This is a genomic window from Flavobacteriales bacterium, assembly GCA_016700415.1.
GTDB lineage: Bacteria > Bacteroidota > Bacteroidia > Flavobacteriales_F > PHOS-HE28 > PHOS-HE28.
Window position 1 is genome coordinate 1,498,330 of record CP065018.1, and the last position, 115,343, is coordinate 1,613,672.

Sequence of the window (115,343 nt, forward strand, 5' to 3'; positions counted from 1 at the left end):
CCGCTTGGGTATCTCCCCTGGTCCTTTCACGGAGCCAATGGAGGGACTCGAACCCCCGACCGGCTGATTACAAATCAGCTGCTCTACCAGCTGAGCTACATTGGCATGTACAGCAAGAAAAAGAACGTTCCCGACCCGTTTCCGGAGGCAATACCCCCGGAATTGGGCCTGCAAATGTATACAAAAGCACGACGCCACCAAATAACGACGGCCACGATGTTCATCATGGCCGTCGTTAAAGGTTGATAAGGGGCGTAAACACCTTGCCTTGGACCTATCCGCGCACCTCGCGCAGGCGGGTCTTGTCCTTCTCCACTTGGCTGCGGAGCGCCTCGATGGTGTTCACCGCCGCCTCCTCGAAGCTGGAGGCCTTACGTTTTGCGAAGAGGTCGTTGCCCGGCACGGCCAAGCGGATCTCCACATGTTTGTTCTCGGGCCGCTCCCCGTCACTCCCCACCCGGAGAGTCACATCACCGGTGAGGATGTTATCATGGAACTGGGTGAGCTTGTTCAATTTCTCCTTGATGAAATCAATGAGCTTGATGTCGGCGTCGAAATGGAGGGAATGCACGGTCACGTTCATATCACGGTTTTTTTTAAGGTGCTTTCGTCGGTCCGGTCCCGCCGCGCGGATGCGCTTGCCGGTGGGCCTGTTTCAGTTTTTCAACGGTATTGTGGGTATACACTTGAGTGGCCGCAAGGTTCGCATGGCCGAGCAGTTCCTTCACGGCGTTCAGGTCGGCACCATGCTCCAACAGATGGGTCGCAAAGGTGTGGCGCAAGACGTGGGGGCTTCGTTTATCCTGGGTGGTCACCGCACTAAGGTAACGCTTAACGAGGGATTGTATGGTGCGTCGCGGCAGGGGTTGTCCGTCTTCCCTCACCAGCAAGGGCGTACCGGGCGGAGGGGGGACCGGCAACGCCTCCCGCGTTTGAAGGTAGCGCCGCAGCAACTCCAGCAACGGTGTGGCCAACGGGATGATCCGTTCCTTATCCCGCTTTCCCAGCACGCGCACCGTGCCCCGCCGGAAGTCGATATCGGCCGGCACCAGGCCTGTCAGTTCGGCCAAGCGCATTCCGGTCCCGTACAAGAGTTCCAGAAGTAGGCGGTCCCGTTCCCCGATGAAGCCCTCGGGCCAAGGGATCTCCTCCAGGAGCATCTTCATGCTGCGCTCGGCAACGAACTCTGGCAGGCGCTTCGGCGTCTTCGGCGGTTCGATCAAGGCCGTGGGGTCCGCATGCACTACGCCCACTGTGCGGGCAAAGTGATAGTAGGCGCGCAACGCGCTCAGCTTCCGGTTCACCGAGCGGGTGCCCACACCCTCTTCCAACATCCGCATCATCCAGCCACGTACCGCCTTGTCCGTGGCCTCTGCCGGGCCCTTCAAGCCGATCTCCTCCTCCAGAAAGCGGGTGAACTGCTCCAGATCCCCGCGGTACGCCTTCACCGTAAGCGGACTGGCGCGCTTCTCAAAGGCAAGGTGTTCCAGAAAGCGCTCGACGGGCATCAATGCGAAAAAGGCGAAAAGACCGATCGGTCCTTTCGCCTTTCAAGGCTTGTTGTCTACAAGGTCTTGGTGACATGTAGGGGGCGATGCATGAATCGTCCCTACATATCCCTACTGTTCGCCGCCGTACTTTTCCTGCTTGTAGGTGGCACGCAGCACTTCTTTACGGCGCTCCACCGAAGGCTTGTAGAAGGCTTGGCGCTTCCGCAAAGCCCGCAAGGTGCCCGTGCGCTCGAACTTCTTCTTGAACTTCTTCAGCGCCTTATCAATGGGCTCGCCTTCTTTCACCGGGATGATCAGCATGGTCTTTTTCTCAATGGGGGCGCAAATATAGCTTTTTCGGGGATCGGTGCAATCCCGGCCACTGCACTATTTCACTTCTTCAGCGAAGCCTTATTGAACACCGTCTCCGGGATCTCCACGTCGAACAGGATCTCGGTCGCGATGAAATCAGTGCCTTGGCCGTCCTTCAGCATGTCCTTGTAATTGATCTTGGTAGGGTACCAACGCTTGCCGAACTGCTTCACACCGCTCATCACGGTCTGTTTCAGCAGTTGGCCGCTCTTGGCGAACAGATCCTCCTTCATGGGTACGAAGCGTTCCTTGTCCACCCAGATCTTGCGCTTCTCGTAGCTCACATCGGGCACCTTGGCGGTCAGTTCCAGCACCCAGCAGGCACGACCTTCCAAGGATTCTTCACCGACCACTTTCGCGGTGTACATTTCCATCAGTTTGCGGTCCTCCATCATGTCCTCGTAGCTGAGGTCGCTGCCCATCACGCTTTGGCGCAGCATGTGGCCGCTGAGCTGGATCGTTCGGTCGGTGCTGGGGGAATAGATCCACAGTCGGTCGTCCAGCTTCAGCATCTTGGTGCCTTTCTCACGGGCTGGAGCGAGGTATTCCGTGAAGCTGCGCGCGGTGCCTTCCGTGTAGCCCTTCGAGGTAACGGTGCGATCGCCGCGCCGTCCGTGGATCACCATATCGGAGGTGGTCACGTTGGTGCGCGAGTTCATGTTCTCGTCCACCTTGTTCATGATGGCGACAGCGTCGGGAGTTTGTGCGGATGCTATGCCGGTGATGGTGGCAAAAGCAAGTGTGAGGAGTGCGGTTTTCATAGTGCGTGTTGGTTGGATAGGTCGACCCAGTGGGTCGACGGTACAGGTGCTTCGATATCGATCTTGGGCTTCCTCACACTTCCAAGTCCTTGAAGAGCGTGGCCGTTTCGCGCTTGTATATCCCGATACCTGAAAGCATCGTGCCAAGTACCATCGCCACCACGCCGGGGATGAAGCCGAGGTAGAAGAGGTCCGGTGTCAGTTTGGCGCGCATGATCGACGGCATCATCATGGTGGAGTTCTGCAGGAAGCTGCTGATGTCGATGCCAACCACCTGCAGGTAGTACACGCCCGCCAAGCCGAGCACCGTACCGATCACCGATCCGATCGTGCCGATCAGCAGGGCCTCCAGGACCATGGTGCCGTAGATGCGTCCCTTGCTTTCGCCCAAAGCCAGTCGGATGCCATATTCCTTGTAGCGCCGCAATCCGCCGAGTAGGCCGGTGTTCCAGAGCACGATGCTCATGGCGGCGATGAAGATGAAGACGAAGAGCCCCGCCATCAGGTCCGCGTAGTCGAGCAGGTCGGCAAGTCCGTTCTGTTGTTTCAAGGTCTTCATCACCGGCGCGAATTCATCGCTGCTGTTCGCGTAGAGTGCATTGAAGCTGTTGGCCGCGGCCTCTGCTTTGTCGTTGTCGTACGCGTTGCTCTTGAAGAACCCGAGCACTTCACCGGCACCATCGGCCATGTCCAGCATCTCCTGCGCATCGGCCAGGTCGATGATGATCGCGCCCTTGTCCATGGCGGCCGCGCCGAAGCGGATGGTGCCGCTCACGGTGAAGTTCTTGAAGGTCATGCTGCCGTTCATGGTGGTGCCGAAGTACATCACCTGGTCACCGATGGCGACCTTCAGTTTCTCGGCCAGGGCATGTCCCACCAAGGCTTGACCGGGTTCCGTTGGTATAGTGCCGCTCACCAACGAACTGCGGATGTTCATGCGCTCCACCTCGCCGCTGGCGTCGTGCAACAGGTCGATCGCTGTACCGGACGCGGGACCTTGTCCCTTGGAATTCCCTTCCGCATCCTGTGCATCGATCAAGCCACCGAAGCGGATTCGCGAGGTCCACTGCATGTCGGGGAAACGCGCGGACAGTCCTTGGGTCAAGGTGTCCAAGCCGAGCATGGCCAGATCGTTGGGCAGTTGGTCCTGTTCCGCCGCATAGGCCTTGGTCATCACCTTCACATGGCCCGTATCGAAGCGGGCGTTCTGATCGACGATATCGCCCATCATACCGCGCAGGAATCCGCTCAACAACAACGTGAGCGTTACACCCAGCAGGATGATGATGATGGGGAGGAGGCTGCGACTTTTGTCGCGCAGAATGCCTTTGAAGAGGAACTTGATCATTGCAATTTTCCTTTGAGTGCTTCCACCGCATTCATGCGTGCGATCTTGCGTGCGGGGAGGTAACTGACGAGTGTGGCCGTGGCGACGATCAGCAGCACCGTGCCGATGATCAATTGGATGCTGAACAGCGGGAAGATGCGTTTGCCCATCATCATGCCCATGGATTGAATGGATTCCGGAAGTCCGATACCGATGGAGGCGAGGTATTCGAAGAACGGAATGCCGATCACGCTGCCCACCACCACGGCGAATATGCTGTACATGCTGCCTTCCACGGTAAAGAGCGTGACCACTTGTGTTCGCGTCATACCTAGTGCCACGTAGGTGCCGATCTCGCGCTGGCGGCGGAACACCGAAAGCACTTGTGTATCGAACACGGCGATCAAGGCGATGGCGAGCAGCATCAGGTAGATGATGGCATCGCTGAAGCGCTCGGCGTTGATGATGTCATTCGTGTCCTTCAACAATTCCTCTTGCGACAGGAATTTCCAGCCGGCTGTTTGCGCTGGGTCGAAGTGTTCGGATGCCACGAACAAACTGGCTTCGCCTTGCAGGTTGGTCATGTGCCACAGGGTGTCCAGCGGAAGCCATACGGTTCCGTTGTCCACCGTGGGGATCTCGGTATTGAAGATGTGCGCCACGGTCATTTCCTTGGCATCGAAGGTGCCGTTGTGATCGCGCCAGCGCAGCAGCACCTTGTCGCCTTCCGCGGCCTTGATCGACTTCGCCATGCGTTCACCCAGCATCACCGGAAGTTCAGCGCTGCTGTTCTTCAACTCGGCGATGGGTACGGCGATCTCCGTTTGGTCCTCGGGTATCCCTTTTAGTAATATCGACACCATGCGGCCATCGGGATAGATCGATCCCTGCTGCACCAGCATGGGCATCAACGCTTTCGTATCCGCACCTTCCAGCGTGCCGTGGCCGTCCTGCACGCTGAACGGATCGTAGGGATCGTAGTGTGGGTTGAGCAGATGCCCATTGCCGAATTCCCAACGAATGCCATCGCGTTGCGCTTGGTGCGACCAACCGTTGGTGAGCCCGTTGAAGAAGAGGATGATCAGGTAGGCGAAGGCGAGCACACCCACGTTGAGCCAGGTGCGCAGACCCGCACCGATCAGGTTCTTGTACGCGAGTTTCAATGCCAATTTCATACCCTGCTGATCATTGCAGTTTTCCTTTCAAGGCCTCCACCGCGTTCATCCGTGCGATCTTCCGGGCAGGCAGAAAGCTCACGATGGTGGCGGCGATCACTACGAGCAACACCGTACCCAGCACCAGTTGTACTCCGAAGACAGGGAAGATCCGATCCGATATCGCCACGCCCATGTCCTGGGCCATGGTGGTGGTCGGGAACGCGATGCCTGTGGTGGCCAGATACACGAAGAGCGGTATGCCGACGATGCAGCCCACCGCCATGGCGAGCAGACTGTACATGCTGCCTTCCACGGTGAAGAGACCCACCACTTGGGTGCGCGTCATGCCCAAGGCCACGTAGGTGCCGATCTCGCGTTGCCGACGGAACACGGAGAGTACCTGCGTGTCGAAGATCGCGATCAAGGCAATGGCGACGAGCATCAGGTACAACACGGAGCTGCTCGTCTTCTTCATGGCGATGATGTCCGTGATGTCCTGCAACAACATAGCTTGCGACTTGTAGGTCCAGCCGCCGGTGTCGGAAGGGTCGAAGCCTTCGGAGAGGATGAATTCGCTGGCGTGTCCGACCAGTCCTGTCATTTTTTCGAGCTTGTCCATGGGCAACCAGATGCTCCCCTTGTCGACAGCGGGAACGTCGGTCTGGAAGATGTGTACCACGGTCATGTCGGCCGCATCGAACGTCCCGTTCTTGTCGCGCCAACGCAGCAGGAGTTTGTCACCTTCTTTCACGTTCAGCGAAGCGGCCATGCGTTTCCCGATCATCACCGGGATCGCTGCATCGCTCTTCTTCAACTCCGCGGTAGGAAGTGTCAGGATCCGTTGGTCCACGGGTATCCCTTTCAACAATGCGGAGACCATGCGACCCTGTGGATACACCGAAGCTTGTCGGATCAGGATCGGCGTGAGCTTGTCAGCCTGATCGCTGTTCAGCACACCATGTCCGTCCTGAATGCTGAAGGGATCGTAAGGGTCATAGTCCGGATGCAGCAATTGTCCGTTCCCGAACTCCATGGCGATGCTGTCGCGCCGTGCTTGTCGGTCCCAACCATCCATCAGGCCGTTGAAGAAGATGATCATCAGGAAGGCGAAGGCGAGCACGATCACGTTCAACCACGTGCGCAATCCCGCACCGACCAAGTTCCGGTAGGCCAGTTGCAATGCCAGTTTCATGATGAGGCGGGTGTTGCGTTCTCGTCCTTCTCCACATAGCCATCGCGCAAGTGGATGATGCGACGCAGGTAGCTCATCACCTTTTCGTCGTGGGTGCTGAAGAGGAAAGTGGTGCCGAGCTCCTTGTTCAAGCTTACCATCGTTTTCAGGATGGCATGTGCGTTCGTCGCATCGAGGTTGGCGGTGGGTTCATCCGCAAGAAGCAGTTCGGGCTTCTTCACCATGGCACGTGCAATGGCCACGCGCTGTCCTTCGCCGCCTGAGAGTTTGTCCGGCCGCTTGTCCGCGAGCCCTGCGATGCCCACCCATTCCAGTGCTTCCATCACGGCCTTCTTGCGTTCGGCCGCGCCCACCTTTTGTAGCAACAGGGCGAACTCCACGTTCTCGTACACTGTGTACACCGGCAGCAGATTGTACACCTGGAAGATGAAGCCGATGTGCATGTTCCGCAGCTGCGCGCTCTGCTTATGCGAGAGGCTGGCGATGTCGTGGCCCAACACGCTGGCCTTGCCTTCTGTCGGACTGTCCAGCGAACCGATGATGTTGAGCAAGGTGGTCTTGCCCGATCCGCTCGGCCCCACCAGTCCTGCAAATTCACCTTTCTTCACCGTCAGGTCGATCTCCTTCAAGGCGGTGAATTCGCCCTCGCCCACTTTGAAGCGCTTGGTGACTTTCTCGATCGTGATGATGTTCTCGTTGCTCATGGTCAATGGGGCCTTGGTTGTTCAATGGTTGTAAACGAGCATGGCGCGGATGCCTGGACCAGAGCTGGTCTGTACCAGGTCGTTCCGCTGCACACCCGTTTGCGTGCTTGGATTATAGTAGGCCATCAAGTAGCCGGTCAGGCGCCGGAACTGATGTTGGAAATTGAGGAAGAAGGTGGCATTCTCACTGCTCCAGTCGTAGTAGGCAACGGTACTTAGTGTATTGGTGAAGCCGATCGGATAATTGGCGGTCGCCGCCGTGATGTGACGGGTGTCGTTGAATGCCAGCGGCTGATCGTCCGCGGCTGATAGTAAGTGCTCCGCCACCACGTTCAACCCATTGCCAATGCCGATGGTGTAGTCCGCGCCGATGTTGATCAACGTTTGATCGCTCAGCAAACCGAGGTCCGCGCTGTTGTGCGCATGTGAGACCTCGAACCACAGGCCGATGGTCACATCCCATTTGCCATCCAGTCCGATGCGGTTCTCCGTGCTTGTTGCAGCTGCATCCATCAACCCGAACGACTTGGTGTTCACGGTTCGGTTGTGATAGCTGAGCGCGATCTCGCCGCGCGGAACTGGCAGCTGGACCCGACCACCGAACTCCGGTCTATCCGGATCGGAAGGCAATGCATCCAAGCCGCGCGCCTCATCGTTGCCATACAGTGCCCAAAGCCAGATGTTCGCATTGTTCTTGAAGTAATAGCGAGCTAATGCACCATACACGCCGTTGGTCAACTGCAGCGGATCACGCGGATCGATCTGGTTGAACCATTGCATCGGTCGCAGGAGCGTAGCAGAGCCGAAGTCGATCTTCTGCAGGCCAACCCGGATCTCATAACGATTCGTGCTGTACCGTGCCCAAACGCGGTAGGGGTCGATGCTTCCATCGGTAACGTCTGCAGTGAAAGGATGGAAGAACGATGTCGCACTTAGGTTGGCCGAGCCCAACACCGTGAACAGCTTCGTGGAATCGATCTTCACTTCGTACTGCACCTCCGGCAAGTATCGCGCACCAAAGAAATACTCCAGAGCATTTTCCGGTCCGTAGCTGCCAACAAGTGATGCTTGCCCTGAGAACGTGAGGCTGTCTTGAGCTAGACAACTCAATGTCGTTCCGAATATGGATATGGCAAACACGGTTCGCATCATTTCTTGTGGGCATCCATCGGGAATAGCCCGTAGAACATGAAGTTGGTCAGTTCCATGATCGCATCGTGCGAGTTCTTGTACATGCCACGGAACGCAACATCGAACATGTGCGCATTCATCCTTTCCAACATGAAGAGGATGAACGCGGGTTTGATCTCCTTTCGGATCCAGCCGTTCCGTTGGGCTTTGCGCAGGTCGGCCAAGAAGATCTTGGTGTGTTCCTCTTGGAATGAATGCGCCATGATAGCCAACTCAGAATTGGGATCGCCAAGGACGTCCTTCAGGAACTCATCGCTCATGACCTGCGCATTGTCGTGCTTCAACAGGACCACCTCGCGGATACGCTCCTCGAAGGGTGCATCGCTATCCATAGCTGCTCGGTAGCGTTGCATGGATGAATCGAGCACATCGGTCAGCACCGCAGCGGCCACCTCCTGCTTATTGGAGAAGGTGCGGTAGAAGGTCATCTTACTGATGCCGGCCTCCTTGCTGATCTCCTCCACGGTGACGCGCCGGATCCCGTACTTCCAGAACAGGTCTTTCGCTGCGGATAGGATCGCGGTGCGTGGGTCACTGGAGGTGTTGGTGGTGGACGACATTGGTACAGGTTAAGTGCAATATTACGTTATTAGTTTTGAAAGACGTTTTAAGTAACATAACTTTGTGATTCGTAATGCAGCTCGAGAAGACATCATCCGGAGCAAGGCTGTATACCCATCCTTCGTACACTGTTGCAGTATCGGAGACACGATGGGGTACATGTTCCGCTTCTAAGGAACCATCAGAAAGAAGCACGAAGACATGGACACACTGAAGAACAAACGCTGCATCGTCACGGGTGCGGGATCAGGAATAGGCAAGGCGATCACCATGAGCCTGCTATCGGCAGGGGCCAACGTACTGGCTACTGACATACGGAAAGATCGGCTCGAAGAATTGGGTGCAGGCTCCAAGCAACTCGCTGGCAAACTGGAAACGCTTCCGGTCGATATGGGAAAACCAGAGGACATCGATCGGATGTTCGATCACTGTAAGATGACCTTGGGCGGCTTGGATGTACTCGTCAACAATGCGGGATTGATGGATGATTTCTCTCCCGTTGGCGAAGTAAAGGACGCGCTCTGGCAGACGATCATGGACGTCAATGTTACCGGACCCATGCAGGCCATGCGACATGCCGTGAAAGGTTTTCTGGAACAGAGGCACGGCAACATCATCAACATCGCATCGATCGGTGGTGTGCGCGGCGCAAGAGCTGGCGCAGCATACACGGCAAGCAAGCACGCTTTGGTCGGACTGACCAAGAACACGGCCTACATGTATTCCAAGTCGGGCATACGGTGCAACGCGGTGGCACCGGGCGGCGTGGAGACCAACATCACCGAATCGCTCGACATGGCGAAGATCTCGCCCTTGGCGCAACAGCAGATCTTCTCGGCCACGGCCACCAATCCGCGTACCGGTAAGCCGCAGGAAATTGCGGAGATCGTGCTCTTTCTGGCCAGCGACCGATCGAGCTTCATCAACGGCGATGTGATCGTTGCGGACGCGGGGTGGACGGCATTTTGAATACTTGAAGCTGAGCAAAGTCCAATACGATAGACCATGAACAAATCCACCGGAACCGAGCAAAAGAAGAAACGCAGAGGGCGACTGCTCACGTGGGCCTTGATCCTGGTCGGTATCGGGGCTGTAGCCGCTTATGTCATCGCCAACAGGCCAGAGGTGGTCGTGGACTTCACGACGGAGAGGATCGAGATCGGGTCACTGTTCCAAGAGGTATCGGCCACGGGCACCATCAATCCGATCGAAGTGGTCGATGTGGGTACACAGGTTTCGGGGATCATCGATGAGGTCTTCACCGATCACAATGCGAAAGTGAAAAAGGGCCAGGTCATCGCGCGGATGGACATGCGAAACTTACAGGCAACCGTGCGCGAGAGCAGGGCCAACATCACGAAGGCAGAAGTCGCCCTGACGCAGGCCCAGCTCAATTTCGACCGAAGCGTGCGCCTTCTTGCCGGCGGAGCGGTCACACACGCGGACCTGGAGCGGGACGAGGTGGAACTGGAGAATGCCAAAGCGAACTTGGACCTGATGCGCTTGCAGGCGGACAAAGCATCCATCAACCTGAGCTATGCCACCATCATCTCTCCGATCGATGGGATCGTGATCTCCAAGAACGTGGACGTGGGCCAAACAGTGGCGGCCTCCTTTGCCACACCAACGCTCTTTCGCATTGCCAACGACCTGACCAAGATGAAGATCGAGGCCAGCGTGGATGAAGCCGACATCGGGCAAGTGCGCATCGGGCAGAATGTGGAGTTCACGGTGGATACCTACACCCACGAAACATTCGCCGGTGTGGTGGACCAGATCCAATTGCAGCCCATCGAAGTACAGAACGTGGTCACCTACAAAGTGATCATCCTGATCGAGAACGCCGAGCTGAAGCTCCTGCCCGGTATGACAGCCACGTTGGTGATCAAGACCGTGGAGAATCCTCCAGCACTCACCATTGCGAACACCGCGATCGATCTGGCGATAGCGGCAGAGGATGCGCGCTTGCTCAAGCAGGAGGGCTATACGATCAAAGCGCTTGCGCAAAAGAAAGGGCGGTCCATTTGGTTGAAGGATGGACAGAGCCTGGAAGAAGTTCCGGTGCGACCGGGTTTTGACAATGGCTTCAGAAGTGCGATCGACGCTCCTGATCTGGAGGGGCGCGAGATCATCCTTCGCATTGCCATCGATATCCTGGACGGTAGCGAGGATAACACGAGCATCTTCAGCCCGAATACCGATAAGAAATGAGCGCGGGACGATGCATCATCGAGACCGTTGAGATCAGCAAGACCTTCAACCCGGGGCCGAATGAAGTGCGCGCCGTTCGCGAAGTCTCGCTAAAGATCCACGATGGCGAATTCGTGGCCTTGATGGGTGCCAGCGGCAGTGGGAAATCCACCTTCCTCAACATCCTCGGTTGCTTGGATGAACCGACCAGCGGACAATACCTCCTGGACGGTGAACTGGTGAGCGGTCGCACCAAAGAAGAGATCTCCAGGATCCGGAACCGACAGTTCGGTTTCATCTTCCAATCCTACAATCTACTTCCGAAGACCACTTGCATCGAGAACGTGGAACTTCCGTTGCTCTACAATCCGAGCGTCTCCTCGGACGAGCGCAGGGAACGCGCCATTGAGGCACTGAAGCAGGTAGGTTTGGGCGATCGGCTGCACCACAAGACCAATGAACTTTCGGGAGGGCAGCAGCAGCGCGTGGCCATTGCGCGGGCCCTGGTGAACGACCCCAAGGTCATTTTCGCCGATGAGGCCACCGGGAATCTCGACACGAAGACAAGCTATCAGGTCATGCAGTTGTTGCAGGAACTGAATGACAAGGGGATCCTGATCGTGATGGTGACGCACGAAGAGGACATTGCCAAGTTCATGAAGCGAAGGGTGTACATGCGCGATGGCCGGATCGAGTCCGATGAGCCCATCGCGGTTCCGCTACGGGCCGATGTGATGTACGAACAACTGGTGGCAGAACAAGCCGAAGAAGAAGCGCGCAAGGCTGAGGAAAAGTCACGAACCAGCACAACGACCACAAAGCCATGAATCCACGCGACATGTTCAGATCGGCGTTGCGGTCCATCAACCGGAACCGCACGCGCGCCTTGCTCACCATGCTCGGCATCATCATCGGGGTGGGGGCTGTGATCGGGATGTTGGCCGTGGGCAAAGGATCAGAGGAGAGCATCAAAGGTGAACTCGGGAAACTCGGATCCAATTTGATCGCCATCTCACCAGGGACTTCTTCGCGTAGTGGCGTGGATCGTGGAGCAGGCAGCTTGACCATATTGGAAGAACGGGATGTGAAGGAGATCCTCCGGTATTCCCCGTCGGTCAAGTACATCAGTCCGATGGTCCAATCGCAGGTGCAGTTGGTCAATGGTTCGGCCAATAGCCTGACCCCGATCACCGGAGCCTATGCTGACTACTTCCACATCCAGAACCACGAGGTTGTCTTCGGTAAGGCCTTTGACGATGAGACCGGCAAGTCATTGAAGAAGGTGTGTGTCATCGGCAAGACGGTCGCCGATGATCTGTTCGGTGGGGAACAAGCGTCCATCGGACAGATATTGCGGGTGAACAAGATGCCATTCCGCGTATTGGGCGTGCTCAAGGAAAAAGGCGAAGGTGGCTTCGGGCAGGATCAGGACAATGTGATCATCGCCCCGTTCAGATCGGTGCAGAAGCGAATTCTGGGGATCGACTATGCCATGACCATCATGGCGTCCGCCATGAGCGAGGAGAGCGTGGATGCCGCAAAAGCCGAGATCGACGATGTGCTCTTGAACCGATTGGAGAAGGTCAGCGGCCGGGAGCCCGCGTTCACCATCCGTACCCAGAAGGAGATCATGGATATCATGGGTTCCATCACGGGCATGATCACCTTGTTGCTGGCCACCATCGCCTCCATATCGTTGATCGTGGGAGGCATCGGGATCATGAACATCATGCTGGTCTCGGTCACCGAACGCACACGGGAGATCGGCTTGCGTTTGGCCGTGGGCGCACCCGGTCAGGCCATCTTGATCCAGTTTCTGGTCGAGGCGGTCTTGCTCAGTTTGATCGGTGGGATCATCGGGATCATCCTCGGGTATGTGATCGCAGAACTTGCCGGCCAAGCCTTGAACTGGGAAACCACAGTGTCCTTTGCTTCCGTGGCCATGGCCTTCGGCTTTTCCTTCGCCATCGGCGTCATCTTCGGTTTCTTCCCGGCACGCAAGGCGGCGCAACTGCACCCCATCGAAGCGTTGCGTTACGAGTAGCGCGCGCGTTGCTACGGAAGGAGTTCACATCCATTGCAGCAGCGGGATACCAATGCCCAGCGTTGTTTGGCTGTGGTTGTAGTCGATCAGGCTCTCGCCGTAGCCGTGGAAGGCTTGCACCTGGATCCGCAAACGTTCATGTACCGGTATGGCCCGGTCAAGCTGTATCGACCCTCGTCCGCTCCGCTCCAATGAGTGGCGGCCTTGCAAGCTGATGGAGTGGCCTTGGTGCTCGCGGACCATACGGATGTCGCACGAGGTCATGGTTCACATTCCGCGTAGAGTTCAGATCATGGCGTGTAGTTCAGGAACGGGACCGCCCGTTTGGTGTTTCACATACACCGTGCGGTGCGGGAACGGGATCTCGATGCCCTCGGCATCGAAGCGCAATTTGATCGATTCGTAGAGCTCGCAACGCATCACGAACGCGGTGGGATAGTCCTTCGCCCAGGTCCATGCGCGAAGCGTGACGGCGGAATCGTTCAGACCGATCACCCGCACGATCACCACGGGGTCGTTGTTCGCCTTGGCCAACGGAGTTCGTGTATCGAGCAAGGACGGATGCGTCATGCATTCCTGGCGTACCAGTTCCTTTGCCCGCTCGATGCTGGATCCGTAGCTGATGCCTACTTCAACCCACGAGCAGGTGCGCTTCTCGCCCAGGTCATAGTTCACCAAACGCTCCTTGTTCATGATCGCATTGGGAACCACGATCCGCTTGTTCTGGTAATTCTTGATCACCGTATGCCGCAAGGTGATATCCTCCACTTCACCCACGAGGTCTTCGGAAAGTTTCACGACATGGCCGATGCGAAAAGGCTTGTAGATCACGATGAACATACCGCCAATGATGTTGGATATGGCCTCTTGGCTGGCAAACCCGATGACTACCGCCATGATCCCAGCGCCGGCCATGGCCGATGTTGCGAACCGTTGAAGGTCCGGAAAGGCAAAGCTGGCGAGAAAGATCCCAAGGATGTAGATGCCCGCCACCACGAGGTAACGCATGAATTTGTAGGTGGTGGCATCGGAGCCGGAACGCATGCGCATGCGATCGAACACGAGCTTGGACCCGATGCTGAAGATGAGTGTGCCGGGAATGATGATGCTGAGGTAGATCACCTTCATGAGGTTCTCGTTCAGGTACACGTAAACCTTCTTCTCGAAGAACACGTAGCTCACCAGCAGCGCAGCGATAAGCAGGATGCACACGCTGAAGACCCGCCGCAGCGAGTTGAACGTCGAAGCGTGGTCCTGTCCGTACCACTGGCCGCGTTCGGCCAACCGGTTGAAGCCCTTGCGGACAAGGAAGAGCAGCAGCGCGGCCACGGCGGCTACGAAGGCCACCCAGATGATGTTCTTCAGTAAGGGGTCCATGTGGAAGCAATTGGATACTTGATCTGGTCTGCCTCGAAAGATCCGAGGATCGAACAGCACAAAAGGCATGCGGCTGCCGCGAACCGCGGTCCATTTGGACCAAGGCCGCCACCTTTTGGCCGTGCGCCACCTGCCCAATTGTTGCTGGCGAAATTCATGTTCCTGTTCTACCTCACTGGATCACCACCGTGCTCTGTGTCACAGCTGAAGCTCCGAAGAAGCCGTAGGCTCCGTTGGTGAGGTTGGTGATCGGATTGTCCGGCACACCGGCGAACGGTCCTCCCCCGTTGTTGTCCGAAACGCTGTTCAGGGTGGTGTAGAAATCATACGCTGCGCGATCGATCGACCATAGTTCCACCGTGACGGTATCGCCCGGATGGAATGGGTGCCCCAATAGGCGTCTCTCACGCTGTAACCCGTCGAACAGGCGGTCCGAGTAAGTGTTCTTCGTGGTGTGCGGTTTGTCCAACTCGCTGTTCTTGTACAGCCGTACTTGGTAGAAATTGTCGATCCCGGCCGGGTCCGTGTGGTACAGGGTGAGGTATTGCCCGAAGTCCTCCGTATCCAGAAAGGCATAGTCCGTACTGTCCAAATATTCGTAGGTGATGCTGTCGATGGGATCCGGCTCGGGCATGGTGTTGCTGGCGGTGTACGTCTTGCCTTCGCTCTCCACGTCCAAGAAATAGGTACGGCCCGGAACGCCTGTGAGGGCGCTGGCGGTATAGATCCCGTTCGCGCCTTCGGAAAGGTCTTCCGAATTGCCTACGGAATCGGAGATGCGGACATGCGCACCTTGAACGCTCGGCGGCGGATCGGAGTTATAGAACGATGCCGTGCGGGTGAGGTGGACAGTGAACGGGCCGGGGCCGTCGAACACATTGCCCTCCACCACCAGGTGCGGCGTTGCGTCGGCCACAGGCAGGTCGATCACCTTCTCACAACTGCTGAAGATCGCGATGGCGGTGAAGGCCACGAGAAGTTTGATGAAGTCCTTCATGTTCAAAATTCGAAATTGTAGGTAACCGACGGGATGATGCTGAACAGCGCGACCTGATAGGCCTCGGTGATGCCGGGGTTGTCCTCATTCTCCCGGAATCCGATGAGGTACGGGTTCTGGCGGGCGTATGCGTTATAGACGGCGAAATTCCAGCTGGAGCTGAACTTCTCGGTCTTCTTCGCCTGCAGCGTGGCCGAAAGGTCCAAGCGATGATATGCTGGCATGCGGCTGGTGTTGCGTTCGCCATAGACGCTCACCACCTGCCCCGCATACTCATAGCGGCCCTCCGGATAGGTGACCGCGTTGCCCGTCGCATAGACCCACGCGGCGCTGATCTTCCACTTGTCGTTCAGCTGGTACATGGCCACCACGGAGGCGTCATGTGTGCGGTCGTAGCGGTTGGGATAGGCGTTGCCGTTGTTCAGCTCCGCCATGGTACGTTCGGAGCGGGAAAGGGTGTAGCCGATCCAACCGGTGAGCTTCCCCTTCGTCTTTTTCACGAAGAACTCCACACCATACGCCTTGCCCTTGCCGTAGAGCAGTTCGCTTTCCACGTTCGGGTTCAGCAGAATGTCCGCGCCGTTCTTGTAGTCGATCAGGTTCTGCATGTCCTTGTAGTACACCTCCACGCTGGTCTCGTACGTGTTCATCTTGAGGTTGCGGAAATAGCCTAATGAGATCTGGTCGCCCACTTGCGGCTCAATGTTGTTGGTGCTGGGATACCACAGGTCCGTAGGGGCGCCGGTGCCTGCGTTGCTCAGCATGTGGATGTACTGCCGGGTGCGATTGTAGGCCGCCTTCACCGAGGAGAATTCCGTTATAACATAGCTGGCGGAGAGTCTTGGCTCCGGACCCCAATACGTTTTGATGGATTCCCCGCTGGTGTAATCCACCGTGGAGAGCGGGAGTTCGCCGCCCGGCGCGTAGGTGCGTGCTTCACCAGGACCCATCAAGTTGAAACCGGAGATGCGCAGACCATAATCCAGACTGAACCGGTCCGAGACCTTCTGCTCGTTGCTCACATAGATCGCGCCTTCCAAAGCGAACTTCTCCGGGATAATGAGGTCGTTGGAACGTGCGCTGCTGGTGGTGAATTTGCCCGGCTGGAAGGCATGGTGCATAGCATTGAAGCCGAAGCGGATGGTGTTCTTGCTGTTGGCGTAGTAGGAGAAGTCACTCTTCAAGTTGTACTCGCGGATGCCGCTGGAAAGCGCGATGTCGTTGTCGTTGAAGCCGACGTTGAATTTGTAGTCGTAATTGCTGGCGATGAAAGAGGTGTTCACGAAGAGCTTGTTGCTGAAGAGGTGGTTCCAGCGCAGCGTCCCGGTGATGTTCCCCCAATCGAAGCCGAAATCGTCCTTATAGCCCAGGGCATCTCGACCGAAATATCCGGAGAGAAAGAAGCGGTCCTTCTTGCCGAGCCGGTAGTTGCCCTTCACGTTCACGTCGTAGAAATAGAGCTTGCTGCTGTTGATGCCTTCGTTGTTGCTCAACTTGAGGAAGAGGTCGGCATAGGTGCGCCTGCCGCTCACGATGAAAGAACCCTTGTCCTTCACGATCGGCCCTTCCACGGTAAGCCGGGAGGCGATGAGGCCGATGCCGCCATGCACTTTCATCTCCTTGGAGTTGCCGTCGTTCATCGTAACGTCCAGTACCGATGAAAGGCGTCCGCCGTATCGCGCTGGGATGGCCCCCTTCATCAGGTCCACGCTCTTCACGGCGTCGCCGTTGAACACGGAAAAGAAGCCGAGCAGGTGGCTGGCATTGTATATCGGAGCCTCGTCCAGAAGTATCAGGTTCTGGTCCGGGCCGCCGCCGCGCACATAGAAGCCGGTGTTGCCGTCGCCCGTTTGCTGCACGCCCGGCATCAGTTGGATGGTCTTCATCACGTCCACTTCACCGAAGAGCACGGGCATGGTCCTCACGTCCTTCATCTCAAGCCGCACCAATCCCATGTCAGTGCTGCGGATGTTCGCATCGGCCTTCTTCCCGGTAACTTCCACGGCATTCAACTGCTCGTTGGCCGGTTGCAGTTCCACGTTTTTCACCACGTCGGCATTGAGGTCCACCTTTTCGCTGAGCGGCTCGTACCCGATATAGGCGTAAGTGACGTCATAGCTGCCTTTCGGCACGGTGAGGGAATAAAATCCATAAACGTTGGTGGACACGCCGGCCTGCACCGCATTGATGCGGATGGTGGCGCCGATCAGCTCCTCGCCGGTCTTTGCATCGCGCAAGCTGCCGCTAAGGGTGGTGTTCTGGGCAAGAAGAGTTCCGTGGAAGATGCAGATCAGAAGAATGGCGGTCAGTCTCATGCAATTGGTTTGAGGCAGGTTGAAAAGTGCGGTCCCGGATCTCGTTCAAATGATCGGGACCTGAAACGTTGAGCGGTCAATGCGGGAAATAGGAAACGCCCAGTTCCAGACCGGTGGTCAAGTTATGGGTTGAGGCCCTGTCGGCAGGATAGCCCAAGCGGTCCTCATTCTCCGTATTGCCGAACCCGAAGTCCCCGCGAAGTCCGGCATTGATCCTGAACACATCGGAAATTCGGAAGGCAACCCCCGCGTTGAGCATAACACCAAAGTCAAGGTCCTCGTAGTTGCTCTTCGTATCACCATTGATCTTGTCCAGATCCTCATCCAGTAACTTGGAACCCATCAGGATCCCGATCTGCGGCCCTGCTTTCAACACGATGGACACAAACTTCTCAGAGTTTGTATTATAGATGAACATCAAAGGGATCTTCAAATAGTTGTTGCGTTGGATGAACACTGCATCATCCACCTTGTAGCGTTGGCCTTGGAAGGAGAGGATCCCATCCACCCCAAGCCCGAAATGATCCGTGATCCCGTAACCGATACCCAACCCGACCGCAGGTGCAAATGTGAATTTGTAATTCAGGTCATCGCTATCCATGTCGTCCTTGTTCAACATCCATGAATTCTCCGCCATCGTCTTCACACTGAAGGAGAGTCCCTTTTGCGCATTTGCATTCGTTGTGAACAGCACCATGGTGAGCGCTGTCGCGAGGAAAATGTTGGTCTTCATCTTTTGTTCGTTTTTTGTTTGTTGTTGTTCCTTCCACTTGTCTTGCCCACCCGCGCTGGCGATCACGGACGTGCGGTCATGCCGTGCTATGCGATCGCGGGGTCGCCAGAGACCTCCCTTCCTGCAACTCCGTTGGTCCGCGTCTCCTTCTTCTTCTTCAGCGCTTCCATCACCTCGCTGTTGTGGAGTTCATCATCGTTCAGTTCGATCACCGTTTTCTTGTTCCAGCCGAAGCGCTCCATGATGCGGTCGAAGAGGTAGTAGATCACCGGCACCACGAGCAACGTGAGGAACATCGAGCTGGTCAACCCGCCGATGAGCACCCAAGCGAGGCCGTTCTTCCATTCCGCACCGGCACCGGTGGCCAAGGCGATCGGCATCATGCCGAACACCATGGCGAGCGTGGTCATCAGGATGGGGCGGAAGCGGGTCTGCACAGCGTGGACCAAAGCGGTCTTCACGTCCTGCCCGGCGGCGATCATCTGGTTGGTGAAGTCCACTACCAGGATCGCATTCTTCGCCACAAGTCCGATCAACATGATCAAGCCCAAGATGGAGAAGATGCTGAGCGATTGTTTGGCGAGCGCCAGCGCGATAAATGCGCCGATGATCGCCAACGGCAGCGAGAACATCACCACCAGCGGATGCACGTAGTTGTCGTACAGCACCACCATGATCAGGTACACGAGAACGAGCGACGCCAGCAAAGCGAGGCCAAGGCTTCCGAAGGCTTCACCCTGTTGCTCCAACTGCCCGCCCATCTTCACGGTTACCCCGTCGGGCAGGTCCAGCTTGCCCACGGCCTGCTTCACTTCTTCTCCAACGGTTCCTACCGGGCGGCCCAACACCTGCGCCTGCACGGAGAGTGAAGGAACCTTGTCAATGCGCTCCAGCTTGGAAGGACCGGTGGTCTCGCCGATGTTGGCGAACTGACCGACCTGAATGGCCTCCTTGTCCTCGTTGATCAACGTCAGTGCCCCCACGTCGGCTGCCGCACGGCGGTCAAATCCATCGAGTTGCACAACGATGTCGTACTCGTTGTCGCCATCGCGGTACTTGGTGCTGCGGTCACCACTGAAGGCCGCGCGCATATTGCCGCCCACCTTGTCAATGGTGAGGCCGAGGGCGGCCATCTTGGCGCGGTCCACTTGCACGTCGATCTCCGGGTTCCCGCCTTCCACAGTGGTCTTCAGTTCCGCGGTGCCTCTGACCTTTCGCACGGCATCCATCACCAAGGGTGCCGCAGCGATCAGCTTATCGAGGTCGGGGCCTTGCACGATCACGTTCACAGGTGCCTCGTCAGCGCTGCCCATGATGTTCACGGGCACTGTGCTGAACTTGGCACCGGCGAACTTTTCTTCCAGCGCTATCTTCGTCTCCCGTGCAAAATGTGCGGTGCTTTGGGTGCGCTCTTCCGCCGCTACCAAGCTTACGTTCACCTCGGCCATGTACGGCGTTGAAGTAGTGCTCATACGACCGCTCGCTTGGCCGACCGTGGTGGCGATGCTCTTTACCAAGTGGTTCTCCGCAAGGAAATGCTCCACCTGCTTCGTCATCTGATCGGTCTGCTCCAATGTTGCGTTCTTGGGCAGTTCCACACGCACGTAGAACTGGCCACGATCACCGGCCGCGACGAATTCCGCGCCGATGAAGCCCATGCCCACCAAGGCGAAAGAGCCGATCAGCATAACGAGCGTGATCCCGAACAACCAGCGCTTGTGGCCGAAGGACCATTGCAGCAGATCGGTAAGGCCTTTCTCAATGCTGGTGAGCACACGCTCGAACCAGAGGAAGAAGCGGCCCATCACGGTTTTGTCGTTGAGGTGCTCCAACTTCGCGAAACGCGAGGAAAGCAGCGGCACCATGGTGAAGGCGATGAACAGGCTGAGCAGCGTGCTCGTTGCCACCACGAGGGAGAATTGGAACAGCAGGTCGCTGATCATGCCGCCGGTGAGCGAGATGGGCAGGAACACCGCCACGATCACCAGGGTGATGGAGATCACCGTGAGGCCGATCTCGCGGATGCCGTCATAAGCCGCCTGTGCTGCGGACTTGCCCATTTCCATGTGCCGGTGGATGTTCTCCACCACCACGATCGCATCGTCCACGAGGATGCCCACCACCAGCGAAAGGCCGAGCAGGGACATCAGGTTCAGCGAAAAGTCCATCAAATACATCATGGTGAACGTGGCGATCAACGCCGCGGGCACTGCGAGCATCACGATCACAGCGTTACGGATGCTGTGCAGGAAGAGCAGCATCACCAGGGCTACCAGCACCACGGCGAGCAGCAGATCGAAGATCACGTGGTCAGCCGCCTCCAGCGTGAACTCTGAGGTGTCCGATGGAATGCTGAAGTTGAGCCCGGCTGTGGCGTAGGTCTTTTCCAATTCGGCGATCCGCGCACGCACCTCCTCGCTCAAAGTCACGGCGTTAGCGTCCGTCTGTTTCTGTATGGTAAGGCCGATCGCGTCAGCTCCGTCCACACGACTGAGGATCTCCGGGTCCTTCTCGCCATCCTTCACCTCCGCCAGTTCGTAAAGGTGGATCAAGGAGCCGTCCACGCGCCGTTTCACTACCAGGTCGTTCAACTGCTGAACGGTGGTGTACTTGCCGCTCAAGCGGATCAGGGTCTGGCCGTCCGCGCGCTTCACCTTCCCGGTGGGAAAATCCACATTGTCATAGCGCACTGCGGCAGTCACATCGCTCATGTTCAACTTGAAGGCCACCAATCGGTCGGCATCCACGTTCACGATGATCTCGCGCTCCTGCCCACCTTGGATGTTCACCTGTGCCACGCCGGGGATCTTCGCCAACGCGGGTTGCACTTTGTTCTTCACCAGATCATAGAGTTCCGTCGGCGGCACCTGAGCGGCGACGCCGAGGTTCATGATCGGCATTGCGCTGATGTCGAACTTGCCCAACGAGGGCGTCTTCGCTTCATCCGGCATGTCGCCGAGGATCGCGTTCACTTTACGCTGTGCGTCCTGCAAGGCAAGGTCCACATCGGCATCGTTCACCAGTTCCACGGTGATCAAGGAGAAGCCCTCCATACTTGTGGAGCTCATCTTTTTCACGCCTTCCAGCGAGGAGAGCGCATCCTCTAATTTCTTCGTAACCGTGTTCTCCACTTCGCCGGGCGAAGCGCCGGGATAGGCCGTACTTACAGACAGTACGGGCGAGGTGATCTTGGGCAGCAGCTCGTAGTTGAGCGCACCATAGGTGAACAGGCCAAGCCCGACCAAAAGGGTCATCACCACCACCACAAGCGTGGGCCGGGTGATCGAAAGACGTGTGATCTTCATAGTGTTGTAAGGTTTGGGGTCAGTGCGCGATGGCGCGGACCTTGGTGCTGTCGGTCAGGTTGATCTGGCCGCTGAGGACCACGCGGTCACCGGCTTCGAGGCCGCTCTCGATCACCATTTTGTCGGCGGTCACCTGCCCTATCACCACATCGCGCAGGCGGGCGATGCTGTCCCGGACCACATAGACCTGCGGTGCTTTCACGCTGCCCACAAGCGCATTCCGGTCCACGGTGAGAAAGGTTTTGTCGCTCTGCTCCTTGAAGGTGGCAACGGCGTACATACCGGCCTTCAACGGACTGCCCTTTTCGTTTTTCAGCTCGATCTCGGTGTCGTACTTCAAGGCGTCATCGGCCTTCATGCTCACCGAGATGATGGTGCCGGAGAACGTAGTGGAGGGCAGCACCTTCAGAGTGATGTCCACGGATTTTCCTTTGGCCATGTCCAACACACGGCTTTCGGGCACTTTCACGTTCAGCTTCAGGGTGCTGATGTCCACCAGTTGGAACATGGCCATGCCGGGGTTGATGTAGGAACCGAGCTGCACATGGTCGTCGTTGATGTAGCCGCTCACCGGCGCGGTGATGGATGTTTTCCGCAGCTTGTCCTCGGCAGCCTTCAGTTGGGCTTCGCCGTTGCGCATGGCGAGGTCCGCCTGCTCCACTTGTTGTTCGGTCATGGCACCGCCAGCCGCCATGTTTTGCGCCCGCTTCAAGTCCGCTTCGGCTTTCTTGAACTGGTTACGCATGGCCAGCACTTCGGCGTTCTGCGCGCTGCTTTCCACTTGGGCCAGCAATTCTCCTTTGCGCACACGGTCGCCCTTCTTGTGCAGCAGGCGGATAATGGTGCCCTGTGTTTCCGAAACAATGCTGATGTCCACAGCCGCTTCCAAACTTCCACTTGCGGTATAGGCGTCTTTCAATGTCTCCAGTTCCGCAGTGCCGAGGTCCACCGGGATGCTTTCGCTCACCTTTTCACTGAGTGCGGCTTCAGCCTTCGTTTCTTCCTGGTTGGCGTTCAGTTTAAAGCCGGCCAGTACGATCAGCGCGACGATGGCCGATGTCCAAATGATCTTTTTCATGGTCTTGTTTCCGTTCTTCTTGTTCGATGGTGCAGTGGTGTCGTTGCTCATTGGATCAGGGTTTTAAGTCCGCCCTGTGCTTTGAGCAGGTCCAGTTCGGCGAGTTTGTATTTGAGCGTGGCGCTGTGGTAGGCCGTGCGTGAATCGCTCAGGGCTTGGTCGGCATTGAGCAGGTCGGTGAGCGGTGAGATGCCTTCCTCGTACAGGCTGTTGGTCTGGCTGTACACATTCTGTGCAAGCACCAGATTGCTGGCCTGCGCTTCCACCGTGCTCCAGCTGTTGTCCAGCGCCGCGATAGCGTTGCGCTCTTCCATGGCCAGCGCGTTGCCGGTGTGTTCCAGGTCGGCCTGGTACTGCAATTGCGCCACCTTTTGCTGGGCCACCTTGTTGTACTTGCGCAGCCCGTCGAAAATAGGGATGGCCAGTGTGCCGCCGATGGTGGCGCTTTGGAACCAGTCCTGATCGCTGTTGAAAAAGTTGAACTCGTTGCGCTGTGCCTGGTAATTCAGCGAGCCGAAGGCGCTGAGCGTTGGCACGTATCCCGCACGGGTGGCGCGGATGTTCAGGTCCTGCAAGGTGATCTGCTGCTCCAGCACCTTGATGTCCGTGCGACCTGCGGAAAGGGATCCGCCCGCAGGCTGGGGCTTGCCGACGCCCATGTTGGCGGGTTGTGCCAATACGAGCTCCGCCGATACCGGCATGCCCATCAGCACTTTCAGGTAGTTCACCTGTTGTTCCGCGCCCAGCGCAAGGCCGTCACGCTGTGTCACGGCGTTCTGGCGGTTCACTTGCACGCGTTGCAGGTCCAGCTTGCGCTTGAACTGGTTCTCCACCTGCAGCTGGGTGATGCGTTCCAGCTCCGTCATGGTCACCAATTGACTGTCCACGCTGGCCTGCTGGGCCTCCAGGTCCATGATTTGGTAGTAGGCCGTGGCCACTTCGTAGACCACCTGTTCCTCGGTCTGTAGATGCAGCAGTTCGTAGAGCTCCGCAGCACCTTTGGCCGCCTGCATTCCGGTGAGGAAGCGCTGGTCGTACAGCATCTGCGTGACCTTGCCGCCCACCGTGGCGTTGTACTTGGTGCCGAACTGCACCGGCACCTGTGTGCCCGGCTGTCCGATGATCTCGCCCGGCAAAAGCTGCGTGGCAATACTGGGGAAGTAGCTCAGGTCGGCCTGCGCGGTGATCTGTGGAAGACCGTCGGCGCGGGTCTCCGCCACTTTGTAGCGGGCTGCATCCTGGTCCATCGCGGCTTTGCGCACGTTGGTGTTGTGCTCAACGGCCTGTTGCAGGATCGCCTTCAGGTCCATGGTCTCCTGTGCGGAAGCCGTTGGTGCTCCAAGTACGAGCAGGAGCGGCATGGCGAAAAGGGCCATCAGGTTGCTTTTTGTTCTAATTGAGATCATCGGTTTGGTACTTACTCTTTTGTTCTGTGTTTAAGGAACTTACCAGCGCAAAAAAAACGTTAGCGCTTCTGCTCCCACTTCTTGAAGAGCTCGGGCAGTTCCTCGACCATGTGGTCGATGAAGGCCGCGATGTCGGTCAGGCCGCGGTTGAAATCCCGCGTGGTCTTCGGCCGCTGGGCCAGCACGTCCTTGTATGCGGTGCTCATGGCAGAGAGTCCCTGAAATGCTTTCAGCATGTCCTCCTTCCAGGACATCACCCTTACGCGGAAGTAGCGCCTGCGCTCGCCCGGCTTGGTGATGTACTCCACCTTGCCCATGTTCATCAAAAAATTCAGGGCATTGCTGGTGGCGCTCTTGCTCAGTTTGAGCAAGCGGCTGATGTCATCAAAGGGCAGCTCAGCCTCAGGGGTCACGATCAACAAGGCGGACACGCGGGCCGGTGCCGGAGCCATGCCACTGCCTTCGAAAATGACCCCCACGCGCTCAATGAGTTCCTGTTGGTCCTTGGTCAGTTTGGTCTCTTTCACGGTCATCGGTTTGCGTTGAACGGGGCAAAGATAGTCAAAGTTTCTTTGGTTCTGTTCTTTGAGAACAAAAAGGCATTTCTACCAAGGCCCATCACGCGGATCCGATCCCCTACCGCAACACCTCCCTGCTGATCACCAGCTTCTGGATCTCCGAAGTACCCTCGCCGATCGTGCAGAGCTTGCTGTCGCGATAGAACTTCTCCACCGGGAAATCCTTGGTATAGCCGTAGCCGCCGAAGATCTGCACGGCCTCCGTGCTGGCGTAGACGCTCACCTCGCTGGCGTAGTACTTGGCCATGGCGCTTTCCTTGGTCATGCGCTGGCCCTTGTTCTTCATGTCCGAAGCCTGGCGGATAAGCAGCTCGGAGGCTTCGATGCGTGTGGCCATGTCGGCGAGCTTGAAGCTGATGGCCTGGAAATCCGAGATGGGCTTGCCGAACTGGTGCCGCTCCTTGGAATAGGCCACGCTGGCGTCTAATGCGCCCTTCGCGATGCCAAGCGAAAGCGCTGCTATGCTGATCCTTCCGCCGTCGAGCACCTTCATGGCCTGCTGGAACCCCTGCCCTACTTCACCGAGCACGTTCTCCTCCGGGATGCGGCAATCTTGAAAGATCACCTCGGCGGTCTCGCTGGCGCGCATGCCGAGCTTGTTCTCCTTTTTGCCACCCTTCATTCCGGGCGTTCCGCGCTCCACCACGAAGGCCGTCATGCCTTTGCTGTCCAGCAGTTCGCCGGTGCGGGCCATCACCACCACCACATCGCTGCTGATACCGTGGGTGATCCAGTTCTTGGTACCGTTCAGCACCCACTCCTTCCCTTCCTTCTTAGCGGTGGTGGCCATGCGCATGGCGTCGCTGCCGGTGCCGGCCTCGGTGAGCGCCCAAGCGCCGAGCCATTCGCCGGTAGCGAGCTTGGTGAGCCAGCGCTTCTTCTGTGCGTCGTTACCGAAGTACATGATGTGGCCGGTGCAGAGCGAGTTGTGCGCGGCCACGCTGAGGCCGATGCTGCCGCAGACCCGCGCCACCTCCACGATGGTGTCCACATATTCGTGGTAGCCTAAGCCCGCGCCTCCGTATTCCTCCGGCACCAGCACGCCCAACATGCCGGACGGGCCAAAATGCTTTTTGAAGAGGTCGATGGGCATGTGCTGGCTTTCGTCCCAGTCCATGAGGTTGGGCCGTACCTCACGTTCTACGAGGTCGCGCACGGCCTGAGCGATCATCTGCCGGTTCTCTGTGGTGCTGAATTCCATGTGGGGTCGTTCCCCGCCGACGGATTTTAATGGAAGCGTGAATGCCGGACGGGGCCGCAAAATAAACCGATCCCGTTCATGGATGGAATTCACTGCGAGCCGCACATCGCTTTTGCCGCAGAGAAATGCCCCATCCAAAAAACCGCAGATGACGCAGATAGCCGCAGATACTGACATTCATAGCGGCAGGCGGACCGGAATGACGTCAACGCTCATGGGCCTACCGTGAGGTATGGCGACAACCGCATCCGGATGCTGTCTGTCACCAGCACGCAATTGGAGATCGCGGCCACATCGGGGAACGGTCCATGGTGATCCCGGTAGGCGATGAGCGCCTTGGCGACCTTCCAACCGCAATAGGGATGTGGGCCGAGGTCTTCCGCGGTGCAGGTGTTCAGGGGGAAGTACTTGACCAAAGCCGGGTCCAGTGTCAACTTGGGCTTGATGCGCTCCACCGCGTCCGGCTTGTCGCGCAGGATGTACACCTCACTGAGCTGGTCCAAGCTGACGAAGCCACCTAACCGATCACGGTACTTGATGATGCCCCGCGCGAAGGACGGACCGATGCCGCGTATGGTCACCAACGTCGCCGAATCCGCGCCGTTCAGTTCTATGGGCGTCGCATTTTCCCGGCCAGAGAAGGGCTTTTGGTCGCGGGATCCCCAACGCGAGCTGTCCCTCGGCCAGCGGTCCTGTTTGGCGTATGTTTTCCATTCCTTCCGTGGGAGGGAGTCGGGAAGCAGGATGAAGGGCTCCCATTGCGCGTAGAGCTCCGGGTCCACAACACGCATCTTGGCCACATCCTTCTTCGTCCGGAATTTTCCGCCGCGCTCCTCGTAGCGATGGATGGCACCGGCCTGCTTTTCGCTGAGGCCCAATTCCGTCCATTGCTCAACGGGCAAGCCGTTCGGGTCGAACTTGAAGAGATGGATGTCGTCAAATGACTTTCCCGCGAGAGCTTTGCCGGCCGAGGTGCTGTCCTGCATCTCCCACCAGGCCACTTCCAGTTGGTCTTTATCAGCCAGAGTCCGTGGTCGCAACCATTGCTCCCAAGTAACCCAGGCCGCACCGATCAAGCACAGCAAAAGCAGGACGGCAAAGGCCCGACGCTCGCCACGGTGCATGGCGAAGAGGTCCTTCAGTTCCTCCCTCCATGGCCGGGCCCTGCGACGACGTGCCATAGTGATCCTCTTATTGACCGAGTTGATCACGTAGGACGGCCAGCCCCGCCTCGAAGCCGTGCGGAGCGTAACCGAGGTCACGGCGGGCCTTGTCCAAGATGAAGCCGGTGACGGGTGGCCGTTTGGCGGGTTGGCCCAAGCAATCGCTCTTTATCGGGGTCATCACACCTGTGTCCAGGCCGAAGAAGGTCCCGGTGCGCTGCACGAGTTCCAGTATGCTCATCCCGTCCGGGCCGCTGAGGTGATAGATCCCCGTAGAATGTCGCTTTGCGATGCGGATGCAGCCGTCCGCAAGGTCCTCGGCCAAGGTGGGCATGCGCCATTGGTCGTCCACCACCTTGATGGGTTCGCCCTTCTCCAACGCGCCCTTCGCCCAGAGCACCACATTACTGCGGCTCAATCCTTCGGCGATGCCGTAGAGGATGATGGTCCGTGCAATGGCCCAACGTTCCAACCCCGCTTCCTGCACGATGCGCTCGCCGTCCAACTTGCTTTGACCGTAGATGCTCAGCGGTGCAGCTTCATCTTCCTCGCTATAAGGCCCGTTATCACCATCGAAAATGAAGTCCGTGCTGAGGAAGATGAAATGGGCGCCATGTCGCTTGGCCGCGCGCACCAAGTGTTCTGTGGCGATGACATTCTGTAGGCGGCACGCTTCCGGGTCAAGCTCACAGGCGTCCACATTGGTCATGGCGGCGGAGTGGATCACGACCTCGGGCCGGAACTCATCGAAAACCGCGTCCACCTGCTCCGGGTCCGTAATATCCAATGCCCGGTAGCGATCACCTAATGGGACCGAAGTCCGGTCGGTACCACGCGAGGTGGCGAGCAACTCCACATCGGGGTCGTTCCGCAGTGCTGAAATGAGCTTTTGCCCCAGCAGGCCATTGCTTCCGGTGATCAGTAGCCTCATGTGGCGAAGCTAAGCGGATCATGTGAATGAGGTTGTATGAACTGGGTTAGCTAAACCTTCTTCTTCTCCGGCATCGGCCCACGCAGATGGATCACCAAGCCATTGAGGAAATTCCGAAGCACTTGATCGCCAGCCTCCATGTACTTGGGATGGTCTTCCGTGCGGAAGAACGCGCCCAGTTCGGAAGTGGTCATGTGGAAATCCACCAAGGCCATGATCTTCACGATGTCGGTGTCGCGCAGCTTCAAGGCCACGCGCAGTTTTTTGAGGATATCGTTGTTCGTCATCGGGCCGGGCCGCTCACAACTCCCACACCGTGCTCCGCTTGGCGAAAGGCCGCTTGATCCGTTCCTTGTGCTCAAGCACGAAGGCCATCACCAGATAGGCCACCACGTTGAGGCCAGCCGTGACGAAGCTGAGATAGATGAAGCTGAGCCGCACTTGTTCCGTCTTGATGTTGAGCTTATGCGCCCACCATTCACACACGCCAAAAGCGTAGCGTTCAAAAAAAGTCTTGATGCGGTCGATCATGGTCTTAATCGGGCCGGGCGCGGCCATATAAAGCCGCAAGTTAGGCAGGTGCTTGCTGCTCGGTGGTTTTTTTTGGAGTGATCAACACTTCCTGGCATCGATACCGCTCAGCTTGTGCAACTGTGCTCCGATGGCACAGGAAAGGCATTTCCGCTCCGCGCAATAGCGCTTCTTCAGCTCGATCAGGGCCTGTCCCTGTGCCGCATTTCCCGCTTGTACCCCCAAGTCGGCCCACATGTCCACGATGCTGTTCCGCTCCACCGGAAGCTGCTCCATCAGCCCCAACGCACGGTCGATCCATGGCTGATGACCACGGATGCGCCCCATGGCGAAGAGGTAGGGAACGATGCAGTTGATGATGAGGCCATCCGCAGTGGACCGGCCCAGGCGTTTGGGCCGTGGTGCCGAGGCTTGATCGAAGCGGTAGTGTTCCTGCCAATATCCGTCGGCCTCCACTTCCAGGAGGGCACGGAGCGGGCCGGGGATGTCCTGTTCCAACAACTGACCATGGGCATCGGCGGAGCACGTAGTGAATGCGGCCCATTGCGCGATCCGCAGAGAAGGGAAGTTCGCCGGTCGTATCCGACCGAATTTCCAAGCCACCGAGGGCGCCGGGGTCAAACCGTGCAATCCAACCAACAGGGCATGCTCCTCCTGCAAACGCCGAGGATGTGCATCCGTGAATTCCCCGGCGAGCATCCCGGCCTGCCCGAAGAGCAGCGCCTCCGTCCGGACGCGGTCGTCACGGTATTTCAGCAAGAGCTTCAATGGCAAGGCATGTGCGAGCATCCCGAAAGGCTCTGCGTTCACATTCGCGCCCAGCCCGCGCAGCAGCATGTGGTGAAATGTCTCCGCAGGGTCGTTGCCCAACTGGCGATAGAGTGCCTCCACCTCCATAGTCTTGCGCTCCAAGCGCTCCACCAGCAGCCGCTCCAGCCAAATACCGATGCGGCCCTTGTCCACGCTCGGCAAACGGGAGGCGCAAGGCACCGGGCCATTAGCGGTCATCAGGGCATGATGCAGCCGGATGATCCGCTCACTGATGCGCGAACGCAGCTCCACTGTGGGCGGCTCCCTCCCCACTTCCGTGCGCACGTCCCCATCATGGAGGTAGACCGCATGCAACACCACGTTGTTGTACGCTGGGTCGTGCTGGTGCCCGTGGGCGTTCCACTCGCTGGAGCGCAAATGCACCTCCACGTTGCCCGCCCAGATCTGCTCGCCGATCCGCACCAAAGCGTCCTGCAGGTCCGGGCCGCTGTTGCCTTGGATCCGTCCGGCCTTCAACACCTCCAAGGATTCCCCGTCCGCAGTGCGCAGGTCTTCCCCATCGTAAAGCCCGGCTTCCCAGATGTGCTGCAACAGATCTTCGCCATAGGGGAATGCCGGGTCCAGTAGGATATCCGCCTCGCTGGACGGCATCGGAAAGGCATCCCCGGAACGATACGAAAGGCTCTCCATGACGGCGATTTTGGCGATCAACCGCCGATAAGATAGCGCTACGCCCCTCCGATCCGCATCCGTCCCTGAATTTCAACTACGGATGAACACGGATATACCCGGATCGAGTGATGAAAGAAACCTTGCGAGCCGGATTCAACCGATCACGCCGCGTGAACGCAACGCCGCCTCCATCGTCAGTTGCAACACCGCCGCGGCCTCCCGGGCCTTGGGGATGGCCTCTTCCTCCTTGCCCGCATACAAGATACCACGGGAGCTGTTGATCAACAGACCACCGTCCTTCGTGATCCCTTCCCGGAGAACTTCCGCGAGGTTCCCGCCTTGCGCCCCAACGCCGGGCACTAAGAAGAAGTGGTCCGGGGCTATTGCTCGTGCCTCCCGCAGGACCTCCGTCCGGGTTGCGCCCACCACGAACATGAGCTCGTTCGCACCGCCCAATTCGCCGGCGCGTTCCATCACCCGCTCGAACAGGCGCTGACGCCCGTCCTCCACTGGCAGGAACTGGAGATCCAACGCGCCTTCGTTGCTGGTTACCGCCAATACGATCGCCCATTTCCCGGGCCGTCCGAGGAATGGGGTGATGCTGTCGCTGCCCATGTACGGGGCCACGGTGACGGCGTCGAAATCCAAATGATCGAAGAAAGCCTCGGCATATTTGCGGGCGGTGTTCCCAATGTCCCCGCGTTTGGCGTCCGCGATGATCAGGCAATCACCCAAGCTCCGGATGTAGGCCACCGTGCTCTCCAGATCACGCCAGCCCGCCGCTCCGTTGGCCTCATAAAATGCCAAGTTCAGCTTGTAGGCCACGGCGAGGTCATTGGTGGCCTTCACGATGGCATGGTTGAAGGCGCGCACGGGATCGTGCAGCCTGCGGAAATGTTCCGGGAGCAGGTGGGGTTCCGTGTCCAGACCCACGCACAGCAGGCTCCGTTTTCGCTTGATGATGGTGATGAGCTCCTCTCTGGTCATGCTGACACAGCCGGTATCCGGGCGCAAAGGACGCCATTCAACCGTAACGATGGACGTGGAAGTACGGAGCCCTCGACAATAAAGCGTCCTCTGGAACAGCACAACGCGCCATGGCCCGGCTACATTTGGCGACAATGGCGGGCATTCTGCTCACATGCGGCTACGTCGCAGCATTCCTTTTCGTGATCCGGCGATGGCGCTTTTTCGAGGCTCCCGGCCTCCCGAAACGCACCATCTGTGCCTTGTTCCTGCTGAAGGTCGCAGTGGGCACTGCGCTGTGGTGGATCTATACCTATCACTACCCGGACCGCTCCACGGCGGACATCTACCGCTTCTTCGATGACGGGAACGTGTTGTTCAGCGCCCTGCCCGACCATCCCGGAGACTACTTCCGGATGCTCTTCGGGATCGGAAATGACAACGCCCACTTTAACGAGCACTACTACGCGGTGATGAACAACTGGCACCGCAAGTACGACACCGGTTACTACAACGATGCGCACACCATGATCCGCTACAGTGCGCTGGTGCGGCTGTTCTCCTTCGGGGTGTACCACGTACACACCGTGTTCGCATGTTTCCTCTCGCTCGTGGGCCTTGTGGCGCTGTACAAGACGTTCATCGGTTTCGTGCCTGAGATGAACCGGGCGCTCATGGCGGGCCTCTTTCTTTGGCCCAGCATGTTGTTCTGGGGCAGTGCACCGATCAAGGAGGCCCTGCTCTTCCTCGGTCTAGGTCTTTTCCTGATGGGCACTTTCAAGCTGATAGTCGGCCCATTGAGCTGGAAATACATTGGACTGTTGGTCTTCGGCCTGCTGGTGCAACTGGTGTTGAAGTCATACGTGTTGGCCTGCATGGTCCCGGGCCTGGCCGCGCTCTGGTGGTGCCGCCGCACTGGGGGCCGACATCCGATCTTGAAATTCGCTGCCACGCATACCATGGCCGCACTGCTCGTTCTGGGTCTTCCAATAGTCGCTGGAGGACCGGACATATTGATGCTCATCACGCAGAAGCAAAGGGACATGCTGGGCGTGGTGAGCCTCACCGACCCTGGCAGTTATATCACCGCGACACCCTTGGCACCGACGCTTTTCAGTTTCCTCCAGCAGGCGCCACATGCGTTGTACATGACCTTTCTCTCCCCGTTCGCCACCGGGGACCTGGGCGGGCTCGGCCTGCTCAGCGCCTTGGAAAACATGGTGATGGTCGTTCTCCTGCCCGTGGCGGCCCTCCGGGCAAGGCCATGGGCACGCATCGACCTGCCGTTGCTTCTGTACTTCGTTTCCTTCTGTCTCTTTTTGGGCCTTTTGATCGGCTGGACCACCCCCGTGGTGGGCGCCCTGGTACGCTACCGGGTGCCACTGCTCCCCTTCTACACCATTGCGCTCCTGTTGATCGCCGATCCCCGTAAACTGCCCAGTTGGGCCATTTTAAGCACCCGATGAGAACCTCCATTTCCGTCCTGGTCACTGCGCTGCTCCTGCTAACCTCCTGCGCCTACAAGAACAAAGAGGTCGATCTTGTGGTACGCAATGCCCATATCGTGAGCATGGACGGCGATGGCCATGAATACACTGCGATGGCGATCAAGGACGGGCGCATCCTGGAGTTGGGCGCGGAGCAGCAGATCTTGAACCGCTACCGCGCCAAGGAGACCTATGATGCGGGGACAAAGACGATCTATCCCGGCTTCATCGACGGGCATTGCCACTTCCTCGGCTATGGGTTGAACGCACAAAAAGTGGACCTCGCGAACGCGAAAAGCTGGAACGAGGTGCTGCGGCGCACGGAAGCCTTTGCCAAGGCGCATCCTGGCAGCGGTTGGATCCTCGGCCGGGGCTGGGACCAGAACCTCTGGCCGGACAAGACCAACCCGGTGAACGACAGCCTCAACCTCCTCTTCCCGGACCGGCCGGTGCTGCTGCAACGCGTTGACGGGCACGCCGCCGTGGTGAACCAAACCGGGTTGAACAGCGCCGGGCTTACGGCAGAAAGCACCATCGCGGGCGGGCTGCTGGAGAAACGTAACGGAAAGCTCACGGGCCTGCTCTCCGACAATGCCGTGAGCGTGTTCCAGAAGATCTTCAACGAGGCCGATGAGGCCACCAAACGCCAAGCACTGCTGACCGCCCAGAAGGATTGCCTCGCTCTGGGCCTCACCATGGTGTGCGATGCGGGCCTGGACGCCGGTACCATCGACCTGATGCGGAAGATGCAGGAGGAAGGCGCGCTGAAGATCCGGATCTACGCCATGCTCGCCGATGACAGCACCAACTTCCAGCGCTACGCCGATGGTCCGATCCTCAGCGACCGCCTCGTCGTGCGTGCCGTGAAGTGCTACGCGGACGGTGCGCTCGGCTCCCGCGGAGCACTGCTCATCAAGCCGTACAGCGACGACCCCGCCGCAGGTCATGGGCTGCAACTTTCCACGCGGGAGCATTTCCTGAAGGTGGCGCAATGGTGCAAGGAACACGGCTTCCAGATGGCCACGCACTGCATCGGCGACAGCGCGGACAGGCTGCTGCTGGGCGTGTATGGCGAAGTGCTGGGAGGCACCAACGACCTCCGCTGGCGGATCGAGCACGCCCAGTGCATGGACCCGCACGACTTCGACCTCTTCAGCCAATACAACATCATTCCCAGCGTGCAACCCACGCACGCCACCTCGGACATGCTGTGGGCCATCGACCGGTTGGGCCCGGAGCGCTTGTCGAACGCCTACGCAAACAAACGGCTGATGCAACAGAACGGCATGATCGCCTTGGGCACGGACTTTCCGGTGGAGGGCATCGATCCGCTGAAGACCTTCTACGCCGCTGTGGTGCGGAAGAACGCAGCTGGCATTCCCGAAGGCGGTTTCCAGATGAATGATGCACTGAGCCGTGAGGACGCCATGCGCGGTATGACGATGTGGAATGCACTGGCCACTTTCACGGAAAAAGATCTAGGCAGTCTGGAAGTGGGCAAGTTCGCGGACTTCACCGTGGTGGACCGCGACCTGATGAAGGGGAGCGAAGCACAGATGGCCAAGGCAAAAGTCAAAGCGACCTTCGTGAACGGAGAGCAGGTAGGCACAGGGTTCTAAGGCCGCTTGTCATCTCCTCTGTTCAGCAATTTCCTGGTCCATTCATAGCCGATCTCCTCCACTTTTTTCATCTTGCTCAGCTCGAACATGTTGAACCTCGACAACTCGGGCGGCTCAATGAAAAGATGACATCCTTTGGCGGAGCGCATCACCATTTCCCGGAAGTTCAAGTGCCAGATGCGGTCCATGGTGCGCATCATCCCCCGTCTTCCAGGAACAAAGACCGGCAAGGGGTTCACATGTACGGCGATCACCCGGTCCTTCATCGCCAAAAAGGGTTCCACGGGAAGATTGTTGCTGATCCCGCCATCCACGTAGTACACACCGTTCACCTGTACGGGTGGAAAAACCATGGGTATGGCACAGGAGGCCATCAGCGCCGGAAGCAATTCCCCACTGCTAAAAACGCGCTGTCCCCCCTTTTCCAGATCCGTTGCGGAGACATACAATGGGATCGATAGATCTTCGAAATGTGTGTGGCGGAGCGTTCGTCGTAAAAAGGCCTCGATACGTTTCGAGACCAAGGTCGGCTTGCGCATGAGCCTTGGGCGGCTCAATTCATCCTGGATCAGTTCGTTCGCCTCTTCCGGGGTCCGGCCATCAGCGATCAACGCCCCGACCAGTGCGCCCGCACTCGTGCCCGAGATAGCATCCGGCACGGTCCCCACCTCCCGGAAAGCCCGGAGCACGCCCAAGTGGGCCGCCCCGCGTATTCCGCCTCCCGAAAGCACAAAGGGCCGCGTTTCCATCTTCGCGAAAATAGCCTTCGTGATACGGACGGCACCTCGGGCGCTATTCCTTGATGAAGCGCAAAGTGGTAGTGGCCGGCGTGCCGCGCAAGCTCAGCAGGTATGCACCGCTGGCCAATCCATGCACGTCGATCACGGCCGTGGTCCCATGCACCGGGCCATGCTGCACGCTGCGCCCACTGGCGTCGTGGATATCGTACGCCGCGCCCATGACCGATGGGTCCATGCCCTGCAAATGCAATCGGTCCGACACAGGCACCGGCCACAAGCCAAGGCCCGTGCGCATCGCTTCATGGAAGCTGACTGTAAAAATGAAGACCGTATCGGAATTCGCGGAGCAGCCGATGCTATCGGTGATCTGCACGAAATAATGTCCGTTCTCCTCCGCCTCCAAAGTCTGACCGTCCGCGCCCGAAATAGGGACGGAATCCAGATACCACTGGTAGGTCGAGGCGGAACTGCTTTCCAAAGTAAGGCCGTCCACAGTAATGGTCGCCACAGGGAGCGGCTCGGGGGTCACGATCAACGTATCACTGCTGCCCGTACACCCTTCAGTGGATCCCACGGTGAGTTGGAGCGTATCGCCAGAGGTCCAAACATCGCGGAGTTCCGCTCCGGTGTTCCACAGATAAAAGTACATGAAATCCGGACCGGAGACCATCACGCTATCCCCGGCACAGAAGGCACTGGCCATGGTAAGCGGCACTTCAACGTTCGTGGCCACCAGCGCCGCGAAGGCATTGATCTTGCCCTGACCGAACCGCACGTTCGGCAGATCCCCGGTGAAGTCGTCCGCGAAGGCCGTCCCGTTGATCGCATCGCGGACCATGATGTTCGACGCCCGAGGGCATTTTTCCAACAACAGCGCCGCCGTGCCCGCCACCACGGGCGAGGCGATGGAGGTGCCGCCGTTCCGCATGTGCAGGCTGTCGATCAGCTTGTCCGGGCCATTGGTAAGGTATATCTGCAGGATATTCAAGGGACCCGCGCCGAAGGTGACATCACCTGGCGCGGCCACATCAGGTTTCACTACACCCGTGCGGGAGGGCCCGTGGCTGCTGTTCACGCTGATGGCGCCGGAGATGCCGCCAAGGTCCCGTGGCACGCCCGATACATCCGTGTACTGCTGTTGATTATAGTAGTTGCCCACGGTGATCACCTGCGGGGAACAAGCCCAGGAATCGACGATGCTCTGGTCCTTGTCCGGGGCCACATACCGCGCGATGGGCGGAAAGTCCGCGCTGTCCGGAATAGCCGTGATCATCTTCGAGGTGCCGAACACATCGGTACTCCATACATCGAAGCGTCCCTCGCCAATGGTCATGAAGCGGTAGTACAGCTGTGCGGCGGAATCCGGCTGTGGGATATAGACCTCCAGATGGTACTGCCCGTCGCGGAGCTGCCCTTGGGTGAACACCCGGCCGAGCTTATTGCCGTCGACGCTCCAGAGCGTGTCCATCACGATCTGCCCCAAGGTGCCTTGAATGTCGCGGAAGGGGATCCTACCGCGGAAGGCATAGCCACCATTGTATTTGTCGGCCCCAACGCTGTAGCTCACGTTATTGAAGTCCGCCGTGTCCGCCCAAAGGTCGAAGTACATGGCCCCCATGTTGAGGACGCTGTTCGGGTTGTAGGCGAACCAGGTGAAGGTGGTATCCGTGGTCACATCGGTGCGCAGGTGGTATGCTGGCAGCCCGCCGCTGTTCCCGGCCGCACAGACCAGGACACGGCCCGGTTCTGCCGTGAGCATCTGATCGATCATCAATGCCGCCGGGTCCAGTCCGTCATGGCTGCCGTAATAATCTCCGAGGCTGAGGTTGATGGCCACGGGCCGGCCCAAGGTCGCGGCTTGCTCGATGATGTAGCGGACGGCATCCACCACGGACGATGTCCAATTGGGGTGGTCCAGGTCGTTCGCAACGATGATAAGGTCCGCCTTGGGCGCCACTCCCTCGCAATGGCCGTTGCCATTGTTGTTCGCCGCTGCCGTGGCCGCCACGGTGGTGCCATGGCCATACTGGTTGAAGGGGTCCACTGCCGGGCAATCGCCCGCGTTGATGGCCGTGCTGTCCCATGCTTGCCCATACCCGAACCCGGCCGGTGTAAGCGCCTGGTCAAACGGATAATTCTGGTCCCAATAGCGGAGCACGCGGGTGCGCCCCGAACTGTCCAGAAAATCCGGGTGGTGAAAATCCAATCCCGTGTCGATGATGCCCATGATGACCCCTTCGCCCTGATAAGCCGCAGGCAACGGCGCAAGCCCTTCATGCACTTCGTTCACATGGGCCTTCACGCGCGAGCTGTCGTTCATCGTTCTTCCTTTTGAAAGACCGAACACGATGGTCCCCACCGCCGGGTCGAGATCCAGTTCCTTCACCCGTTGAACGGGCATGGAAGCCTGCACCCAACCGTCCACGGCCATCTTCACCATACCTCCATGCGTGAGCACTGTCCGGGCCACCTCGGAGGCATCGCCACCCAGAAACAGGTCCACACGGCCCGCCGGATCCGCAGTGGCCAGCCAAGCCCGCAACTGAAAGCCCATCTTCGACGGACCTTGGGCATAGGCCGCGCAGCAGACCAAAAAGAGAATGCCGAGGGTAAGGACTCGTGATCTCATGGGGTTAAAGTTACTCCGGGACCGGTACGCACAGCTCCTCGTAGGCCGGTACTTTGGTCAGAAAATCGATCTTCCCGTTCTCACGCCCTATCCGGCAGCAGTAATGAACGAGTCCATTGGACGCCAGCAGGTAAGGCACCTTGAACACGGTGTTGTAGCGGGCCACTTGCTCGAACGTGCGTTGGTCCACCTTCACCTCGGGCGCCTTGCATTCCACCAGTAGCACGGGTCCGCCACTTCGGGCATACACCACCACATCGGCGCGCTTGGTCAAATTATTCACCATGAGTTTCTTCTCCACTGCGATCAACGAGGCGGGACAACCCAGCTCATGGATCAGGTAATTCAGCAGATGCTGCCGGACCCATTCCTCGGGCGTCAAAACCACCCAAAGGCGGCGCACGGGATCGAATACGCGCCCCCCCTGCCCGTCGTGCATAGTTTTGACCCCATGATCCGGCAAGTTCAAGACTTTCATCATCACTGCTAATACCGAACAAAAGTGCATACCAAAGAGGACATCGTGAAGAACTGGCTGCCCCGGTATACCGGCGTGGCCTTGGAAGACTTCAAGCCGTACGTGCTGTTGACCAATTTTGACAACTACCTGAACCTCTTCACGGAACAGACCGGCGCCACCCAGCACGGGCAAGGCAAGCCGATGCAGGTGGCCATCGCCGAGGACATGGTGATGATCAACTTCGGCATGGGCAGCCCCACAGCGGCCACCGTGATGGACCTCTTGAGCGCCATCTCGCCGAAGGCTGTGCTCTTCCTGGGAAAATGCGGCGGCATCAAAAAGAAGAACGAGCTCGGCGACCTGATCCTGCCCATCGCGGCCATCCGCGGGGAAGGCACGAGCAACGACTACTTCGCCCCGGAAGTGCCCGCCCTGCCAAGCTTCATGATCCACCGCGCCGTGAGCGGCGTGATCCGCGACATGGAGCTGGACTATTGGAGCGGTACGGTTTACACCACCAACCGCCGCGTGTGGGAGCATGACGAGGACTTCAAGGAGCGTCTGCGCCGCGACCGCTGCATGGCGGTGGACATGGAGACGGCCACCATCTTCATCACTGGTTTCTACAATGAGATCCCCACCGGCGCATTGCTGTTGGTAAGTGACCAGCCGATGGTACCGGAGGGCGTAAAGACCAGCGAGAGCGACAAGAAGGTCACCGGTAGTTTCGCGGAGAACCATGTGAAAGTGGGCATCGCCTCCTTGCGTGACATCATCAACGAGGGACGTTCCGTGAAGCACCTGCGCTTCGAGTAGATGGAACGCTGATCAGGATGGAACGCAGATGCATGCCTTCGGCAGCCAGGGACGCTGAAAGGGCTGATCTTCGCGGATCTGGACTGTTGATGGAGAAGGGTGATTGGTGGATGGTGACCGGTGACTGGACGGCTGCCGACTGCGACTGCCGACTGCGACTATAAATTGCCAACTGCCCCCTGACAACGAACAACTGACAACTCGACCTTTGCAACATGAGCACAACGGACGATTTCAAGAAGATCCGCAAGGAGATCGCCGCCGGTGCGTTCAAGCCCGTGTACTTTCTGCACGGTGAAGAACCCTTCTTCATCGACCGCATCGCGGAGGAGATCGAGCTTCACGCGTTGCAGGAGCACGAGAAGGACTTCAACCTGAGCATCCTGTACGGCAAGGACACGGAGCCGGACGTGGTGCTGGACACCTGCCTGCGCTACCCGATGATGGCCGAGCGGCAAGTGGTGGTGCTGCGCGAGGCACAGACCTGGCGCATCGATGCCTTTGATAAGCTGGAGGCCTATTTCAAGAAACCCACGCCCACCACGGTGCTGGTGATCTGCTACAAGCACAAGAAAGCCGATGGGCGAAAGACGTGGCTGAAGGACCTCGGCAAGAAGCAGGTGGTCTTTGTGAGCGACAAGCTGAAGGAAGAGAAACTTCCCGAGTGGATCCAGCAGTACGTCTCCTTCCACAAACGCCGCATCGGCCCCGTGGAAGCAAAGCTGCTGGCGGACCACTTGGGCAGCGATCTGGGTAAACTCACCAACGAAGTGGAAAAACTCTGCATCGTGATCGAGCAAGGTGGAGCCATCACCGGCGATCTGATCGAACGCAACGTGGGCATCAGCAAGGACTACAACATCTTCGAATTGCAGAAGGCCATCGGTACACGTGATCACCCAAAAGCGCAGCGCATCGCACAGTTCCTCTCCAACGACAAAAACTCCCCCTTGGTGATGACCGTGGGCCTCCTCAGCTCCTATTTCGGCAAGCTGGGCATCGTACACACCAACACGGGCAAGTCGCAAGGCGATCTGGCCGCGGCGTTGAAGGTCCCACCCTTCTTCGTGAAGGACTATACCAACGCAGCCCGTGCCTATCCGATGGAAAAAGTGCGCGAAGCCCAGCACTTGCTCCGCGAAGCGGACCTCCGCGGCAAAGGCGTGGGGAATACCAGCGCCGATGGTGGGGAGTTGCTCCGGGAGCTTTTGGCGAGGGTGATGGTTTGACGAAAAAGGTATCGCCGTCCGGGGAAATTCCCTGACGGCGACACCTGCATGCTTCTTGGGGGCACGGATACCCGTGCCTTTATTCGTTACTGGGCCTTCATGGGCTTTTCCTCCGCGGGCGCTTTCTCTTCCACCACGCCCTTGATGTTCACCGTCAGGCTGGGAGTATTCGTAGCATTGCTCGTAACGGTCACCGTCTTTGTGAATGGGCCCACGCGTTCCGTATCGTAGTGCACGTTCACAACCGAAGTTTGTCCCGGAAGGATGGGCGCGGTATCGCATTTGGGGACCGTGCATCCGCAGGAGCCTTGGCAGTTGCTGATGATCAAGGGCTTGTCACCCGTGTTCGTCACCACGAAGTTGCGGTTGCCGTCGGCGCTTTTCTGAATGGTCCCATAATCAACCAGGTCTTTGTCCACACTGATCAAGGGGCCAGTACCCCCCACAGGCTTGCTATCAGATTGGGCCATGGAGCCAAAAGCCAGTAGGAAGGCGAAGGAAAGGAGAATGGTTCTCATCGGGTTCGTTGGTTATAATGCAAAGAATGGGCTCCTCGTGCCTCCCCCGGAAGACCTTGGCAAGACATTAACAATCTGCCACATGTGGTGATAATCCCGCAAGTTCCGTTCGCGTCGCACCTTCAACACATCGACCGCGTACGGCACACCATTTTTCGCCGCACGAACATCGCTGACATCCCGACCTGTCCCGATCGACAGCACAGCAAGAGGTTGACCGCATCAGCGCTGATGATGAATTAGTCTTGAGTCCGGAAGTCATGAGTCGGACTCTCGACTCCCAGACTCAAGACTCACGACTATTCCAAGACCTCCGGATTACCTTCGCAGCCCTGATGGAAAAGATGGAACTTCCGAAACGCTACGAGGCCAAGGAGATCGAAGGCAAGTGGTACCAATACTGGCTGGACAACAGCTATTTCCGTTCCGTGCCGGACGAACGCGAGCCCTATACTGTGGTGATCCCACCGCCGAACGTAACGGGCGTGCTGCACATGGGGCACATGCTCAACAACACCATCCAGGACGTGCTGGTGCGCCGCGCGCGGATGCAGGGCAAGAACGCCTGCTGGGTGCCGGGAACGGATCACGCTAGCATCGCCACGGAAGCCAAGGTGGTGAAGCTGCTGGCGGAACAAGGGATCAAGAAGAGCGCGATCGGCCGTGAAAAATTCCTTGAGCATGCCTTCGCATGGAAGGAGAAGTACGGCGGAACCATCCTCGAACAATTGAAGAAGCTCGGCGCCAGCTGCGACTGGGACCGCACACGCTTCACCATGGAACCCGCGCTGAGCGAGGCCGTGATCGATGTCTTCATCGACCTCCACAAGAAAGGCCTGGTGTACCGCGACTACCGCATGGTGAACTGGGACCCCGTGGCCCTGACCGCCGTGAGCGACGAGGAGGTGATGCACAAGGAGGTCAACTCGAAGTTGATCTATGTGCGCTACAAAGTGGAGTCCGTCACCCCCACTCTTGATGAAGATGATGATGAGTGGATCACCATCGCCACCACGCGCCCCGAGACCATCCCCGGAGATACGGCCGTGGCGGTGCATCCGGATGATCCGCGCTATGCGCACCTGATGGGCCGCAACGTGATCGTGCCCTTGGTGGAGCGTTCCGTACCGGTGATCTTCGATGAATACGTGGAACGCGAGTTCGGAACCGGCGCCTTGAAGGTGACTCCCGCTCACGACACGAATGACCATGAGATCGGTAAGCGTCACAAGCTGGCGGTGATCGACACCTTGGAGCCGAACGGCACCATGAGCGCGGCCGCGCAGTTCTGCGTGGGCGAGGACCGTTTCATCGCGCGGAAGAAGATCACCAAGTTGCTGGATGAGGCCGGCCACGTGGTGAAGGTGGAGGACATCGTGAACAAGATCGGCATCAGCGAACGCACCGATGCCGTGATCGAGCCGCGCCTTTCGCTACAGTGGTTCGTGAAGATGGGCGAGATGGCGAAGCCCGCGCTGGACGTGGTGATGAGCGGTGAGGTGAAGTTGCATCCGCAGAAGTTCGCCAACACCTATCGGCACTGGATGGAGAACGTGCGCGACTGGTGCATCAGCCGTCAGCTGTGGTGGGGCCAACAGATCCCGGCGTGGTACAATGAAGCCGGTGATGTCGCCGTGTGCAAGACCGAAGCGGAATCGATCGCGCAATTCACTTCTGCAGGTCAACCCACCAAAGGCATCCGTCAGGACGAAGACGTGATGGACACGTGGTTCAGCAGTTGGCTATGGCCCATCAGCGTGTTCGACGGTTTCAAGGACCCGGAGAACGCGGACATCAAGTACTACTATCCGACGAACGACCTCGTCACCGCGCCGGAGATCCTCTTTTTCTGGGTCGCGCGGATGATCATGGCCGGGCTGGAATACCGCAAGGAAGTGCCGTTCAAGAACGTCTACCTCACCGGCATCGTGCGCGACAAGCAGGGCCGGAAGATGAGCAAGAGCCTCGGCAACAGCCCGGACCCGATCGAGCTGATCGAGAAATTCGGCGCGGACGGCGTGCGCGTGGGCATGCTCCTCACCTCACCCGCCGGCAACGACCTGCCCTTCGACGAGAGCCTCTGCGAGCAGGGCCGCAACTTCTCCAACAAGATCTGGAACGCCTTCCGCCTCGTGAAGGGCATTACGATCAACGACGAAAAGCAATCCGCTGGCAATGCAGCAGCATGCGCGTGGATGCGTTCACGTGTGAGCCGTGCAACCACGGAGATCGACGCGCTCTACGCGCAATTCCGCATCAGCGAAGCCTTGATGGCGACCTACAAACTGATCTGGGACGACCTCTGCAGCTGGTACCTCGAGAGCATTAAGCCAGCGTTCATCAATGGTGTGGCTGCGCCTGTCGACCGCGCGACCTATGACGCTACCATCGCCCTGTTCGAGGATGTGATGAAGCTGCTGCATCCCTTCATGCCCTTCCTCACCGAGGAATTGTGGAGCCACCTGAACGAGCGCAAAGGCCCGCAGGACGCGCTGATCATCGCCACTTGGCCGAAGAGCGACGCGGGCGATACGAAGCTTGAAGTCGAGATGCAGCATGCCTTCGACCTCGTGACCGCCGTACGGAACATCCGCAACGAACGTGGCCTGAGCCCGAAGGAATCACTCGCAGTGCAGCTGAAGGCCAAGTCACCGCTGGGCGAAGCCACGCAAGCACTGGTCGGGAAACTGGCGAACGTCTCGGCGATCGAAGCGGCCACCGCCGCCGGTGCAGGTTCAGTCAACTTCTTGGTCGGCACCACGGAATACGCCGTGGACCTTGGCGAGAACGTGGACAGTGAGGCCGAGCGCAAGAAGGCTGAAGAAGAGCTGAAGTACGCCCGCGGCTTCCTCGCCAGCGTGGATAAGAAACTCAGCAACGAACGCTTCGTGAGCGGCGCGCCACCACAGGTGTTGGAGAACGAGCGCAAGAAAAAGGCCGACGCCGAGGCGAAGATCAAAGCGATCGAGGAGCGGTTGGCGGTGCTGGGGTGAGGTTCAGGGTCCGCTCAAGGTCTCGCAAAGCGGACCTTGAGCACAAATCCAGCCTCTACTCTTTGATCACCAACCGGTGCGATAGGTCTCCTTTCACATCCACCATGCGCAGCACATAGCTGCCCGTTGGTAACAGTCCTGGATCCATCTCCAGCGCCGTTCCTTGGAAGGGGACCGAAATCAGTTCCCGGCCGGTCATGTCCAACAGGATCACCGTTGCGTTGCGGGGAATGACCGAGCGAACTGTGAAGTGATCTTGGAACGGCACGGGTGAAACGGACCAACTTACTGGATCAATGGCAGTGGTCTCACCCACCGCAAGTGTTAGCGCGCAGGGAGAACCGGATGTCGGATAGCGGATCTCATCATCGCTGTAACAACCAAGCGTGCAGGTGCATTCAACGACCATATAGGGCGGGAAAGGAAAGAAATAGCGCTCGGCGTAGGCGATGCGTTCAACAAGAAGCAATTCATAGATCGGGTCCGGCTGTCCCTCATAGATCCCTTGCACCGTCAATGTGCGGAGCGCAACCCCATCCAGTTCCATCGTGCCGGTATCCGCCACGAGCAGATATGTATCGGTCGTCCCATACTCCTGTTCCCAACCAGGGGACCACCTGTCACCAGGCACGGCACCGAACCAGTGGAGCGTATCCCATTCCTGGCTAACAGACAGCCAGTAATACACTATGCCAGGCTCCGTACGTGTCACAACGTCGGGTCCGTGAGATATGATCAACGTATCCATTCCCCAGATCTGGGTCATCACATTGGTCCGTGCGATGTTTTGGCCAACAAAGCCGTCCAAGACGGTATCGCCTACATAGTTGAAGCCCTCGGCACTTTCTCCAACCATGGGGTCAGTTGTGTTGTAGATCCAAGTAGCACCCGCCGGGCACCAGCTTTGAGCATGAGCACTGGTAGAGAACAAGAGCAGTACCGCAAAAAAGGGGATGAACGGCTGCTTCATTGTTTGATCCATTTTGTGGTTGAACGCTCTCCATTGGCACCGATAAAAAGCACCGTGTACATGCCTTGGGACAATGATGAGACATCGATCGGTGCAGTTCCGCTGCCTATGACTCGCTCAAGCACCGCGCGGCCTTGAAGATCTTGGATGGACACGGTATAGGTCTCCGGTCCTTCAAAGGACACATTCATTTTATCTGAGCCGGGGTTCGGGTATACGCGGATGCCTCTCTCGGCTGAGTGCTCCTTCACCCCAACGTTCAACGGGTACAAGCGCGTAATGAACTTTTGTTCAGGATGGTCTCCACAGCCATCGTTAAAGCCAGCGTATTTTCCACAGATGTAGATGTAGCCGTCCGGAGCCTGTTTGATCTTAAAGAGATACCGATCATTGCCGTTCAACCATGGATCATCGAAAAACCCCGCGCCCGTTCCGGGCAAGTAATCCCAGAGCACATTGCCTGAAGTGTCGATGGCAGCGATGGCACCCATGGGCTGGTCGCCAATGGCATTAAAATCGCCCACCACGATCAGCTTGCCCGGCTCGACCTCCAGATGATCCGTGATCGTAGCGAAGCCGCGGAAATAGGTGTAAGACAGAAAAGGGATCGACGGCCAAGTGGTGTCCGTGCTGCCATCGGGGTTGAGACGCATTACCGCCAGCGTATCATTCGGATACTCGGGGGCCATCATGCGACCGAACACCAGCATCCGCCCGTCCGGATAAAAGTAGAAGTTCCTCGATATCGAACCCCAAGAGATCGTGGACTGGAAGGTGGTGTCCAAATGACCGTCCGGCCAGACACGTAGTACGCCCCCTACCGACCGTCCCTCATATTGCGTGCCGACTGAACTACTTATCAAAAACCGTCCATCGGGGGTTTCCTGTATGGCCGCTAAAGACCCAGGCATGGTGCGCTTGTGGTCGAAAGCCGGGTCAACACTCCCATCAGCCAACACTTGGATCAGCCCATAGCCCTGCTCGTTGCCGATCTGCTGGCCTTCATCGTCATAGAACTGCTTGCTATAGGAACCGGTCCGCCATTGCTTCCCGTTCGCAAAAGTGTGGAAGTCGCTCCTGTGCGATGTTGAAAACTCTGGGTATACTAAGCCATAGGAATAATCAATGGTACCATCGACTATAAAGAACCGCCGAACGCCAGTCGCACCGATGCTGGCAAAGTAAAACTCTCCATTCCTCACACGCACGTCAGCACTACGAAGAATGTAATTAGGTCCAAAGGTGGGGTCAATTGTGCCATCCGGCAACAGTCGGCTCAATCCAGTGACCGCCGGTGGTCCCTGGCTCATCCCCCCCGCCACCAATATCCGGCCATCCGGCATGAAGTCGAAACCGTCAATCTCCCTATGCGTGAAAGGCACTTGGAAGGTGGTATCCACGCATAGTGGCGCCTGCGCCATGGTCGAAGCCATAGCGCAGGTACCACATGCGGTTAGAATAATTGCCCGAAACATGGTCAAGGCTGGATCACCAGCCTTTGAGCATCCACCAATTTCCCACCGTTATGCAATTCCACTGCATACGTCCCGGAAGCTGAACCACGCGTATCCCAGATCAGTTGTCCCGGAGAGGAGGTGACGGCCACCTCATACACCACCTTACCCTGTGCATCACGTACCCGGATCAAGCCCTGTACTACCTTGCCTTTCAGGTCGTGGCTGAAGGCCACCCAAGTACTTGCAGGGTTGGGGTGGACGATCAATGTCGGCGTTGTTGGCTCCACAGCGCTAGCAAGGCTCACTAATCTCATTTGGGGTTGTGTGGACCCACCGGTGACCGGCGGATTGCAGATGCCATAACCGTAACAGAGCGTGTTGCGGGCATAAGAAGCACCGACAGAGGGTTGCCTGTTGGCAATACCAACCAATGCGTTCAGCTCATTGGGTTCCAATTGCATGATGGACCTGTTCGTATCTTCAAGCACAGGACGAACCGTGGCGATCAGTTCCAGCAGATCATCCCGATCCTGTTTACCCTGCTTCTCCAAAGGATAATTAGCTTCCAAGCCCTCCAATAAGCTGACGGCCGCATCGAACTGCTCTTGCTCAATCAAGAGGCCCACCTCCCCGTAACGCGCACGCAAGCTTGGGTTCAACTGCCAACTTGCCCGAATGCTATCCACTGGTTGGTGAATAGTGTCGATCAGCATAGTGCCGATCAATTGATCGTTCAGCCGCTGGTATTCGCCATTGTGCCAGCCCATGTCCGCCTCCAAGCTGGTACGCCAGGTCTTCTGGTCCCAAGAGGCCACGATCTGTGCCACCATGTATTCCGGCAAGGGATCGGGGGCTTCATATTGCACCCATTTAATGAACCCGTCGCGCTGAGTGGCCTCGGGATTGGCCAAGCAAACCTCCAAATACATGGCATGTGGCAGGATGTTCTTCTTACCCGCCTCCACGAGAATATCGGTGGAGAGATAGGGACTCTTGTTCATCAGTTCATTGCGCAGCTCCCAAGCGTCCTGTGGCCAACTTTCCATGATGGTCCCCTTCAGCTCATCGAAATCGCCCCCGTCCAACAGGCTTTCGTATACGTACTTCAAGTTCAGGTAGGCCAAATGCTCCTGTTGGATCAAAGGGCTGAGGGCTTCTTTCATACGCACAACGCTTTTTCCACCACAGAGGATCCGCGTTGGGCAGCTATTGTGGGGTGAGGGGTTGGCATTGCTCTGTACCCAAGGCGCATTATACGCTCCGGTATTCAGGTCGCCTGGGGGCAACTCCCAGAAGTAGGTAATCGGCAATGCCTGAGCCTGATTGTCATAATTATAGTAGACCGAACTTCCATTCTGCTGCGGGGTGAACGTATTGCCAGCCGACTTATAGACGGAACCTTGGAACATCTTGATGCTATGGTTTGAAGGCGGGTTTGGATCAGTGGTCCTCACCTTGAAGTCCTCCTCTCCATTCTGCATGTTTTGATTGCAGAGCAGCGACAAGCCCGTGACCGTGGGGTTTACCGCGTCCACGCAATTCCCCTCTGCCACGTAACCGTAGTCCATGTCATTGGACTTGTTCTTGTAGACCTGGTCGTTGTATGCGCCGGTTTCACCCGCGACCACCCCTTCCGCATAAGCATGGGCTGTTGTGGCTTTGGTGAGTTCGTTCTGCTCCACCCGGAAGGCATTCGCCAAGGTCATGTATATAGCGCGGTGCATTCCATCGAAGTGAGCGTCCTCTCCGCTCAATTCCGCCTCACGACCACCAACAACGAATTTGTTACGGAGGATGCCCACGTTGTCCACAGCTTCGTCAAAGATGCCACACACGTTGTTCTCGAAATAGGAGTCCTTCACTGTAAAGGTGTACCCCCCGACGCCACCGCTGCCTGCCCGGATACCATGGTCCAGTCCGATAAAGCGTGAAGGACGCAACGCTGCCTCCGGGCAGACCGGCTCCGGCTGACCTGAACCATACGCACACAACGGTAGTGATTCTGTGCATTGACCAGTAACACTGTATGTGGCATCGATACTATAGATGCCTTTGCCCAGCGTTTGACTCGCTTTAATATCGGGTGCGGTAGAGGTCATTGCGTTGATAAAGTCGCATTGCTGGAAGCTGATCCCTTTCACCTCCCACATGCGCACATGCGCGTCAAAATCATCCCCGCCCCTGTAATTGTCGTCCACGATGAACTCGGCATGCTTGAAGTAGCTGTTGTCGTTCTTCGTCGCGTGGCTCGGACTGGTCGGATAGTAGTTGCTGTACTTCTCGAATTCCGCCCCTCTCGTGCAATTGCGGAATGTGCCCCCTACCTCTTGAAGTGTTCCTTGGACTTGAAGTACGCCTCCTTTATGCTGAAGATCACCCCAACGGTGGTTGGCGAACCCCACCTGCGCGTGTTCCACTACCGCGCCATTCTTCATAACCACTAAGCCCTGATAAGTAGGGTGGTTCAACGGCTCCTGATGCCTATAGGTGGTGCCATCCGCCATTATTCCATGCCAAAGCTCTCCCTCATGAGCACAGGTCACAACACCACCGTCGATGACCAATTTTGCACCTGGCCTCACCAAGATAATGCCATCGATCGGCATCCGTACTTCGCAACTCAATGTTAGTGTGGCCGGTGCCTCTACTACGATGTCTTGATACATTTTGATCGCGAAATCCCAAGTCTCATCAGTCGTCACATGGTGCTCTCCATAGGAGTATTTTTCCTCAACGTATTTTTGCATTGGCCGATTGTTCAGCCCAAACGAATTTCCATACAAAGACAAGGCCCGATGCATCCTTCCCGCACTCTTCGGGCTTATGTAATTGTTATTCGCCATTCCGCTCATTAGCGGTGGCGTGGCATTGGGGAAATTCGAAAAGAAACAAGGGCCGGTCAAATAGCAAACATTCCCGGCTGCCGGTGTGCATGGTGAATCACTTGGACCGTAGCATGGATTGAAAGGGTCGCTCATCAATGGTTCGGGACAAGTACCAAACAAATCGTCTAAAAAGTCGAAGTTGTTCGTATTTATCACCTCACCGTTATAGGTGTGATTCAACCCAAGTGCATGACCCCACTCATGGGCAACATGCTCCTTCAAATAGACTGAAGAAGATCCCCACATAGCATTTCGCGTCAGCGCATAGCTTTCGCCACCATAAACGCTATAAAAGCCCCACCAGCCACCGCTCCAAATATTCACGTCAGGCTGTGTCCAAATATGGTTGAACGCATTCTTAGACTCCGGTTAGTTAGCCCACAAGTAGTCAAGTATCGCAGACGGTGAAGCCAATGAATTGTAGTTATTGAACGCATCATTGTCCAAGAAATAGGCATGGTTGAACTTGAACCGAATTCTACTATCCGCAAGATATGGAATTGAAGGCGGACAGGTCATGGGCCATCCCATCGTACCCGGATCTGCATAGTTCAGGTTCACTTGTGCGATCAACTCTTCGAAGTCCGCGATCATTGCCGGCGTATCCTGCCAGCCATCGCCTCCCTGTGCATCCCTGCACACGACCATATTGACCAGAATGGTCTTCATCGGTGTCACTTCATCAGGGATCCAATGGCCGGGTGTACGGTAATCGTTCAACCAAGTGGAACTTGAATTACCACAGTCAGCACCACGGTCATTGTCACCTTCCGACTGATGCTCTAAAAAATCATTCCCACAGATCCAATCGGTTTGGGCTGAACAAGTGGTCGTTATCGCGAGTGCCATAACAGCAGCTACCGATAGGGCCGCAATCCGTTCAAGACCAGTTTTCAGTCCATACTCATTGGGCTGCCTTAGTTCGCGGCTGCCGTACGGAGGGGGGCATTAGGGCTTTCATTGCGATTTGGGGTTAAGATTAACAAAACGTTCACGTCAAATGTATCATTTTTTCACAACCAACAACTCCTCATCATCATTTTTCCGCATGGAGCCCACCGCGCCGCACAGAATGAAGGAATGCCTGTGTTCAAGCTCCTCCCCGCGCTCGATCCTACCTTCGCACCATCAGCCGCCAACTCACATACGCCGCCATCGATATCGGTTCCAACGCGGTTCGCTTGCTGATCGGCGACGTGGTGGAGCGCGATGACCACCCGGTGATCAAGAAAACCTCACTGGTGCGTGTGCCGATCCGCTTGGGCGCGGACGTGTTCAGCAGTGGGGCCATCAGCCCGGCGAAGCGCGACCAGCTTATCAAATCGTTGAAGGCTTTCCGGCTGCTCACCGAGGTGTACGGCGTGCATTACCTGCGCTGCTGCGCCACCAGCGCCATGCGCGAGGCCACGAACAGTGCGGAGGTACTTTCCCGCGTAGAGATGGAGAGCGGCGTCCACATCGAGGCCATTGACGGGCGCACGGAGGCGGACCTCATCATGAGCACCTTCTGGACGCAGGACCTGCTGAAGGACCGCAACTACCTCTACATCGATGTGGGCGGTGGCAGCACTGAGCTCACGTGGATCGAGAACGGCAAGCGCAGGGATTCCTCCTCGTTCAAGATCGGCACCGTGCGTTCCCTGCAGAACAAAGTGGATGAGCAGGTATGGGAGGCAGCAGCGGAATTCCTCGCGGAGGTCCGCAACGCGAACGAGAGTTTGACCGCGATCGGCACGGGTGGCAATATCAACCGCATCTTCAAGGAAAACAAGAATTCCTTTGGCGAACCCTTGTCCCGTATCGACATCCGCAAGCAACGCGACCGCATCGCCGACTACAGTTTCGAGGACCGCGTAAAGGTCCTGCGCCTACGGCCGGACCGTGCGGACGTGATCATTCCCGCTGCGGACATCTTTCTGCGGGTGATGGAGGAAGCGGGCATCGAAGAGGTCTTCGTGCCCAAGGTGGGCTTGGCGGACGGCATCGTGTACGACCTGTACACCAAGCAGTACGGCCGCTCGCGGTACGCGGCGCAGCCTGCGTGAGGAGAAGCTCTCCGAGCCATTCCGCTTCCCTTGCCTCCTTGACTTCCTTCACCTAATTGACCTCTTTCACCTACCAGGGGTGAGGGAAGAAAGGGAGGTGAGGGAAGTCAAGGAGGAAGAGGAACTGGACTAAAAGACGAAGCCCCGACCAAGGCCGGGGCTTCGCAGTGTTAACGATGTTGGGCCTTAGGCCTTGCGCACGTCGATCGCGCTGAGGCCCTTGGGGGTCTCTTCCACTTCGTAGGTCACGGCGTCGCCTTCCCAGAGGGATTCGCTGGTGCCGGTCTTGTGGACGAAAACGTCCTTTCCACCTTCGTCCGGAGTAATGAAGCCGAAACCTTTCTCCGTGTTGAAGAACTTTACTTTACCACTTGCCATTGTACTGTCGTGTTTGTTTTTTTAACGGCGCAAAGGTACTCCTGTATGGACCGGCGCCCGACGATCGAGGAATAATAAAGATCGGGGAGGCTCCGCAGACCGTGACGGTCCTTATTTCTCCCTTAGTTCCATCTCTTCCTTCACCTTCATTGCATTCTTCGCGATCACAGGTAAAGGGGGTAATTGCGGTAAACATGGTAAGTGGGGTATGGGAAGCTACGGCCGGCTCCAAGTGCTCGGATACGATTTCCTCCACCTCCGCAGTTCTTATGGTGGAGGATGGTCATTCCGGACCGGATCAGGGACCATCGACCGCAATAGAACCCGCCCCTCCATGAACCGCCATATCGCCATCAGCATAGTGCTGCTCGGTTCCCTGCAACTGACGGCCTCCACCAGCCATCAGGAGCTGATCGTCCACTTCGAAAAGGATGTTTCCGCGTTGAACGAACAGGCTATCGACGCACTGGATCGTTTTCTTGCCTCGGTCACCGTCCAAGGTGATTACCACTTCGCGGTGGAAGGTCATACGGACAGCGATGGAAGCAACACGTACAACGACACGCTTGCCGCTACCCGTGCCCATACGGTGCAGGACTATCTGCTTCATCACGGTGCCGACCCCACCCTGGTGGACATTACCTATCGCGGCGAACGGAAGCCCGTGGCCAGCAATGCCGACGCGGGCGGCATGTCATTGAACCGCCGGGTGCGCATCACCTTCACAAGGAACGTCTTCGCCGACATGGATGAGCTGCGGCAGTTCTTGCGGGAAGGGACCGTACAGCACTTCACCGTGGCCCCCGGGCGCGACACCGTATTGACGGGCAAGACCGGCTCCACGCTCACCTTCCGCGCCGATGCATTTGAGGATGTGGATGGTCAGCCTGTTTCCGGCCCGGTGGAGATAGAGCTCACCGAGGCATTGGGCGCACCGGACATGGTGGCATACGGCCTCAGCACGCGCAGCGATGACCGCCTCTTGGAGACCGATGGCATGGTGAAGGTGTTGGCCACAGATGCTTCCGGGAACCAGCTTCGGCTGAAGAAGGACGCACCGATGACCGTGACCATGCCGACGACGGGGATCAAACCGCGAATGCAACTGTTCCTCAGCGCCACCGGCACCAATTGGGCCGCAGCTCCATCGACATCGGGCAGCTCCCCTTTATCAGGATGGAATGACACGCCACCGGATCCACCCGTGATCACCTTCAACCTGCCCAAGTACAAGGAAGACCAACATGGCAAGCCCGTCAGGCCCGTCAGGCCCGTGCAACCGGTGTTTCCACGGGTCCCGAAAATGTCGAATGACAGAAGCTATGTGCGCAAGGACCCTTGGTGGGGGTTCCTTCGGCCACGGGTGATACGGACCCGAACCGAAAAAGCGTTCGCGCAGGCGGAGAAACGAAATACATCAAGCCACAAGCGCTACCAGGCCCGGATGGAGCGCTATTACAGGGAGAAAGCGGAATTCCCCGCCGCAGCGGAACGATATACCGTCCGCAAGGCACTTTGGGATGAACGCAAAAGGATGGAAAAGGAGCAGTGGTACGTCGAGGTTTACCGGCCTGCGCGGTGGAAGTACGATTCGATCATCGCACCTCAGCGCGCCCAATACCTCGCCGAGCTGGCAGCGTGGAGGCGCGAACGCAACATCCGGCTGGAGCGCTACGCCCAGTGGGCCGATAGCACACGATCGACCACGGTGAACGGGCTGTCCAACTATGTGCTCAACACCGCGCAGCTGGGATGGATCAACTGCGACCGGTTCTACACGGTGCCCGAGGAGCGCAAACAGGAGGTGATCGTTCAGGGTGGCGTTGAAGACCGGGAAGAGGTGTACCTTGTGTTCACCGGGATGCGGATGCTGCTCAACATGGAGCTGAACGAGGCCAATGAACATGTTTCGCCACCTGCACCCATGGATGAGCCGGCCGTGATCTTTGCGTACACCGTGATCGACGGCCGCGCACACATCTGCGTGCAACCCATGAAGCCGGGTGAAAAACCGAAGTTGCGATACGAGCCGAGCAGCGTAGCCGAGGTCGGCAGAAAGCTGGCGGAGCTGGCCGGCACCTGAACGAGCTGCGCATCCGTTTCTTCTTTTACTCCCCTTACCTCCATCTCTTCCATTTCCTTCTTCACTATTTGTCAGGTGAGGGAGGTAAGGGATGGAAAGGATGTGAAACAGGTAAGGAAAGAACAGTCGGCGGCTTTCATGCTTCCTCCAACTTCAACCACGCCTGCACCATGTGGATCTGCCCATAGCTGTATGCATCACCGAAATGCGTGCGCACGTCCTTGGTGCCCGCTTCGGCGTTGTTCCGGATGTACTCGGCGAGCTTGTCCCGGACACTTTCATCCAGCACCTGGCCGATCTCCACTTCACCGGCCGTGATCCCTTTCGCTGCATGCCCTTCAAGGGTGCTCACGGTGAGACCACGCTCCTCCGCTATGGCGGCCAGGTCCTTCCCTGCTTTCAATAGCTCATAAGTCTTTTGGTAGGTCTCCCCTTTCACCGCCTTGCCTTCGCGCTTCTTTTTCGTGGTGAACACGCCGTCCTCTCCCCTGCTTGCGCGCTTCCTCCCGGTCTTTGTGGTCGACTTCGGTTTGTTCTCCAAGGCCCATTGCGCGATCTCCGCCACCATGCCCGTACGCTGATCGGCCAAAGTCCGCTCGATCTCCGGCATCGGCTTGATGTCCTCTCCATTGAGGATGCTCGTGGTGATGATGCCCGCCTTGGCGATCATGGCGAGCTTCTTCACCAGCATGCCGTCGATCTCACGCAACTCGGCCGCGTATTGCTTGGTGCGGCTTAACAGCTCCACCTGCGCCAGGTGTTGCAGCAGGTCTTTCATGCCTTCGCGCAGCATAGTGCTGTAGTATGCACCGCCCTTTTCAATGCGTACCAGCAGCGCGTCGCGGTCATCGGAGTGAAGCAAACGCAGCAACTGATGTTGGAATGCGTAGGTGTTGGCGGCCTCCGCGTCCAGCTTCTCCGCCAGGCGGGTAAGCGCGGTCTTCATGCTCTCGTCCTCGAACTCGTCCGCATCGTTGTCCTTCCGCACGAAGCCGATCTTCTTGGTGATGTCGCCGAGGTCGAATGTGCTGGCCAGCACGGCCTGCAGGTAGTGGCGCTGCTGTTCCTTCAATTGCTCCGGGAGCGGCTGCTGCGTGTGCTGCCGTTCGCTGAAGGCCATCACGTCCTTGTCGGTGCTCACCACGGAAGGATCGATGCGCGTGCGCAGGATCAGCCCGCCCAGTGTGCGCAAACGCGAGAGCGCCACGTAGACCTGCCCCGGCGCGAAGGCGCTGCCCACGTCGATGATGGCCTTATCGAAGGTGAGGCCCTGGCTCTTGTGTACCGTGATCGCCCACGCGAGCTTCACCGGATATTGCGAGAAGATCCCGAGCACTTCCTCCTTCTGCTCCTTCGTCACCGCGTCCAAAGCGTAGCGCTTGTTCTCCCAGTGCTCCTGCTTCAACGTGTAGGGCGTGCCGTCGTCGAGCATCTCCACGGAAATATCATCACCGTCGATCGCCGTGACCTTCGCCAGCTTTCCATTGAAGTAGGCCTTGTCCTGATCGTTGCGGATGAACATGATCTGCGCGCCGACCTTGAGCTCGAGTTCCGGCAGCACGGGATACAGGCTCTGCGGGAATTCATCCTTGATCTCGGCATCGAATCGGTGGACCTTGCCGGGCAGCTTCGCCAGCGCCTGTTCGTTGATGGCGTCCGCCGCACGGTTGTGCGTGGTGAGTGTGATCACGCCCTCGGCCGCGCTGGGCGGAATGATCGCGCGGTAATGCGTGTTGAGCGTCTCCACGTCCTGCTTGGTCACCGTGTTGTTGCGCAGGTTGTTGAGGATATGGATGAAATCTTCATCCTGCTGGCGGAAGATCTTGTCCAGCTCAATGTGCGCATAGCCTGCTTCCTTGATCGCACGCGCCTCGAAGAAGTGCATGCTGTCGTACCACTTATGCAGCACGCGCCATTCATCGTCCTTCACCACGGGCGGCAGTTGGAAGAGATCGCCGATCAACAGCAGTTGCACACCGCCGAAGGACTTGTCATATACGCCGCGCACGCTCCGCAGGCGATGATCGATGGCGTCCAGCAGGTCCGCGCGGAGCATGCTCACCTCGTCGATGATCAGCAGGTCGATGTTGCGCAGCACGTTGCGACGCACGGCGTTCAGCGGATGCCTGCGGTTCAGCGTGTCGCGATCATGGAATGCGCCGTACGCCGGGATGTCCGCAGGGAGTTGCCGTTCCGGGATGAAGGATCCGAAGGGCATCAGGAATTGCGAATGGATAGTGACACCCTTCGCGTTCAGCGCCGCGATGCCGGTGGGCGCGAGGATCACGAAGCGCTTGTGCGTGCTGCGCGCGAGCTGATGCAGGAAGGTGGTCTTGCCGGTGCCGGCCTTTCCAGTGAGGAAAACGTGCCGCGCCGTGCTGTTGACAAAGCGCGCGGCGAGCGCGGCCATTTCGGTGGTCTCCAAGACGGTGTCGGTGGACATCGCGTCGAAGATCGGGTTTGTGGGGGGAACTTCAGGAACGAGGGTATTGCTGCCTGCTACTTCGTGGTACATTATTTAAGAAGTGAACGGAACGGCTCCGGGGCTTGACGACATCATCGTCACCGGCACGATCACAAGGTAATCATCCGAAGAGTTCCGGTCCGATCACTCGAAGAGGACTCCATGGGGCATTCAATTTCACCATTAGTGGGTATTGTGAAAGGCCTTGGAAGCCCGGACATTTGTATCGAGGAACACAATCACCCCCTACAGATGAAAACCCCGAACACCTCCATCTGCTCCAGTAGCCTCCGTTGCCAAGTAATAACCGTCGCCATAGCCTGTTTTGCGCTACTATCGGCAGCATACGGCCAGAACAAGGACAAAGTGGATATCAAGGGGTCGATGCTGACGGACTCCCCCGAGGGTGCCTCTGACGCCTTGGCGGTGGTGGAACTGGACAACCGGGTCTGCACTCCGTTGGAATTCCACCCGGACGGCAAGTTCAAGCTCTCCATGCCCATGGGCAGCACCGCCTACTTGCGTTTCGAGCAGCCCGGATACTTGGACAAGGAGGTGCTGGTGAACACCGCGAACGCCGACCTGTGCAAGAAGGACTGCCGCAAGAATGAGAACTTGAAATTTGACGTACAAATGACCCCGGAGCTGCCCGACAAGCATTTGCAGTACAGGGGTCCCGTGGGCATCATCACTTTCCTGAAAGGTTCCGGGTTGATGAAAGTACGCTACGACCGCACCCTGACCCGCACCAACGAGGGTGACATCATCGTGATCGACCAATAGGCAGATCTCAGCGCCCCCTCAACGCAGCTCGCGGGCCATGGGGATGAACGATGGAAGGACCGGACTGAACGAGTTCAGCCCGGTCCTTCTGATGGCCACTATGACCTATACCACAATAAGGTGCGCACCGGGTTCGGCAGGTACGTACCTTGCCGTTCTTATTTTCCGTTATGGAAACGATCAGATTATTGGTTGTTGATGCTGAACCTTTAGTAGCGGACGGAATTACAACACGGCTTGCTCAGCAGCCGAAATTCGACATGGTCGGTCATGCACGGACGGGAAGTGCCGTGATGGGGATGCTTGGCGAGCTGTGCCCGGACCTCTTGCTGATGGACGTATCGCTGCCCGAACAGGACGGCATTGACACCATGCGCCAGCTCCATGCGAACAGTCCCGGTCTGAAGGTCCTTGCACATTCCGCACTGAGCGCGATCGAATACGTGAACAGTATGCTGCTTGAAGGCGCACAAGGGTACCTATTGAAAGGCGGCACCACCGAGGAGCTGGTGGAGGCCATGGAATCCGTGCTGAGCGGGGGCCGGTACATCAGCCCGGTTGCCCGGGCCAGCATCGCCCGCGGCTACCAGCATACCGAAAAAAGGCCCGACGGCGAATACATAGGCCTCACAGCCCGGGAACGGGAGATCATCCGCTTGATCGCCATGGAACGCACCAGCGGTGAGATCGCGGCCGCGCTGTTCGTGAGCGAGGAAACCGTGAAATCGCACCGCAAGAACTTGATGGCCAAGTTGAACGTGCGTGGCGTGGCGGGCCTGGTGCGGTATGCAATGGACCGCCGCTGGGTCTGAATCTTCAGCCACGACGATGGTGAAGAACCCTAGCGGACGAATTTGCGTGCGGCCGTTCCGGAAAGCGTTCTCAAGCGCAATAGGAAAACGCCCGGGGCCATGGACCGGAGGTCCAACCGGACCCGGTCCGTGACGGGGCTGCCTTCGCGAAGCACCCGCCCTTGCAGATCGAGCAGTGTGAAATGGCAGGCCGCCGGGTCTTCGATCATGCCCGTCGTTAACAGGCCATCGACCAGCGTGGCCTCATCCAGCGGGGCATGGATGGAATGGAACGACAGGGGGACGGCCTCCGACAGTTTCCACCCACCATCGAAGTCCACTTGGCGCAGACGGTAGTAGTTCATTCCTTCCCGTGGGTCCTCATCGGTGAATCCATAGTGCAGAACTTGCTGGCTATTGCCCGCGCCCTTCACATGGCCCAGTTCGTTGAAGCTGCCGCCGTCGAAACCACGTTCCACGGTGAAATGATCATTGTTCCGCTCCGAGGCTGTTGTCCAGTTCAACTGCACCACCCTTCCTGCAGCATGGGCGCCGAAGGCGATCAGCTCCACAGGCGTGGGGATGGGCTGCATGATCTGCACATCATCCACCGCGAAGGAGGGGTCCGTTCCGGCACCGTCGTTGTTGTTCACCCAGTGGAAAGCGATCCTCAAGGTGGCAATGTTCTCGCATGAAGCGGGCAGCGGGATGCTGATGTGCGTCCACCGCCCCTGCCCGCCGCAGCCGGCGTTGTTGGTCTTGGGCATGTCCAGCAGCGTGGTCCAGGTGCTGCCGTTGTTGGTGCTGTATTCGGAGTAAGCGTTATCAGCCGAACCGGAGCCGTTCTCGATGTAGTCTAGCTCCAATGACAAGGTGGTATAGCCTACCGTGCTGATGGTGGCGGAGGAGGAACGGCGGTCGGTGATGGTGTTGCACAGCCCTCCGAAAAGGCAAGCCAATAAGCCACCGCAGGCGCTCCCTCCGCCAGCATCATAGGCCGCCCCGACATCTCCATAGGCGACCGATGAGGTATGCAGGGTCTTGTCCGTTCCGCATCCTGTACCGCAGCTCCCGGGGGCATTGCCGTTCTCCTGGCAGCTAATGAAGAACGGGTTGGCATTGCACCCCTCGGCGCCGGCAGGAATGTTGAGCGTACCCCAGTTCCCGGTGCCGTCGAAGGTCTCCTGCCAGATCACCGTCTGGGCCACACAGGGATCGCCTGCGCTAAGCAGAATGAGACAGAAACAGGCTATGGGTTTGCATGGGGGCACTTGGCAAGGTAGTCAAGTGTCGAAATTGGATCATGATCTCCGGAGGGTGTCCCATGCTAAAACGAAAAGCCCCCGCCGAAATCGGCGGGGGCTTTTCAAAGTGGGCAAGTAGTGGCTTAGAGGCCGAGGCTATCCTTGAAGTTGCGGAACTCGAGATCCTTCATGGCCTTGTCCTTCAGGCTTGCATCCTGTTGGACCGCTGCGGCGAGGTTGCTGCGTACTCCGTCGCCGTTGTTGGTGCGGGCGGCGATGATGGCGGCGAGGTAAAGGCCTTGGGCACTGTCCTTGTCGGAGCTTGCGGCGAGGATTGTGCCTGCTCCGGCGGCGTCACCACCGAGCATTTTGGCCAATGCGGCGTTGAAGGTGTTCTGCCCGGCCATGTCGCTGTTGGCGCTGGCGTAGTTGCCGTTCTGGATGGCGATGATGCCCTGGTTATACTTCACGTCGGGACCGGCGGCACCGGCTTTGGCGAAGAGTTCGGCAGCCTTCACACGTTCACCCTTCTGGCGGGCGATCACACCAAGGTTGTTGGTGCTTACGGGGTTGTCCATGATGCTGTTGGCCTTCTGGAACTCGGCCTCGGCCTCTGCGCTCTTACCCTGCTGGAAAAGCACGTAGCCCACGTTGTTGGCGGTGCGGTAGTCCTGGGGGTAGAGACGCTCGGCCTCCTTGTAGATGCGGAGCTGCTCGTTGAGGTCGCTGGTGAGGGTAGCTGCCTTGAGCAGTTCCTCCACGGTCATGGTGTCGGGGTTGCTCTTGCTGATGGCGCTGAGTTCCTCGTCGCTGTAACCGTTTACCTCATAGTTCAATTTGATCTCCGAGCGACGCAGCTTGGGAAGGATGTCGTCCTGAAGCTCCTTATAGGTAGCGGCCATGTTCTTGATCTCCTGCTCGCGCTTGTTCACGTCCGGATACATTTCAAGCACGCGGAGCACAAGGTCCTTGTCGGCAAAGCTGCTGGCCTGTACGGCGCTCTTGAAACCGGTCCAGTCCTCACCGCGTGGGTTGAGGGTGTAGAATGCGTCGTCCTTGGCGGCATCGACCTTATTGGCCTTGAGCACGCCTTGGATCCAACGCTTGCCGGTGGAGGCACGCTTGTCTGCAAGATTCTCGTTCATGTTCACCTCGCCTTCAGGCGATGCATAGGCGTCGATGGTGACGCCTTTCCAAGTGATACGCGGATTTTTCATCCCATTCTTCACGAACGTGTTCACGTCCTTCACGTCCTTGTCGTTCAATTCGGAGGGACGGACCACCTCGGAAGCGACCAAGTAGTTGATGGTGGCGTCGGCACTGTGGGAAGTGACGCGCACGAACTGGTCGGCCCCGAGGATGACGCGGTCATCGCTCATTACCAAGTACGGGGTGGTGATCACACCGTCAGCGAGCTTCACGGCATCGAAGGGCTTTTCCTTCTTGCCCTGCTTACCCAGGATCTTCAGCATCAGCTGGCTTTCCTGCATCTCCGGGGTATAGGCCACTTTATCGCTGTAGCTGAAGGACTTGCCGCTTTCGTAGGGGACCACGGTATAGTTGCCCGCAGCCTTCTCACCTTGGAAGCCCGCCATTTTCAACGGGGTCTCCCCGGCGGTGTTCGTAATGGTGGGCGTGAGCTCAACTTGGGCCTTTTTGTAGAAATATTTCCCCGGGAAATTCCCGTTGATGTTCACATGGACTGTGTCGCCCTGCACGATAAGGGGATCGGGGTCCACCGTGTGAGTGATCGTTTTGGCATACTTGTCCATCTTGCCGAGACCGCCGCAACCGGCGAGCACCAAGGCTGCCGCCGTCAATACCGCGACGCCTTTGAGGTGTTTTTGTTCCATAGGTGATCGAGTTTGTTTTTTCTTGATCTCGGCAAACTTAACCACCATCCGTGCCAAACTCCGGCGGTACACGGTCAACAGTTGTTCACAAACGAACGTGTGGGAATGACGCGCCCGCTCAGGGGTCAAAGATGTTCCACATGGTGGCCCGGTTCCCTCACGGCGGTCACCAGGTCCATGAACCGCTGATAGGCCACGGCGTCTTTTAGCAGGTCCTTTCCGTTCAGGTCCACTACCAACACCCGTCCCGCATCGAGCTTCCGAAGGTGGTCCAGGTAGCGCTCCTGAAGTTGCCCGAGGTATTCCTCACTGATGCGCTGTTCGTAGGTGCGGCCCCGCGCACGGATCCGTTCCCTCACCGTGGCCATGGGCAGGTGCAGGTAGACCAACAGTTCCGGCTTGGGCAGCCCGGCGTACATGATGGCGTAAAGGTCCCGGAACAAGGCATGCTCGTCCGGTGGAAGGGTGACCCCGGCGAAGATCAAGGACTTCCCGATGGAATAGTCGGCCACGGTGGCGGGGTGAAAGAGGCTGCGCTCGCCTACCCGCTTGAGCTGATGGTAGCGTTGGGCCAAGAAGGATAGTTCCAAGGTGAAGGCGTGCCGCGTCGGATCCTGGTAGAATTGGGGAAGGAAGGGGTTGTCCTCAAACTCCTCGAGCACCGTTTCGGCGTCCCATTCGGCGGCCAGCCGCTTGGCCAGGGTCGTTTTCCCAGCGCCTATAAGGCCCTCCACCGCGATGTATCCGTAGGGTGGCTTCATCGTTGTTGCAGTGCATCGTTGAGCAGGTCCAGCACGCTGCGGTGAAGCAACGGATGCACAAGGTCCGGTATGATGTCCGCCGCCGGCGACAAGGCAAAGACGCGCTGATGTACACGGGGATGGGGGACGGAAAGCTCAGGCCGATCGATCACCTGTTCACCGACAAAGAGGATGTCCAGATCGATGGGGCGGGAAGCATAGTGGCCATCGGCGGGTCGCACGCGGCCAAGCTCTTGCTCGATCCCCAGCATTTTTTCCATGACCTCTTCCGGCGGCATCGAAGTGCCGACCAGAACGGCTCGGTTGAGGAAGAGCCGACTGTCCTGAAAGCCCCATGGCTCGGTCCAATGGTCCCTGCTGGAGGCCAGGACGCGACCGATGCGGTCCTCGACGAGGGTGGTGGCCCTTGCGAAGGTTGTGTGCGGGTCGTCCCTGTTGGCACCCAACAGCATGGTGATCTCGGCCATGGGCCAAAGTAAAGGAGCAGGGTCGGATGTCGAACGATGGAACGCTGATGACGCAGAAAGAGTGGATCAACGCAGATCATGGCTGGACAACTGCCGACTGCCACTGCTTACTGCCTACTGCCAAGTGGTGATTGGTGATTAGAGGCTGGTGACCGGCGATCGGCGACAGTCCGTTTCATCTTTCAGCTTTCGAGTTTCAACTTTCCTGTGACAGCTTTTCCGTGCGGTCGGCCAATTGCAGTGCATCGATGATGGCTTGAAGGCCTCCGTCCATCACCTCGGTCAAATTATGCACGGTCAGCTCGATGCGGTGGTCGGTGATGCGGCTTTGCGGATAGTTGTAGGTGCGGATCTTGGCGCTGCGGTCGCCGCTGGCCACCTGGCTCCGGCGATGCGCGGTGACGGCCGCCTCCTCGGAACGGACCTTCTCGTCATATAGTTTGTTCCGCAGCATCTGCATGGCCTTGATGCGGTTGCCCAATTGGGAACGGTCGGTCTGGCACATCACCACGATGCCCGTTGGGATGTGGGTGAGTCGCACCTTGGTCTCCACCTTATTCACATTCTGGCCCCCTGCACCACCGCTGCGTGCGGTCTCCATCTTCACATCGCTCTCCTTCACCTCTACATCGTATTCCTCCACCTGAGGCAACACCACCACGGTGGCAGCGCTGGTGTGGATCCTTCCACTGGCCTCGGTGCGTGGCACACGCTGCACCCGGTGTACCCCGGCCTCGAATTTCAACACGCCATAGGCTCCGGCACCTTCCACGTTAAGCACCACCTCCTTCACGCCGCCTGCACTGTTCTCGCTGATGTCCGCCACCTCCACTTTCCAGCCCATGCCCTCGCAGTAGCGGGTGTACATGCGGAGCAGGTCCCCGGCGAAAATACCGGCTTCGTCACCACCGGTGCCGGCGCGGATCTCCATACTGCAGTTACGCTCGTCGTTGGGGTCCTTCGGCACCAGTAGAAGGCGGATCTCCTCCTCCATCGTTTCGATCACCGCGGTCAGTTCGCTCTTCTCCGCACGGGCCATTTCCAGCATCTCCGCGTCGCGCTCCGATCTGAGCATCGCCTCCGCGCCCCGCAGGTCTTCCATGGCACGGCGGTATTTGCCATAGGCTTCGTCCACGGGCTCCAAGTCGCGGTACTCACGGTTCAAGTCCACGAAGCGCTTGCGGTCGGCGATCACGTCGGGGTCGGCGAGCTGTTTGCCCACTTCCTCCCGGCGGTCGTGTATGGCGGAGAGCTTAGTTAGAAGGTCGCTCATGGGTGGTGAATGGGTCCGATACCCATCGGACGCAGATGACGCTGAAAGGGCAGATAGGCGAGGAGCTGAATAAGGTGGACGGCAAAGTCGGAAGGGACGTTGCGGTCCATATCGGCTCAGGCAGTATAGGTGTAGGTCCCTGAGGGCACGGTCAACACCACCTCCTTGGCGGGCGCGTCCTCCACCCTGCCGATCACTTGGGCCTCAACGCCGAAGGTGACCGCTATTGCAATGATCTCCCGAGCGCGCGCCTCGGGCACATAGAATTCCAAGCGGTGCCCCATGTTGAAGACTTTGTACATCTCCTTCCATGGCGTTCCGCTCATGCGTTGGATGGCCGCGAAGAGCGGCGGTATCGGCAACAGGTCGTCCTTGATGATGCGCAGCCCGTCCACGAAGTGCAGCACCTTGGTCTGCGCGCCACCACTGCAATGGACCATCCCGTGGACATCCTTCCGCATGGCAGTGAGCACCTCGCGCACCACCGGGGCATAGGTGCGCGTGGGCGAGAGCACCGCCCTTCCGAAGTCCAAGGGGGTGCCCTCCAACCGATCGGTAAGGTTGGCCTGCCCGCTGTATATCAGATCGTCCGGTGTACCGGGATCGAAGGTCTCGGGATAGGCCGTGGCCAGCGCCTTGTTGAAAATGTCATGGCGGGCGCTGGTGAGCCCATTGCTGCCCATGCCCGCGTTGTAGTTCTCTTCGTAGGTCGCCTGCCCGTAACTGGCAAGGCCCACTATTACATCGCCAGCGTGGATACGCGCATTATCCACCACCTGATCGCGACGCATGCGGGCCAATACCGTGCTGTCGACGATCACGGTGCGAACAAGGTCACCCACGTCAGCGGTCTCGCCACCGGTGCTGTTGATCCCGATGCCGAGGCCGCGCATTTTCTCCAGGAAATCCTCCGTGCCGGCGATGATCGCGGAGATCACTTCTCCCGGGATCAGCCGCTTGTTCCGGCCGATGGTGCTGCTGAGCAGGATGTTGTCCGTGGCGCCGACGCACAGCAGGTCGTCCAGGTTCATCACCACGGCGTCCTGCGCAATGCCGCGCCATACGCCGAGGTCGCCCGTTTCCTTCCAATAGGCATAGGCCAATGCGCTCTTGGTGCCCGCCCCATCGGCGTGCATCACGATGCAATGCTCAGCGCTTCCCGTCAGTTCATCGGGGACGATCTTGCAGAACGCCTTCGGAAAAAGGCCCTTGTCCACCTTGGCGATGGCATTATGTACATCCTCCTTGGCACTGCTGACGCCGCGCCGTTCATATCGGGATGTCCCTTCTTCCATGTGCCGGATGAAAAAAGGCATCCCGCGTACACGGGATGCCTTTTTCCTTAAGTATGATGACTAATTAGACTCCGGCACCATGGGCTCGTTCGCCTTGGGCACGAAGTCGAAACTTTTCACGGTGAATTCCACGCGGCGGTTCTTCTGGTGCGCGGCTTCCTTCTCCTCGGTGGTCGCCATCTTGGCGATCTCAGCATCGGTGATGCGGGGGCGGGTCTCACCATAGCCCTTGGCCACCATGCGCGCGGGATCTATGCCCTTGCTGATGAGGTAATTCACGCAGCTCTGTGCCCGGTTCTGGGACAGGGTAATGTTGCTCTTGTCGCTGCCCCGGCTGTCCGTGTGGGCGGCGAGCTCAATGATGATGGTGGCGTTGTCCACCAAGGTCTGGTACAAGGTCTGGAGCGAATCCTTTCCTTCTGGACGGAGGGCGGCGCTGCCCAGATCGAAGAGCACTTCCGGCAGGGCTATGGCCTTGTCCGGTGCCACGGGCTGCAGGAGATATTCCTTCACGAAGGTGGTGCTCTCGGTGAGGCCCACGGTGGTGATCTGGTCGTTCACCACTAAATATTGGGCCTTGCTCGCACGAACGGTGTAGCTCGTGTTCTCGTTGATGTAACGGTCCTTGCCGTTCTCCTCGAAGTTGAACCCTCCGTTCTCGTCAGTGAGCGCGTTGAAGTTGGAGCCGTCGGTACCCACCACTTCCACTTTGGCGTCCTGAAGCGGGTCTCCGGTCACTTTGTCCTTCACCACCCCTTGCAGCGCGAAGACCAGGTCGGGCACGTAGAAGCGCCAGATGTCGTCCTCACCTTTGCCGCCGGGGCGGTTGCTGGTAAAAAAGCCGCGCTCCTCGTCACCATCGAAGATGATGCTGAAGTCGTCGCCACTGCTGTTCATTGGGGACTTCATGTTCTCCACGTGGCCCCATGTCGCATCGCCTGTTTTCTCCGCGTGGAAGATGTCCATGCCGCCCATGCCAGTGATACCGTTGCTGGAGAAGTAAAGATCACCATTGTCGCGAAGGAAGGGGAACATCTCGTCCTTGGGCGTGTTGATCTCTTTCCCGAGATTGGTAACTGCTCCCGTGGGCATGCCGTTCTTGTCCAAGCCCACTTTCCACAGATCCTTGCCGCCCTGACCGCCATTCATGTTGCTGGCAAAAACGAGCAAGGTTTCATCCTTGGAAAGCGTGGGCTGGCCGATAGTGACCATGGTGGTGTCCTTCTTTCCCTGTTCCGGCTTGAGCGGGAGCATCACAGGATCGCTGTAGTTGTTACCCACCTTCTTGCTCACCCAGATGTCGCAACCGAAGGCCTTCTTCTTTTCGTGCGGGCAACGGGTGAAGTACATCATGTTCCGCTTGTTGTTGAAGGTAGCACTGCCTTCCGCACCTGCCGTGTTGATGTTGGGCTCAAGGCGCACGGGCTCGCTCCACTTGCCGAGTTTGTCGCGGCTGCTGGCAAAAAGGTCCGTGAAGCTTTCACCGACAATGCCGTCGGACTCCGTGCCTGTCGCGGCGGGCCTGCTGCTTACAAAGACCACGTCGGTGTTCCGCTTGTCGGAGAATGCCGCGCTGAAGTCGTACTGCGGGCTGTTCAACAGCACTTCGGGATCCACCTTGTAGCGGGATGGCGTGTCCTTCCAGGTCTGTGCGAGCTGACAGGAGGCTAAACTGGCGTCCGCGCGCATGTCGCCGGGGTTCTTCTCCTTGTACTTGTTGTATGCCGCGATGGCGTCGGCGTACTTGCCTTGTTCCTTGAGGGCCTCACCGATGTAGTAGTAGGTGATGGGGTCCGGGTACTGGGCTTTGTTGGCCTTCTCATACCACACTTGAGCGTTCTCCCCATCGCCCAAAGCACGATAGGCCTGAGCTACCTTGAAGATGAGGACGGCCTTTTCGCCTGCCTTCTTCTCGGTGGTGTACGCCTTCTTGTACATCTCGATGGCGTTGTAGAAGAATCCCTTGTTGAAGGCCTCATCGGCTTCTTCGGCCTGCTTGCTCTGCGCCATCGCGCCGGCAACGCAAACTAAAACGAATGTGAAGCAGGCTACGAACTTCCTCATGCTCATCATCGGGTTGGTGTGTAGTGTCCCCAGCGGATGGGGCCGGGCGAAAATAAGCAAAGTCCCCAATCTTGGACCCCGGCCTTGTTTTTTGGTTTCTCCTCAGGATCTCACGAAATGGACCCTGAGCTGCAAGATCACCGGGTAAAGAGCAGTTCCCGCATTTTCGGCAACGGCCAGAGTTCATCGTCCACCAGAAGCTCCAGCTTGTTGCTGTGGTAGCGGATCAGGTCCAGGAAGGGCTTCACCGTATCGCAGTATGCGATGGCTTTGGCACGTTGATCGTCCAGGACGTTGGCCGTCTTTCTCGCCTCGGTCATGGACACGCTCAAGGCCCGGAGCTGCTCGATATGCCCGCTGATGCGTTGGATCAGGTCGAGTTGTGTGGCAGAGGCCTGTTCCCCGGCCTCCTTGCCCAGAATACCCCGCAGGCCTTGCACGTTCGTGATCAACCGGTTCTGGTAGTGCACGGCCGCCGGCAGTACATGGTTCATCGCCATATCGGCACAGACCCTGGACTCGATCTGCACCTTGAGCGTATAGCTGTGCAACTCAATGTCATGGCGCGCCTTGATCTCTTTATCGGTGAGCACGCCCATTTCCTTGAACACCTTCATCGTGGCCTTCCCGGCCCATGCGTCCAAGGCGCGCGGTGTATCCACCACGTTCCGGAGACCCCGCTTGGCGGCTTCCTCCTTCCATTCCTCCCCATATCCGTTGCCTTCGAAGCGCACTGGCTTACTCTTGGCGATAAGGTCGCGGATGGTCCGCAAAATGGCCTCATCCTTTTTGACGCCTTTGGCGATCAAGGCGTCCACGGAAATCTTAAAAGCCTTGAGCTGGGCGGCGACCACGGTGTTCAGCACCGTCATGGCAGCAGCGCAGTTGGCGCTGGAACCCACGGCCCGGAACTCGAACTTGTTGCCGGTGAAAGCGATGGGCGAAGTGCGGTTGCGGTCGGTGTTGTCCAGTAGTACCTGTGGGATCCTGCCAATGTCCAGCTTCAGTTCGGTCTTGCTGGCCGGGCTCATGGAAGCCTTCACGCTTTTCTCCAGTTCGTCCAACAGCCCCGTGAGGTACTCGCCGATAAAGACGCTGATGATCGCTGGAGGAGCTTCGTTGGCCCCGAGCCGGTGGTCGTTATTGGCGGAGGCGATGCTGGCGCGCAGGACGTCGGCATGATCATGGACCGCGGCGATGGTGCTGACGAAAAAGGCCAGGAACTGGATGTTCTCCTTAGGCGTTTTCGCTGGCCGCAGCAGGTTCACCCCCGTATCGGTGGCGAGGCTCCAGTTATTGTGTTTTCCACTGCCGTTCACCCCGGCATAAGGCTTCTCATGGAATAGCACGCGCATGTCGTGCTTGCGCGCGGTCTTCTCCATAACGTCCATCAAGAGCATATTGTGATCCACGGCGAGGTTCATCTCCTCGTATACCGGGGCACACTCGAACTGGTTCGGGGCCACCTCGTTGTGCCGGGTCTTCACGGGGATACCAAGCTGAAGCGCCTCGGTCTCGAAGTCGCGCATATAGGCCTGGGTGCGCTCGGGAATGCTGCCGAAATAATGATCCTCCAGCTGCTGCCCGCGTGCAGGGCCGTGGCCGAAGAGCGCCCGCCCGGCCATCATGATGTCCGGCCGGGCAAAGTAGAACGACTCATCGATGAGGAAATACTCCTGTTCCCAACCGAGCGTGGCGATGACCTTTCCCACGTTCTTGTCGAAATAGCGGCACACGGCGGTGGCCGCCTCGTCCAATGCCCGGACAGAGCGCAAAAGAGGGGTCTTGAAATCCAACGCCTCACCGGTGTAGCTGACGAAGATCGTGGGGATGCACAAGGTCTGGTTGATGAGAAAGGCCGGGCTTCCGGGATCCCAAGCGGTATATCCCCGGGCTTCGAACGTGTTGCGGATCCCTCCGCTGGGGAAACTGCTCGCGTCCGGCTCCTGCTGCACGAGCATCCCTCCATCGAAACGTTCAATGCTGCGCCCGTCCCCTAGGGGTTCGAAGAAGGCATCGTGCTTCTCGGCGCTGGAGCCATTGAGGGGCTGGAACCAGTGGGTGTAGTGCGTAGCGCCCTTGCTCGCAGCCCATTCCTTCATGCCGCTGGCCACTTGGTCGGCGAGTCTGCGGTCGATCCGTTCGCCCCGTTCGATGGCGGAACGCACGGCGCGGTATGCATCCTCGGTGAGGAACATCCGCATGGCCCCCTCATTGAACACATTGGAGCCGAAATAGTCACTGATCCGGCTACTGGGGCGCTGAACATGCTTGGGTTGCCGACCGAGCACATCGGACAAGGCCTTGAAACGCAAATTGGGGGGGGTCATGTGAAATTGTTGTTTTTCCGCGGCGAAATTAGGTTGGCGAAGGGGTCTGATCCCATATTCCGATATATTTTCTTGTCAACAGGTGTTTGAAAATAGGGGTGGCCGGAATAATCTTCGTTTTCAAGATCGAGATATGCGGATCTAGGCCGAAAGCCTGGCCTTTGCCGGTCCATACTGTTCAGGGTCCCGAAATGGCTGACCGAGGATATCCCGGGACGCGACCGGGCGTGCTGTCTTCCGCACCCGACAATTCAGGCCGGCCTTGAAGACGCCGGCCGGGAAGCTCTACTTCCCCAGTGATCCACCTTCCTCAGAGAGCTTTGCCTCGACGGAGATGTCGATCGGCTCCTCGGGCGTTGGCGGTGCAGCGGGGACCACATGGGCATCGGCCTGCTTCTGGGACGCGGCATGCTCTGGTGGCTCAATGCGAAAGGTCTTTCGCTGCTCCTCGAACCCCTTTTTCACGTCTGAAGCGCCTTTCTCGATCTCTCGTTGCACGTCGGCCGTAGCATCGCGGAACTGGCGGAGCGCACGGCCCATGGTGCGGGCCACATCAGGCACACCCTTGCTTCCGAAGAAAAGCAGGACAAAGAGCAGCACGACGAGCAGTTCGCCGCCACTGACATCAAGAAAAAGAAGTACGCCCATCCGGGGTGCGAAAGTAGGGAGCCTTGGTCGGAAAGGTTAGATGCCCAAAGAGTTAAAGAACAAAAAGGTGAGAGCGTGGGAAGGTGCGAGGGTGCATCCTGGCCCCCTTGCACTATTGCACCCTTGCACGTTGCCCAAAAGAAAACCCCGCCGAGGCGGGGCTTCCAGATCATTTACATGAAGGCACACCGTGCTTATCACTTGGTTTTCACGGGGATCTCGTCCTTGTGCAGGTCCACCACGATGGCACTGGCCACGAAAATGGAGGAATAGGTGCCCACGCCGATGCCCACCAGCATCGCGAAGACGAAGCCCCTGATGGAATCGGCACCGAAGATGAAGATCACCAGCAGCACGATCAGCACCGTCAACGAGGTATTGATGGTACGGCCGAACGTTGAATTGATGGCCTTATTGAACACCTGCCCCCACGGATCACGCCTGTGGTCCTGCAAGTATTCGCGGATCCTGTCGAACACCACCACGGTGTCATTGATGGAGAAACCGATCACTGTTAGGATGGCGGCGATGAACTGCTCATCGATCTCCATGCTGAACGGCATCATGGAGTAGAAGATGGAGTACACGCCCATGACGATGAGCGCATCATGTACCAGTGAGAGCACGGCGCCAAGGCCGAACTTCCAGTTCCGGAACCGCAGCAGGATGTACATGAAGATAAAGACGAGGGACAAGCCCACGGCCCACACGGACTTGTTGCGGATGTCGTCACTGATCACGGGGTCAACCTTCCGGGATTCGATCGGCGGTGCACCGCCTAACTGCGCCAACGCACCGTTCAGCTTGCCTTCAACGATCTGGTCGGCACCCGTAGTGGCCGTGTTGATCATGAAGTTGGTGGTGATCTTCACCTGGTCGCTTCCGCCATAGGTCTTCACGTTCACGGAGCTGCGGGCGGAGCCTTCCGTGTTGAAGGCACCTTCCAAGGCGCCACGGACCTGTTCCACGTCCACCGGCTTGTCGAATTTCACCACGTACTGCCGACCTCCTGAGAAGTCGACGCCGTAGTTGAAGCCGCGGGTGAACATGGAGACCAGACCGGCAATGATGATGACACCGGACACCGCGTACATCACGAACCGCTTGCTCATGAAGTCCATATTGAGGTCGGCGAAGATGTTCTTGTTCCAATTGTGCCAGAAGCTGAGCGACTTGCCCTTCTCCAACCGGCGATCGATGATCAGGCGGCTGATGAAAATGGCGGTAAAGAGCGAGGTAAGGATACCGATGGCCAAGGTGGTCGCAAAGCCTTTCACCGGGCCGCCTCCGAAGAAGTAGAGGATGAGGGCCATGGCGAACGTGGTGATGTTGGAGTCCAAGATCGCGGAAAGTGCGTGCTTGTAGCCCAGATCCACGGCGGTCTTCACCGCTTTGCCATGCCGGAGTTCCTCCCGGATCCGTTCGTTGATCAGTACGTTCGCGTCCACGGCCATACCCACCGTGAGGATGATACCGGCGATGCCGGGCAGCGTAAGGGATGCCTGGATCGAGGCCAATGTGCCCAGAAGGATGAAGATGTTGGAGAGCAGGGCCACGTTGGCCACCCAGCCGGAGCCATTGTAGTAGAGCACCATGAAGGCCATCACCATGAAGATGGACAACAGGAAGGACCACATGCCGCGACTGATGTTCTCGGCACCGAGCGAGGGGCCGACCACGGTTTCGTCGATGATGCGGGCGGGGGCTGGCAGAGCACCGGCCTTGAGCACGTTGGCCAAGTCAGTGGCCTCCTCCAGTTGTTTGTTACGGTCGTCGGCACCGCCCATGGTAATGCTGCTTCGGCCACCGGGGATCTCGCCCATCACGTTAGGCGCGGAGACCACATAGCCGTCCAGGACGATGGCGATCTGCTTCCCTACGTTCTCGCCGGTCATGAGCTTCCATTTCTGGCCGCCCTCAGCGTTCATCTGCATGCTCACCTCGGCATCGCCCTTCATGTCGAAGTCCTGTCGGGCATCGGTGATGTAGCTACCGTCCAACTTGGGCTTCCCTCCGCGCGGGCCACGCAGTGCGTGCAGGGCGAGGAAATCACGATCCTTCCCGTCCGCTGTGCCCATCCGCATCGGCTTTGCGCCCCAGGCCAACTTCATCACCTGACTGGGGTCCGGGCTCTTGGGCGGGGCCATGCGGAGCAATTTGTTCACGGTGGCGGTATCGCTGACTGCTGCATAGCCCACCACGTCACCGCGCACCACCTGGTTGTTCATGATGTTGAGCTGAAGGCGGTCCTTGTTGAGGAGCGGGCTCTTGGCCAAGCTTTCTGCGTCGGTAAGGGCGGTATCATTGCCCAAGCTGTCGGTGGTAAGCGCATCAGCGAGGCTGTCCTCGGACGGCACGACCGTACTGTCCGCCGTTGTGGTGTCCGTCGTGGCCGTATTCAATGTATCCGCAGCCAGAGCTTCCTTCCTTGCTTTTTTGCTGCTGTCCTCGCGGGCCATTTCCGGGTGCAGCATGACGGCGAGGCGGTCATTAGCCTCGGAGAGCTTCATGTACACGTCGTTGTTGTCGAAGGTCTCCCAGAATTCCAAGTTGGCGGTGCTCTGAAGCACGTTCCGCACACGGTCCTTGTCCTTCACCCCGGGCAGTTCGATCTGTATACGGCCGCTGAGGCTCTGCTTCTGGATGCTGGGTTGCGCCACACCGAATTTGTCAATACGGGTGCGAAGGATCTTTTCGGTGTTGATCAATGCGATCTGGGCCTGTTCACGCAAAGACGCGATCACCTGTTCGTTGTTGCTTTCGCGCGGGAACATCGTGGTATTGTCCTGCGTGCTGAAGATGGCCGCGAGGCTCCCGTTCGGGGCGGCCTTCTTGAACTCCTCGTCGAACAGGGTGATGAAATCCTTGTTGCTGCTCGTGAGGCGCCTACGGGCGGTGGTGAGGGCATTGCGGAATGCCGGGTCCTCACTGTTGCCGCTCAGGTTGTCCACGAGGTCGGGGATGTCCACTTCCAAGGTGACCGCCATACCGCCCTTAAGGTCAAGACCGAGGTTGATCTCCTTCTCCTTGCACTCCTTGTAGGTATAGCCGAGGCCCGGATAGGCGATCTCCTCGTCGTGCTCACGGATGTATCGGTTCTGATAGGTCAGCAGCACGGAGTCGTGGTCCATGGCCTTGTTGGCCGGGACGGCCATGACCGAATCGGCATATTCCGCCGCCACCTTGCCGGCGTTCCGTTCAAACTTGCCTGTGAAGATCGAGAACGATAACTGCCAGAGGCAAGCGAGCGTCAACAGGATGGTGAACACCCAGAGCGCACCTTTATTCTGCATGATGGAAAACTGATTGGTTTTTCAGAAAGTGACCCAATGGACGCACAAAAGGCCCTCCAACGGGGCGGCAAATATAGAAGGATAGCCATGCGGCCCGACCCTTGCCCTCCGGAACACCCGAAATCGTCAGAAAAGACACGCCCGGTGCTCGGCCTTATGTAGCCGGAACGGGTACCTTTGCGATACCGCCCCCGTCGAGAAATGTGCACGTCCCATCCTTCCCTCCCGTGATCGCCAAGCCCCTCCTCCTTCTCCTCTGCGTTGCACCGCTTTATTCCTTGGCGCAGGCCGACCTCACCTTCAACCCTACGGTCCCTGTGCAGCGCGCGGGCGTCCCGATGCCCATGGCCTGGGCGGGCGGACTGAATTTTCCACAGGTCTCCACCATCGATCTGGACCAGGACGGACTGCTGGACATACTCCTATTGGACCGTTCCGGTGACAAGCCGATCTTCCTGCTCAACACGGGCACCCCGGGCCAGGCCACCTACATGCCCACCCATACCTATGACAACGTTTACCCCTTCCCCTTGCTTCATGATTGGGCCTTGCTCCGGGATTACAATTGCGACGGCATGGCGGACATCTTCGCCTATACAAGCGGGGCCTTCGCAGTATATCGGAATACCAGTGATGCCTCGGGCCTATCCTTCACCTTGGTGGATGACCAGGTGGGAAGCAATTACGTTCCAACGGTCAGCCCGAATCTCTACATCAGTAATGTGGACATGCCCGGGATCGCGGACATGGACGGTGACGGGGACTTGGACATACTGACCTTCAGCATCTGGGGATCCAACTACTTGGAGTTCCACAAGAACCTGAGCATGGAGCTGTATGGCACCTGTGACAGTTTGGCCTATGAGGTCCGGAGCCGGTGCTGGGGCGGCTTTCAGGAATCCATCTCCGGGAATGCCATCACGTTGAACGCACCCTGCGCGGACAACGTGCCCAACCCGGAACTGCCCGTTCATGACGAAGGCAGCAACTTCCCCTCCGAACGCGCCCATTCAGGGAGCACTGTGCTGCCATTGGACCTGGACGGGGACGGGGACATGGATCTGATCCTTGGCGATTTTCTTTCACCCGACCTTACCGGTCTGATCAACGGGGGCACCTTGGCGCACGCCAACATGATCTCCACGGATACGCTGTTCCCTATCTATGATCAACGGGTCTATTTCGAACAATTCTTGGCTCCTTTCTTCGTGGACATCGACGGCGATGGCAAACGCGACCTTGTGGTGGCACCGAATTCCAGTTCGGCCGCGGAGAATGCGCACGGTATCTGGTACTACCGGAACACGGGCACGGACGCGGCCCCCGTCTTCAATTTCCAGCAGGACGATCTTTTCCAAGGGGATATGTTGGACTTTGGCGAGGGTGCGCGCCCCGTGCTTTTCGACCACAACAGCGACGGCCTGATGGATCTGGTGGTGGCCAATGAAGGTTACTATCTGGCCGGTGGCTTCTACAGCGGCAAGCTGGCCTTGTTGGAGAACACCGGCACCCCAACGGCGCCATTGTTCAATTTGATCACCGACGACTATGCGCAGCTGTCCGGGCTGGGCTTCGGTCCGGGCATGCATCCCGCCTTCGGTGATGTGGACGGCGACGGGCATCCGGACATGATCATCGGGGACGGTGACAACAATGGGGATAACTCCGGCAGGCTGCATTTCTTCCATAACACCTCCGGCGGTCCCGTCGCGCAATTCCAACTGACACAGGCACTGATGACCGACGATAACGGGACGGTGATCGACGTTGGCGCAAATGCCACGCCCCAACTTTTCGACCTGGACGGAGACGGGCTTCTGGACCTGATCGTAGGCGAGCGCAACGGGAACCTCAATTATTACAGGAACGCAGGCACTGCACAGGCTCCATCTTGGCATTTGGAGAGCCAGCTCTTGGGCGCCGTCCGAGTGAATGAATACTGGAGCACCACTGGTTACAGCGTACCGTTTCTGTACATGGACGGCCAAGGTCAAAAAAAGTGCATATCGGGAAGTGAGTCCGGCGGTATCCATCTATACGATGGCATCACCGGTAATGAAGGCGGCTCCTGGAACCTGGTCGACAGCGTTTGGGGGGAGCTTCATGAAGGTGGCCGCACTGCCGTGGCGCTGTATGACTTCACCGGCGATGGCCAGCTCGATGCGGTGATCGGCAACTACCGGGGCGGATTGAGCTTCTGGTCCAGCGGCATTTGGACGGGTGTTGACGCAGCAATACCGGAAACCGCGGAAAATGTGTTCAGTCTTGCACCCAACCCGGCCAACAGTACTGTGGACATCCTTATGCACACCCCCTTAGTCCCGAACATGCGGGTTGAGCTCTTCGATGATCTGGGTCCGGATCGTCCTCGGGTTCCCTGTTGAGCGCCCACAGGTCCGCATGGACCTTGGAAATCTCGCACCCGGCCTCTACTCGGTACGCTTAGTGAACGGGACGGGGCAATGGACGAAGCGCTTGGTCATCGTGCACTAAGAAAGATCTTCACAGTCCGGAAAAGAAAAGGGCACCGTCATGGTGCCCTTCCCGTTCATTGCAGGTCGTGGCCGCCTATGCAGGCACGTTCATGCGGTCCAGCACGGCCATCACCTCCTTCACGGACTGGGCACTTTCCTGGGTGAGGGCCAGCTCCTCCTTGGTGAGCTTCAGTTCAATGATGCGTTCGATGCCGTTGCGGCCGAGGATCACGGGCACGCCGAGGTACACGTCCTTCAGGCCGTATTCCCCTTGCAACCAAGCGCAGACCGGGAACACCCGTTTCTGGTCGCGGACGATGGCCTCCACCATTTGCGCGGCGGCCGTGCCAGGTGCATACCAGGCGGAAGTGCCCAGCAGGTTCACGATCTCACCGCCACCTTTTTTAGTGCGTTCAACGATGGTGTCCAACTTGTCTTTTTCGATCAGTTCCGTAACCGGGATACCACCAACGGTGGTGTAGCGCGGCAAGGGCACCATGGTATCGCCATGGCCGCCCATGAGCACGGCCTGAATGTCCTTCGGGCTCACCCCGAGCTCCGTGGCCAGAAAGGCGCGGTACCGGGCGGTGTCCAAGATGCCGGCCATGCCGAAGACGCGCTGCGCGGGGAACTTGCTATTGAGGAAGGCGCAATAGGTCATCACGTCGAGCGGGTTGCTCACCACGATGATGACGGCGTTCGGGGAGTGCTGCACCACGTTTTCAGTGACGGACTTCACGATGCCCGCATTGGTCGCGATGAGGTCATCACGGCTCATTCCCGGCTTCCGGGGCAGGCCGCTGGTGATCACCACCACATCGCTATTGGCCGTCTTGGAATAGTCATTCGTGCTGCCCACCGGGCGTGAATCGAAGAGGCTGATGGGAGCGGTCTGCCAGATGTCCAACGCCTTGCCCTCGGCGAAACCTTCCTTGATGTCGAGCAGGACCACCTCGGTCCCGAGCTCCTTGCGTGCGCAAGCGTCGGCGCATGTTGCTCCGACGTTGCCGGCCCCTACTACTGTGATCTTCATGGATGTGTGCTGCTTTTGAAAATGGTCCGTACCGATCGGCACGGGGCGCAAAATTAGGGATCACCGGGGAAACCGTATTGACGTCGGTCAGGCGTCCAAGATCAGGAGCTGCGGCTTTCAGACAACCCGGCAGCCCGGATCACGTCTTACCTTGGAAAGTGTACCTTACCGGCCCGGTACGACCCCCGCTGAAAATGGAACTGGCAACCCTGGAGAAGAACATACGTCTTAGTCCCGCATGGGAACGTATGGAACATCCTTCCGAACCAGTACACGATGCTGTGATCGATGGCTGCATAGCGGGCGAGCGCCGCAGCCAGCAACGGGTATACGAACTCTTCTATGGGAAGATGATGTCCGTATGCCTGCGCTACACGAAGAACCACGATCAGGCGAAGGACATTCTACAGGACGGTTTCATCAAAGTGTTCCGCAACTTGGCCAAATTCAACCGGGACGGCAGCTTCGAGGGCTGGGTCCGGCGCATCATGGTCAACACGGCGATCGATCATTTCCGGCGGGCGCGTCACTCCTATCTGCTCCTTGGGGAAGACCGGAGCATGGACGAGTTCGAGGATCTGGCCGAGGAGGAGGACAACGAGGTGGACGAGACCATGGAGCTGAAACCAGCGGACGTGATCAACGCGATGCAGAAATTGACCCCCGCCTATCGGACGGTGTTCAACCTGTATGTTTTCGAGGAAATGACGCACAAAGAGATCGCCGAAACTTTGGATATCAATATCGGGACCTCGAAGAGCAATTTGGCGAAAGCCAAGAACAACTTGAAGCGACTTCTTAAAAAGGAGCATAATCTCCCTTGAGACATGGCGGGAAGCATGAATGAATTAGACGCCTTTGAGCGCAGGTTGAAGGAAAGCATCGACCAGTATGAGGTGCCGTACAACTCCGCCGACTGGGCCCAGATGGAACGTGCCTTGGCCAGTGGTGTACGGAGTTGGGGCCATGGCCGTGCATTGGTGGTGGGCCTGCTGCTGGCAGGTGGGCTGCTCATCGGTGGTACGGCCTACTTTGCAGGTCGCGACGGAAGCACCAAGGTGATGACAGGGCCGAACCCGTCCCATATGGAGCTCACAACAGCCGCTGCACCGGAGCCTACCGCACAGGTCATGCCTACCTCCGCCCCTGCCACCGGCATCGGCACTGAAAGCACCACCTCCATACCGGAGCCGACCACCGGACGGATCGAGACCCGGACCGCGGCCGTTCATCCGAACGCAGTAGGCTCCCCGAAGACGATAGCACCGGCCACCCCGACCGAAACGGTCAAATCCGCCTCAGGACCGTCCTCGAACAAACCCTCCGAAGGCGATAACATGGATACGATGTTCCGGGCCAGCGCCAAGGAAGCCTGCCCCGGCAATCCCGTGGACTTTACCGTTGAACATATGCCGGAGGACGGCATCTACCTCTGGAATTTCGGTGACGGCAGCTTCAGTAACAAGCCGAACCCCCAGCACACCTTCACCAAGCCTGGCAGTTATCAAGTGATGCTTTCGATGTCCTCTGCGGGCGCGGGTACCATCCGCAACAAGCCGAGTAGCGACATGATCGTGATCCACGACGCTCCCATGGCAAAGTTCAATGTGGCGCCACAGAACTACAAGGGCCAAATACCCAGCGTGCATTTTGAGAACCGATCCTTGGGCGCGAAGTCCTACCGTTGGGACCTAGGCGATGGCACGGTGAGCACGCTGGCCCATCCGGACCATGTTTACAAGGCGAAAGGCGTGTACCAAGTGGAGCTTATCGTGACCAATGAAATAGGCTGCGTGGACCGGAAGATAAAGGAGGTGCGGGTGGAAAACGATTTCAACCTGGGCGCCCCGGCAAGCTTCTCGCCCAACAAGGACGGGAAGGATGACACCTTCATGCCGGAAGCACTTCTCGATCTGACGGCCAAGTTCCAACTGGCGGTATACGACCCTTCGGGAACCTTGGTCTACAACACCAGCGACCCCACCCATCCGTGGTGCGGGAAGGTGAAGAACCAAGGTCCGGTGTGCACCACAGGCGATTATGTATGGGTGGTGGACATAGAGTCCGGCAGCCAAGCCTCGGAGACCTTTACCGGGAAGGTGAAGCTGCTGCCCTGATCCGGTAAATCCCTCATTCTTGGGGCCGTGTCCCCCCTTTTTTAGCCTTGGACCCGGTCTGCGTTCCAAGAATGTGGTTTTCCTTGGCGCACCATCGGTGAGGTGGTTCGGAAATTTCGGGCACCCGGCACCATGCTTTGTGCGTCAATTCCATAATGGGCTTCCTCTATCCAAGATCCATTTTTCGTCTGCTTTCCATAGGGGCCATCCTGATCCCGGGACTCCTCCGGTCGCAAGTGCCGGAGCTGCTGATCTCCCAAGGAGGCACCCATACTTACTGCCATGCGGTGCTCTACGACAGCGGCGGACCCAATGGGAATTATGGGAACAATGAGAACCATTCCATCACCTTCTGCCCCGGCGTTCCCGGGGACAGCATCCAGATCGCCTTCGGCATGCTGGATCTGGCGATCGGGGACGTGATCACCTTGTTCGATGGCACCTCCACATCGGCCCCCGTGCTCGCGTCATCCGTAGGGACGCCGCCCCTTACTGCCGGATATCTTTACACAGCGACCAGCGCAAGTGGCTGCATCACGATCCAGTTCAACAGCAATTCCGCACAGACGGATCCGGGCTGGGTGGCCAATATCCAGTGCAGTGGGGTCTGTCCCCCGCCCACCGCCAACTTCCCCTCGTTCCCCCAAAGCCCATACCTCGTCTGCCCGAATGAACCCTTGGCGTTGGATGCGAGCGGATCCACTGCGGCACCGGGCCGAAGCATCGCTTCCTATGCCTGGACGATAGGGGGTGTCACCACCTATTCAGCCACACCACAGGTCGATCTCCCCACCAATACTCCGGGGCAGTATCCGATCGGCCTGCTTGTGCGCGACGACATCGGGTGCCCCAGTACCAACAGCAGTGTGGACTTGGTACGGATCGGCACGAAACCGGACTTTTCAGGCATCGGGATCGATCCGGGCACTATGTGCGCTGGCGAAACCGCCACGTTGAACGGTGTGGTCCAAGGCACACATTGGTCCAGCGTGCCCGACCCGATCGTATCCGGCCTGTTCCTATTGCCTGATGGCTGCCCCCCTCCGGGAACATACACCTCAGTGCTGAACGTCTCCGGCTTCCCTGCCGGTACAACGGTGAACGGTCCGGTGGACATCTTGGATATCTGCCTGAACATGGAGCATTCCTACCTCGGCGACATTTCCGTGTCCATGTCCTGCCCCGGCGGGCAAAGTGTGCTCTTGTTCAGCGGATATGGCGGTGGTGGCGGCGGCACATACCTGGGGTCTCCTTTGGACAATTCCACCGGCATTCCCGGAACCGGGTTCGAGTATTGCTTTTCCGCCTCGGCCGCATGGGGCACCATCGTGTCGGAGAACACGGCCGGGAACCACGTCACGGCCGGCACTCCGCCAAACAACAGTATGGCGCCCGGCACATATACGTCGCAGCAATCGTTCAACCAATGGAACGGGTGCCCGCTCAACGGCCCGTGGACCATTACCGTTACGGACAATTTATGCATTGATGACGGTTACATTTTCGATATGTCCATGTCCATCGATCCGTCGCTGTATCCGAACGTGGTGCAGTACACTCCGGTGATCGGACAAGGTTGCGACAGCAGCGCATGGAGCGGCCCGGACATCGTTTCCACAAGCCCGGACTGCAACATCGCAATGGTTGCTCCTTCTGCACCCGGTCCACATCCGTACACCTACACGGTCACCGACGACTTCGGCTGCACCTACGATACAACGCTCACCCTCAACATCACGCCGGGCGTACAATTTGATGTCACATCGGCCCTCCCTGCGGTTTGCGGAAACCCGGTGCTGATGCAGCCAGGACTGATCCTCCCGCTTCCAACAGGTGCGATCACCTACCAATGGTCGCCGAGCACCGGGCTATCCAGCAGCAGTTCCCCTTTCCCGACCGCATCACCAACTGTGCCGACGTGGTACACCCTGCATGCCTTTCCCGCCGGACACCCCCTTTGCGGCATGGTGGACAGTGTGCTCGTGCAGCCCTTGACCACCATGGAAAGCGACAGCGTGGTGACGGACATCTTGTGCCACGGTGATGGGACCGGATCCATCCAAGTGTTCACCACGGGCGACGGCGGGCCATGGAACTACACGTGGACCGACAATACCGGCACGGTCGTGCAAACTACCTCGACCTCGAACGGCGATACCTTCCAAGGCGCTGGCGGGACCTATAAAGTGGTGATCAGCGAAGGCCTGAACGGGAACGGTTGCGCGGACAGCCTGATGGCGACGATCAATGAACCGCCCCTGTTGATGATCGCCAGCTCTGGCACGGACACCATCATCTGCCGTACCGGAACGGCCGTCCTGAATGCCGCAGCAGCAGGGGGTACCGCACCCTTGATCATGCACTGGGACCATGGTGTTGGTATTGGCCCCGCTCAATCGGTCTCTCCATTACAGACCATGGCCTACAGTGTATTTGCCACGGATGCGCACAACTGTTATTCGGATACCTCGATGGTGGTGGTCACTGTTCTGCTTGGCCTGGATGCCGAACTCGTGGACACCGTAACGAGCTGCCCAAGGGTGGATGTCATGCTTCAGGTTGACACGGTCTTTGGCGGCAATGGCCAATACAGCTATGATTGGGGCACCGGGGGATCCCTCGCGGACTCCTTGACCGTGAACCTTCGCAACACGCAGAACTTCTGCGTGACCATACACGACGGTTGCGAAACGCCGGCGATCACCCGGTGCGCGACCGTGGCCATTACGCCCGTGCCTCCGATGGAATTGTCCGTGGACAGCGTGTTGGGCTGTGAACCGTTCACCGTCCATTTCTCCATGAATGACACCACGGGCGGTGCCACTGCGGACTGGAACTTCGGGTACGGGCCGACGCAGACCGAACGGCCGATGACCATGGCCCATGTCTATGCGCAGTATGGGACGTTCGACCTACGGGTCAACGTACACTGGCCGAACGGGTGCTCGATGGACAGCATCTATTCAAACCTGATCAAAGTGATCGACGTTCCGCACGCCGATTTCAATTGGACGCCTTACCCGGCCACCATCTTCCAGAACGAGGTCCACTTTCATGAATTGGCCACCGACATTGCCGACACCTTCGAATGGGATCTCGCCGGCATGGACAGTTCCTTCCTTCCTGACCCGGTATTCACCTTCCCGGACGACCTGGGCAGGAATTATCCGGTGCGGTTGATCGTACGGAACTATCTGGGCTGCGCGGACACCATCTGGAAGTTGGTGAACGTGGAGGATGCCTTCCTGGTCTATGTGCCCACGGCCTTCACGCCGGACGGCGACGGCCTGAACGAGGTGCTGAACGTGGTAGGCAATGACATCGCGGACCACGACTTCCACTTCATGGTCTTCGATCGCTGGGGAGAGAAGATCTATGACACGACGGACCGCCATGCCGGATGGGACGGCAAGATGAACGGGAAGGTGGTGAAGAATGGCGTGTACACGTGGTTGCTGCGAGCGCAGTCGGTGTACAATGGCGTGAACCATGACCTGCAAGGGCATGTGACAGTGGTACGATAGCGACCAATTCCGGTCCGCTCCAGAGCCGCCCGTGCAAAAGAGACGACGTCTTGGAGTTCAATGGCCGCCGCAACACGGTCGGGCAATTCTTTTATTGCGGATTCGTCGTCGAAAACCATTCGTTCGTCCACAGAAAACAGGGAGCGTGTATAAAGAATGGTCATGACACATAATTTACATGCCACTGAGACAGACCTTGTCTCGTCGATATATGTGTATGGTCAGGACCACGACCCTTCCTTTTCTTCTTCCATGTTGGCGATCCTGGCTGCTGGCCGCTTCACTTTCTATGGCGCTCTTGGCAGTTCCTTCCGTAGCATTTGGCCAAGCCTTTCCCATCTTCAACGGCACGACCAATACTTGCGTCGGTGCGTTCTTAGATAGCGGCGGCGAAGGAGCATCAGGCTACTCCAACAATGAGAATTACACCTATACGGTGTGCCCGGACGCACCTGGCGGAGCGATCTCACTGAGCTTCGTCACCTTCAACCTGAGCATTGCGGGTACCGCACCGATCGACGCGATGTTGATCTACGATGGCGATGATATTACCGCCCCCCTGTTGGGGACCTGGACGGGGACCTCACTTCAAGGGCAGGTGGTGTCCGCCAGTGCCGGCAATTCCTCAGGTTGCCTTACGGTGGTGTTCCACTCGAACAACACGGGCACCGGCGTGTTCGCTGCCACTATCACTTGCTACCAACCTTGTGAGCGGCCCACTGCGGTGGCCACCTACGGCTCGGCCACGACCTTGAAGATCTGCCCCGGGGAAGCCGTCACTTTCAACAGCACAGGCTCTTACGCGGCACCCGGCTTCAGCATCACCAACCGCCGTTGGGATTTCGGGGATGGCACGGTGCTGAACGGTGCGCCCGCTTCCGTGAACCACACCTACGCGCAGCCCGGAGGCTACACAGCCCAGCTTTATCTGGTTGACAACAATGGCTGCTCCAGCACCAACCGCGTTGATCTCCTGACGTTGGTGGGCACCACCCCCAATTTCAACGGCACCGAGGGCATCACCGGCTGTTCCGGAGAGACGCTTTGCTTGGACGGCGTAGTAAACCCGACGACTTGGAACGAATTGCCCGGCAGCGGCTTAGGCACAGGTGTGTTCCTACCGGACAATGTGGGTTCCTGCTTCAATACCACCCTTGACTTCACGCAGTTCGCCCCGGGGCAAACGCTCACCAATATCAACCAGTTGCTTGGCATTTGCGTGAGCATGGAGCACTCCTTCATCGGCGATCTGGTGATCAGCATCATCAGCCCCACGGGACAGACAGTGGTGATGCATCAACAGGGAGGATTGGACACGTACTTGGGCGTTCCGGTGGATGATGACGCCACGCCGAACATTCAAGGGATTTGCTGGAATTATTGCTGGAGTCCCACGGCGACCAATGGCACCTGGGTGGATAATGCTGGCGGCACTCTCCCCAGTGGCACGTATGAAAGTCTGAATCCCCTCTCCGGCCTCTTGGGTTCCCAATTGAATGGCACATGGACCTTGCAGGTATGTGACCTGTGGGCCTTGGACAACGGTTACATCTGTGACTGGGGAATGGACTTCGCCCCTTCCCTCTATCCGGACCTCCTTGAGTTCACCCCGGTGTACGGCGCTGGCTGCGATAGTTCCTCCTGGTCGGGGCCGAACATCACCACTACGACCAATGGCTGCAACCATGTCTGTGCGACGGGCCTTGCCCCCGGCGATCATCCTTACGTGTACACGGTGACCGACGATTTCGGCTGTACCTATGACACTACGGTGATGATCACCATCGTGCCAGACCTGGAGGTGAATGCGGGGCTGGACGCCTCCACCTGCGGTACGCCCGTGCAACTAGGGGCAACCACCAGCGGGGGTGTCTCCACCTACTGTGACTATGAGCTATGGCTATATGACATTTTCGGCGACGGCTGGACGAACAATTCCTACGTTACGGTAAGCATTGACGGGATCAGTACGAACTGGACCATGACCGGTGGAAGTGCAGGGAGCACTACCATATCGGTGCCCAGCGGATCCACTCTCGTACTGGGATATAATGGTGCCGGGCTATTCGCTTTTGAACAGTCGTTCGAGTTGCTCAACAGCGCGGGGGTGAGCGTCTATTTCGGGAATGATCCCACGAACGGTATCGTGTGGATCGGGACCGCAGATTGTCCGGGCGGCGCGATGGTGTACAGTTGGAGCCCGACCACCGGTCTTTCCGACGCGACGATCGCGAACCCCGTGGCCACGGTCGCTTCCACCACGCAATACTGCGTCACTGTATACCAGGCAGAGCATCCGGATTGTGTTGCAACGGATTGCATGACCGTTACCGTGGATGATCCAGTGGACGCGGGGACAAACGGGGCGATCACCCTTTGTGGGAGCGCCAGTGCGTTCAGCTTGTTCAGCCAGCTCGGCGGAACGCCTGTTTCCGGTGGGACATGGAAGGATCCCTCCGGAACCGCACATGGCGACACTTTCACGCCCGGGACCGACCCTGGCGGAATCTACACTTACTCAGTCACCGGTGCAGGGGCCTGTGGGAGCTCAACCTCCACATCCACCGTCACCGTCACGATCAACACGCCGCCCGACGCAGGGACTGATGGATCTATCACACTCTGTAGCTCGGACGCGGCCGCTTCACTCTTCGCGCAGCTCGGCGGAACGCCGGACGCAGGCGGAACATGGAGCGGGCCGAGCACTGTGACGGGAGGCCTGATCAACCCCGCCACCATGAGCGCTGGGGCTTACGTCTACACCGTTACGGGAACGGCACCCTGCCCCGTTGAGACCGCGACGGTGAACGTCACGATCAACACGCCTCCTGATCCCGGCACTGACGGTGCGATCACGCTCTGCACTTCCGATGCGGCGGCTTCACTCTTCGCACAGCTTGGCGGAACACCGGACGCGGGCGGAACTTGGAGCGGGCCGAGCACGGTGACCGGCGGCATGATCGACCCCGCCACTATGAGCGCCGGAGCTTATGTGTACACGGTCACGGGAACAGCACCGTGCCCGGATGAGACCGCGACCGTCACCGTCACGATCAACACGCCGCCCGACGCGGGGACCGATGGGGCCATCACGCTCTGTAGCTCCGACGCGGCCGCATCACTCTTCGCGCAGCTCGGAGGAACGCCGGACGCGGGCGGTACATGGAGCGGGCCGAGCACTGTGACGGGAGGCCTGATCAACCCCGCCACCATGAGCGCTGGGGCTTACGTCTACACCGTTACAGGAACAGCACCCTGCCCTGTGGAAACAGCGACGGTGAACGTCACGATCAACACGCCTCCTGATCCCGGCACTGACGGTGCGATCACGCTCTGCACTTCCGATGCGGCGGCTTCACTCTTCAACGCCTTGGGCGGAACACCGGACGCAGGCGGAACATGGAGCGGCCCAAGTGCGGTGACCGGCGGTATGATCGATCCCGCAACGATGAACTCCGGGGCGTATGTCTACACGGTCACGGGAACAGCACCTTGCCCCGATGAGACCGCGACCGTCACCGTCACGATCAACACGCCGCCCGACGCAGGGGACTGATGGATCCATCACGCTCTGTAGCTCGGACGCGGCCGCTTCACTCTTCGCACAGCTCGGAGGAACGCCGGACGCGGGCGGTACATGGAGCGGGCCGAGCACGGTGACGGGAGGCCTGATCAACCCCGCCACCATGAGCGCTGGGGCTTACGTCTACACCGTTACCGGAACGGCACCCTGCCCTGTGGAGACCGCGACAGTGAACGTCACGATCAACACGCCGCCCGATCCCGGCACTGACGGTGCGATCACGCTCTGCACTTCCGATGCGGCGGCTTCGCTTTTCGCACAGCTTGGCGGAACACCGGACGCAGGCGGCACATGGAGCGGGCCCAGCGCGGTGACCGGTGGCATGATCGATCCCGCCTCGATGAGCGCCGGAGCATACGTGTACACAGTTACTGGAACAGCGCCATGCCCCGATGAGACCGCGACCATCACTGTCACGATCAACACGCCGCCCGACGCAGGGACTGATGGATCTATCACACTCTGTAGCTCGGACGCGGCGGCTTCACTCTTCGCGCAGCTCGGCGGAACACCGGACGCAGGCGGAACATGGAGCGGGCCGAGCACTGTGACGGGAGGCCTGATCAACCCCGCATCCATGAGCGCGGGAGCATATGTCTATACCGTGACAGGAACGGCACCCTGCCCCGTTGAGACCGCGACGGTGAACGTCACGATCAACACGCCGCCCGATCCCGGAACTGACGGTACGATCACGCTATGTACTTCCGATGCGGCGGCTTCGCTCTTCGCACAGCTTGGCGGAACACCCGATGCGGGCGGAACTTGGAGCGGCCCAAGTGCGGTGACCGGCGGTATGATCGATCCCGCAACGATGAACTCCGGGGCGTATGTCTACACGGTCACGGGAACAGCACCTTGCCCCGATGAGACCGCGACCGTCACCGTCACGATCAACACGCCGCCCGACGCAGGGACTGATGGATCTATCACACTCTGTAGCTCGGACGCGGCCGCTTCACTCTTCGCACAGCTCGGAGGAACGCCGGACGCGGGCGGTACATGGAGCGGGCCGAGCACGGTGACGGGAGGCCTGATCAACCCCGCCACCATGAGCGCTGGGGCTTACGTCTACACCGTTACCGGAACGGCACCCTGCCCTGTGGAGACCGCGACAGTGAACGTCACGATCAACACGCCGCCCGATCCCGGCACTGACGGTGCGATCACGCTCTGCACTTCCGATGCGGCGGCTTCGCTTTTCGCACAGCTTGGCGGAACACCGGACGCAGGCGGCACATGGAGCGGGCCCAGCGCGGTGACCGGTGGCATGATCGATCCCGCCTCGATGAGCGCCGGAGCATACGTGTACACAGTTACTGGAACAGCGCCATGCCCCGATGAGACCGCGACCATCACTGTCACGATCAACACGCCGCCCGACGCAGGGACTGATGGATCTATCACACTCTGTAGCTCGGACGCGGCGGCTTCACCTTCGCGCAGCTCGGCGGAACACCGGACGCAGGCGGAACATGGAGCGGGCCGAGCACTGTGACGGGAGGCCTGATCAACCCCGCATCCATGAGCGCGGGAGCATATGTCTATACCGTGACAGGAACGGCACCTGCCCCGTTGAGACCGCGACGGTGAACGTCACGATCAACACGCCGCCCGATCCCGGCACTGACGGTGCGATCACGCTCTGCACTTCCGATGCGGCGGCTTCACTCTTCGCACAGCTTGGCGGAACACCCGATGCGGGCGGAACTTGGAGCGGCCCAAGTGCGGTGACCGGCGGTACGACGCCGCAACGATGAACGCCGGGGCGTATGTCTACACGGTCACGGGAACAGCACCTTGCCCCGATGAGACCGCGACCGTCACCGTCACGATCAACACGCCGCCCGACGCAGGGACTGATGGCCATCACACTCTGTAGCTCGGACGCGGCGGCTTCACTCTTCGCGCAGCTCGGCGGAACACCGGACGCAGGCGGAACATGGAGCGGGCCGAGCACTGTGACGGGAGGCCTGATCAACCCCGCATCCATGAGCGCGGGAGCATATGTCTATACCGTGACAGGAACGGCACCCTGCCCCGTTGAGACCGCGACGGTGAACGTCACGATCAACACGCCGCCCGATCCCGGAACTGACGGTACGATCACCCTCTGCACTTCCGATGCGGCTGCTTCGCTTTTCGCACAACTTGGCGGTACGCCGGACGCGGGCGGAACCTGGACAGGACCCAGTGCGACCGGCGGCATGATCGACCCCGCAACGATGAACGCCGGGGCGTATGTCTACACGGTCACGGGAACAGCACCTTGCCCCGATGAGACCGCGACCGTCACCGTCACGATCAACACGCCGCCCGACGCAGGGACTGATGGATCTATCACACTCTGTAGCTCGGACGCGGCCGCTTCACTCTTCGCGCAGCTCGGCGGAACGCCAGATGCCGGAGGAACATGGAGCGGACCAAGCGCGGTGATCGGTGGTATGATCGATCCCGCCACTATGAGCGCCGGAGCTTACGTCTACACCGTTACCGGAACAGCACCCTGCCCAGCTGAGACCGCGACGGTGAACGTCACGATCAACATCCAACCGAATGCCGGGACTGATGGATCGGTCGCTTTGTGCATTTCCAGTCCCGCTATCCCGTTGTTCCCTGAATTGAACGGTTCGCCGGATGCCGGTGGAACGTGGAGCGGCCCCAGTCTGGTTATCGGTAGCCAGTTCAACCCGGCGACCATGTTACCCGGCGATTACACCTACACGGTGACCGGAACAGCCCCTTGCCCCACGGTCAGTGCTGTCGTGACCGTGAACGTCGTTACGAACCCTGATCCCGGCACTCCCGGCAGTCTGACACTGTGCGCCTCCGATGCCCCCATCGATCTCTTCGGCCAATTGGGCGGAACGCCTGATCCGGGCGGTAGCTGGACCGGTCCAAGCGCCGTGGCCGGTGGCCAGTTCGATCCCGCGGCGATGAGCGCAGGCGTCTATACCTATACGATCACGGTGCCCCCACCCTGTACAAGCGCCAATTCCGCGGTCACGATCAACGTAGTGCAGCCTCCGGATGCCGGAGAAAATTCAGCGCTCACACTTTGCATCAGCAGCCCGGCGAGCAACCTCTTCACATCCTTAGGCGGAAGTCCTGATGCAGGTGGAACATGGAGCGGACCCAGCGCGATCGCCGGTGGATCCTTCGACCCCGCCACCATGACCCCTGGTGACTACTCCTACACCGTGGCCGGCATTGCACCCTGCCCAGCGGATCAAGCGACAGTTTCTGTTGCCGTGGTGACCACGCCCGATGCGGGAACGCCAGGAAGCATCACCCTCTGCGCAACCGATGCCGCGATCGATCTCTTCGGCCAGCTCGGCGGAACGCCTGATGCAGGTGGTGCTTGGGCCGGACCCAGCGCCGTGTCCGGCGGAGCTTTCGATCCCGCGACGATGAGCGCTGGCATATACACCTACACCATCAGCGTGCCGCTGCCGTGCGTGAACGTATCCAGCACCGTCACCGTGGCCGTGCAGGCACCACCGGACGCGGGCAGCGACGGTGCGCTCACACTTTGCATCAGCAGCCCGGCGAGCAACCTCTTCACATCCTTAGGCGGAAGTCCTGATGCAGGTGGAACATGGAGCGGACCCAGCGCGATCGCCGGTGGATCCTTCGACCCTGCTACCATGAACGCGGGTGACTACTCCTACACCGTGGCTTAAGCATTGCACCCTGCCCGGCGGATCAGGCGACAGTTTCTGTTGCCGTGGTGACCACGCCTGATGCGGGAACACCCGGAAGCATCACCCTCTGTGCAACTGACCCCGCGATCGACCTGTTCGGTGAACTTGGAGGAACACCTGATGCCGGTGGTGCCTGGACCGGGCCCAGCGCAGTGTCCGGCGGAGCCTTCGATCCCGCGACGATGAGCGCTGGCATATACACCTACACCATCAGCGTGCCGCTGCCGTGCGTGAACGTATCCAGCACCGTCACCGTGGCCGTGCAGGCACCACCGGACGCGGGCAGCGACGGTGCGCTCACACTTTGCATCAGCAGCCCGGCGAGCAACCTCTTCACATCCTTAGGCGGAAGTCCTGATGCAGGTGGAACATGGAGCGGACCCAGCGCGATCGCCGGTGGATCCTTCGACCCTGCTACCATGAACGCGGGTGACTACTCCTACACCGTGGCCGGCATTGCACCCTGCCCGGCGGATCAGGCGACAGTTTCTGTTGCCGTGGTGACCACGCCTGATGCGGGAACACCCGGAAGCATCACCCTCTGTGCAACTGACCCCGCGATCGACCTGTTCGGTGAACTTGGAGGAACACCTGATGCCGGTGGTGCCTGGACCGGGCCCAGCACCGTGTCCGGCGGAGCCTTCGATCCCGCGACGATGAGCGCTGGCATATACACCTACACCATCAGCGTGCCGCTGCCGTGCGTGAACGTATCCAGCACCGTCACCGTGGCCGTGCAGGCGCCGCCCGATGCGGGCAGCGATGGTTCGCTCACGTTGTGCATCAGCAGTCCGACCAGCGATCTTTTCACGGCTTTGGGCGGAAGCCCCGACACCGGTGGAACATGGAGCGGACCCAGCGCGATCGCCGGTGGATCCTTCGACCCTGCTACCATGAACGCGGGTGACTACACCTACATAGTAGCCGGAACTTCACCCTGCCCAGCGGATGCCGCAATTGTTACGGTGACCGTGGTCGCCACGCCAGATGCCGGAACACCTGGCAGCATCACGCTCTGTGCCTCCGATGTCGCCATCGATCTGTTCGGAGAGCTTGGCGGCACCCCTGATGCCGGTGGTGCTTGGGCCGGCCCCAGCACCGTGTCCGGCGGGCAGTTCGATCCGGCGACGATGAGCGCAGGCGTGTACACCTACACCATCAACGTACCACCACCTTGCGTGAACGTCTCCAGCACCGTCACCGTCGCCGTGCAAGCGCCGCCCAACGCGGGCAGCGACGGTTCGCTCACGTTGTGCATCAGCAGTCCGGCCAGCGATCTCTACACGGCTTTGGGCGGAAGCCCCGATGCAGGTGGAACATGGAGCGGACCCAGCGCGATCGCCGGTGGATCCTTCGATCCTGCTACCATGAACGCGGGTGACTACACCTACACAGTAGCAGGAACCTCGCCTTGCCCGGCGGATAACGCGGTGGTAACGGTGACCGTGGTCGCCACGCCAGATGCCGGAACACCTGGCAGCATCACGCTCTGTGCCTCCGATGTCGCCATCGATCTGTTCGGAGAGCTTGGCGGCACCCCTGATGCCGGTGGTGCTTGGGCGACCCAGCACCGTGTCCGGCGGGCAGTTCGATCCGGCGACGATGAGCGCTGGCGTGTACACCTACACCATCAACGTACCACCACCTTGCGTGAACGTCTCCAGCACCGTCACAGTCGCCGTGCAGGCGCCGCCCGATGCGGGCAGCGATGGTTCGCTCACGTTGTGCATCAGCAGTCCGGCCAGCGATCTCTTCACGGCTTTGGGCGGAAGCCCCGACACCGGTGGAACATGGAGCGGACCCAGCGCGATCGCCGGTGGATCCTTCGACCCTGCTACCATGAACGCGGGTGACTACACCTACACAGTAGCAGGAATCTCGCCTTGCCCGGCGGATAACGCGGTGGTAACGGTGACCGTGGTCGCCGCACCTGATGCCGGAACACCCGGCAGCATCACGCTCTGTGCCTCCGATGTCGCCATCGATCTGTTCGGAGAGCTTGGCGGCACCCCTGATGCCGGTGGTGCTTGGGCCGGCCCCAGCACCGTGTCCGGCGGGCAGTTCGATCCGGCGACGATGAGCGCTGGCGTGTACACCTACACCATCAACGTACCACCACCTTGCGTGAACGTCTCCAGCACCGTCACAGTCGCCGTGCAGGCGCCGCCCGATGCGGGCAGCGATGGTTCGCTCACGTTGTGCATCAGCAGTCCGGCCAGCGATCTCTTCACGGCTTTGGGCGGAAGCCCCGACACCGGTGGAACATGGAGCGGACCCAGCGCGATCACCGGCGGGTCCTTCGACCCTGCTACCATGAACGCGGGTGACTACACCTACACAGTAGCAGGAATCTCGCCTTGCCCGGCGGATAACGCGGTGGTAACGGTGACCGTGGTCGCCGCACCTGATGCCGGAACACCCGGCAGCATCACGCTCTGTGCCTCCGATGTCGCCATCGATCTGTTCGGAGAGCTTGGTGGCACCCCTGATGCCGGTGGTGCTTGGGCCGGCCCCAGCACCGTGTCCGGCGGGCAGTTCGATCCGGCGACGATGAGCGCTGGCGTGTACACCTACACCATCAACGTACCACCGCCTTGCGTGAACGTCTCCAGCACCGTTACCGTGGCCGTGCAAGCGCCGCCCGATGCAGGCAGCGATGGTGTACTCACACTCTGCATCAGCAGTCCGGCCAGCGATCTCTTCGCCGCCTTGGGCGGAAGCCCCGACCCCGGTGGAACATGGAGCGGACCGAGCGCGGTCACCGGCGGACAATTTGACCCCGCCACCATGAATGCGGGCGATTACACATACACCGTGGCCGGAAACTCTCCCTGCCCGGCGGACAATGCAGTGGCAACGGTGACTGTTTCAACCGAACCGGATCCCGGTGACGACGACATCCTCAATCTCTGTGCAGCCGGTGATCCATTGGACCTGTTCCCCGTGCTTGGTGGGGCTGACATTGGTGGAAGTTGGACCGGCCCTTCCGGTGGTTCGTTCAATGGGACCTTCATTCCCGGCACATCCGCTGCGGGCAACTATACCTACACCATCCCGGGGGCCGCCCCTTGCCCGTCGGTCAGTGCCGTTCTCTCAGTGAACGTGGTGAGCAACGCGGATGCGGGCGGGGACGGCTCCATTGCGCTCTGTTCCTCTGCGGATGCGATCTCCCTCTTCACCCGCTTGCAGGGTACCCCGGATACGGGCGGCGATTGGCTCGCGCCTAACGGAAGTCCGTTCAGTGGAACATTCAATGCTTTGTCGGATGCCACAGGAATGTACACGTATGTGGTCATCGTACCGACCCCCTGCGTGAACGACACGGCCCAAGTACTGGTGGACGTGACCTTGGCGGTCGATGCGGGGATCGACAGCATGATCACGCTTTGTTCGAGCAACGCAGCGATCGACCTGATGAGCCAATTAGGCGGTTCCCCGGATGAAGGCGGCACATGGAGCGGCCCGGGAGGTACAAGCAGTCAGACCTTCTATCCGGCATCCGGGACACCCGGGAATTACACGTACACCGTGCAAGGAACAGCACCGTGCCCCAATGCCACCGCCAACATCACGATCGCGGTGAACCGCATGCCGGACGCAGGCACCAATGGTTCCCTATCGCTATGCCCGGAGGCGGCTGCCACGAACATGTTCGCATCCCTTGGTGGCGCCCCGGACACCGGCGGAACGTGGACCTCGCCGGGCGGAATTCCACATAGCAACATGTTCGATCCGGCGACCGACTTGCCAGGAACATACACCTACACTGTTTCCGGAACGGCCCCTTGTCCGGACGATCATTCCACGGCAACGGTACACATCTTCTTTGTGCCACTGCCTAACGCCGGAAGCGATGCGGTAAGCTGCACCTTGGGCGGCCAGTTGAACGCCACGGGTACATGGAGCACGGGACAATGGAGTGGCGCTTCAGGGACGACCATCACAGATAACGATTCCGCATCCACCACTATCTCTGCCAACGCAGGCGGGGCCTATGACTTCGTCTGGAGCACCGTCAGTGCCGAAGGTTGCGCCAGCGCGGACACGGTGCGGATCACTTTCACGGGTGCGATCCTCCCCTCCACCATCGTCACTGAAACCCTGTGCAACGGATCATGCGACGGCACAGCGAGCGCCACGGCCGTCGGCGGAAACGTGGACAGCACAGGATACAGCTACCAATGGTCGGCAGGCACCGGGGGCAACACGCCCTTGGGCACCGGTTTCTGCGCCGGCAACTATTCGGTGACCGTTCTGGACACCAACGGCTGCGCTGCCACCAGCAACTTCACAATAATCGAACCCGTGCCGTTGGAGATCGACCTGATCACCACCACGGACGCTTTGTGCCCCGGCAGTTGCGACGGCACTATCCTGATCACCGATCCGGAAGGCACACAGTACAGCATGGACAACGGTAGCACTTCGCAAACCGCGAACCTCTTCACCGGCATCTGCCCCGGGGCCTACACGGTGACCATGTTCAATGCCAATGGGTGCAGCGCCACCGGCACGGCGATCATCGGCAGCCCGGAACCGGTGCGGGCGGGCTTCTCCGTGCATCCGGACACGCTCTTCATCAACGACCCGACCGCTGCGTTCACCAACACATCCAGTGCGAATGCGACCCAATTCCTCTGGGATTTCGGCGATGGCACGACCAGTACGGAGATCAACCCGGTACACGATTTCCCCATGGGTAATGCGGAGGTGTATGAGGTCTGCCTCACGGCGATGACCGACAATGGCTGCCCGGACATCCATTGCGTGCCGTTGCCGGTCCTCGAACTTCCTTCGATCTTCGTACCCAATGCGTTCACTCCGGACGGTGATGGCAGGAATGACGTGTTCAGCGTCCAAGGCACGGGGATCATCGCCCACGGCTTCAGCTTCATGATCTTCAACCGCTGGGGCGAAAGGATCTTCGACACCACGGACCCCACGGCCAGCTGGGACGGCAAGTTGAACGGTTCATTGGTGAAGAGCGATGTGTATGTGTGGAAGGTGACCGCCTACTTCTTCAACAGCATCGAGCCTTTCGAGGCAACCGGGCATGTGACCCTCTTGAAGTAAGCGCCAATTCGCTCAACCGTGGCGGGCCTTCCTGTTCCGGTGCCCTAAATTGCGGGTCCGAAAAAATGCAGGGACCCTTGATGACCGAGTTCATCCTGAACGATCGTACGATCCGCACTAGCGCCGAACCCGGCACCACACTGCTGGACGTGATCCGCTACCACGAGCATCTTCCGGGCACCAAGATCGGCTGCCGCGAAGGCGACTGCGGAGCTTGCACCGTGCTCATGGGCACGCTGCGCAACGACCGCGTGGAATACCGCTCGATGACCTCCTGCCTATTGGCCTTGGCCAATGTACATGGTAAGCACATCGTGACAGTGGAAGGTCTCACCGATCCTTTGGAACACGGTGCGGGCGTGGAAAAGCTAAGCCCCGTGCAACAGGCGATGGTGGACCAGGGAGCCACGCAATGCGGTATTTGCACACCGGGCTTCGTGGTCTCGTTGAGCGGCTGTTGCCTTTCACATGAAGTCGTGACGCCGGAACTCGCCGTGCGCTCCATCGACGGCAACATCTGTAGGTGTACGGGCTACAAAAGCATCGAGCGCGCAGCCGCGGATGTCGCGGAGCAACTGGCCAAGAAGAATGTGGAGGACCCTGTGGCCTGGAGCGTCGCAAATGGCTTTGTTCCCGGCTACTTCTCGGAAATCGGAGAACGGCTGCGAGCGCTGGTAGGCGCGCCGGACAACGGACAACGGACAACTGACAACGCGGCCCTTCTTTCCGGCGGCACCGACCTCTACGTGCAGAAACACGACACCATGCACCATGCACCGATCCGTTCGGTGTTCAACGACGAAGGCTTGAAGGGCATCCGCATCGAGGGCGATGAATGCGTCATCGGCGGGGCCATCGTTGCGAACGACCTCTTGGCTTCGAAAGAACTTCGCGAGCGCTTCCCGAATTTGGAAAAGCACGTACTGCTCGTGAGCTCTACGCCAATTCGCAACATGGGCACACTGGCTGGGAATTTCGTGAACGCCTCGCCCATCGGTGACCTCACCGCCTTCTTCATCGCGCTCGACAGCACGATTACGCTGGAGCGCAGCGCGGGCGGTGTCACCCCGGCCTCGAGCCGGGGTCGCGCACATGATGCACGATTTCTGAAACTCAAAGACCTCTACAAAGGCTACAAGGATCTTGATAAATCTCCGGAAGAGATCCTCACATCCGTTCGTTTCAAACTGCCCACGCAGCACACGCGCTTCAACTTCGAGAAAGTGAGCAAGCGGACCTACTTGGACATTGCCAGCGTGAACAGCGCGATCCGGCTGGAGATGGACGGACACACGATCCGCGAAGCTTTCATAAGCGCCGGTGGCGTGGCGCCCGTGCCGAAATTCCTCACGAACACCGCCGCCTTCCTTGCGGGAAAAGAGGCATCACCGGAGACCGTACGCAACGCCGTGGCCGTGATGAACGATGAGATCGCGCCGATCAGCGATGCGCGCGGCACCGCGGATTACAAACGTCTCTTGTTGCGCCAATTGTTCTTTGCGCATTTCATGGTGCTCTTCCCGGAGCGGTTCAAACTGAAGGAACTGGTATGAAGACGAGCGGCAAGAAAGGAGCGCAACGCACCATCCCGGATATGGAAGCCTCAACAGCAAACGGCACAAACGGATCTGACATTGGTTCTTCAACGGCAAGCATGAAGAACGTGGATAGCGCGTTCCACGTCACGGGGCGTTCGATCTACTTGGATGACATCCCCGTGCAACAAGGCACATTGTATGCGCTGCCATACGATGCGCCCTCGGCCCATGCGCACGTTAAACAGCTCGACTTGAACAAGGCGTTGGCCGTTCCCGGCGTCGTGCGGATCCTCACCTACAAGGACGTTCCGGGCGAGAACCAGATCGGAGGCATCATTCCGGATGAACCGCTTTTCGTTGAAAAAGAGATCCATTTCTGGGGCATGCCTGTTGCGCTCATCATCGCGACTTCTGAAGATGTTGCGAGGCAAGCACGAAAGCTCATCAGCATCGAATTGGAAGAGTTGCCTGTGATCACCGATCCGCGCGAGGCACGTGCGAAAGGCGAGCTGATCATTCCACCGCGCAGATTCCAACTTGGCGATACAAAGAAGGCGTGGGACAAATGCGCGCACGTCTTCGAAGGCCGCGCGGATACCAACGGACAAGAGCACCTCTACATCGAAACGCAAGGCGCGTACGCCTATCCAACTGAGCATGGCAGCATTCGAATCAGCAGTAGCACACAAGGTCCAACTGCAGTGCAGAAAACCGTTGCGCGTGTGTTAGGCGTGCCCATGCACAAAGTTGAAGTGGACGTTACCCGTTTGGGCGGCGGCTTCGGCGGGAAAGAAGATCAGGCATCCGCATGGGCGGCATTGGTGGCCATGGCCGCGTTCGTGTTGAAGAAACCGATAAAGTTCAGCATGCACCGCATGGACGACATGCGCATGACCGGTAAGCGGCATCCGTACAGCAGCGACTTCAAGATCGGCTTCGACAAGGACCTGAAGATCGTGGCCTACGAAGCCACGTTCCACCAGAACGCCGGTGCTTCAGCGGACCTCTCCCCTGCCGTGATGGAGCGGACACTCTTCCACGCGACCAACGCCTACCACGTCCCGAACGTGGATGTGACAGCGTATTGCTGCCGCACGAACCTGCCGCCCAACACGGCTTTTCGCGGGTTTGGTGGACCGCAGGGCATGTTCGTGATGGAAGCTGCCATCGCGAAAGCCGCGCAGGAACTGGGTGTGGGCGCACGCGAGATCCAGAAGCGCAATTTGATCAAGGAAGGCAGTGAGTTCAGCTATGGCCAGATCGCCGACCATGTCTTGGCGAAAGAAGCTTGGGAGTTGGCTGAAAAGACCTTCGACTTCGACAAGCAGCAAGCGGAGATCGATGCCTTCAACGCGAAGACCGAGACGCACAAGAAGGGCATGGCGATCATGCCGATCTGTTTCGGGATCTCGTTCACAAACACGCCGATGAACCATGCGCGAGCGCTGGTGCATGTGTACCAGGACGGCAGCGTGGGCGTAAGCACCGGTGGCGTGGAGATGGGCCAGGGTCTTAACACCAAAATGGTGCAAGTGGCGGCGGCAGTTTTCGGCATCGGCATGGAACGCATCAAGCTGGAAAGCACCAACACCACACGCGTTGCGAACACCAGTCCCAGCGCCGCAAGCGCTACGGCGGACCTGAACGGCAAAGCGCTGGAGATCGGCTGCAACGCCATTCTGGAGCGCATTAAAGAGAAGGCATCAAGGATCCTCAAGAGCAAACCGGAAGCGATCACGATCGAAAATGAAGCAGTGCTCAACAACGGAAAAACCACAGACATCGACTGGAAACAGCTGGTATACCAATGCCACTGGGATCGTGTGAACCTCAGCGAGAGCGGCCACTACGCCACGCCGAACATTCATTACGACAAAGCGAAGGAGAAAGGCCATCCGTTCGCTTACCACGTCTATGGCACCGCAGCTGTGATGGTCACGGTGGATTGCATTCGTGGCACTTACGTTGTGGATGCAGTGAAGCTGGTCCACGACTTCGGCAAACGCATGAACGACGCGGTGGACATCGGCCAGATCGAAGGCGGCGTGGTGCAAGGCCTCGGCTGGATGACGATGGAGGAGATCGTCTACAACGACAAAGGCAAGCTCCTCAGCAACGCGCTGAGCACGTACAAGGTGCCGGACATCCACAGCGTGCCGAAGGAGATCACGATCGAGGCGCTACCGACCGACGGCCATCCGCTGGCCATCCGCCGCAGCAAGGCCGTGGGTGAACCGCCGTTGATGTATGGGATCGGGGTGTACTTCGCGATCCAGAACGCGATCAAAGCCTTCCGGCCGGATGCACGCATGGTGTTCGACGCGCCGTACACGCCGGAGAAGGTCCTAATGTCATTCTATGCATAGGCGCGCATGACTTCTATCCCTTCTGCCATTCCTTCTGCATTTCATGAACGGGCGATCAGCTTGGATCACCTCCATGTGGCCGAAGTCGCGTGGAAACGAGCCGACGTCTTGGAGATTATGGCAGCTCTCAAGAATTCAAACTGGGCTGTGCTCGGCGGTGACGTATTGCGTTCAGATGGCCAAGCGTACCGACACACTTATGATTCTTGGCATTCCGACAGGGGCGACAACGAGTCGGCTCACGATTTTGTCGAGCGCAGCCATCATGAAACTCTTGCCTACGTGGAGCGGTATTCAGAGAGTGGAGACGTGAGCTACGTCCTAGTATTCGATGAATGTGCCTAAGCATGCGCGTGCTTCGCGTGAGGGATAGAAGCAGAAAGCCCGGAGCCATCTTCGGCGAGGACTTGTAGCGGATAGCCCGACGGCGAGGCTTTGCGAGGGGCACGCCCAAAAGAATAGAACGCTGATAACGCAGACGAAGCGCGCAGATAAACGCAGATAAGATGGTCCTCTGATCAGTGGTGATCCGCTCTTTCAGCGTCATCTGCGTTCCCTTCTGCCTTCCAAGATCTTCAGGAACGACCGCGTCCGGATCTCCGCCAACGAAAGCCCGGTGGCCAGTGCCTCTTCCTCGCTGATCGCGCCGCAATTGAGGCCGCGCAAGAAATAGTTGAGCAGGCCCTGACCGGTGGCGGCATCGTCGAAGACATCGCTGGTGAGCGTGGCGCGTGCGGCGCGTTCCACGAAGGCTTTGAGGCGCGCGGCGGCATCGTCGTAGCTCTCCAGGAAGAAGCTGTAGACGGCGGCGTAGCGCATGGGGAATTGCGCGGGGTTGAGGTCCCAGCCTTGGTAGAGGCCCTTCCAGAGCGAGTGGCGCGTGTGGTCGTACGCCTTTTTCCAGTTGCGGTGGATCACGGCCTTGTTCTCGGCGCGTTGCTTCGGCGTGAGTTTGGCGCCGCGGTGCGGACCGATGGGCATGACGTTGGTGGCGCCATCGCTGAGCCAGATGCCGGTGGCGCCGAGCGCGACCTTCATCATCATGTGCGCGAAATCGCAGACGGCGTGGCCCATGTCCTGGTACTTCGCGGTGATGTTGTTGGCGGCGGTGTAGTCGTAGGTGCCGAAGGCCGTGGCGATCATGCGGCCCTTGCTGGCGAGCACGAAACGGCGTAGCGGGTTGCTGCCATCGGCGCCGATCGTGGCCTGCGTGGTCTCCACCATCATCTCCATCTTCAGCGCGCCCTTGGCGATCTTGGTGTTGGCCTCGATCACTTCGAAGAGTTGCACCAGCGCGGTGATCTGCTCGGGGATGGACACTTTGGGCAGCATCACCACGAAGTTGTTCGGGAGTTTGCCGCCGGTCTTGCTGGCGAGTGTGGTTAAGAAGATGTCAAGCGTGCGCGCGCCGCGTTCCTTCAGGTCCTCGGTGAAGGGTTTGATGCGGATGCCGATGAACGGCGGCAGTGATTTCGCTTTCATGCCTTTCGCGACTTCCACAGCGGCCTGTGCGGCGGTGGCGTCCTCCTCCTCCCAGCTGCGGTTGCCGAAACCGTCCTCGAAGTCGATGCGGAAATCCTCCAGCGCTTCGGTGCGCAGCTTGTGGATCACCTTGTTGTAGGTGGCGTGCGCCAGCCAATTCGGATCTGCCTTGTAGAGATGTTGTTGGGTCTTGCTCGCAGCGAGCTTGTCCAAACGCTTCTCCTCGAACATTTGCGCGCTCAACTTCTTCGGCAGCTTGTCATAGCCGGGCAGCTCAATGGCGCGGGCGAATTCGGTGAAGTCGGCGGCGTTCTCCGTGAAGGTTTTCAGCGCGGCATTGGCCATTTTCTGCGCGGTCTCGGCAGTGAAAAGATCGGCACCGCCGTAAACGGTGTGTACTGGTTGGCGGTCGGGCTTGTCGCCGGGGTAGATCTGCTGGAAGGCTTTGTTGGCCTTGCCGAGGGAGGCGAGGATGCGGGACTTGTCTTTGGATGAAATGCTTGTTGCCATGGAACGCGTGCGAGTATGCGATAGTGATAGTGCGAGAAATGAGAACTCAACTTTCCAGGTATGTCGAGCATCCGCCGTGCGGCGAACTACACAACAACGGCACAATGTAGTACCCCTCCCCGCCATTATCTTGCTCCAATGCCATTGACGCATTCGCCGTCAATGTGATCCTATCAACATGGCCAAGAAAGAGGTTAAAACGGAGGGCGGGATCGCCATCTTCCAGCGCAAGGAAGTTCGCCGCACGCTGCACAACAATGAGTGGTGGTTCGTTGTGGCCGATGTGGTCCCGGCACTTACCGATTCCTTGGATGTATCGCAGTACGTTCACAAGCTCCGTAAGCGTGATCCGGAACTCACCAAAGGGTGGGTACAAATTGTACACCCCCTTATCATTCCGACCAGTGGTGGCACGCAAAAGTTGAACTGTGCGAACACCGAAGGCCTGCTCCGGATCGTTTAGTCCATCCCCAGCCCGAAGGCCGAACTGATCAAGCGTTGGTTGGCAAAAGTCGGGTATGAGTTTGCGCAAGAGGTAGAGGATCCGGAACTTACCAAAGGGAGGGGGAAATTTGCCCACCCCCTTTCACTCTCCACCAATGGTGGCGCGAAAAAGTTCAACTTTCCGAACACTAAAGCTGACTCCGGAACAGGCGAACTATCCTCTGTCCAGTGCTCGTAAGGTGCTGACCAACGAGAACTACCTCGCACTAACACAGGCGACCAAAAAGCAACAGCGCCTTTCGGCCAAGCCCGTAAAGAAGCGCGCGAAGAAGAAGAAGTAAGTCACCCACTTCCTCAGCTCCCCCGATACGTTGAGTACCCATAAGGGCTCAACAACAACGGCACATGATAGTGGCCATCCGCGCCGAGTTCGAACACTACTTCGATGTAGGGGTAGAAGCTCTTGGTCTTGTGCTCGCTGAAGTAGGCCGAGACATCGAAACGCATGCGGTAGATGCCTTCGGCGAGTTTGCTGTCCTTGGGCAGGAGGTCCGGGATGCGGCCATCGGCGTTGGTGCTGCCCATGGCGAGGTCCTCCCACGTATGCTCGGCAGTGGAGCGTTGCAGGGTAATGCGAATGCCTTGGGCGGGGATGCCGCGGGCGGTATCGAGGACGTGGGTGGATATCGTGCTCATGGAAGTTCTACCGCAAAGGACGCAAAGAACACTACGAAGAAAGGGAGCGGCATGGCTTTGTGTCCTTCGTGTTCTTAGTGGTACTTCACGCCAGCAATTTCTTCAACCGCAGCTTCGTGATCTTGTTCTGCTCCCCCGCTGCGATGTGGATCTCGTCCTTGGGGTCGTTCTTCATGCGTGCTTCTAACAGAGCCAGCATTTCGGCTGCGCTTTTGCCCGTGGCGTTCACGATGAAGATGTGCCCGAACTTCTCTTCGTAGGCCGTGTTGCCTTCTGCGAGTTTTTCGATCACGGCACGGTCGGCGCTTTCCATGCCTTTTTGCTCGCCAGTCGCCCACGTTTTCGTGTTGGCGTACTTCTTGGCGAGGCTATCCACATCCCCGATCTTCGGGTGGTGCGTGAAGGCTTCCTCGTAGTCGTCCACGTCGCATTCCTCCCAGATGGTGTCGCTGGTCTCCAGCACTTCGCCGAGACTATCGAAAGGGCGGGAGTACACCATGCGCTCCACCCATTCGGCGGCACCACAGCATTGCTCGAAGGCCGCAGTGGCATCAGCTTCCGAGAGGCGGTTGAGTTGATCGATGTTCATTGTTGAAAAAGGACTACCGCAAAGGACGCGAAGAGCGCAAAGGAAATTCCCTTCGTGTACTTTGTGTTCTTCGTGGTATGTTCATTTGCGTTCTCAAACGATAATCCCCCACAGCCGCATCCGGCTCACGCCTCCGTCGGGAAAGATGTTCAAACGTACGTGCGACACCGGTTCCTTGCAAACCAGCTCCTTTTCGTAAGGGTGCTCGTGGTGGGCCTGCAGCTTGGTGCGCTCGATAAGGGTGCTCCACTTGGCGCTGGAAAGATCATCGGTTTCGCTCATGCAGCCTTCCAGCCTGAAGCTGTCCGGGTAGTTGCCTTTGAAGTGGCAGGTGTCGATCAGCGCTTTTTTCAGGATGCCCTTGTGCGCGAGACGGACGATCACCCAATCACGGTTGCCGGGCGTGCGGTTGCGCTTGGTCTCCCAGCCGTCGCCCATATTGACGCCGCGGCCGGGCATCAGCAAGTTGTTCATGTGGCTGAAGAACATGTCGTTGCACTGGATGGCGAGAGCGCCGTTCTGGGCTGATGCTAAGTCCATGACCTCGGTGGGTGCTACGGCGTTCCAATCGCGTTTCACTTCGCCGTAGACGCGGAGCCTTGCCACACCGCCGTCCGGGTAGATGTGGAGCTTCACATGTGTGGCCAGCCCGGACGATGCATGCATCGTCCTTACGCTGTCCACGTCCAGGAGATGCTGACTCCCCGGGTTGAGCATGGTCTTGCCAAGCACCTCAACCCACGTGGCTTTTTCCCAGTCCCCGTCAGGGGCGTAGCATGCCTCGATGGTGCAGTACTGCGGTTGGTTGCCCAAGAAGTGGGACGTGTCCACATCGAAGCCTTTGATGACCCCGGCGGCACCGAGCTGGATCACGGCCTCGTCGTGGCCTTCGGTGCGCTTGCGGCGGCTTTCCCAGCCGTCCATCCACTTGCCGCGTTCAGTGAATTTCTCCGGGATGAAGATGGCCTTCTCCGGTTTGATCAGGTTCTCCTTCTCGGCGAAGAAATCATCGGTACACCACAGCACCTTGGCCCCAAAGCGCTCGGCAGCGAGGTTGATGAGGTGGGTGAAGGCGGGGGCTTGTTGGTCTTTCATGCTTTTTTCGATCATATCCTAATCCCGATTTCATACGCGTGCTTAGAACAGTAGGCCAACTTATTCAGCGTTGGCCTTTGGCAATCTTTCATGGAACATCGCTCATTGGAAATTCCACGACGTTTCTCAAGAAACTTCTCCTGTAACTGTCTGCAATCAAAGTTAGCCCAACCAACTTGCGATGGGACTTGGACAAGAAACCTCTCCTGATACTTGTCCCATTCATCCAATCGCCAAAGCGAGCCATCACGACGGAATCGATAAAGCTCAAACCAAGACGCACTATCAATCAACTCAAAGTCGTCCTTGAGTGTTTCAAGCAATTTTTCATCAACTAAGAGGACTGAATCGCTAAACATCACTTGGCCAAAAGGGGGTCTGCCATATCTCTTGTGAACCTGCCATTGGTAAGAACCACACTCCCTCCCACAACCGTCCGCTCCACCACCCCATTCAACCTCCGCCCTACATACGGCGTGAGCTTGTGCCGGTGCTGCACGTCCTCCGTCTTTACCACAAAACTCGCCTCCGGGTCCCAGATCACCAGGTCGGCATCGCAGCCGGGTGCGATGCGGCCTTTCTTCTTCATCCCAAGGAAATCCGCCGGGTGTTCGCAGAGTAAACGCGCCACATCTTCCAGCGAAAAGCCACGCTCCTTCGCGCCGGTCCAGAAGGCGGACAACAGAAACTGCAAGCCCGCGATGCCGCCCCAGGCTTTCATGAAGTCGCCGCTCTGCTGCTCCTTGATGTCCGGCGGCGCGGGGCTGTGGTCGGTGGCCACGAAGTCGAGGGTGCCGTCCTTCAGGGCTTCCCAGAGCAGTTCGTTGTTGGCCCGTTCGCGGATAGGTGGTGCGCATTTGTATTCGGTGGCGCCGTCGGGGATGTCTTCCGCGCAGAAGACGAGGTAGTGCGGGCAGGTCTCGGCGGTGATGCGGAGGCCGCGCTTCTTCGCTGCGCGGATCAACGGCAGGGCTTCCGCAGCGGAGACGTGTACGATGTGGACGTGGACGTCGTACTCCTCGCTGAGGCGGATCATGAGGGCGATGGCGTCGGTCTCCCAGCTCGTAGGCCTTGATGCTAGGTACAGCGCGTAGCTGCGCGCGCTGTCGGGGCTGTCGGGGCTGGACGATGCATGCATCGTCCCTACGCCCTCCAGCTCGCAGTGAACGAGCAACTTGGCGTTATGCTTTTTGAGGATCGGCAGCGCTTTCCGGAGGTCCGCCTCGGTGACGCTCGGGAACTCATCGATGCCGGAGTGCGTGAGGAAGGCCTTGATGCCGAAGACGCCGGACTTCAGTAGTTCGTCGAGTTCGTCGATGTTGGTGGGGATGACGCCGCCGTAGAAGCCGCAGTTGACGTGCAGTTTGCCTTTGGCAGCTTCCAACTTGAGCTTCAGCGCAGCGGCCGTGGTGGTGACCGGGCTGGCGTTCAGTGGCATCTCGATCAACGTGGTGGTGCCCCCCGCTGCCGCGGCTTTCGTAGCGGTCTCGAAGCCTTCCCACTCCGTGCGGCCCGGCTCGTTGATGTGGACGTGCGCGTCGATGACGCCGGGTATGATGACCTTGTTGCCGACGCTTTCATAGGGGATGCCTTCGGGTTGGATCTTGCCTGGGAGGACATCGGTGATCTTGCCTTCCGCGAGTAATAGCGTGGCTTCGACGACACCGGTTGGGGTGATTACGCGGGTGCTATGGAGGGCGGTTTCGATGATTAGCTGATTAGCTGATGTGATGATTAGCTGATGCCTCTTCTCTCAACTACGTGCGCTGCTCCCGTGATCCAGATCATCTCCGATAAAGTAACGGCGGTCCTCGCATTCCATCAGCTAATCCGCTAATCGCCACATCAGCTAATCAATCTTCGCTCCTTGCAGGATCCATCGCTTCAGCACGGTCCGCTCCTCTTCCGTCATGCCGGTCTTGTTGCCTTGGGGCATGGTGTGGGTGCGCACGGTGCGTTCCATGATCCTTGACGCCATGGCCTTGATCTCCTCCGGCGTATCGAGTTTCACGCCGTTGGGAGCTATGTGGTTCACATCGTCGGTGGGATCGGCGCTGTGGCATTGCACGCAGCGGCGCTGGATGATGGCGTCGGCATCGCTGAAGCTGGCCGGGATGGCGACGTCGACGGTGGCTTCCATGGCGGGTGAGATCGCGGCGCTTAACACCACCAAGGCCCCGATGCTTGCCACCAGTACCCAAGTGCGCTTCACGCCGCGGTCCAGCAGGTTCCAGTAGTGCTTGATGCCCATGCTCGCCACGGTGATCACCATCAGGATGAGCCAGTTGCCGCTGTGCCCGAAGGTGCTCGGGAAGTGGTTGCTGAGCATGATGAAGACCACCGGCAGCGTGATGTAGTTGTTGTGCAGGCTGCGCTGCCCGGCCTTCTTGCCGAGCGTGGCGTCCAGCGGCTGGCCGGTCTTCGCGGCACGCACCAAGGCTTTCTGGCTGGGGATGATGGTGTAGAAGACGTTGCCCGCCATGATCGTCCCGAGCAATGCGCCCACATGGATGTACGCCGCGCGGCCGCTGAGCAGGTGCGTGAGCACGTAGGTGAGCGCGCCCAGCACGAGGATGCCCACCAGCGCGAAGAGGTCCTGCCGCAGCACCAGTTTGCTCTTGCTCATCAGGTCGTAGATCGCCCAGCCGAGCACCATGGAACCGATGCCGATGCAGATCGCTTCCGCAGGGCTGAGCGCCGCCACGGACGGGTCGATCATGAATGCTTTTGCATCGGCGTAGTAAACGATGAAGAGCAGTGAGAAGCCGCTTAGCCAGGTGAAATACGCCTCGTACTTGAACCAGTGCAGGTGCTTGGGGATCACCTTCGGGGCCACCTCGTATTTCTCCACGTAGTAGAAGCCGCCGCCGTGGATGGCCCAGAGGTTACCGGCCAGCTCGTCGCGCAGACCCTCGGTGCGGTTGAGGTTGTTTTCCAAAAAGATGAAGTAGAACGAGGCTCCGATCCACATGATGCCGGCGATCAGGTGGGTCCAGCGGAGGGCGAGGTTGAGCCACTGCGTCACGTAACCCTCCATCTCGCTGCCATGCACCCCGACGTAGAGCAAATAGCCCAAGAGGAAGGTCCAGCCGAAGAACTTGGCGGTCTGCCGCGAAGCGATGGCGGTGGAACGGGCCTGCTCCAGATCGAAGCGGGGACCCTCGGAGATGTAGGGGTCGGCGAGCTGCTGATCCAGCTTTTTCGCTAAGCTGCGGAACCAGATGAAGAGGAAGAACAGCAGAAACAGCAACGCGGCCATGATCCCGGTGTACGGGGCGACGATGAGCTTTTCCAAATAGGTGAACAGGTGCCCGGTCGCTTCAGCGGGTGCGCTGGCAGTGGCTGTTGTGAGCGTGTCCACAGTGGGGGTATCCGCAACTGCTTGCGCGAAGGCATGCGCAGCGCCTGAAAGGGCAACGGCAAGGATCATGTATTTCAGTAAGCGGGACATGGTTGGCGAAGTTGGTACATTCCTGCACTTTTCAATACACAACCGGAACGCTGTACTTTGAACGCCCTATCGTGAACAAGGAACTGGAACTTTGGCTGAATGCGTTGGCGGCCCTCGAACACGGGGAGCGTTGCATGCTGCTTGTGGTGGTGGAAAGCATCGGCAGCAGCCCGGGCCGCGCGGGCTTCAAGGCGTTGGTGACGAGCGGCGGGGAGCTGCATGGTTCCATAGGCGGGGGGAGCATGGAGCATAAGTTGGTAGAACTCGCGAGAGCACACTTGGCCGCAGGGTCCGCTTCGCGAGACCCTGCGGGAGGTATTTCCGTAACTCACGTGGCCTCTTCACATTGTACTCCCGCAGGGTCTCCGCCTCGGGACCCTGCGGCACCCGGATCGCCAATGCTCAAGCGTCAGATCCACCGCGCCGATGAACCCGTCGACCGCTCCGGCATGATCTGCTCCGGCGAACAGTCCGTGGCATTCTTCCCGCTCGGAAAGGATCAATTGAAGCTCGTTCGCGAGATCACGCACAGCCTGCAAAAAGATCGGACCATCGGACTTTTGCTCAGCAACGAAAGCATCCGCACCGGCGATCTTCCGCAAGCGAAGGACGATAAAGTGCTTCACAAGGAAATCCCGGAACATTGGCACTATCGCGAGCGTCTCGGTTCTGCGCCGCGCATCATCATCCTCGGCGCAGGGCATGTGGGCCTCGCGCTCAGCCGCACGATGAACCAACTCGGCTTCCATGTTCACTTGATGGACGATCGCGTCGGCCTGAACACCAAGGAAGTGAACACATGGGCGCACGAAAGTAGTGTGGTGGACTATGAACAGATCGGCGATGTGATCGCAGCGGATCCCGAGCTTTACGTGGTGCTCGTCTCCTTCGGCTATCGCACGGACGACCTGCTGGTGAGGCAGCTCGTGCGGCAACGCTTCAAGTACCTCGGCATGATGGGCAGCGCGGAGAAGATCAAGAAGATCCTCGTCGACATGCGGAAGGACGGCTTCTCGGAGGAGGAACTGGGGCGGATCCGCACCCCGATCGGGCTTCCGATCAACAGCAAGACGCCGGAGGAGATCGCGGTGAGCATTGCGGCTGAGGTTATTTCGGTGAAGAACCGGGCTTAGTTGTCAGTTGTCGGTTGTCAGTTGTAAGGATTGACGCAGGTTCCCACGCTTCGTGGCTTGTGCTGCATTCTTCGTGCTGCACGCACTCACGAAAAACGCGAGCCTGCCTTCCGCAGGCAGGCGCGTGCCTCCGGTTTGCATTCGAGCGCATCGGGGCCTATAAGTTGGCACAGAACTGGCCAAGCGCCCTGACAACTGACAACCGACAACTGACAACTGCAAAGAAAGAGGAAGCCCCGGTTACCCGAGGCTTCCATAGGTCTCACCGGCTCGCGCCGGATCACCTGTTAAGTAGGCGTCTTAGACGTCCAGCTTTGCGTATACCGCGTTCTTCTCAATGAATTCGCGGCGTGGGGGCACTTCGTCGCCCATCAGCATGCTGAAGATGCGGTCGGCTTCCGTGCCGTTATCGATCGTTACTTGGCGCAGGGTGCGGCTTTCCGGATTCATGGTGGTCTCCCAGAGCTGCTCGGCGTTCATCTCACCGAGACCTTTGTAGCGCTGCACATGCACGCTGCCGTCCTTGTTCGGACCCTTCATGCGTTCGATGGTGCGGTCGCGCTCCTCATCGGTCCAGCAATACACGCCTTCCTTGCCCTTCTTCACTTGGTACAGCGGCGGGGTGGCGATGTAGACGTAACCGTTCTCGATCAGCTCCTTCATATAGCGGTAGTAGAAGGTGAGGATCAGCGTCTGGATATGGCTACCGTCCACGTCGGCGTCGCACATGATGATCACTTTGTGGTAGCGCAGCTTCTCCATGTTGAGCGCCTTGCTATCATCCTCGGTACCGATGTGGACGCCGAGCGCGGTGTAGATGTTCCGGATCTCCTCGTTCTCGTAGATCTTATGGACCATGGCCTTCTCCACGTTGAGGATCTTACCGCGTAGCGGCAGGATGGCCTGAAACTCGCGATTACGGCCCTGCTTAGCAGTTCCTCCAGCGGAGTCTCCCTCGACCAGGAAGATCTCGCTCATGGCGGGATCCTTGCTCTGGCAATCGGCGAGCTTGCCGGGCAGGCCCATACCGCTCATGGCGCCTTTACGCTGCACCAGCTCACGGGCCTTGCGGGCGGCATGGCGGGCGGTGGCGGCCAGGATCACTTTGTCCACGATCTGCCTCGCATCCTTGGGATGTTCCTCCAAGTAGTTCTCGAGCATCTCGCTCACCGCTTGGTCCACGGCGCCCATCACTTCACTGTTGCCGAGCTTGGTCTTGGTCTGGCCCTCGAACTGCGGCTCTTGCACCTTTACACTGATCACGCAGGTGAGGCCCTCGCGGAAGTCATCACCGGCGATCTCGAACTTGAGGTTCTTGGTGGCCCCGCTGTTGTCGGCGTACTTCTTCAGCGTGCGGGTCAGTCCGCGGCGGAAGCCTGCTAAGTGCGTGCCGCCTTCGTGGGTATTGATGTTGTTGACGTAGGAATGGAGGTTCTCGGTGTAGGAATCGTTGTACACCATGGCGATCTCCACGGGGATGTTCTGCTTCTCCCCTTCCATGTAGATCACTTTCTCGATCAGCGGTGCACGGGTGCCGTCGAGGTATTTCACGAATTCCACCAACCCCTCCTCGCTGTGGAAGGTATCGGTGACAAAGCTGCCGTCCTCGTTGGCGTGGCGCTCATCGGTGAGGGTGAGCTTGATGCCCTTGTTCAGGAAGGACAGTTCCCGCAGGCGTGCGGCCAAGGTGTCGTAGTTGAACTCGCTGACCTGGAAAATGCTGGCGTCCGGGTGGAAGGTGATGACGGTCCCTCTTTCGTCGGTGGTACCGGTCTCCTTAACGGGGTACTTCGGCTTGCCCGCGCTGTATTCCTGTTGGTAGATCTTGCCGTCGCGATGGACCTCCGCGAGCAACATGTCGCTCAGCGCGTTCACGCAGGATACGCCCACACCGTGGAGGCCGCCGGAGACCTTGTAGCTGTCCTTGTCGAATTTGCCACCGGCGTGAAGCACGGTCATGACCACTTCCAGGGCGGAGCGGCCCTCCTTGGCGTGGATGGCCACGGGGATGCCACGACCGTTGTCCTTCACCCGGATACTGTTGTTGGGCAGGATGTGCACATCGATCGTATCGCAATGCCCGGCAAGGGCCTCGTCGATGGAGTTGTCCACCACCTCGTACACCAAATGGTGCAGGCCCTTCATGCCGATGTCGCCGATGTACATGGCCGGGCGTTTCCGTACCGCCTCAAGGCCCTCCAGCACTTGGATGCTGTCCGCTCCGTAGCTGGCGGCCGCTTTCTTTTTCGCTTCGCTCATTTCCACTGTCTCTGCCATTTTCGCTTGGATCTGCCCCCCGTTTTCTGAAGGCACGCGAAGATACCGCTTTTGGGGGTGCGGATCACCGCAAAAGTTCAATGCGGACGCGGGATCTGGCGATTTTTACCAACAGATCAAGTGCGTCTGTTGAAAACCCACTTCGAGAGGATCACGCCTCGCCGAAGAAAGGCGACGCAACTACCTGACAACGAGACTATAAGATCAACTCAGAAGGCGAACGTCGCCCCGCCCAGCATCAGTGTCCGCTGCACCGGATAGTTGTACCAGCGCTCGTACTTGCTGGCGCTCAGGTTGCTGAAGTCCAAGAAGACGCTGAGGCGCTTGGTATAGCGGTACTCCAGCCCAAGGTGGATGTCCACGTAGCCGCCCATGTCCGTGGCAGTGGGGACCGGCGAAAGGTCGTTCCAGTCGGCGGGCACGGTCAGTGTGGACTTCCGGGTCCCGAGGAATTCCACATCCAGCTTCACCAGCAGCTTGTCCTGGAAGTCATAAACGGCTCCGAGGTTGATGCTGTATGTGGGCAGGTTCCATGCCTCTTCCTGTTCCTCGGTCTTGTAGCTGAATATGTGCAGCCCGCCGTGGATGTTGATGTGCTCGTCATGGCTGTAGCGCAGCTCCCCGCCGACATCCAACCGGTCCACACGGTCATACACCGGAATGAAGCGGTCGCCATAGCGGATGCCGTTGTAGTCATCTTCCACGCCGATGAACAACGGCCGGTCCTGGATGCGGCTCTTGCTGATGCGGACATCAAAGCCCACATCGCGGCTCAGGCTACCGCGCAAGCCTCCGTACACGTCGTACATGAGGCTGGAGTTCTCCAGCGATGGTGCGCCCTGTAGGAAGGGGTTCTCCCGGGTGAGGCTTCGGAAACTGTTGCGCATGCGGTGGCCGTCCACCCCGACGTAGGGCACCAGGATGTCATCAAAAAGACGGTACTGGGCATAGGCCTGTGGATAGAAGTGGAAGGTTGTCTTGCCCATGGCATCCACGTAGATCCCGGCGCCCACCCGCACCAGGTAGCGGTCGTCGGTGGTGCTCACGAAAGGTGAAATGCCCACCATGGTGCCGTTCTGCCGCAGTTCCGGGAGGCTGTCCCTTTCCCCGCGGTAGGAATTGTTGTCGATAAGGATCTCCCCGCCATAGGTCTCCGTGCCCAGTTCCATCGCCAATCGCGCGTTCAACTTCACGTTCAGCTCGCGGCTCTTGGTGAGGTTGGTGTAATTGTGGACCTCCAGACCCACATCGTGCGCGAGCTTCGTGCTGTCCTTGTACAGGCTCTTAACGCGTACCGCGAAGCCGATGTCGTTGTAAACCTGCTTCAACGCATCCTTCGGCGGGTCCGGCGAGGCCTTGATCAGGTTCTCCAAACTGTCTGTGCTGGAATAGCCGTAGTAGCTGATCCGGCGGCGGTCATACATCAGTCGTCCTTCCACGTCATGGTGGCTCAGGTACGCGTTGTAGAAGGCGTCCAGGTTGTTGAAGCTGTAGTCACTCGGCCCACGGTCCTTGATGCCGCCGTTGCTGCTCATGTGCTTATAGTGCAGTCCGTACCCGTTGCTCTTGGAGCGGGTCTGATCGTAGTAGATCTCCGCCAACGGGGTGGTGTACAGCCCGAAGCCGGCCTTCACGAAGCCCTTGTACAACTTCTCCTGGGCCAACTGGATGTTGAGCCGCGCCGCCTCGATGCTGTCCACGTGCGCGGGCACCTCGCCCTTCACGGTGAGCATTGCATAGGTGATGGCCTTCTCCGGGAGAATGGTGTCGTACGCCACGGGGCGCAGGTCGATCTTGTGGACGTCCGCGAGCGTGGGGTTGTAGATGCCGTTGAAGTAATACTCCTCGCCGCTTTGGGCCTGAAGCAAGGTGCCGGTGAGGGTCGCGAGGACCATCACGCAGCTTCGGGTGAAGAGGTGCGTCATCGTTCTCATTTGCTGCCTGGCATCGGTATGGTGTTGTCCTCCGCGGGAATGCTGTCCGTGGAGGTTTTCGCCGGGGCGTTCTCCTTGATGTTCGCCAAGCGTTCGGAGGCCTGGGTCACCAGGTCCGGTTCGTTGCAATGGTCGATCACGCTCTGCAGGGTGGACTTGGCTTGGAACAGGTCGTCCATGCCTACGTAGATGTCGCCGAGCAGGATGAACGCCTTGGCCTTCCAATGGTCGTAGCTGGGGAATTTCTTCACTAAGCTGAACACTTCCTTCTCCGCGTCCTTGTAGCGCTTCTGGAGGTAGCGCACATAGGCCATGTTGTAGGCGGCCTCGGCTCCGTAGACGTTATTGGAAGCGTTCGCAATACCCTTGAAGCGGGTGTATGCGGCATCGAGGTCGTTATCGTTGATGGCCCCCTGCCCCACGGCTAATCCGGCCTGCGCCTTGAGGTCCGCATTGGCATCATCATTGGCGATCACCTTCTTCGCGGCAGCGGCAGCCTCGCTCGTGCGCTGCAACTCCGTGAGGCAGCGCATCTGCCCCACCTGTCCGGCCAGCACGTTCACCGGAAGGGCGGCGGTCTGTGCCAACTGGGTGAAATATTCCAATGCTGCGGCCCATCGCTTTTCGCGGAAGAGGATATCGCTGGCGGCGGCCAAGGAATGCTCGCGGAACTGGGGATCGCCGCTGGCCACCACTTTCTCGAACCCGGGCAGGGCAGCATCATCCTGTTTCCCGCGATAAAGGCAGTCCGCGGTGTAGAACTCGGCGTTCAAGGCATATGCACCATTAGGATACTTGGCCAAATAGTCGCGGAAGGCGCCCACGGCCTGATCGCATTTTTCCGCGAAGTAGAGCTGTTCCGCGCTGCGGAAGTACTTCTCGTCGAGATCCAGCGAGGCCGGGTCCACGAAGGAGAGCGACTTCACATAATCCTCGTAGGCCGCCACGTTGCCTTGCTGGGAATAGATGCTCTCGATGCCCGCCAATGCGTCGCGGGAGCCGTCCATCGTGGGGTACTTCGCCACCACGGCCTTGAAGCCGTCCAGCGCTTTGTCGGTCCGGCCTTGGCGCTTGTCGATCAGTGCGCTCTGCAGCATGCTCTGGCGTACGTGCGGCGAGTTGGCGTGCTGCGTCACCACCTGCTGGTAGAAGTTGAGCGCATCGGCGTCCTTCTCCAGGCCGAGGTAGGTCTCCCCGAGCTGGAACTTGGCATCGGCGGCATACTGGCTATTGGGTTTACCCTGCAAAAGCGCCTTCAGCGTGAGGATCTTGTCGTAGGGCTTCTTCTCCAAGCCTTGGCACACGCCCTTCTGGTACTGGGCGTAGTCCTTTGCGACCGCACCGCCGTTGATGGCCTTGTCATACCAAGTGATGGCCGTCGCATTGTTCTTGGTGACGTAGTAGCAGTCGCCAGTGCGGATCATGGCGTCGTCACGCTGCGGCTTCCCGAGCTGGGCGTTGTCGATCGCGCGGCGGAAGGCGGTGGCGGCCTCGTCGTACTGCTTCTGCTTGAAAAAGGCATAGCCCATGCTGTAGCCTGCCTGTTCGAAAAGCGCCGTGGCGTATGCTCCGCCCGCATTGCGCACATCGTCGTACTTCTTCAGCGCGGCGTCATAGTCGCCCATGGCATAGTTCGACTCACCGGCCCAATAGTGCGCCTGCACCGTGGCCTTCTGGTCAACCGGATAGATGAGCGCCTTGTTGAAGAAGGTGAGCGCCTCGGCATACTTGCGGCCTTCGTACAGCTCCACGCCACGGTCGAACGCCAGCTTTTGGTAGGCTTCCTTCAGCCGAATGTCCTTGTCATGGATCGCGTCCAGCGCACCGAGCGCGGCCTCGTAGTTCTTCGTCTTCAGGTACACGTCGAGCAGGAATTCCTGCGCCTCGTCGTGCCGGGCGGAGTTCGGATACTTCGCCATGTAATCGCGCAAGGCGATGATGGCCTCGTTGTACGGGTCGAAGGAAAGCTCGTAGGCGAGCTTGGCGTAGTTGAAGAGCGCATCCTCGGTGACGCGCGGATCGTTGCCCAAGTCGTAAGCCTTCTTGAAAGCATTGCGTGCGTAGTTCTTCTGGTCCAGCTTGAGATAGCAATCCGCCATGTGGTAGGCTGAAAGCTGCGCGAGGCTGTCCGTGCTGTTGTTCACCACCTGCGTGAACTGCGACATCGCCTGCTGATACTGCTCGTTCTGGTAGTAGGCATAGCCCACGATGTAGCGGTCGCCGCGCTCCACACCGGCCCGCTGGATGCTCTTCTCGAGGTAGGGCAACGCTTCCTTGTACTGGCCCGTGCGGTAGTAGGCCTCGCCGGCCAAGCGGTTGATGTCATTCTTGCTCTTGGTCCCGTCGGGGTCGTCCAGCAAGGGCTTCGCATATTCCAACAGTGCTTCGTAGTGGCCTTGCAGGAATTGGATCTGCGCGATATAGTAGGGTACCACGCGGCCGAATGCGGCATCGTCCTTCAGCTTTTCGAAACCTTCCAAAGCAGCGGCATAGTTCCGCTTGGCGTAGTTGATGTGCGCCGTATAGTACGTGGCCGGCGCGGCGTATATGCCGTCCCCGTCCTTCACCTTGGCGAATTCCACCAAGGCCTTGTCGGGCTGGTCGTTCATGAAGAGCGCGTAGCCTTTCTTGAAGACGAACTCCGTACGATCATTGGCACCCAGAGCGGTCTCATCCACCTGCCCGGCCCAGGCCAACGCATCGGCCCAGCGCTTGCGTTCGAAGTAGTGGCGGAAGAGCTCGAGGCGGAGCGCCGGGACGTGGAAGTTCTCCGGATGTTCGTCGATGAAAGCGAGCAAGCGGTGGCTGGCGTCGCCGTGAAAAAGCCGCACGGAGCTCAACGCGCCCCAGAATTCGGCCTCGATGCGTTGGTCGGCATGTTCATCGCGGGTGGCGGCGGCGATGCGGTCGAATTCGTACAGCGCCGCGCCGTATTGGGCTTTGTCGAAAAGCTCCATGGCATGCGCCAGCGGGGCACCGGGGCGCTCGTAGTGCGCGGGCCGCTGCGCCATGGCCGCAAGGCCGCAGACGACAAGGGCCAACGGCAGCATCAGGCGCAGAAGACGGGGACGGAGAAGGTTCTTCATCAGCGGTTCAAAGGTCCGGGGGATGCGGGCGCGGACCGGCGGGGAAGGCCTGAATTATCCACGCTGCCGTGTTCACCCTCCCGGTCCGAATGTTGAAGCATTGAAAAGAGGAACGCAGGAATGCGCCCCGGAATTTTATTCCTTTGGACGATCTTGCACGGAACGCCCCTTTGCGGGCGTACACAGAACCGCCCCATGGCCGACACTTCCCCCATCATCGAACTGCACGACGCCCGGATCTTCCAGCGCGAGAACCTGGTGCTCAACAACGTGGACCTCACGATCAATTCCGGCGAGTTCGTCTATCTCGTGGGCCGCACCGGCAGCGGCAAGAGCAGCCTGATGCGCACGCTCTACGGCGACCTGCCCTTCAAGGAGGGCGAAGGCCACGTGGCGGGCTTCGACCTGCGGAAGCTGAAGCGCAGGCAGGTGCCTTACCTGCGGCGGAAGATCGGCATCGTCTTCCAGGATTTCCAGCTGCTGGGCGACCGCAACGTGAACGAGAACCTGATGTTCGTGATGCGCAGCACCGGGTGGAAGGACAAGAAGGCGATGGAACGGCAGGTGCAGGAAGTGCTGGAGAAAGTGGGCCTGGGCAACAAAGGCTACAAGATGCCGCACGAGCTCAGCGGCGGCGAGCAGCAGC

Annotated in this window: 84 protein-coding genes and 2 tRNA genes (2 of these 86 only partly in view); 28 read left to right on the forward strand and 58 right to left on the reverse strand. The window is 58.8% G+C overall.

What is annotated here, in order from left to right; genetic code table 11:
• The 12 genes from IPP95_06345 to IPP95_06400 form a co-directional block, all read right to left on the reverse strand.
• Positions 1–18, reverse strand: a tRNA-Tyr gene (locus IPP95_06345); it reaches 65 nt to the left of the window's first position.
• A gap of 14 nt (positions 19–32) precedes the next feature.
• A tRNA-Thr gene (locus IPP95_06350) sits at positions 33–105 on the reverse strand.
• Positions 106–274: 169 nt separating this feature from the next.
• Positions 275–583 carry a ribosome-associated translation inhibitor RaiA gene (locus IPP95_06355; GenBank protein QQS73829.1) on the reverse strand — a complete coding sequence of 103 codons (309 nt, stop codon included), beginning with the start codon at positions 581–583 and terminating at the stop codon, positions 275–277.
• Between the two features lie 13 nt (positions 584–596).
• Complete coding sequence (locus IPP95_06360) at positions 597–1,508, reverse strand: tyrosine-type recombinase/integrase (GenBank protein QQS73830.1); 912 nt, start codon at positions 1,506–1,508, stop codon at positions 597–599.
• A 111-nt stretch (positions 1,509–1,619) separates the two neighbouring features.
• Positions 1,620–1,811 (reverse strand): 30S ribosomal protein S21, encoded by a 192-nt coding sequence (locus tag IPP95_06365; GenBank protein QQS73831.1) that lies wholly within the window; start codon positions 1,809–1,811, stop codon positions 1,620–1,622.
• A 71-nt stretch (positions 1,812–1,882) separates the two neighbouring features.
• Complete coding sequence (locus tag IPP95_06370; protein QQS73832.1) at positions 1,883–2,623, reverse strand: outer membrane lipoprotein-sorting protein; 741 nt, start codon at positions 2,621–2,623, stop codon at positions 1,883–1,885.
• Positions 2,624–2,696: 73 nt separating this feature from the next.
• On the reverse strand, positions 2,697–3,971 hold the full coding sequence (locus tag IPP95_06375; protein ID QQS73833.1) for an FtsX-like permease family protein: 1,275 nt from the start codon (positions 3,969–3,971) through the stop codon (positions 2,697–2,699).
• Complete coding sequence (locus tag IPP95_06380; GenBank protein ID QQS73834.1) at positions 3,968–5,125, reverse strand: ABC transporter permease; 1,158 nt, start codon at positions 5,123–5,125, stop codon at positions 3,968–3,970. Before IPP95_06380 ends, IPP95_06375 begins: the two co-directional genes overlap by 4 nt.
• A gap of 10 nt (positions 5,126–5,135) precedes the next feature.
• The gene (locus IPP95_06385) at positions 5,136–6,299 is read right to left on the reverse strand and encodes an ABC transporter permease (protein ID QQS73835.1); all 1,164 of its coding nucleotides are present in this window, start codon (positions 6,297–6,299) and stop codon (positions 5,136–5,138) included.
• Positions 6,296–7,003: an ABC transporter ATP-binding protein gene (locus IPP95_06390; GenBank protein ID QQS73836.1), complete on the reverse strand. Its 708-nt coding sequence runs from the start codon at positions 7,001–7,003 to the stop codon at positions 6,296–6,298. The genes IPP95_06385 and IPP95_06390 overlap by 4 nt, the downstream gene beginning before the upstream one ends.
• A gap of 21 nt (positions 7,004–7,024) precedes the next feature.
• Positions 7,025–8,113 (reverse strand): hypothetical protein, encoded by a 1,089-nt coding sequence (locus tag IPP95_06395; GenBank protein ID QQS74209.1) that lies wholly within the window; start codon positions 8,111–8,113, stop codon positions 7,025–7,027.
• Between the two features lie 38 nt (positions 8,114–8,151).
• Complete coding sequence (locus tag IPP95_06400) at positions 8,152–8,754, reverse strand: TetR/AcrR family transcriptional regulator (GenBank protein ID QQS73837.1); 603 nt, start codon at positions 8,752–8,754, stop codon at positions 8,152–8,154.
• A gap of 202 nt (positions 8,755–8,956) precedes the next feature.
• Between IPP95_06400 and IPP95_06405 the strand changes: the two genes are divergently transcribed.
• From IPP95_06405 to IPP95_06420, 4 genes are read left to right on the forward strand one after another with little or no spacing between them, the layout of a single operon-like run.
• Positions 8,957–9,724 carry an SDR family oxidoreductase gene (locus IPP95_06405; protein QQS73838.1) on the forward strand — a complete coding sequence of 256 codons (768 nt, stop codon included), beginning with the start codon at positions 8,957–8,959 and terminating at the stop codon, positions 9,722–9,724.
• A 36-nt stretch (positions 9,725–9,760) separates the two neighbouring features.
• Complete coding sequence (locus IPP95_06410; protein ID QQS73839.1) at positions 9,761–10,966, forward strand: efflux RND transporter periplasmic adaptor subunit; 1,206 nt, start codon at positions 9,761–9,763, stop codon at positions 10,964–10,966.
• Entirely contained in the window at positions 10,963–11,772 is an 810-nt protein-coding gene (locus IPP95_06415) for an ABC transporter ATP-binding protein (protein QQS73840.1), read from the forward strand. Before IPP95_06410 ends, IPP95_06415 begins: the two co-directional genes overlap by 4 nt.
• An 11-nt stretch (positions 11,773–11,783) precedes the next feature.
• Positions 11,784–12,989: an ABC transporter permease gene (locus IPP95_06420; GenBank protein QQS73841.1), complete on the forward strand. Its 1,206-nt coding sequence runs from the start codon at positions 11,784–11,786 to the stop codon at positions 12,987–12,989.
• A 24-nt stretch (positions 12,990–13,013) separates the two neighbouring features.
• Here IPP95_06420 and IPP95_06425 read toward each other — a convergent pair whose 3' ends face one another.
• From IPP95_06425 to pyrF, 16 genes are all read right to left on the reverse strand, one after another.
• Positions 13,014–13,253 (reverse strand): phospholipase A, encoded by a 240-nt coding sequence (locus IPP95_06425; GenBank protein QQS73842.1) that lies wholly within the window; start codon positions 13,251–13,253, stop codon positions 13,014–13,016.
• Between the two features lie 21 nt (positions 13,254–13,274).
• Positions 13,275–14,366: a mechanosensitive ion channel family protein gene (locus IPP95_06430; GenBank protein ID QQS73843.1), complete on the reverse strand. Its 1,092-nt coding sequence runs from the start codon at positions 14,364–14,366 to the stop codon at positions 13,275–13,277.
• 172 nt (positions 14,367–14,538) lie between these two features.
• A complete protein-coding gene (locus tag IPP95_06435; GenBank protein QQS73844.1) occupies positions 14,539–15,363 on the reverse strand; it encodes a DUF4249 domain-containing protein in 825 nt (274 codons plus the stop codon).
• 2 nt (positions 15,364–15,365) lie between these two features.
• On the reverse strand, positions 15,366–17,678 hold the full coding sequence (locus IPP95_06440; protein QQS73845.1) for a TonB-dependent receptor: 2,313 nt from the start codon (positions 17,676–17,678) through the stop codon (positions 15,366–15,368).
• A 76-nt stretch (positions 17,679–17,754) separates the two neighbouring features.
• Positions 17,755–18,411: a PorT family protein gene (locus tag IPP95_06445; GenBank protein ID QQS73846.1), complete on the reverse strand. Its 657-nt coding sequence runs from the start codon at positions 18,409–18,411 to the stop codon at positions 17,755–17,757.
• Between the two features lie 86 nt (positions 18,412–18,497).
• Entirely contained in the window at positions 18,498–21,716 is a 3,219-nt protein-coding gene (locus tag IPP95_06450) for an efflux RND transporter permease subunit (GenBank protein ID QQS73847.1), read from the reverse strand.
• A 19-nt stretch (positions 21,717–21,735) separates the two neighbouring features.
• Positions 21,736–22,845: an efflux RND transporter periplasmic adaptor subunit gene (locus IPP95_06455; GenBank protein QQS73848.1), complete on the reverse strand. Its 1,110-nt coding sequence runs from the start codon at positions 22,843–22,845 to the stop codon at positions 21,736–21,738.
• Positions 22,842–24,170 (reverse strand): TolC family protein, encoded by a 1,329-nt coding sequence (locus IPP95_06460; protein ID QQS73849.1) that lies wholly within the window; start codon positions 24,168–24,170, stop codon positions 22,842–22,844. The genes IPP95_06455 and IPP95_06460 overlap by 4 nt, the downstream gene beginning before the upstream one ends.
• An 89-nt stretch (positions 24,171–24,259) precedes the next feature.
• On the reverse strand, positions 24,260–24,733 hold the full coding sequence (locus IPP95_06465; GenBank protein QQS73850.1) for an ArsR family transcriptional regulator: 474 nt from the start codon (positions 24,731–24,733) through the stop codon (positions 24,260–24,262).
• A gap of 103 nt (positions 24,734–24,836) precedes the next feature.
• Positions 24,837–25,979: an acyl-CoA dehydrogenase family protein gene (locus IPP95_06470; protein QQS73851.1), complete on the reverse strand. Its 1,143-nt coding sequence runs from the start codon at positions 25,977–25,979 to the stop codon at positions 24,837–24,839.
• 212 nt (positions 25,980–26,191) lie between these two features.
• Complete coding sequence (locus IPP95_06475; protein ID QQS73852.1) at positions 26,192–27,160, reverse strand: helix-hairpin-helix domain-containing protein; 969 nt, start codon at positions 27,158–27,160, stop codon at positions 26,192–26,194.
• A 10-nt stretch (positions 27,161–27,170) separates the two neighbouring features.
• Entirely contained in the window at positions 27,171–28,073 is a 903-nt protein-coding gene (locus IPP95_06480; protein QQS73853.1) for an SDR family oxidoreductase, read from the reverse strand.
• A gap of 50 nt (positions 28,074–28,123) precedes the next feature.
• A complete protein-coding gene (locus IPP95_06485; protein QQS73854.1) occupies positions 28,124–28,360 on the reverse strand; it encodes a DUF1456 family protein in 237 nt (78 codons plus the stop codon).
• A 13-nt stretch (positions 28,361–28,373) separates the two neighbouring features.
• The gene (locus IPP95_06490; GenBank protein ID QQS74210.1) at positions 28,374–28,604 is read right to left on the reverse strand and encodes a PspC domain-containing protein; all 231 of its coding nucleotides are present in this window, start codon (positions 28,602–28,604) and stop codon (positions 28,374–28,376) included.
• A gap of 81 nt (positions 28,605–28,685) precedes the next feature.
• Entirely contained in the window at positions 28,686–30,065 is a 1,380-nt protein-coding gene (locus IPP95_06495) for a DUF2851 family protein (GenBank protein ID QQS73855.1), read from the reverse strand.
• A gap of 135 nt (positions 30,066–30,200) precedes the next feature.
• Positions 30,201–31,034: an orotidine-5'-phosphate decarboxylase gene (gene pyrF, locus IPP95_06500; protein QQS73856.1), complete on the reverse strand. Its 834-nt coding sequence runs from the start codon at positions 31,032–31,034 to the stop codon at positions 30,201–30,203.
• A gap of 134 nt (positions 31,035–31,168) precedes the next feature.
• Between pyrF and IPP95_06505 the strand changes: the two genes are divergently transcribed.
• Both IPP95_06505 and IPP95_06510 read left to right on the forward strand, forming a co-directional pair.
• Positions 31,169–32,479 (forward strand): hypothetical protein, encoded by a 1,311-nt coding sequence (locus tag IPP95_06505; protein QQS73857.1) that lies wholly within the window; start codon positions 31,169–31,171, stop codon positions 32,477–32,479.
• Positions 32,476–34,119, forward strand: coding sequence for an amidohydrolase (locus IPP95_06510; GenBank protein QQS73858.1), 1,644 nt, complete (start codon positions 32,476–32,478; stop codon positions 34,117–34,119). Before IPP95_06505 ends, IPP95_06510 begins: the two co-directional genes overlap by 4 nt.
• Here the strand turns inward: IPP95_06510 and IPP95_06515 are convergent.
• The 3 genes from IPP95_06515 to IPP95_06525 are packed head-to-tail and all read right to left on the reverse strand — an operon-like array spanning position 34,116 to position 37,966.
• Positions 34,116–34,868: a patatin-like phospholipase family protein gene (locus tag IPP95_06515; protein QQS73859.1), complete on the reverse strand. Its 753-nt coding sequence runs from the start codon at positions 34,866–34,868 to the stop codon at positions 34,116–34,118. The two genes, IPP95_06510 and IPP95_06515, sit on opposite strands and share 4 nt — an antisense overlap.
• A 43-nt stretch (positions 34,869–34,911) precedes the next feature.
• The gene (locus tag IPP95_06520) at positions 34,912–37,488 is read right to left on the reverse strand and encodes a S8 family peptidase (GenBank protein ID QQS73860.1); all 2,577 of its coding nucleotides are present in this window, start codon (positions 37,486–37,488) and stop codon (positions 34,912–34,914) included.
• Positions 37,489–37,498: 10 nt separating this feature from the next.
• A complete protein-coding gene (locus tag IPP95_06525) occupies positions 37,499–37,966 on the reverse strand; it encodes a type I restriction enzyme HsdR N-terminal domain-containing protein (protein QQS74211.1) in 468 nt (155 codons plus the stop codon).
• A gap of 24 nt (positions 37,967–37,990) precedes the next feature.
• On the opposite strand from IPP95_06525, the gene IPP95_06530 reads away from it, so the two are divergent.
• Together IPP95_06530 and holA are read left to right on the forward strand one after the other, a co-directional pair.
• Positions 37,991–38,764, forward strand: coding sequence for an AMP nucleosidase (locus tag IPP95_06530; protein ID QQS73861.1), 774 nt, complete (start codon positions 37,991–37,993; stop codon positions 38,762–38,764).
• 215 nt (positions 38,765–38,979) lie between these two features.
• Positions 38,980–39,993: a DNA polymerase III subunit delta gene (gene holA / locus IPP95_06535; GenBank protein ID QQS73862.1), complete on the forward strand. Its 1,014-nt coding sequence runs from the start codon at positions 38,980–38,982 to the stop codon at positions 39,991–39,993.
• Between the two features lie 86 nt (positions 39,994–40,079).
• On the opposite strand, the gene IPP95_06540 is transcribed toward holA, so the two are convergent.
• Positions 40,080–40,511, reverse strand: coding sequence for a DUF1573 domain-containing protein (locus IPP95_06540; GenBank protein ID QQS73863.1), 432 nt, complete (start codon positions 40,509–40,511; stop codon positions 40,080–40,082).
• Positions 40,512–40,855: 344 nt separating this feature from the next.
• Between IPP95_06540 and IPP95_06545 the strand changes: the two genes are divergently transcribed.
• Positions 40,856–43,504, forward strand: coding sequence for a valine--tRNA ligase (locus IPP95_06545; protein QQS74212.1), 2,649 nt, complete (start codon positions 40,856–40,858; stop codon positions 43,502–43,504).
• A 55-nt stretch (positions 43,505–43,559) separates the two neighbouring features.
• On the opposite strand, the gene IPP95_06550 is transcribed toward IPP95_06545, so the two are convergent.
• From IPP95_06550 to IPP95_06565, 4 genes are all read right to left on the reverse strand, one after another.
• On the reverse strand, positions 43,560–44,474 hold the full coding sequence (locus IPP95_06550) for a T9SS type A sorting domain-containing protein (GenBank protein ID QQS73864.1): 915 nt from the start codon (positions 44,472–44,474) through the stop codon (positions 43,560–43,562).
• Positions 44,471–45,907 carry a T9SS type A sorting domain-containing protein gene (locus IPP95_06555; GenBank protein QQS73865.1) on the reverse strand — a complete coding sequence of 479 codons (1,437 nt, stop codon included), beginning with the start codon at positions 45,905–45,907 and terminating at the stop codon, positions 44,471–44,473. The genes IPP95_06550 and IPP95_06555 overlap by 4 nt, the downstream gene beginning before the upstream one ends.
• Before the next feature lie 44 nt (positions 45,908–45,951).
• Positions 45,952–48,678 carry a T9SS type A sorting domain-containing protein gene (locus tag IPP95_06560; protein QQS73866.1) on the reverse strand — a complete coding sequence of 909 codons (2,727 nt, stop codon included), beginning with the start codon at positions 48,676–48,678 and terminating at the stop codon, positions 45,952–45,954.
• Between the two features lie 507 nt (positions 48,679–49,185).
• The gene (locus IPP95_06565) at positions 49,186–49,665 is read right to left on the reverse strand and encodes a hypothetical protein (GenBank protein QQS73867.1); all 480 of its coding nucleotides are present in this window, start codon (positions 49,663–49,665) and stop codon (positions 49,186–49,188) included.
• A gap of 332 nt (positions 49,666–49,997) precedes the next feature.
• On the opposite strand from IPP95_06565, the gene IPP95_06570 reads away from it, so the two are divergent.
• Positions 49,998–50,861 carry an exopolyphosphatase gene (locus IPP95_06570; GenBank protein QQS73868.1) on the forward strand — a complete coding sequence of 288 codons (864 nt, stop codon included), beginning with the start codon at positions 49,998–50,000 and terminating at the stop codon, positions 50,859–50,861.
• 186 nt (positions 50,862–51,047) lie between these two features.
• Here IPP95_06570 and IPP95_06575 read toward each other — a convergent pair whose 3' ends face one another.
• On the reverse strand, positions 51,048–51,239 hold the full coding sequence (locus IPP95_06575; GenBank protein QQS73869.1) for a cold shock domain-containing protein: 192 nt from the start codon (positions 51,237–51,239) through the stop codon (positions 51,048–51,050).
• 334 nt (positions 51,240–51,573) lie between these two features.
• On the opposite strand from IPP95_06575, the gene IPP95_06580 reads away from it, so the two are divergent.
• A complete protein-coding gene (locus IPP95_06580; GenBank protein ID QQS73870.1) occupies positions 51,574–53,322 on the forward strand; it encodes an OmpA family protein in 1,749 nt (582 codons plus the stop codon).
• A gap of 136 nt (positions 53,323–53,458) precedes the next feature.
• Here the strand turns inward: IPP95_06580 and IPP95_06585 are convergent, their stop codons facing one another.
• Positions 53,459–55,765 (reverse strand): AAA family ATPase, encoded by a 2,307-nt coding sequence (locus IPP95_06585; GenBank protein QQS73871.1) that lies wholly within the window; start codon positions 55,763–55,765, stop codon positions 53,459–53,461.
• A 273-nt stretch (positions 55,766–56,038) separates the two neighbouring features.
• Here IPP95_06585 and IPP95_06590 point away from each other — a divergent pair, with 273 nt between their 5' ends.
• Together IPP95_06590 and IPP95_06595 are read left to right on the forward strand one after the other, a co-directional pair.
• Complete coding sequence (locus tag IPP95_06590) at positions 56,039–56,569, forward strand: hypothetical protein (GenBank protein QQS73872.1); 531 nt, start codon at positions 56,039–56,041, stop codon at positions 56,567–56,569.
• A 170-nt stretch (positions 56,570–56,739) separates the two neighbouring features.
• Positions 56,740–57,381 carry a response regulator transcription factor gene (locus tag IPP95_06595; GenBank protein ID QQS73873.1) on the forward strand — a complete coding sequence of 214 codons (642 nt, stop codon included), beginning with the start codon at positions 56,740–56,742 and terminating at the stop codon, positions 57,379–57,381.
• Positions 57,382–57,410: 29 nt separating this feature from the next.
• Here IPP95_06595 and IPP95_06600 read toward each other — a convergent pair whose 3' ends face one another.
• The 10 genes from IPP95_06600 to secDF all read right to left on the reverse strand — a co-directional run bounded on the left by IPP95_06600 (position 57,411) and on the right by secDF (position 72,588).
• A complete protein-coding gene (locus IPP95_06600) occupies positions 57,411–58,631 on the reverse strand; it encodes a hypothetical protein (protein QQS73874.1) in 1,221 nt (406 codons plus the stop codon).
• Between the two features lie 116 nt (positions 58,632–58,747).
• The gene (locus IPP95_06605) at positions 58,748–60,457 is read right to left on the reverse strand and encodes a hypothetical protein (GenBank protein ID QQS73875.1); all 1,710 of its coding nucleotides are present in this window, start codon (positions 60,455–60,457) and stop codon (positions 58,748–58,750) included.
• 125 nt (positions 60,458–60,582) lie between these two features.
• On the reverse strand, positions 60,583–61,218 hold the full coding sequence (locus IPP95_06610) for a deoxynucleoside kinase (GenBank protein QQS73876.1): 636 nt from the start codon (positions 61,216–61,218) through the stop codon (positions 60,583–60,585).
• A complete protein-coding gene (folK, locus tag IPP95_06615; GenBank protein ID QQS73877.1) occupies positions 61,215–61,685 on the reverse strand; it encodes a 2-amino-4-hydroxy-6-hydroxymethyldihydropteridine diphosphokinase in 471 nt (156 codons plus the stop codon). The genes IPP95_06610 and folK overlap by 4 nt, the downstream gene beginning before the upstream one ends.
• Positions 61,686–61,881: 196 nt before the next feature.
• Positions 61,882–62,958: a peptide chain release factor 1 gene (prfA, locus tag IPP95_06620; GenBank protein QQS73878.1), complete on the reverse strand. Its 1,077-nt coding sequence runs from the start codon at positions 62,956–62,958 to the stop codon at positions 61,882–61,884.
• A gap of 116 nt (positions 62,959–63,074) precedes the next feature.
• Positions 63,075–64,253, reverse strand: a complete 1,179-nt coding sequence (locus IPP95_06625; GenBank protein ID QQS73879.1) for a phosphoribosylformylglycinamidine cyclo-ligase — start codon at positions 64,251–64,253, stop codon at positions 63,075–63,077.
• A 60-nt stretch (positions 64,254–64,313) separates the two neighbouring features.
• A complete protein-coding gene (locus IPP95_06630) occupies positions 64,314–66,317 on the reverse strand; it encodes an OmpA family protein (GenBank protein ID QQS73880.1) in 2,004 nt (667 codons plus the stop codon).
• Between the two features lie 137 nt (positions 66,318–66,454).
• The gene (locus IPP95_06635; protein QQS73881.1) at positions 66,455–68,647 is read right to left on the reverse strand and encodes a glutamine synthetase III; all 2,193 of its coding nucleotides are present in this window, start codon (positions 68,645–68,647) and stop codon (positions 66,455–66,457) included.
• A 285-nt stretch (positions 68,648–68,932) separates the two neighbouring features.
• The gene (locus tag IPP95_06640; protein QQS73882.1) at positions 68,933–69,295 is read right to left on the reverse strand and encodes a twin-arginine translocase TatA/TatE family subunit; all 363 of its coding nucleotides are present in this window, start codon (positions 69,293–69,295) and stop codon (positions 68,933–68,935) included.
• Positions 69,296–69,492: 197 nt separating this feature from the next.
• The gene (secDF, locus tag IPP95_06645) at positions 69,493–72,588 is read right to left on the reverse strand and encodes a protein translocase subunit SecDF (protein QQS73883.1); all 3,096 of its coding nucleotides are present in this window, start codon (positions 72,586–72,588) and stop codon (positions 69,493–69,495) included.
• A 227-nt stretch (positions 72,589–72,815) separates the two neighbouring features.
• On the opposite strand from secDF, the gene IPP95_06650 reads away from it, so the two are divergent.
• Positions 72,816–74,972 carry a VCBS repeat-containing protein gene (locus tag IPP95_06650; protein ID QQS73884.1) on the forward strand — a complete coding sequence of 719 codons (2,157 nt, stop codon included), beginning with the start codon at positions 72,816–72,818 and terminating at the stop codon, positions 74,970–74,972.
• A gap of 184 nt (positions 74,973–75,156) precedes the next feature.
• On the opposite strand, the gene mdh is transcribed toward IPP95_06650, so the two are convergent.
• Entirely contained in the window at positions 75,157–76,095 is a 939-nt protein-coding gene (mdh, locus tag IPP95_06655) for a malate dehydrogenase (protein QQS73885.1), read from the reverse strand.
• A gap of 248 nt (positions 76,096–76,343) precedes the next feature.
• On the opposite strand from mdh, the gene IPP95_06660 reads away from it, so the two are divergent.
• The 11 genes from IPP95_06660 (at position 76,344) to IPP95_06710 (ending at position 98,345) form a co-directional block, all read left to right on the forward strand.
• A complete protein-coding gene (locus IPP95_06660; GenBank protein ID QQS74213.1) occupies positions 76,344–76,919 on the forward strand; it encodes an RNA polymerase sigma factor in 576 nt (191 codons plus the stop codon).
• A gap of 3 nt (positions 76,920–76,922) precedes the next feature.
• A complete protein-coding gene (locus IPP95_06665) occupies positions 76,923–78,212 on the forward strand; it encodes a PKD domain-containing protein (GenBank protein ID QQS73886.1) in 1,290 nt (429 codons plus the stop codon).
• A gap of 155 nt (positions 78,213–78,367) precedes the next feature.
• Positions 78,368–81,736, forward strand: coding sequence for a gliding motility-associated C-terminal domain-containing protein (locus IPP95_06670; protein ID QQS73887.1), 3,369 nt, complete (start codon positions 78,368–78,370; stop codon positions 81,734–81,736).
• 298 nt (positions 81,737–82,034) lie between these two features.
• Entirely contained in the window at positions 82,035–85,292 is a 3,258-nt protein-coding gene (locus IPP95_06675) for a PKD domain-containing protein (protein QQS73888.1), read from the forward strand.
• Positions 85,237–86,817, forward strand: a complete 1,581-nt coding sequence (locus IPP95_06680) for a hypothetical protein (protein QQS73889.1) — start codon at positions 85,237–85,239, stop codon at positions 86,815–86,817. The genes IPP95_06675 and IPP95_06680 overlap by 56 nt, the downstream gene beginning before the upstream one ends.
• 91 nt (positions 86,818–86,908) lie before the next feature.
• Positions 86,909–87,079: a hypothetical protein gene (locus IPP95_06685; GenBank protein ID QQS73890.1), complete on the forward strand. Its 171-nt coding sequence runs from the start codon at positions 86,909–86,911 to the stop codon at positions 87,077–87,079.
• A gap of 102 nt (positions 87,080–87,181) precedes the next feature.
• On the forward strand, positions 87,182–89,002 hold the full coding sequence (locus tag IPP95_06690) for a hypothetical protein (GenBank protein QQS73891.1): 1,821 nt from the start codon (positions 87,182–87,184) through the stop codon (positions 89,000–89,002).
• A 1,623-nt stretch (positions 89,003–90,625) separates the two neighbouring features.
• Positions 90,626–94,096, forward strand: a complete 3,471-nt coding sequence (locus IPP95_06695; GenBank protein ID QQS73892.1) for a gliding motility-associated C-terminal domain-containing protein — start codon at positions 90,626–90,628, stop codon at positions 94,094–94,096.
• Between the two features lie 80 nt (positions 94,097–94,176).
• On the forward strand, positions 94,177–95,649 hold the full coding sequence (locus IPP95_06700; protein ID QQS73893.1) for an FAD binding domain-containing protein: 1,473 nt from the start codon (positions 94,177–94,179) through the stop codon (positions 95,647–95,649).
• 101 nt (positions 95,650–95,750) lie between these two features.
• Positions 95,751–98,000, forward strand: a complete 2,250-nt coding sequence (locus IPP95_06705) for a molybdopterin-dependent oxidoreductase (GenBank protein ID QQS73894.1) — start codon at positions 95,751–95,753, stop codon at positions 97,998–98,000.
• Positions 98,001–98,006: 6 nt separating this feature from the next.
• The gene (locus IPP95_06710) at positions 98,007–98,345 is read left to right on the forward strand and encodes a hypothetical protein (GenBank protein ID QQS73895.1); all 339 of its coding nucleotides are present in this window, start codon (positions 98,007–98,009) and stop codon (positions 98,343–98,345) included.
• Between the two features lie 198 nt (positions 98,346–98,543).
• Here IPP95_06710 and IPP95_06715 read toward each other — a convergent pair whose 3' ends face one another.
• A complete protein-coding gene (locus IPP95_06715; protein ID QQS73896.1) occupies positions 98,544–99,992 on the reverse strand; it encodes a phosphoenolpyruvate kinase in 1,449 nt (482 codons plus the stop codon).
• Between the two features lie 178 nt (positions 99,993–100,170).
• On the opposite strand from IPP95_06715, the gene IPP95_06720 reads away from it, so the two are divergent.
• Entirely contained in the window at positions 100,171–100,455 is a 285-nt protein-coding gene (locus IPP95_06720) for a hypothetical protein (protein QQS73897.1), read from the forward strand.
• Between the two features lie 335 nt (positions 100,456–100,790).
• Here the strand turns inward: IPP95_06720 and uraH are convergent, their stop codons facing one another.
• The 5 genes from uraH to IPP95_06745 all read right to left on the reverse strand — a co-directional run bounded on the left by uraH (position 100,791) and on the right by IPP95_06745 (position 105,853).
• A complete protein-coding gene (gene uraH, locus IPP95_06725) occupies positions 100,791–101,132 on the reverse strand; it encodes a hydroxyisourate hydrolase (GenBank protein QQS73898.1) in 342 nt (113 codons plus the stop codon).
• Positions 101,133–101,217: 85 nt separating this feature from the next.
• Positions 101,218–101,721: a 2-oxo-4-hydroxy-4-carboxy-5-ureidoimidazoline decarboxylase gene (gene uraD, locus IPP95_06730; GenBank protein ID QQS73899.1), complete on the reverse strand. Its 504-nt coding sequence runs from the start codon at positions 101,719–101,721 to the stop codon at positions 101,218–101,220.
• A gap of 93 nt (positions 101,722–101,814) precedes the next feature.
• Entirely contained in the window at positions 101,815–102,816 is a 1,002-nt protein-coding gene (gene alc, locus IPP95_06735; GenBank protein QQS73900.1) for an allantoicase, read from the reverse strand.
• Positions 102,817–103,174: 358 nt separating this feature from the next.
• Positions 103,175–104,527 (reverse strand): allantoinase AllB, encoded by a 1,353-nt coding sequence (gene allB / locus IPP95_06740; GenBank protein ID QQS74214.1) that lies wholly within the window; start codon positions 104,525–104,527, stop codon positions 103,175–103,177.
• A 138-nt stretch (positions 104,528–104,665) separates the two neighbouring features.
• Complete coding sequence (locus tag IPP95_06745) at positions 104,666–105,853, reverse strand: urate hydroxylase PuuD (GenBank protein ID QQS74215.1); 1,188 nt, start codon at positions 105,851–105,853, stop codon at positions 104,666–104,668.
• Between the two features lie 485 nt (positions 105,854–106,338).
• Between IPP95_06745 and IPP95_06750 the strand changes: the two genes are divergently transcribed.
• On the forward strand, positions 106,339–107,400 hold the full coding sequence (locus IPP95_06750; GenBank protein ID QQS73901.1) for an XdhC family protein: 1,062 nt from the start codon (positions 106,339–106,341) through the stop codon (positions 107,398–107,400).
• 300 nt (positions 107,401–107,700) lie between these two features.
• Here the strand turns inward: IPP95_06750 and gyrB are convergent, their stop codons facing one another.
• The 3 genes from gyrB to IPP95_06765 all read right to left on the reverse strand — a co-directional run bounded on the left by gyrB (position 107,701) and on the right by IPP95_06765 (position 114,697).
• On the reverse strand, positions 107,701–109,659 hold the full coding sequence (gyrB, locus tag IPP95_06755) for a DNA topoisomerase (ATP-hydrolyzing) subunit B (GenBank protein QQS74216.1): 1,959 nt from the start codon (positions 109,657–109,659) through the stop codon (positions 107,701–107,703).
• A gap of 227 nt (positions 109,660–109,886) precedes the next feature.
• A complete protein-coding gene (locus IPP95_06760; protein QQS73902.1) occupies positions 109,887–111,611 on the reverse strand; it encodes a hypothetical protein in 1,725 nt (574 codons plus the stop codon).
• Positions 111,608–114,697 (reverse strand): tetratricopeptide repeat protein, encoded by a 3,090-nt coding sequence (locus IPP95_06765; GenBank protein ID QQS73903.1) that lies wholly within the window; start codon positions 114,695–114,697, stop codon positions 111,608–111,610. Before IPP95_06765 ends, IPP95_06760 begins: the two co-directional genes overlap by 4 nt.
• Before the next feature lie 195 nt (positions 114,698–114,892).
• Here IPP95_06765 and IPP95_06770 point away from each other — a divergent pair, with 195 nt between their 5' ends.
• A protein-coding gene (locus tag IPP95_06770; GenBank protein QQS73904.1) for an ATP-binding cassette domain-containing protein crosses the window boundary here: on the forward strand, positions 114,893–115,343 show its 5' portion. Its footprint extends 242 nt past the window's final position; only the first 451 of its 693 coding nucleotides appear in the window; its start codon is at positions 114,893–114,895; its stop codon lies off the right edge, out of view.

Excerpts from the sequence above, each read along its gene's own strand:
- IPP95_06355 (QQS73829.1), bottom strand. The coding sequence starts at position 583 with ATGAACGTGACCGTGCATTCCCTCCATTTCGACGCCGACATCAAGCTC.
- IPP95_06360 (QQS73830.1), bottom strand. The coding sequence starts at position 1,508 with ATGCCCGTCGAGCGCTTTCTGGAACACCTTGCCTTTGAGAAGCGCGCC.
- IPP95_06365 (QQS73831.1), bottom strand. The coding sequence starts at position 1,811 with ATGCTGATCATCCCGGTGAAAGAAGGCGAGCCCATTGATAAGGCGCTG.
- IPP95_06370 (QQS73832.1), bottom strand. The coding sequence starts at position 2,623 with ATGAAAACCGCACTCCTCACACTTGCTTTTGCCACCATCACCGGCATA.
- IPP95_06375 (QQS73833.1), bottom strand. The coding sequence starts at position 3,971 with ATGATCAAGTTCCTCTTCAAAGGCATTCTGCGCGACAAAAGTCGCAGC.
- IPP95_06380 (QQS73834.1), bottom strand. The coding sequence starts at position 5,125 with ATGAAATTGGCATTGAAACTCGCGTACAAGAACCTGATCGGTGCGGGT.
- IPP95_06385 (QQS73835.1), bottom strand. The coding sequence starts at position 6,299 with ATGAAACTGGCATTGCAACTGGCCTACCGGAACTTGGTCGGTGCGGGA.
- IPP95_06390 (QQS73836.1), bottom strand. The coding sequence starts at position 7,003 with ATGAGCAACGAGAACATCATCACGATCGAGAAAGTCACCAAGCGCTTC.
- IPP95_06400 (QQS73837.1), bottom strand. The coding sequence starts at position 8,754 with ATGTCGTCCACCACCAACACCTCCAGTGACCCACGCACCGCGATCCTA.
- IPP95_06405 (QQS73838.1), top strand. The coding sequence starts at position 8,957 with ATGGACACACTGAAGAACAAACGCTGCATCGTCACGGGTGCGGGATCA.
- IPP95_06410 (QQS73839.1), top strand. The coding sequence starts at position 9,761 with ATGAACAAATCCACCGGAACCGAGCAAAAGAAGAAACGCAGAGGGCGA.
- IPP95_06415 (QQS73840.1), top strand. The coding sequence starts at position 10,963 with ATGAGCGCGGGACGATGCATCATCGAGACCGTTGAGATCAGCAAGACC.
- IPP95_06420 (QQS73841.1), top strand. The coding sequence starts at position 11,784 with ATGTTCAGATCGGCGTTGCGGTCCATCAACCGGAACCGCACGCGCGCC.
- IPP95_06425 (QQS73842.1), bottom strand. The coding sequence starts at position 13,253 with ATGACCTCGTGCGACATCCGTATGGTCCGCGAGCACCAAGGCCACTCC.
- IPP95_06430 (QQS73843.1), bottom strand. The coding sequence starts at position 14,366 with ATGGACCCCTTACTGAAGAACATCATCTGGGTGGCCTTCGTAGCCGCC.
- IPP95_06435 (QQS73844.1), bottom strand. The coding sequence starts at position 15,363 with ATGAAGGACTTCATCAAACTTCTCGTGGCCTTCACCGCCATCGCGATC.
- IPP95_06440 (QQS73845.1), bottom strand. The coding sequence starts at position 17,678 with ATGAGACTGACCGCCATTCTTCTGATCTGCATCTTCCACGGAACTCTT.
- IPP95_06445 (QQS73846.1), bottom strand. The coding sequence starts at position 18,411 with ATGAAGACCAACATTTTCCTCGCGACAGCGCTCACCATGGTGCTGTTC.
- IPP95_06450 (QQS73847.1), bottom strand. The coding sequence starts at position 21,716 with ATGAAGATCACACGTCTTTCGATCACCCGGCCCACGCTTGTGGTGGTG.
- IPP95_06455 (QQS73848.1), bottom strand. The coding sequence starts at position 22,845 with ATGAGCAACGACACCACTGCACCATCGAACAAGAAGAACGGAAACAAG.
- IPP95_06460 (QQS73849.1), bottom strand. The coding sequence starts at position 24,170 with ATGGCCCTTTTCGCCATGCCGCTCCTGCTCGTACTTGGAGCACCAACG.
- IPP95_06465 (QQS73850.1), bottom strand. The coding sequence starts at position 24,733 with ATGACCGTGAAAGAGACCAAACTGACCAAGGACCAACAGGAACTCATT.
- IPP95_06470 (QQS73851.1), bottom strand. The coding sequence starts at position 25,979 with ATGGAATTCAGCACCACAGAGAACCGGCAGATGATCGCTCAGGCCGTG.
- IPP95_06475 (QQS73852.1), bottom strand. The coding sequence starts at position 27,160 with ATGGCACGTCGTCGCAGGGCCCGGCCATGGAGGGAGGAACTGAAGGAC.
- IPP95_06480 (QQS73853.1), bottom strand. The coding sequence starts at position 28,073 with ATGAGGCTACTGATCACCGGAAGCAATGGCCTGCTGGGGCAAAAGCTC.
- IPP95_06485 (QQS73854.1), bottom strand. The coding sequence starts at position 28,360 with ATGACGAACAACGATATCCTCAAAAAACTGCGCGTGGCCTTGAAGCTG.
- IPP95_06490 (QQS74210.1), bottom strand. The coding sequence starts at position 28,604 with ATGATCGACCGCATCAAGACTTTTTTTGAACGCTACGCTTTTGGCGTG.
- IPP95_06495 (QQS73855.1), bottom strand. The coding sequence starts at position 30,065 with ATGGAGAGCCTTTCGTATCGTTCCGGGGATGCCTTTCCGATGCCGTCC.
- pyrF (QQS73856.1), bottom strand. The coding sequence starts at position 31,034 with ATGACCAGAGAGGAGCTCATCACCATCATCAAGCGAAAACGGAGCCTG.
- IPP95_06505 (QQS73857.1), top strand. The coding sequence starts at position 31,169 with ATGGCGGGCATTCTGCTCACATGCGGCTACGTCGCAGCATTCCTTTTC.
- IPP95_06510 (QQS73858.1), top strand. The coding sequence starts at position 32,476 with ATGAGAACCTCCATTTCCGTCCTGGTCACTGCGCTGCTCCTGCTAACC.
- IPP95_06515 (QQS73859.1), bottom strand. The coding sequence starts at position 34,868 with ATGGAAACGCGGCCCTTTGTGCTTTCGGGAGGCGGAATACGCGGGGCG.
- IPP95_06520 (QQS73860.1), bottom strand. The coding sequence starts at position 37,488 with ATGAGATCACGAGTCCTTACCCTCGGCATTCTCTTTTTGGTCTGCTGC.
- IPP95_06525 (QQS74211.1), bottom strand. The coding sequence starts at position 37,966 with ATGAAAGTCTTGAACTTGCCGGATCATGGGGTCAAAACTATGCACGAC.
- holA (QQS73862.1), top strand. The coding sequence starts at position 38,980 with ATGAGCACAACGGACGATTTCAAGAAGATCCGCAAGGAGATCGCCGCC.
- IPP95_06540 (QQS73863.1), bottom strand. The coding sequence starts at position 40,511 with ATGAGAACCATTCTCCTTTCCTTCGCCTTCCTACTGGCTTTTGGCTCC.
- IPP95_06545 (QQS74212.1), top strand. The coding sequence starts at position 40,856 with ATGGAACTTCCGAAACGCTACGAGGCCAAGGAGATCGAAGGCAAGTGG.
- IPP95_06550 (QQS73864.1), bottom strand. The coding sequence starts at position 44,474 with ATGAAGCAGCCGTTCATCCCCTTTTTTGCGGTACTGCTCTTGTTCTCT.
- IPP95_06555 (QQS73865.1), bottom strand. The coding sequence starts at position 45,907 with ATGGCTTCGACCATGGCGCAGGCGCCACTATGCGTGGATACCACCTTC.
- IPP95_06560 (QQS73866.1), bottom strand. The coding sequence starts at position 48,678 with ATGCAAAAATACGTTGAGGAAAAATACTCCTATGGAGAGCACCATGTG.
- IPP95_06565 (QQS73867.1), bottom strand. The coding sequence starts at position 49,665 with ATGGCACTCGCGATAACGACCACTTGTTCAGCCCAAACCGATTGGATC.
- IPP95_06575 (QQS73869.1), bottom strand. The coding sequence starts at position 51,239 with ATGGCAAGTGGTAAAGTAAAGTTCTTCAACACGGAGAAAGGTTTCGGC.
- IPP95_06580 (QQS73870.1), top strand. The coding sequence starts at position 51,574 with ATGAACCGCCATATCGCCATCAGCATAGTGCTGCTCGGTTCCCTGCAA.
- IPP95_06585 (QQS73871.1), bottom strand. The coding sequence starts at position 55,765 with ATGTCCACCGACACCGTCTTGGAGACCACCGAAATGGCCGCGCTCGCC.
- IPP95_06590 (QQS73872.1), top strand. The coding sequence starts at position 56,039 with ATGAAAACCCCGAACACCTCCATCTGCTCCAGTAGCCTCCGTTGCCAA.
- IPP95_06595 (QQS73873.1), top strand. The coding sequence starts at position 56,740 with ATGGAAACGATCAGATTATTGGTTGTTGATGCTGAACCTTTAGTAGCG.
- IPP95_06605 (QQS73875.1), bottom strand. The coding sequence starts at position 60,457 with ATGGAACAAAAACACCTCAAAGGCGTCGCGGTATTGACGGCGGCAGCC.
- IPP95_06610 (QQS73876.1), bottom strand. The coding sequence starts at position 61,218 with ATGAAGCCACCCTACGGATACATCGCGGTGGAGGGCCTTATAGGCGCT.
- folK (QQS73877.1), bottom strand. The coding sequence starts at position 61,685 with ATGGCCGAGATCACCATGCTGTTGGGTGCCAACAGGGACGACCCGCAC.
- prfA (QQS73878.1), bottom strand. The coding sequence starts at position 62,958 with ATGAGCGACCTTCTAACTAAGCTCTCCGCCATACACGACCGCCGGGAG.
- IPP95_06625 (QQS73879.1), bottom strand. The coding sequence starts at position 64,253 with ATGGAAGAAGGGACATCCCGATATGAACGGCGCGGCGTCAGCAGTGCC.
- IPP95_06630 (QQS73880.1), bottom strand. The coding sequence starts at position 66,317 with ATGAGGAAGTTCGTAGCCTGCTTCACATTCGTTTTAGTTTGCGTTGCC.
- IPP95_06635 (QQS73881.1), bottom strand. The coding sequence starts at position 68,647 with ATGACCCCCCCCAATTTGCGTTTCAAGGCCTTGTCCGATGTGCTCGGT.
- IPP95_06640 (QQS73882.1), bottom strand. The coding sequence starts at position 69,295 with ATGGGCGTACTTCTTTTTCTTGATGTCAGTGGCGGCGAACTGCTCGTC.
- secDF (QQS73883.1), bottom strand. The coding sequence starts at position 72,588 with ATGCAGAATAAAGGTGCGCTCTGGGTGTTCACCATCCTGTTGACGCTC.
- mdh (QQS73885.1), bottom strand. The coding sequence starts at position 76,095 with ATGAAGATCACAGTAGTAGGGGCCGGCAACGTCGGAGCAACATGCGCC.
- IPP95_06660 (QQS74213.1), top strand. The coding sequence starts at position 76,344 with ATGGAACATCCTTCCGAACCAGTACACGATGCTGTGATCGATGGCTGC.
- IPP95_06665 (QQS73886.1), top strand. The coding sequence starts at position 76,923 with ATGGCGGGAAGCATGAATGAATTAGACGCCTTTGAGCGCAGGTTGAAG.
- IPP95_06670 (QQS73887.1), top strand. The coding sequence starts at position 78,368 with ATGGGCTTCCTCTATCCAAGATCCATTTTTCGTCTGCTTTCCATAGGG.
- IPP95_06680 (QQS73889.1), top strand. The coding sequence starts at position 85,237 with ATGAGACCGCGACCGTCACCGTCACGATCAACACGCCGCCCGACGCAG.
- IPP95_06690 (QQS73891.1), top strand. The coding sequence starts at position 87,182 with ATGGCCATCACACTCTGTAGCTCGGACGCGGCGGCTTCACTCTTCGCG.
- IPP95_06695 (QQS73892.1), top strand. The coding sequence starts at position 90,626 with ATGAGCGCTGGCGTGTACACCTACACCATCAACGTACCACCACCTTGC.
- IPP95_06700 (QQS73893.1), top strand. The coding sequence starts at position 94,177 with ATGACCGAGTTCATCCTGAACGATCGTACGATCCGCACTAGCGCCGAA.
- IPP95_06705 (QQS73894.1), top strand. The coding sequence starts at position 95,751 with ATGAAGAACGTGGATAGCGCGTTCCACGTCACGGGGCGTTCGATCTAC.
- IPP95_06710 (QQS73895.1), top strand. The coding sequence starts at position 98,007 with ATGACTTCTATCCCTTCTGCCATTCCTTCTGCATTTCATGAACGGGCG.
- IPP95_06715 (QQS73896.1), bottom strand. The coding sequence starts at position 99,992 with ATGGCAACAAGCATTTCATCCAAAGACAAGTCCCGCATCCTCGCCTCC.
- IPP95_06720 (QQS73897.1), top strand. The coding sequence starts at position 100,171 with ATGGCCAAGAAAGAGGTTAAAACGGAGGGCGGGATCGCCATCTTCCAG.
- uraH (QQS73898.1), bottom strand. The coding sequence starts at position 101,132 with ATGAGCACGATATCCACCCACGTCCTCGATACCGCCCGCGGCATCCCC.
- uraD (QQS73899.1), bottom strand. The coding sequence starts at position 101,721 with ATGAACATCGATCAACTCAACCGCCTCTCGGAAGCTGATGCCACTGCG.
- alc (QQS73900.1), bottom strand. The coding sequence starts at position 102,816 with ATGAAAGACCAACAAGCCCCCGCCTTCACCCACCTCATCAACCTCGCT.
- IPP95_06745 (QQS74215.1), bottom strand. The coding sequence starts at position 105,853 with ATGGAGGGTTACGTGACGCAGTGGCTCAACCTCGCCCTCCGCTGGACC.
- gyrB (QQS74216.1), bottom strand. The coding sequence starts at position 109,659 with ATGAGCGAAGCGAAAAAGAAAGCGGCCGCCAGCTACGGAGCGGACAGC.
- IPP95_06760 (QQS73902.1), bottom strand. The coding sequence starts at position 111,611 with ATGAGAACGATGACGCACCTCTTCACCCGAAGCTGCGTGATGGTCCTC.
- IPP95_06765 (QQS73903.1), bottom strand. The coding sequence starts at position 114,697 with ATGAAGAACCTTCTCCGTCCCCGTCTTCTGCGCCTGATGCTGCCGTTG.